Here is a 113,510-nt window from a genome sequence, read left to right on the forward strand (position 1 = left end):
CGGAACATCGCGAGGGGCTGGCCCAGGATGCCCAGGCACTGGCGGCCTTCATTGACGCCAACCGGCGCGCGACATTCGCGATGAATGATGGCGAAGTCCGGCAGGTCTTGGGAACGGGGCAAAGCCAGATCCAGCGCGGGCTGCGCGAGGCTTATGTGATCGACAGTGCCGGCGAAATCCGCGCACGCGGCGAACGGTCCTACCTTTTCGACTACGAACAACCGACCTCTGGCCGTATCGCAGAGGCGCTAGAGCAAGGCGTCGCGCTGATCCCGGATTGGGACAATAACGAGTTTCGCGCCTTGGTGCCGCTGAACGCTTTTGTCGACAGGTTTCTTTATGTCAGCCGCGAGGTCGATGGCGCCATTCTCAACCTGTTGGACGAAACACAGCAAACCGCACGCTTCTACCAGCAACAGGAAAGCGAGCGCGGACGGCGTCTGTTTGATTTTGCTATGCTGTATCTTGGTTTTGCGATGTTGCTGATCCTTGCCGCCGTCTGGTTGGGCATGTGGTTTGCCGAACGGCTGTCGCGTCCGGTCGGGCGTTTGGCCGGTGCGGCACAGCAGGTGGGCTCCGGTGATCTGGACGTGCAGGTTGTCGAGGAGGACGGCGATGACGAGATCGCCATGCTGGGACGTTACTTCAACCAGATGACCCGGCAACTGAAGGGCCAGCGCAACACGTTGCTGGACAATACCCGCCAGATCGAGCGTCGTCAGCGGCTGTTCGATTCCGTGCTGACCTCTGTCACATCTGGTGTCGTGGGGCTGGACGAAGGCGGGCGGGTGACCTTCGTCAACCGCTCCGCCGAACGCTTGCTTGCCTGGAGCGCGGACCAGCAGTCGATGCCCATTTCCGTGTCGGTCCCAGAGTTCGGGCCGGTCTTTGAGAAGCTGCGGGATGGTGGAAACGAGACCGTTCAGGAAGAGGTTAAGGTCAGCCGCGAAGGACGTCTGGAACATCTGCTGGTGCGCATGTCCAACCGCCGCCGCGCGAATGGCAGTCTTGAAGGCTTCGTGGTGGCCTTTGATGATGTGACAACGCTGGTCAGCGCGCAGCGGATGGCGGCATGGGGGGATGTGGCGCGCCGTATCGCGCATGAAATCAAGAACCCGCTCACCCCGATCCAGCTGTCCGCCGAACGCATCAAGCGCAAGTTCCGCCGTCAGTTGGACGAGGAATCAGGCGAAAGCCTTGACCAGTTGACCGGCGTCATCGTGCGGCAGACCAACGACTTGCGGCGCATTGTCGACGAATTTTCCAAATTCGCCCGCATGCCAGAACCAGAGCGCCGCCCCGAGGACGTGAGGGACCTGTTGCGCGGTGCCGTGCTGTTGCAGGAGGCGGGCCAACCCGATGTGAGCTTTGTCACCGATTTTGAAGGCGGCGACATGCCGGCAGAGCTGGACGCCACCATGATCGGCCAGGCTTTGACGAACCTGATCAAGAACGCCGGTGAAGCGATTGAAGGCCGGATCGAAGAGGGTGTTGAAAGCGGGTTTGTCCCGCAGATCCACGTCACGCTGAAACGCGACGGTGACCGGGCCGAGATCCGGATCATGGACAATGGCGTCGGCTTGCCCGAGGACCGGGCCAGTCTGTTCGAACCCTATGTCACCACCCGTGACAAGGGCACCGGGCTTGGCCTGCCGATCGTCAAGAAAATCATCGAGGAGCATGGCGGCAGCCTCGTCCTCGAAGATGCGCCGGTGTTTGACGGCGCATCGCATCGCGGCGCAATGGCGGTCATCCGTCTGCCGCTTGGTGAAACGGGGGCGGCCGCGATGGCAGAGCCGTCCGCAACAGGAACGAGGGTCGTATGAGTGACATTTTGATCGTCGATGACGAACGCGATATCCGCGAGTTGATCGGGGATATTCTTGAAGACGAAGGCTATACCACGCGGCTGGCCGGCAATTCCAACGAGGCGATGGCCGAGATCAACGCCGAGCCGCCCGCGCTGCTGATCCTAGATATCTGGCTGAAAGACAGCAAGATGGACGGGATCGACATCCTCAAGACCGTCAAGCGTGACAACCCGGATGTTCCCGTGGTCATAATCTCGGGCCACGGCAATATCGAGATTGCCGTCGCGGCGATCAAGCAGGGGGCCTATGATTTCATCGAAAAGCCCTTCAATATCGACCAGTTGCTGGTGGTGATCCGACGCGCGATGGAAACCAGCCGCCTGCGCCGCGAGAATCAGAAACTGAAACGCAAGGACAGCCACCCGACCGAGGTCATCGGCGAAAGCGCCGCGTTTCGCGGACTGATTGGCCAGCTCGACAAAGTCACCAAATCCAACGGCCGCGTGATGCTGTCCGGGCCGCCGGGATCGGGCAAGGAGGTCGCCGCGCGCTATATCCACGCCCATTCCAATCGCGCCGCGGGTCCGTTCATCACCGTGAATTGTGCAGGCGTGTCGCCCGAAGGCATGGAAGAGGTGCTGTTCGGGCGCGAAGGGTCTGATCGCGGGGTGGAGCCGGGTCTTCTGGAACAGGCCCATGGTGGCGTGATCTATTTCGATGAGGTCGCCGACATGCCGCTTGGCACCCAATCCAAGATCCTGCGGGTGATGGTCGATCAGCAGTTCACACGGGTGGGCGGTGCCGACAAGGTGCGCGTCGATTTGCGGGTGATCTCGTCCACCGCGCGCAATTTGGAGGCAGAGATTGCGGCGGGGACGTTCCGGCAGGAACTGTATCACCGGCTCAACGTCGTGCCGATTGCCGTGCCCAGCCTCGAGGAGCGGCGCGAGGATATTCCGCTGCTGGCCGCGCATTTCATCGAGCAATGCCACAAGACCCAAGGCCTGCCGCAGCGCGCCCTCAGCGATGAGGCGGTGGCGCTGATGCAGACGATGGTCTGGCCCGGCAATGTGCGTCAGTTGAAGAATCTGGTGGAACGCGTGCTGATCCTTGGCGAAGGCCATGACGAGATCACGGCGCGCGAGTTGCCGCAGGATAGTGGCGTGCCGGACGGCGATGAAAACCGCGTGGTGCTTTCGGGCACGCTGGCGACCTTGCCGCTGCGCGAGGCGCGCGAAGCGTTCGAGCGTGAATATCTGCTGACCCAGATCAACCGGTTCGGGGGCAATATCAGCCGAACGGCCAGCTTTGTCGGCATGGAACGCTCGGCGCTGCATCGCAAACTGAAATCCCTGGGTGTGGTGACGTCCTCCAAGGCAGGTGCGCGCATCGCCCATGTCGAAGACGACGCCGAGGTCGAGTGACGACACGGCCAGCGCATGCGAAACCCAATCTCTTGCCCCGGCGCTGCCGGATTGACCCTTGCGGGGGCTTCTGTCATGCAAATCCGGCGTAGAACGTTTCGCCGGAAGGGCTTGGAATGAAGGTCATCATCTGCGGGGCAGGCCAGGTTGGCTGGCAGATCGCACGGCATCTGTCTGGCGAACGCAACGATGTGACGGTCGTGGACAACAATCCCGATCTCGTGCGGCGCGCCACCGATACGCTGGATGTGCAGGGTATCGCGGGGTTCGCGTCCTATCCTGACATCCTTGACCGTGCAGGCGCGCGCGATGCGGACATGATCATCGCCGCCACCCATTCGGACGAGGTCAACATGGTGACCTGTCAAGTGGCGCATTCGATCTTTGCGATCCCGCGAAAAGTGGCGCGGCTGCGGTCACAAAGCTATCTGACGGCGATCTATTCCGACCTGTATCGCCGCGACCACATGCCAATTGACGTGGTCATCAGTCCTGAACGTGAGGTCGCGGATGCTGCCCTGCAACGGCTGGCGGCACCCTCGGCCTTTGACACGGAAACCTTCCTTGACGGCAAGGCGCATCTTCTTGGTCTCACGATCGAGGAAGGCTGTCCGGTCGTGAACACGCCGCTTCGGCAGTTGACGGATCTCTTTTCCACCCTGCGCTCGATCGTGGTGGGCATCAGGCGCGATGGCACGCTTTGGGCACCCGATCCGGGGGATCAGCTGTTTGTCGGCGATGATTGCTATGTCATGTCACATGCGGACGACATCCGCCGCACCATGGAAATTTTCGGCAAATCGGTCAAGAAGCAGGAACGGGTCGTTCTGATCGGCGGCGGCAATGTCGGCCTGACCGTCGCCCGACAGCTTGAGGCTCGTGCCGAACGCGTCCGCGCCAAGGTGATCGAGAAAAATCGCGGCGTGGCCGAACGCGCCGCCGATGTGCTGGAAAAAACCATTGTTCTGCACGGCGACGGGCTGGATGCAACCTTGCTGGCCGAGGCCAATATCGATCGTGCAGATGCCGTTCTCTGCGTTACGGATGATGACAAGACCAACATGCTGGCCGCCGTGCGTGCCAAGGCTGCGGGCTGTCCAATGGCCATTGTACTGATCAACGATCCGACATTGGTGCCTCTGATGGGGCCGCTTGGCATTGACGCCTATATCAACCCGCGCGCCACCACCGTCAGTTCGATCCTGCGCCATATCCGCCATGGCCGGGTGCGCGCCGTTTATTCCATCGGCGATGCCGAAGCAGAGGTGATCGAGGCAGAGGTGCTGTCCACATCGCCGATCTCGGGGCAGAAAATACGCGACATCGACTTCCCCGAAGGCGTGCTGGTGGGCGCTGTGATGAAAGAGGGCAAGGTGGTAAAGCCTGTGGGCGGCCTGCGGATCGACGAAGGCGATATGATCGTGATCTTTGCCATGACCAGCGACGTGCCCGAGGTAGAGCGGCTGTTGCAGGTCTCTATCGACTTCTTCTGACGCCATGCTGCTTAATCGCCTGAAGCTTCTGCCGTTCCTTCTGTTGCTTACAGTGCTGGCCTGCGCCGCGATGCTGGTTCCGGCCGCCTATGCGCTTGCCCAACAAAGCTTTCACGAAGCGCGCAGCTTCTTCTATACCAGCGTTGTCGGGCTGGTTCTGTCGGGGCTGGTGGCCACAGCGATGTCGGGGCGGACCATCAGCCTGAGCGCGCTGCGCCAGCTTGCGGCGCTTTTGGCCGGGTTCGTGCTGATCCCCGCGCTTTTGGCTGTACCGTTCTTCGAGGCGGTGCGCACGACCACGTTTCTCAATGCCTATTTCGAGATGGTTTCCAGCCTGACCACCACGGGTGCCACGCTGTTTGAGCCTGACCGCCTGACCCGAACGCAGCACCTGTGGCGCGCCGAGGTCGGCTGGCTGGGCGGGCTGCTGATGTGGATCGCGGCGGCCGCCATTCTCGCGCCCCTGACCCTGGGCGGGTTCGAGGTGACGGCGGGCGGCGAGCCCGGCCAGATCTCGGCGGCAGGGGCGGCGCGTCTGGATATGGCCGACCCGACACGACGGCTGTGGCGCAGTGCGCATTATCTGGTGCCGATCTATGCGGGGCTGACGCTAGTGCTTTGGCTGTCACTGATGGTGGCGGGGGACCGTCCCTTGGTGGCGGTGATCCACGCCATGTCGGTGATGGCCACCAGCGGCATTTCCTCGATCGGCGGGCTGGACAATGCGTCCAGCGGGTTCGCCGGAGAGGTGGTGGTGTTTTTCTTTCTCGCCTTCGCGCTGTCCCGGCTGACCTTTTCCAGCGATACGATCAACCGCGCCCAACCCGGTCTGCGCCATGACCCCGAGTTTCGGCTTGGCCTGATCTTTGTCATCGGCGTGCCGCTGTTGCTGTTTCTGCGTCACTGGATTGCCTCGTTCGAGTTCAACGAAGAAGAAAACCTGATGGCGGGACTGCGCGCCTATTGGGGGGCGACCTTTACCGTGCTGTCCTTTCTGACCACAACGGGGTTTGAAAGTGCCGAGTGGAACGAGGCGCAGAACTGGTCAGGGTTGCAAACGCCGGGCCTGATCCTGCTTGGTCTTTCGCTGATCGGCGGCGGCGTGGCCACGACGGCGGGCGGGGTCAAGCTGCTGCGGGTTTTTGCGCTTTATCTCAACGGTATGCGAGAGATCGAGCGGCTGGTGCATCCGCATTCCGTGGGGCGGGCGAGTGCCTTTACCCGGCGCGTCCGACGGTCCGGTGCCTTCATCGCCTGGATCTTCTTCATGCTGTTCGCGCTATCCTTCACCATGGTGACAATGGCGCTGACTGCCGTGCATGTGCCGTTTGAAAACGCTATGGTGTTGGCGATCGCGACTCTGTCCACCACCGGCCCGTTGATTACCTCGGCGTCCGAGACCCCGATAGATCTGGTTCGGCTGGGGGCTGAGGCCAAGATTTTCCTGTGCGCGGCGATGATTTTGGGGCGGTTCGAAACGCTGGCAATCATTGCGATGATCACGCCGGATCTGTGGCGTGAATAGCATCAGGATGCCGCGCATGCGAAAAGAGCATGGATTTCTGCTGGTAACTCTGAAAGCAGCAATACATAATCGTGCATCGAGGGCGTTCCGAACTGCGCGACACGACAAGAATAAAGGCGATTTCAATGGCTTCCGATAGGCAAAACCTGCAAGACGCGTTCCTGAACCATGTTCGAAAGACCAAGGTTCCGGTCACCGTATTCCTTATCAACGGTGTAAAGTTGCAGGGGGTGATTACCTGGTTTGACAATTTCTGCGTGTTGTTGCGTCGCGATGGACAATCTCAACTGGTCTATAAACATGCCATTTCGACGATCATGCCCTCGCAGCCGATCAACCTGTATGATGGCGAAGAGAACAGTTGAGAGAACATGACACGCATGTAACCCGCGCATGGGTTCTGCATCCTGATATCCTGTCTGATCGGCAGAGGCGCGAGCCCGGTCCTGCGCTGCAAGAGGGAGTCGCCCTGGCCGCGGCCCTGCCGGATCTGGAGGTTGTGGGCGCCGATGTCATTCGTCTGCCCAAACCGCAACCGGCGGGCCTGTTCGGCACCGGAAAGATAGAAGAGCTGAGGCGCGTCTTCGAGGAGGCCGAGGTAGAGCTTGTGCTGGTCGATGGTCCGCTCAGCCCCGTTCAGCAGCGCAATCTGGAAAAGGCCTGGGACGTCAAGATCCTCGACCGGACCGGCTTGATTCTGGAGATTTTCAGTGACCGTGCCGCGACGCGCGAGGGTGTGTTGCAGGTCGAGATGGCCGCGCTGTCCTATCAACGAACCCGTCTGGTCCGCGCCTGGACCCACCTGGAGCGCCAGCGCGGCGGGCTGGGCTTTGTCGGCGGCCCCGGTGAGACGCAGATCGAGGCGGACCGCCGCGCGATTGACGACCAGCTTGTGCGGCTGCGCCGACAGCTTGAGAAAGTCGTCAGGACCCGCGCGCTGCATCGTGCCGCACGGGCCAAGGTGCCTTATCCGATTGTGGCACTTGTGGGCTATACCAACGCCGGAAAATCCACCCTGTTCAACCGGTTGACCGGGGCAGAGGTGATGGCGAAGGACATGCTGTTTGCCACGCTGGACCCGACCATGCGGGCGGTGCGGCTGGAGAACGGGCTGGACGTAATCCTGTCCGACACTGTGGGGTTCATCTCTGATCTGCCGACGGAACTGGTCGCCGCGTTCCGCGCCACGCTGGAGGAAGTGCTGGCCGCCGATCTGATCTGCCATGTCCGCGACATCAGCCATGATGGCAGCGAAGAGCAGGCGGCAGACGTGCGCGAAATCCTCGAAGGGTTGGGCATCACCGATGCGACGCCGATGCTGGAGGTCTGGAACAAGCTTGATCTGGTGGCAGATGAAGACGCCGAGGCCTTGCGCGCGCGCGCCGAACGCGACGAAAATGTGCTCACGGTCTCGGCGATCACGGGCGAAGGCATGGACGCATTGCTGGAAGCGATGCGCGCGGCATTGGACGCTCAGAAACAGACCGAGGACCTTGTTCTGGGCTTTGACGCGGGCAAACAGCGGGCTTGGCTGCATGAACGCGGCGTCGTCACCCAGGAGCTTCAGACCGAAGACGGGTTCGAGATCACCGTCAACTGGAGCGCCAAGCAAGCCGGAGAATACCGCCAGCTTTGAGCGCGACGCGATTTGGCTGTGTCAGGGCCGGCATGCGGACGCCTGAAATCCCGGAATTTCAGGGCGTCAAACGCGTGATGCCGACAGCCGCCGCGCGCGCAAGATCGGTGTCCAGTGACATCGGGGTATATTCTCCACGTCGCCAAAGTTGCCCAAGATCGTCGTAATGGCGTGACAGGAAATGGCCCGATTGCCCGGTGGCCGTGACAAAGACCGAACTGTCGGGATCGGCAAAATCATAGACCCCGCGATAGCCCGCGCCATGCGTGTTTTGAAACGGGTCCGGTCCGGTGCCGCGCGTGCGGCCGCGCATCAGCGTGTTGTCGCCACCGCTGGTCGATTGGCGAATGTTCACGAAATAGTTCAGCACCGCGACTTTGCCCAGCACCGGATGGTCGTGGGTGGCCTCGTGGGCGTCGCCCCAGCGCAGGGATTCAAGCGCGGTGCCATAGGTCTCGGCGACCCAGACCAGCGCATCGTCAAGCGCCAGCCGCGAAATATCCGTGCAGGTCTCGATCGCGGCGCTGCGGATGATGTCGCACCAGGCAGACGCGCCGTCTACATCGCGAAACACACGCTCGATGAACAACGGTTCGACATGGTCGTATTCGTCCGCCAGCGGGCCAAGGTCGTCGCGGATCAGCCGTTCCTGAAGCGCCCGCAGCCACGCGGCATACAATAACGGTTCCGGCAGGTGTTCGTTCATTTCTCCGTTCCACCCGGCCAGCAGGTTCAGCGCGTCCTGCCGGCGGCGTTCCGGTGTGCCTTCGGGGGCGGCTTCGGTCGTGAACCACAGATCGGCACCTATCAGCGGCAAAAGCGTGCGGGCCGTGGTGCTGACCGTGTCAAGCTGCGCCTCGATAAAGCTGTCGCGGGTGTGCACCTCGCGTCCCTGCATCAGGCGTTCCCAACGCTGGATGCGCTGACTGTCGCCCCAGTCATAGCTGACATGCTGTGGAAACGGCCGGTCCACGATCTTGTTGTTGGTATTGCCGACGATGCCGCCAGCGGGCGAGATAAAGCGCGGGTTGTCGGAAAAGGGCAGCCGTCCGTTCCAGCGGTTTTCAGGTCGCCATCCTTGCGTGGGCAGCCGTCCCTTGCTTTGATGGCCTTCGTTCCGATTTGGCATCGCGCCGACCATCACCAACGCCACGTTGTTCTGATCCGCCAAAGTCAGGTTCTGCGCCGGTGCGATGAAATCCTCGGATACGCCAAGCGCCTCGTCGACAGAGCCTGCATACATCAGATTGACGGCGGCTGTCATCGACGTGTCGCGCGGGCTGAGGGCCGTCCACGACAGCGAGGCCACATGGCCCGGCGGCGTGATCGTGTCCAGATCGTAATGTGTGCCCGGCAAGACGGGTCCGTTGTCGGTCCAGCGCAGGGTAATGGTGATCGGTGTGTCATCCTTTATGGAGATGATCGACTTGCGCGTCTCAAAGGCCTTGTACCCGTCCGGCGTACGGTACTCTTCGGGATTATCGGGGTTGAGCGCCTCTATGCGCACGTCCTGATCGTCTACATAGGCAGAAGTCAGTCCCCAGCCCAGCCGGTCGCTGCGTCCGGTCAGGACCGCAGGAATGCCTGGGATCGTGGCACCGATGACACCGCCCGCGGACAATTCCAGCCGCGCAAGATACCAGGTGGAAGGGGCGGTGAATTCCAGATGCGGGTCATTGGCCAATAGCGTCCCACCCGAGGCAGAGCGGGAAGGGGCCGCGGCCCAACCGTTGGAGGCACCCGCAAAACCGCGTCGTTTCACCGGATTGAGCGGGTCGTCGTTGCGGGGATTTGCCTTGGCATAGCGCGGAACGCCGGGAACCAGTGCCGCATAATCGGGCAGGGCGGCGATGCCGGGTCCAGGCATGTCGGGCAGGATGTCGGCAAGACGGTTTTCTTCGGGCAAGAGCAGCGATGTGCGGGCGCGCAGAACCTCGGTCGAGAGCTGCCCGGACAGCTGAAGCGCCATCAGCTTGACGATGGCAACGGAATCCGCCGGTCGCCAGGGCGGGATGGCGGTATCGAACAGGAAGAACTCTGGCGCGCCTCGGCCCAGACTGTCACGGTTGATCTCGGCGATGCGGGCGTTGACACCTGCGGCATAGCCCTCCAGCGCGCGTATTGTCCGCGGGTCCTGCGCCTCGACCGAGCGCGTGGCAAGGGGGTAGAAATCCAGACGTCGCAGCAGCTTGTCGATATTGACAGTGCGCGCGCCGAACATCTCTGACAGGCGGCCCTGCACCGTGCGACGCAACATCATCATCTGCCACAGGCGGTCCTGCGCATGGGCGTAGCCGAGGCCGAAAAACACATCGCGGTCAGCACCGGCGAAGATATGCGGCACATTGGCGTGGTCGCGCACGATCTCGATTTCTGTCGTGGTGCCGTCAACTTTCAACGTCTTGTCATAGTCGGGAAGTGATTGCGATGCGAGATAGTAGACCAAAGCGATGACAAGGCAGCTGAGCACCAGCACCGCGCCGGTGATCCGCACCAACCATCTGAAAACCGTCACCATGTCCGCCTCCGTTCGCGTGCCCGTCCTTGTGTTCGGCAGGGATGGCCCCTTGTCAACCAAGCGCCGGCGCGACACAACTCGGCAGACAGGAATTGAAGGAGAAGTGATATGGCGAAGCTGGCGTTTTTGGGTCTGGGTGTAATGGGCTATCCGATGGCCGGGCATTTGCAGAAGGCGGGGCACGAGGTAACGGTCTACAACCGGACCGCAGCCAAGGCCGAGAAATGGGTGGACGAGTACGGAGGTGCCTCTGCCGCAACCCCGGCCGAGGCCGCCAAAGGTGCTGATTTCGTCATGTCCTGTGTTGGGAATGACGATGATCTGCGCGGAGTGTGTCTGGGCGAGGAGGGTGCGTTTGCCGGAATGACGTCGGGCGGGATCTTTGTCGATCATACGACCGTGTCGGCGAAAGTCACCTCTGAGTTGTACGCAGCCGCCAGTGAGGCCGGGTTGGGATTTGTCGATGCGCCGATTTCCGGTGGGCAGGCCGGGGCCGAGAATGGCGTCTTGTCGGTCATGTGCGGTGGTGATGCCGACAGTTATGCCAAGGCCGAGCCCGTGATTGCCGCTTACGCCCGCATCTGCCGCCGTATCGGCGACAGCGGAGCCGGACAGATGACCAAGATGTGCAACCAGATTGCCATCGCAGGCCTTGTGCAGGGCCTGTCCGAAGCGCTGCATTTTGCCGAGAAAGCCGGGCTTGACGGGGCCGCCGTGGTCGAGGTGATCAGCCAGGGGGCCGCCGGATCCTGGCAGATGTCCAACCGCTACGAGACGATGATTGCTGACGAATTCGAGCACGGCTTTGCCGTGGACTGGATGCGCAAGGATCTGGGCATTTGTCTGGATACGGCCGATGAGACCGGTGCCAGCCTGCCGGTCACCGCGCTGGTCGATCAATTCTACAAGGACGTGCAAAAGCTGGGCGGTGGACGCTGGGACACGTCCAGCCTGATCCGCCGCTTGCGGGCTTTGGAAACGCGATGAGACAGATTGTTCGCGTTGATGCGGCGGTGCTGAAAGGCGTTTGATGTTCGCGTCCGCGGATGCGACGGGACCGAGGGGCCTGCCCCTCGGACTCCCCGGAGTATTTGAACCAAGAAGAATTATGAAAGAGGCGTGCCCTGAGCCGATTGGTGTAATTATTGATGCACAACTCCGGCGTGTGCGGGTTTTCCCGGCGCGACATGCGATTGTGGATTGTATTTCAGGCCGTCGACGTTTTATGCTGGAGTGATGGCGCAGTTTCCCATGCGAAACGCGCCGATGAGAGTTTCGCTGGTCAGATGTGGCGTCAGGAAATCCCTGACGGGTCTGACCAGACCGATCGGGCCGAGAGGCCGCACCGAATGCCCGGAACGCGCAAGCGACGGGTCGTAAATGGGCGCCTTGACCCTTGTGGCAGGCGTCGGAGAAGAACCGCGATGAAGCGCGCGCATGATTTGAGGCTGGCAGTGGGGGACCGAGCGTCCTCCACCAGCGTCGCGCCGTCTCTCGCCCAGAAAAGTCATTGCCGTGAACCGTCCGCTCCCCCTGGGATGCGGACGGTTGCGGCGTGCGAACGGAAAACATGGCCAAGAAAATGCTTATCGATGCCACCCACGCGGAAGAGACCCGCGTTGTGGTGGTTGACGGAACCAAGGTTGAGGAATTCGACTTTGAATCTGAAAACAAACGCCAGCTAGCTGGCAACATATACCTTGCAAAGGTCACACGCGTAGAGCCGTCCCTTCAGGCGGCCTTTGTGGATTATGGCGGGAACCGGCACGGTTTCCTCGCCTTTTCGGAGATTCATCCCGATTATTACCAGATCCCCGTCGCCGACCGCGAGGCGCTGATGGAGGAAGAGCGCGCCTATGCCGAGGCAATGCGAGCGCGTGATGAGGATGAGGAAAAGCCCAAATCGTCGCGGACCCGCAGCCGGTCGCGCAAAAGCGCGAAATCCGAGAGTGCCAAGCCCGACGATCTGAAGGTGACACAGGAGGTTGCCAAACCCGAAGGTCAGATCTCGGGGATGGAAACGATTGATCTTGATGAGGATGAGGTGCCCGAGGGCAGCTCTCCGATGGAGACCGTGGCCGAGACGCCCGTGGAAGAACCCGTCGAGGCTGCGGCGGAGCAGGCGACGGATGTGGCCGAAGCGGATGCCGCTGCGGAGGATCGTTCTGAAGACGCATCCGATGCTGACGTCGACGACGGTGTAGAGAATGACTCTGAGCAAGGGGCTGAGGCCAAAGGCGACGCGTCCTCTCGTGACAGTTCCATCGAATCTGTTGCCGATGATGATGATCAGGAAGACATTCGTCCGGTCCGCAAGCCGCGTCCGCGCCGCTACAAGATTCAGGAAGTTATCAAGGTTCGTCAGATACTGCTGGTTCAGGTGGTCAAGGAAGAGCGTGGCAACAAAGGCGCAGCGCTGACAACCTACCTGTCGTTGGCCGGGCGCTATTGCGTTTTGATGCCAAATACAGCGCGTGGCGGCGGTATCAGCCGCAAGATCACCAATGCCGTGGACCGCAAGAAACTCAAGGAAATCGCGGCCGAGATCGAAGTGCCCACCGGCGCTGGACTGATCGTGCGGACGGCCGGGGCCAAACGCACCAAATCCGAGATCAAGCGCGATTACGAATATCTGCAACGGCTGTGGGAGCAGATCCGCGAGCTGACGCTGAAATCCATCGCACCTGCGAAGATCTACGAGGAAGGCGATCTGATCAAACGCTCGATCCGCGATCTCTACAGCCGCGAGATTGACGAGGTTCTCGTGGAAGGCGAGCGTGGCTACCGCATCGCCAAGGACTTCATGAAAATGATCATGCCGTCCCACGCCAAGAACGTGAAGCATTACGCCGAGACCCTGCCGCTGTTTGCGCGTTATCAGGTGGAGTCGTACCTGTCGTCGATGTTCAACCCGACGGTGCAGCTCAAATCCGGCGGCTATATCGTGATCGGCGTGACCGAAGCGCTGGTGGCGATTGACGTGAACTCTGGTCGGGCCACGAAAGAAGGCTCGATCGAAGAAACCGCGTTGAAGACCAACATGGAGGCCGCCGAAGAAGTGGCGCGCCAATTGCGTCTGCGTGACCTTGCCGGCCTGATCGTGATCGACTTCATCGACATGGACGAGCGCAAGAACAACGCCTCGGTCGAGAAGAAGATCAAGGACAAGCTGAAAACCGATCGTGCGCGTATTCAGGTCGGGCGGATTTCCGGCTTTGGCCTCATGGAGATGAGCCGACAGCGCCTGCGCCCGGGTATGATCGAGGCAACGACCCAGCCTTGTACGGCATGCCACGGCACCGGTTTGATCCGGTCGGATGACAACCTGTCGCTGTCGATCCTGCGTCAGGTCGAGGAAGAGGGCACGCGCGGACGGTCGCGCGAGGTTCTGGTGAAATGCCCGGTCGGTATCGCCAACTTCCTGATGAACCAGAAGCGGGAACACATCGCACAGATCGAAGCGCGCTACGGCATGTCCGTGCGCATCGAGGGCGAACCGGCGCTTGTTTCGCCCGATTTCACTCTTGAGAAGTTCAAGACGGCAACGCGAAAGGTCGCCGAGATTGTCGCGCCTGTCGTTTCGGTCGATACGTCCTTGATGGATCAGATCGACGAGGACGAAAGCCACGACACCAAGAAAGAAGAGGCAGAAGAAGCGACCGTTACCGAAGCGAAATCGTCTGACAGCAAGTCGTCTGATGACAATTCAAACAATGAAGCTGACGAAGACGGCAAGCCGAAAAAGCGTCGGCGTCGGCGTCGGCGCGGTCGTTCAAAGTCTAACGGGTCCGATGGCAATGGCGAGAACGGCGAAAACCGGTCCGACGACACGCCTGGCGAAGAGGCTAAACCTGCGGCTGATGCCGAAGAACCACAGAGCAAGAATGTCCCGGAGGACGATAAGGTTGCCATAGACGCGCCTGCCGAGGTTCCTGCGGTGGCGGCAGAGGCCACGCAGACTGACGTGACGGCTGATGCGTCGGCACAACCCGAAACAACGGCTGTTGAGGGCGAGCAGCCAGGCGAGGGCGAGGCGGAAGTTGCCGCGCCCAAGAAACCTGCGACGCGATCGAGAGCAAAACCGAAGTCCACCGCGACGAAAGCGCCTGCCAAACCCAGGACCACGCGTTCGCGGGCGAAGCCGAAGACGGCCGATAACGATACGGACACTCCGGCACCGGTCGAAACCTCGGTTGAACCTATCGTGGATGTGGCCCAGATCGAAGATCCGACACCGGGGTCGACACTCGACGTCTCGGATCTGACTGTGCCGGAAAGCCCGACCGTGTCAGAGCCGTCGGTCGAAACGGTCGTGGAAACGCCGCCGCAGCCAGAACCTGTGGCAGCACCGGAACCAGAGGCTGCACCGGAACCGATGAGCGAGGTCGCCGCCCCCCAACCGGTTGTGCATGAGGACAAGGAACTGGCGACGGCATCGGCGGACACCGAAACTTCGGAAGCCGATGACAAGGACAAGCCCAAGAGACGTGGTTGGTGGTCCTTGGGACGCTGATACCCACGACCTTCGCCCCCGGCCATCGCGCCGGGGGCGGTGATTCAGCACCTGTGTTTCAGTGCTGCCACGAGGATGTGACAGCATGTAGCGTGACGCCGCGCGTTGGATGATCTAAGCGGGGGTCATGTTTGGAATTGACCTGATCGACGCGGGGCTGTTGCCCGCCATGCTGGTAGCGCTTTTCGCTGGGGTGCTGTCGTTTCTCAGCCCCTGCGTGCTGCCAATTGTGCCGCCATATCTTGCCTATATGTCCGGTGTCTCGATCGGCGAGGCAAATGCCGGGCGGCGTAGCAAAATGCTGCTGCCCGCGCTGTTTTTTGTGCTGGGCCTGTCAACGGTGTTCCTGCTGTTGGGGTTCACCGCTTCGGTGATCGGGGCGGTGTTCCTGCAATATCAGGGCACGTTCAATACCATTGCGGGCATTTTGGTGATGATCTTCGGAGCGCATTTCATCGGCATCTACCGTATAGGTTTCCTTGACCGCGAAGCCCGGATGGACGCGGGTGACCGTGGTGGATCGGCCTTTGGGGCCTATGTGCTGGGGCTGGCCTTTGCGTTCGGATGGACACCTTGCATCGGGCCGCAACTGGGCGCGATCCTGTCTCTTGCGGCGTCCGAGGCTTCGGTCAGCAAGGGTACGTTGTTGCTGGGCATCTATGCAGCGGGCCTTGGCATACCGTTTCTGCTGGTAGCGGCCTTCCTGCCGCAACTGACCGGCGTGATGGGCTGGATGAAGCGCCATATGGAACAGATCGAACGGGTGATGGGACTGCTTTTGTGGACCATCGGTCTGTTGATGCTGACGGGCGGGTTTTCCGCGTTCTCGTTCTGGCTTCTGGAGACGTTCCCGGCTCTGGCGACGCTGGGCTGACGCACTGGTTCTGGCCTCGCGTCCATAGAGCCGGGCAACCGCAGGCCTGAAACCTCTGCGAATTCGTCCTGATGGTGATTTTGTACTCGTTGCAGGCGCGGAAAGACCAGACAGCTTACCTGTGCTACGCGCTTCATGTAACATGACCTCAAAAGAGAGTTGAGCATGGCAAGTGAAGGGCAAGAGGTGCGTCGGCGTCGGGTTTTCTACATTCCCGGCTACGATCCGATACATCCCCGCCGATACCGCGAGTTGTATCGCAAAGAGAGTGCCGCTCAGGCCGCGATCAGCGGCTACGAGATTGCGTTGCTGCCGCGCGATGGCACCGGGGCAGGGCGTTTCGGCTGGCGCGTAGAAGGCCGGATCGACGGCAGCGAAGTTCTGGCAGAGGTCGAGGTTCTGGTCTGGTCCGACATCGTCCGCGCCTCGATGGCGCAGGGGAGCTTGGCAACATATGGTCAGCTTGTTCGCACCGCATGGATCTACATTGGATCTGGCGCGCTGTGGCGTCTGATGCGGCTGCGCAAGGGGCCGGTGATCGCGGCGCTTTACCCGGTTGCGTTTCTGCTATTGCAGGCTTTTCTGGCAGCCTTGGCGGGTTGGGCCGCATATCATGTTCTGATCAATCTTCTGGACTTCTTGCCCGCATGGTCCGGGGCCGCTTTTGCGGCTGTTGCTGGGGTCGGGCTGACCTGCGGCGTGATCGCATGGTTCAGGCGGCAGGATGGCAAATTGTTTGCCTATTACCTGATGCATGATTTTGCCTATTCGGCCCTCCACAGAGGCGCCAATTCGCCGGAGCTTCGGGCGCGGATGGTCGAATTTACCGACGAGATTGCCGCCTCGTTGTCCCAAGATTTCGATGAGGTGCTTGTGGTCGGGCATTCCTCCGGCGCGCATCTTGGCGTGTCGATCCTCGCGGACCTTATCCGGCGGGGCGGGGTCCGTGCCAATGGGCCAAAGCTTGGCTTTCTGTCATTGGGACAAGTGGTGCCGATGGTGTCTTTCCTGCCGCGCGCCGATCAGTTGCGCGCCGATCTGCACTATCTGTCAGCCCGGGAAGAACTTACCTGGGTGGACGTGACCGCACCGGGCGATGGGTGTGCTTTCGCCCTTTGCGATCCTGTTGCCGTATCGGGCGTGGCACCGGAGGACAAGCGCTGGCCTTTGGTCCTGTCGGCGGCCTTTACCCAGACACTTTCGCCCGAACGCTGGAAAGAGCTGCGCTGGCGGTTCTTTCGTCTGCATTTTCAGTATCTCTGCGCCTTCGACCGTCCCGGAGATTATGACTATTTCCGGATCACCGCGGGGCCGCTTAGCCTTGCCACGCGCTTTGCTGGACGCGCACCGTCAAAGTCCCGACTGGAAAAAGCGGTGTCGAAATACACGTCGATGGCGGCATGAGGGATCTGCCGCCCAAACCCCCGTCGCGGCCCGACAAGGTGTCGCTGTGGCGTTATATGCGGCTGTTTCGGCAGGATATTCTTTCGGCCCAGCCTGCACGCCTGTACCGCGCGTGGATGGCAGAGTTTCGCACACCCTTCTTCCGGTCCTATCTGCTTAATCAACCCGATTTGGTGAAGGCCGTCCTGAAAGAGCGGCCGGATGATTTTCCTAAATCCGACCGCATCAGCGAAGGTTTGCGGCCCCTGCTTGGCAACAGCGTGTTTCTGACCAATGGCGAAGCTTGGAAACGGCAGCGGCGGATCATTGATCCGGCATTCGAGGGCGGGCGATTGCGCGACACTTATCCTGCCATGTGGGCCGCCGGACAGCAGGCCGTGGCACGGCTGCGCTTGCGGGTAGGGCACGACGTCGAGATCGAGGAAGTCACCAGCCACGCCGCCGCCGATGTGATCTTTCGAACCCTGTTTTCGATCCCGATCGAGGACCGGATGGCACAGGCCGTGTTTCGGGAGTTTCGTACCTATCAGCGCAGTCAGCCGTTGTTGAACCTGGCTGCTTTCGTGCCCTTGCCGCGCTGGATGCCGCGCTTCTTCTCGCGCCGGACCAAAGCCTCGGCGCGCAAGATCCGGGCGCTGATAACCCAGTTGACCGAAGCGCGTCGCGCCGAGATTGACGCAGGCACCGCCCCCGATGATCTGGCGACCAAGATCATGACAACCCCGGATCCCGACACCGGAGAGCTTTTCTCGGTCGGGGAAATGGTCGATCAGGTGGCGATCTTCTTTCTGGCGGGGCACGAGACCTCGGCCTCGGCGCTGGCATGGGCGCTGTATTTGATGGCGCGTTACCCTGACTGGCAAGAGCAGGTGGCGCAGGAGGCGCGGCAGCTTGAAACCGGCGCATTCTCGGAAATGTCGGCGCTGCGGATCAGCCGGGACGTGTTCCGAGAGGCTTTGCGGCTCTATCCACCCGTCCCGATGATGGTGCGAGAGGCAAGTTGTCCAGAGCGGTTCCGGGACAGGGACATTGACAAGGGCGCTCAGATGGTCATCAGCCCGTGGCATTTGCATCGCCATGAGAGGCTGTGGGACGATCCGGATGGCTTTGATCCGGCGCGCTGGGGGACGCGGAATGGCACGAAATGCGCCCGCGAGGCGTTCATCCCGTTCTCTGCCGGGGCGCGGGTCTGTCCGGGGGCGGGTTTCGCGATGATCGAAGGGCCGTTATTTCTGTCACTGCTGCTTCGGGATTTCAGGGTGGCGGTGGTGGATATGCCGGAACCGGTTGCGCATCTGACGGTCCGGTCCCGTGATGGCATACGATTGCGCGTTGTTGAACGCGACTGACCACCCCGGCCGAAGCATGCCCCAAACGCGCTTCAGATCGCCGGGATGGCGTCAGCGGTCTTTGTAATGCTGCAAGATATAAACCCGGATGGCAGAGGCCAATCCGGCCTCGACCCCGCGCTTTTCGTCAATCTCGGCGGCCAGCACGTTCAGGGGTTTGCCCTCGGCCACGGCGATCTCGCGGAAGGCGTGCCAGAAGGCATCCTCCAGCGAGACGCTGGTGCGGTGGCCGCGCAGGGTCAGGGACCGTTTGACCGGTCGGGCGCTCATGCGTCCTTGTCGTCGGCCTTATGCCCGTCGAGGGATTTTGCAGCCTTGGCCAGTTTTGCGGCCATCGCCTGCTTGTCTTCCTTGCTGCGCCCGAATTTCGCCGAATGCATATTGGCATCGCGCTTTTCGGAATCGCGCTTGCGGTCCTTGCGTGCCTTGTTGAGGTTCGTCAGGTTGCTCATTCTTTGGGTCCGATCATATCTTCGGGACGCACAATGCGGTCGAAGGTTTCTTCATCGACAAAACCAAGGGCAACCGCCTCTTCTTTCAAAGTGGTGCCGTTCTTATGGGCGGTCTTGGCGACTTTGGTGGCGTTGTCATAGCCGATGGTGGGCGCGAGGGCTGTCACCAGCATCAGCGATTCTTTCATCAGCTTCTCGATGCGTTCGACATTGGCTTTCGTGCCGACCACCATATTGTCGGTGAAGGCCGACGCGCTGTCACCAAGCAATTGCATGGATTGCAGTACATTGTAGCTCATCATCGGGTTATAGACGTTCAGCTCAAAGTGACCCTGCGAGCCGGCGATGCCCACGGCGGTGTCATTGCCCATGACATGCGCGCAGACCATCGTCAGCGCCTCTGCCTGCGTGGGGTTGACCTTGCCCGGCATGATCGAGGATCCGGGCTCATTCTCCGGCAGGATCAACTCACCCAGACCCGAGCGCGGGCCGGACCCCAGAAGCCGCATGTCATTGGCAATCTTGAACAGCGACGCCGCCACGGTTTTCAGCGCGCCAGAGAACATCACCATCGCGTCATGCGCGGCGAGGGCCTCGAACTTGTTGGGCGCGGTGACAAAGGGCAGGCCGGTGATTTCGGCCATGTTGGCGGCGACCTTTTCGGCCCAGCCCTTGCGGGTGTTGAGCCCGGTCCCGACAGCCGTGCCGCCCTGGGCCAGTTCATAAATGTCGGGCAGGCACATTTCGACACGCTTGATGCCTTGCGCAACCTGATGCGCGTAGCCGCCGAATTCCTGGCCCAACGTCAGGGGCGTCGCGTCCTGCGTGTGGGTGCGGCCGATCTTGATGATGTCCTTGAATTCTTCGGACTTCGCGGCCAATGCGGCGTGCAGTTTTTTCAGCCCGGGCAACAGCACGTCGCGCGCCTGCATCCCGATGGCGACATGCATCGCGGTGGGGAAGGTGTCATTCGACGATTGCCCCATGTTGCAATGATCATTGGGGTGGACGGGCGATTTTGACCCCATCTCGCCGCCCAGCATCTCGATCGCCCGGTTCGAGATCACCTCGTTGGCGTTCATGTTCGACTGCGTGCCGGAACCGGTTTGCCAGACCACGAGCGGGAAATTGTCGTCGAACTTGCCGTCGATCACCTCGCCCGCGGCGGCGACAATCGCATCCCCGACTTTTTTCTCCAGCCCGCCCTGTTCCAGATTCGCCATGGCGCAGGCCTGCTTCACCACACCCAGGGCACGAATGATCGGCACGGGCTGCTTTTCCCAGCCAATCGGGAAGTTGATGATCGAGCGCTGGGTCTGTGCGCCCCAATACTTGTCTGAGGGAACCTCAAGCGGGCCGAAGCTGTCGGTTTCGGTGCGGGTCTGGGCCATGGAACGCTCCTGTCGTATGCAATCGCATGCCGTTTAGCGCCGATCCTTGCCATCCGCAATCTGCCACAGGCGCGCAGGGCAAGGGCAGGGCACCGCAGACGGCTATTTTCTGAAACTGTCGAGGCTGACCACCTCGGCGTCTTTTGGCGCGTCCTTTTTTGAAGCCTTCGAAGAGGCCTCCGACGGCAAGCCTTCGTCGCGGACGATCTCGGGACCATGGGCGTCGTCCTCGTCCTCGTCGCTGTCCTGGTTCTCGAATCGCAGACCGAATTCAACCGATGGATCGACGAAGGTCTTGATGGCGTCGTAGGGAATGAACAGCGCCTCGGGTGCGTCGCCAAAATTCAGCGAGACGCCGAACCCCTCGTCGCCCACTTTCAGGTTGTCATACCAATGCTGCATCACCACGGTCATCTCGCCGGGATAGCGGTCGGACAGCCAATCGGCGATCTGGACATCCGGATGACCCGTGTCGAAGGTGATGAAAAAGTGATGTTCCCCCGGCAGCCCGTCCGCGGCCACATCGGTCAGAACTTCCTTGATCAGCCCCCGCATCGCGCGATGCATCAGATTTCCGTAGTCTATGCTGCCGGACATATGTCTCTTTCCCTGCAAATTCGCGGACAGCATATGCGATCCGGCGGAAAACAAAAGACCGTGCGGGGTGAAAATTTCACCGTCCTGCCGAGGCCGGAACAGGGCGGCCGAACACCGCCGAAATTTGCCGACATACGGCGAAAAAGGCGGACGCGGCAACACCATCAGGGATACGCGTAAACGACGACAACTATGTGGGGCGGGGGAATTAAGTGCAGGCTTCTGTTGCCAGGTGCCTGCGAACCCCGCCTTACGCTGCTAGGCGCAAGGGCTTAAAGTTCGACAAACTCGAACTGCTTACGCAGCCAGAGCCATTGTCGGAGCACGGTTGTCATTTGCAACTGTACGATTTGTACCGATAACGGTGGTAACTCACCGGGACAAAGCATAACCCCTTTAGACGTTCGTCGATCCTGTTTCGGCCCCATGATCCCCAAATGAAGGATGTTTGGTGGAGCCGCCGGGTACCGCCCCCGGGTCCGATCCGCTTATTACGAGCGCGTTTATGTCCATAGTTCCCGAAGGAACAAGATGAATATAGGGCGCTTTGACGGGGCTGCAAAGGGGGTGGGGGCAAAGTTTGCAAATTTCATTTGTACCAGGCGCGGATTGTCGCGTCGCTACCGGGTTTTTCCTTGCAACTTGTTCGCACGATCCGGCAAACTGGGTCTGCGACAGGGGCGGCGTGTAAAATCTGAACCGCGTTTCTTGCCTGAGCGCGCCTTCATATGAAAAGAGGTGGGGATGATTTCGCCGGACTATGTGCTGACGATGGCACGATACAATGCCTGGCAGAACCGCCAGCTGCGCGGTGCGTTGGAACGTATGACCGATGCGGCGCTTCGGCAGGATCGCGGCGTGTTCTTCCGGTCCATCTTTGAGACCGTGAACCATCTTCTTTGGGCAGACCAGATATGGATGGCGCGGCTGGATGGGGGCAAGGCACCGAAGGGCGGTGTTCCCGAAAGCCCGAGGTTTCAGCCAACGCTTGCGGCGTGGAGCGCGGAACGGTTTCGCACTGACGGGCGCATTCTGCACTGGGCGGAAGCGCTGAAACCGGATGACCTGAAAGGCGCATTGAAATGGCATTCGGGTGTGCTGAAGGCGGATGTCTCGAAACCCAAAGGCCTGTGCGTGGCACATATGTTCAATCACCAGACACATCATCGCGGGCAGGTACACGGGATGGTCACCGCCGCAAAAGAGACGGCACCCGTGTCGGATCTGGCATTCATGCCCGACAGCGGTCCCTGGCTGTGATCGTCGCTTGGGGCTGAGCCGGCGGTAGGCACCATGGCCCGAAGCGGTTTTGACCACCATGACGTTGCGGCGCGGCATTGATCTGGCTGGCGGCTCTGCTGGGCAAGGTAATGGCATATGGTCAATCGGGCGGTTTTCTTGTCGCCACACGCCTTTGCACCATGTAGCATGACATAACATCGGGTTGCACCGTGGTGCTCAGGCCGATACGGGTGCGCCGCCGAGCGTCGCTTGGCAAGTGTCAAATGCCGCTCTGAGGGGCAGGTCGAGACGGTTCCGCGCCAAGCTGAACCGCAGGTGGACGTGTCGGCGGAGACACCGCGGCACCCCTGGAAACCAAATGAGATGTGCAAAAGAGGGCTGCCGCCCTTCGACAGCACGCGACAGGAGGGAAGAGATGTTCAACACAATTATGATCCCTGTGGATCTGGCGCATCAGGACAGGCTGAGTAAAGCGCTACAATGTGCCGCTGACCTGGCCCGCCATTACAAAGCCAAGGTGATTTATGTGGGTGTCGCCGCCGCGACGCCCAGCTCGATCGCCCATTCTCCAGAGGAATTCAAAAAGAAAATGGCTGAATTTGCCGCCTCGCAGGCCGAAACGCACGGGATCGCCGCCGAGGCACATGCCATGATCAGCCATGACCCGGCCACCGATCTGGATCCGACATTGCTGAAAGCGGTGAAAGAGACCCGCGCCGATCTGGTGGTCATGGCCAGCCATATCCCGAACCTGACTGACTATATCTGGCCGTCCAATGGCGGGACCATTGCCGGACATGCCGATGCCTCTGTCATGGTGGTACGCGACTAATTAGCGAGCGGGCGCAATACCTGTGTAATGATGTAACGTAACAGGGGGTCAAAAATGACCGACGATTCTGAAAATCAGGGCATACCGGAGCCGGAAGGCGAGGTTGCTTTGATCGAGACCGATTATGAAATCGGACAAGATAATGTTGACGGTTCGGTTGGGCCGTTCGGCTTTGATATTCACAACCCGGTTTTCATGATTTCCGGCCTGAGCATCGTGCTTTTCGTGTTTTACACGCTCGCATTGCCCGAGCAGTCCGGCGTGGTTTTCAGTTGGCTGTTCACCACTGTAACGACTAGTTTCGACTGGTTTTTCATTGGTGCCGCCAACATATTCGTGCTGTTCTGCTTCCTGTTGATCGTCACGCCATATGGCCGCGTCCGTTTGGGCGGCGCGGACGCGACGCCGGATTACAGCTATATTGGCTGGTTCGCGATGCTGTTCGCCGCTGGCATGGGCATCGGCCTGATGTTCTACGGTGTCTCAGAGCCGATGAGCCATTTCAGCAGCTCCTTCGGTGGAGTTGCGATGGGCGAAGACGGGGTGCGCACGGATTGGGCACCACTTGGAGGTGCCGAAGGTGATCAGGTTGAGGCCGTGCGTCTGGGCATGGCCGCAACGATCTTTCACTGGGGTCTGCATCCTTGGGCGATCTACGCTGTCGTGGCGCTCAGCCTTGCGCTGTTCTCCTATAACAAGGGCCTGCCGCTGACGATCCGCTCGGCGTTCTACCCGATCCTGGGCGAACGTGTCTGGGGCTGGTGGGGCCATGTGATCGACACTCTGGCGGTTTTTGCCACGCTGTTCGGTCTGGCGACCTCGCTGGGCTTTGGCGCGACGCAGGCAAATGCCGGTTTGAACGAGCTGTTCGGCGTGCCCACCGGATCCACGACCGAAGTCATTCTGATCTCGGCGATCACCGCAGTGGCGCTGATTTCGGTGTTGCGCGGTCTGGATGGCGGCGTGAAGGTTCTGTCGGAAATCAACATGGGACTGGCGATTGCCCTGTTGATCTTCGTGCTGCTGGTCGGCCCGACGCTTCTGTTGCTGACCGGGTTCGTCGATTACCTGGTGGCCTATGTGCAATATCTGCCTCAACTGGCGAACCCGCTGGGACGCGAGGATGTCAACTTTACCCAAGGCTGGACCGCGTTCTACTGGGCTTGGTGGATCAGCTGGTCACCCTTCGTCGGCATGTTCATCGCCCGCGTCAGCCGTGGCCGGACCGTGCGCGAATTCGTCATCTGCGTGCTGCTGATCCCAAGCCTTGTCTGCGTGTTGTGGATGAGCGTTTTCGGCGGCATTGCGATCGATCAGGTGGTCTCGGACGGTTACACCGTGGCTCAAGAGGCCGCGCTGGAACTGAAGCTGTTCAAAATGCTGGATCAACTGCCCTTGGTGCAGATCACATCGCTGATCGGCATCGTGCTGGTGATTGTGTTCTTCGTGACGTCGTCGGATTCCGGCTCGCTGGTGATTGATACGATCACGGCAGGCGGTAAAGTTGACGCGCCTGTGCCCCAGCGTGTTTTCTGGTGTGTCTTCGAAGGCGCGGTGGCCATTGTGCTGCTGCTAAGTGCAGGCGGCTTGAAGTCACTGCAATCCATGGTGATCTCTACGGGGCTTCCGTTCACGGTTGTCCTGCTGATGATGTGCTGGGCGATCTGGAAAGGTTTGAGCACCGAAGCGCACTGACGCTGAGGATGGGTTTCGCATAAAGCGACGCCCCCAAAGAACAGAACAAGGGCGCGTTGTTTCGGCTTCGCGCCCTTGTTGGTTATGCGGCCCCGAAAGCGGCCGTTATGTGTGTCAGGCGCTTGACGTAAAGGCAGGAATGTCCTCGACCTGCCTTGCGCCATCCAGTCCGGATCAGAAGCAGTGGTCATTTGTGACTTGGCCCGCCGAAAAGCCCCGCTATCTTTCGATAAAATACTGGGCCATTTGCGGCGATCTGAGGTTGATGCAAGCGTCTTGTCTGACGGGAACTTTCTGAACCCGACCAACGCAAAGCTATGCTCATTGATCCGGGCGTCGACGCGCTCCGTATTGCTATTACACGGAAAAAGGACAGACCGTTGAGCGATACTTCCCCGATACTGATATGGTTCCGCCGAGATCTGAGACTGTCGGACCATCCGGCGTTGTCTGCCGCGTGTAAAACCGGGCGCCCTGTCATTCCGGTCTTCATTCTGGATGATCTTGTCAAAGGGCTGGGGGCCGCGCCTAAATGGCGGCTGGGGCTGGGATTGGAGAACCTGTCAGACGCGCTTGCCGACAAGGGCAGCCGACTGATCCTGCGGCGAGGTGCGGCCTTGCCCGTCTTGCGCGAGCTGATCGAGCAAACCGGCGCAGGCACGGTTTATTGGACGCGCGCCTATGATCCGGACAGCATGGCGCGGGACACGTCCGTAAAGCAGACGTTGAAAGACGACGGCATCCAGGCGCAGAGCTTTGGCGGCCATCTGATGTTCGAACCGTGGACGGTTGAGACCGGGCAGGGCAGCTATTACAAGGTCTACACGCCGTTCTGGAATGCGGTGAAGGGCCGTGACGTTGACACGCCACTTCCGACATCGGGTAAGATGCAGCCGCCTGAGACGTGGCCACAAAGCGACAACCTTGGCGATTGGCAGATGGCTCAGGCCATGCAGCGCGGCGCAAAAATCGTGCATCCGTATGTGCGCTTGGGGGAAAGTGCGGCGCAAGCCCGGCTGGGGGCGTTCATGGCGCATCGGGTTGCGGATTACGTCGATGATCGCAACCGGCCCGATATTGACGGTACTTCTGGCCTGTCCGAAAACCTTTCGCTTGGCGAGATCAGCCCGCATCAATGCTGGCATGCGGGAATACGCGCGCGGGAAGAAGGCAAGCGCGGGGCCGAGACCTTTCTGAAAGAACTGGTCTGGCGCGAGTTTGCCTATCATCTAATGTATCACACGCCACGGATCCTGTCGGGTAACTGGCGCGAGGATTGGAATGCCTTCCCGTGGAACGAGGATGAACGTCGCGCCGAAGTGCAGGCCTGGAAACACGCGCGCACCGGTATCCGCTTTGTCGATGCGGGCCTGCGCGAGATGTATGTGACCGGGCGCATGCACAACCGCGCGCGCATGGTGGTGGCCAGCTATCTGACCAAGCACCTGATGTGTCACTGGAAGATCGGCTTGCGCTGGTTCGAGGATTGCCTGATCGACTGGGACCCGGCCAGCAACGCGATGGGCTGGCAATGGTCGGCAGGGTCCGGGCCGGATGCCACACCCTATTTCCGGGTTTTCAACCCTGTCACCCAGCTGAAGAAATTCGACCCCGACGGCATTTACGCTAAATCATGGATCGCAGAGGACCGGCAGACCCCGACCGACACCGCCCTGAGCTACTTTGACGCCGTGCCGCGAAGCTGGGGGCTGTCGGCGCAGGACAGCTATCCAGAGCCTGTCGTGTCCGTGTCCGATGGGCGTGAAAAGGCGCTGCAAGCCTATGAAAACAGGGATTTTTGAGCCTGTGACGCACGATCTTCTTGCCCAAACGCCATGCCTGCGCCAAGCTGTTTGCCATCAACAAGACCACCGGAATGACATGATCCTGACGACAACCCAGAACCAGCCCGACCTGCCGCGCTATTTCGCCCGCGTCTTTGACATTGCCCAGGGGATGAAACGGGGCCGCATTGACTTTGTGCTGCCGGACGGGCGCATCTTTCGTGCCGAAGGTCGCGCGCCCGGACCCGTTGCGCAGCTTGATATTCACAACCCCGATATATTCGCACGGCTGATCCGCGACGGCGATCTGGGCTTTTCAGATGCCTATCTGGATGAGTGGTGGAGCACGCCGGACCTGATGGCGTTTATGGACCTGATTCATGCCGACAATGACGTGCTGTTCGACGGCTTCCCCGGCATGGGGCTGGTGCGCGCGTTCGAGAGAGCGCGGTTCTGGTTGCACTCCAACTCGCGCCGCCAAGCGAAGAAGAACATCGCCCATCACTACGACCTGGGCAATGAATTCTACGGGCTTTGGCTGGACGAGACCATGACCTATTCATCAGCCCTGTTCGAGACCGGGCAAGAAAGTCTGGAAAAGGCGCAGATCGCGAAATATGCGCAGCTTGTGGACGAGATGGGCGCAAAACCCGGTGATCATGTGCTGGAGATCGGGTGCGGCTGGGGCGGGTTTGCCGAATATGCCGCCAAAGAGCGTGGGCTTCGGGTGACCGGGCTGACCATCAGCCGCGAGCAGTTCGACTATGCGCAGGCGCGGATCGCCGCTGCTGGACTTTCGGATCTGGTGGAACTCAAGCTGCAGGATTACCGCGACGAGACCGGAACCTATGACGGCATCGCCTCGATCGAGATGTTCGAGGCGGTGGGTGAAAAATACTGGCCGGTGTATTTCGACACGCTGCGCGAGCGGCTGAAACCCGGCGCGCATGCGACGCTTCAGATCATCACGGTGCAGGACAAACGCTGGGAGGTTTACCGTCGCGGCGTGGATTTCATCCAGAAGCATATCTTCCCGGGCGGCATGCTGCCCAGCCCCGGTGCCTTGCGGGCCGAGGTCGAAAGGGCCGGGCTGCGGATCGCCAGATCGGTCGAGTTTGGCGAAAGCTACAGCCAGACCTTGCGACGCTGGCACGACACGTTCAATGATCGCTGGTCCGAGATTGCCGAACTGGGCTTTGACAAGCGCTTTCAAAGGATGTGGAACTTCTATCTGACCGCCTGCGCGGCGACCTTCCACAGCGGCAATTGCGACGTGACCCAGATAACCCTGACACGGCCCGGCTGACCCCTGCGGTCGTGGTGTGCGTTTCCGTAACGTGTTATGCGGTCGGGAACGTAAAGATCCTCTGAAGGCAACCCTATGACATCGCTATTCTTTTATGGCAGCCTGCACCATGTTCCCTTGCTGGAGATCGTGCTTGGCCGCGCCGCCGGGGGTATCGATATGCAGCCCGCAACCCTTCCCCACCATGCGGTGCGCGCTGTCGCGGAAGGACCATTTCCCACCATAGGTGCCGAACAGGGCGCAGAGACACAGGGCCTGCTGGTGCGTGGACTGGATCCGCAGGACATTGCCCGGCTGGATTTCTATGAAGCCGGGTTTGATTTCGATACCAGGGGTCTGCCAGTCGAAACGGATGAGGGCGCGATCATGGCCCAGGTCTACTTTCCGGCCGGGGACCATTGGACGCCGGGTGATTTCTGGTCGCTGCAAGACTGGGTCGATCAATGGGGGCAGCTTAGCTGTGACGCGGCGCGCGAGGTGATGGGCCGCTACGGCAAGGCCTCGCCGCAAGAGATCAGCGCGCTTTTCCCCTTTATCCGCTCGCGGGCCTGGGCGCGGCGACTGGCGGCGCAACCCGCGCCGCAAACCCTGCGCGCGCAAATGACCGATCAGGATGCCGAGATTACCGCGGAACGACCCGGCTTTGACGGTTTTTTCCGGATGCGTGCCTTCAGCTTGCGCCACCGGACCTTCGCAGGCGGCTGGAGCGAAACCATGAACCGCGAGGCCTTTGTGGCCTTCGATGCAGCGCTGGTGCTGCCCTACGATCCCGCAACCGACCGGGTGATGCTGATTGAACAGATGCGCTATGGTCCGCTGATGCGGGGCGATCCGGCACCCTGGGTGCTGGAGCCGGTGGCAGGGCTTGTCGATGCGGGCGAGACGCCAGAAGCTTGCGCACGGCGCGAAGCGGTGGAAGAGGCCGGGCTGACACTGGGCGAGATGCGCCCCATGCCTGCCGTCTACGCCTCTCCGGGGTATTCCAGCGAGTTCTTTCACTGCTTCCTTGGACTGTGCGATCTGTCGCCAAACGATGCCGGGCTGGGCGGATTGGCAACCGAACACGAGGATATCCGCAGCCACGTCATATGCTTCGAGGCAGCCATGGCACTGCTCGATAGCGGAGAAGTGAACGCGGGTCCTTTGGCGATGATGCTGCTATGGTTGGCGCGCGAGCGGCCGAACTTGAGGTCCGGCATGCGTCCGGTGGGTTGATATCCCCCCCCGTTGCGCCCTACATCTGATGGCTGACAGAACAGATGATGACAAAGGAGGCGCCGCATGCGCATTGCAGGTGATCTGGCCGAAGCGATCGGCAACACGCCACTGATCCGGCTGCGCCGCGCCAGCGAGGCGACGGGCTGTGAAATCCTTGGCAAGGCGGAGTTCATGAACCCCGGCCAATCGGTCAAGGACCGTGCTGCCCTGTTCATCATCCGTGACGCGGTGGAGAAGGGCCTGCTGAAACCCGGTGGCACGATTGTCGAAGGCACGGCCGGCAATACCGGTATCGGGCTGGCGCTGGTTGGCGCGTCGATGGGGTTCCGGACCATCATCGTCATCCCCGAGACACAAAGCCAGGAAAAGAAGGATATGATCCGACTGGCCGGCGCGGAACTGGTGCAGGTGCCCGCAGCGCCCTACCGCAATCCCAACAACTATGTGCGCTATTCCGGCCGTCTGGCCGAGGAACTGGCCGCCACGTCGGAAAAAGGCGTGATCTGGGCCAACCAGTTTGACAACACCGCCAACCGTCAGGCCCATATCGAAGGCACCGGCCCTGAGATCTGGGACCAGACGGGCGGCAAGGTTGACGGGTTCATCTGCGCGGTAGGCTCTGGTGGGACACTGGCGGGTGTGGCGATGGCGCTGCAACCCAAAGGCGTCAAGATCGGCCTTGCCGATCCGCTGGGTGCCACGTTGTTCAACTATTATACCACCGGCGAACATGCGGCCGAGGGAAGCTCGATCACCGAAGGTATCGGGCAGGGGCGGATCACCGCCAATCTTGAAGGGTTCACCCCGGATTTCAACTACCAGATCCCGGATGACGAGGCGCTTCCCGTGGTGTTCGACCTGCTGGAAGAAGAAGGCCTGTGCCTTGGCGGGTCGTCCGGTATCAACGTGGCCGGCGCTGTGCGCATGGCGCGGGAAATGGGGCCGGGGCACACGATCGTCACGGTGTTGTGCGACTATGGCACACGCTACCAGTCGAAACTGTTCAACCCCGATTTCCTGAAGGACAAGGGCCTGCCCGTGCCCGGCTGGATGGACCGTGCTCCCGCATCCATTCCAGGCGTTTTCCAGGAGGTCTGATGCCCAACCCATTGGTCTTTTTCAAAGCGGCCCTGTTGCCGCTGATGCTGGTATTGATGCTGGCGGTTCAGGTATTTGCCCAGAACCCGGTTGACTACGACACTTGGGCCAAGCAGGCAACATCCGCCGAATCCGTGGTCGAGGCCGAGAGTGCCACGGATACAGAGCTTGAAACCCTGCGCGCCGGTATTGCCAAGTGGCGAGAGCAGTTTCTTGCGGCCAGCAATGTCAGCACACCGCGCATAGATACCCTTCAGGGGCAGATCGATGCGCTTGGTCCGAAACCCGAGGAAGGCACCGAGGAGCCTGCGGAACTGGCCGACAGGCGCTCTGCCTTGAACGAGCAGATGGAAGAGTTGCGTGCTCCCCTTCGCCGCGCCGAAGAGGCCTATAACCGCGCCAACGCCATCATCTCGGAAATCGACACGATCATTCGTGAACGACAGGCCGCGGCGTTGCTGGAACTGGGCCCATCCCCCATCAACCCCGCGCTCTGGCCCGCAGCGATCGAGTCGTTGCTGGCTTCAGTGAATGAGCTGATCGTCGAGGTTGAAGAAAACTGGGCGTCAGACGAAAAGCGTAGCCAGGCGAAGGCCCAACTGCCTTTGGTGCTGTTTCTGCTCGCGCTGGGCCTGTTGCTGATGCTGCGTGGCCGGGTCTGGATCGGCGGTGCGGTGAAACGTTTGCGCAAATTGACCCGCAAAGGCACCGGCGTCTGGAGCTTTCTGGTCTCGCTTGGTCAGATCATCGTGCCGATGGTGGGCATCATTGCCCTGACGCTGGCGATTTTTGCAACCGGGATGCTGGGTGAACGCGGCGCGCTGCTGCTGTCGGCTGTTCCCGGCTGGGCGATGACGATCCTTGGCGTGTGGTGGTTGGGCGACCAGACGTTCTCGCGCATGGACGATGTCGGATCCCTGCCGCTTGATCGCTACCGGCGCACCGAGGCCCGCATTGATGTCGGCATTCTGGGCGTGTTGCTGGTGGCGCAAGACGTGATCGTCAAGGTCGCCGCCGCCGAGGAGTACCGCATTGCCACAATTGCGGTGCTGAAGCTTCCGATCATCGTGTTGGCCGGCATCGTGCTGTTCCGTCTGGGTCTCATCTTGCGCCAGGTCGGCGTTGCCCAGGAACGTGACAATCCCGACACGACGGAAGCGGCGTTCCGGATTCGCATGGTCCGCCTTCTTGGCCAGGTCGCCATGGTGCTGGCCGTGATTGGCCCGGTCATGTCAGCGATTGGCTATGCCAATGCCGGTGAGGCGATGATTTTCCCGACTGTGCAGACTTTCGCTCTTCTCGGTGTGCTGCTGGTATTGCAGCGCTTTGTTTTCGATCTTTATGCGTTGATTACCGGGCGCGGCGACGAGGACGGCGACGGGTTGCTGCCGGTTCTGGGGGCGTTTGTGCTGACGCTGGCATCCCTGCCGGTACTGGCGCTGATCTGGGGCGCGCGCGTTGCTGACCTGACAGAGCTTTGGGCGCGGTTTCGCGAGGGCTTTACCTTTGGCGATACCCGCATCGCGCCAACCGATTTCCTGACCTTTGCCATCGTTTTCGTCATCGGTTACGCCGCGACGCGGCTGTTGCAGGGCGGTTTGCGGGGATCGGTGCTGCCAAAGACCAAGCTGGATATCGGCGGGCAGAATGCCATCGTCTCGGGTGTTGGTTATCTGGGGATTTTCCTGGCCGCGCTGATTGCGGTGACGGCCACGGGGCTGGATCTGTCCTCCTTGGCCATTGTTGCCGGTGCGCTGTCCGTCGGGATCGGTTTTGGCCTTCAGAACATCGTTTCCAACTTTGTGTCCGGCATCATCCTGCTGATCGAGAGGCCGATTTCCGAAGGCGACTGGATCGAGGTCGGTGGAACGCATGGCACCGTCCGAAGCATCTCTGTCCGTTCCACACGGATCGAGACATTCGACCGCTACGACGTGATCATCCCCAACGCCGATTTTGTCTCTGGCCGAGTGTCAAACTACACCCGTGGAAATGCCTTGGGACGGATCATCGTTCCCGTGGGCGTGGCCTACGGGACAGATACCCGCAAGGTCGAAGAGGTTCTCTTGCGCATTGCCCGTTTCCACCCGCTGGTGATGCTGACCCCGGCACCCTATGTGCTGTTCAAGGGCTTCGGTGCCGATTCGATGGATTTCGAAATCCGCGCGATTCTGTCGGACGTCAACGAAATTATGGGCGTGAAAACAGAGATGAACCATCAGATCGTCGAGGCTTTCGCGAAGGAGGGTTTCGAAATTCCATTCGCACAGCGCGACGTTTGGCTGCGCAACCCCGAAACGTTGATGCAGGGCAAGGGCGCACCACAATCCGAAGCAGAGCATGTCCGTGACGATGACAACAAGGACCAGTCGGACCCCGTTCATAATCCGATCCCGAGCGAACCCAATCAGGCGTCAAGCGACGGAGACGGAGATGGCGACACATGACTGAAGCGCTTTACCTGACAGAGCCTTATCGGCGGGATGCACCCGGTATCGTGACCGGCCACACACCCGAGGGCGGCCTTGTCGTGCATAACCCGCTGTTCTACCCGACCGGCGGCGGCCAGCCGGGCGATAGCGGCGTTCTGGACTGGAACGGCGTGGAAATCCCGATTGCCACGGCGGTCAAGGCGGATGGTGGCGGCAGTGTTCTGGTCGCGGCGGAACCGGTCATGCTGCCGCCCGTTGGGGCACATGTCACGCAGCGGCTCGACTGGGAACGCCGTCACCGTCATATGCGGATGCACACTGCGTTACATTTACTGTCGGTTGTCATCGCTCTGCCTGTGACCGGTGGTCAGGTCAGTGCAGATCGCGGGCGTCTGGATTTCAACATGCCAGAAGCGCCAGAGGATCGCGATGCCATTGAAGACGCACTTAACGCGCTTGTGGATCGCGATTTGCAAGTCACCGAAGATTGGATCACAGAGGAAGAGCTGGATACCAATCCCGGTTTGGTCAAGACCATGTCGGTGCAACCGCCGCGCGGCGCGGGCGTCATTCGCCTTGTCCGCATTGGCGAGGGGAGCGGTCAGGTTGACCTGCAACCCTGCGGCGGTACGCATGTCGCCCGGACCGGAGAAATCGGTCATATCCGCTTGGGCAAGATCGAAAATAAAGGCCGCCAGAATCGCCGCGTCAACCTGCACCTGCGCTAGGTGATCGGGTTTTAATGTTCGCGAAAGGGCGAAGGGGTGTCCCCTTCGCCCGATCAAGGTCAGTCAGGCGCAGCTGGTCATGTCTCTGCGGTGATGCGCGGAGAGAGCGCCGCGATTATTCCGCGCAATTCGGCAAGGCCCTTTAACCGTCCGATAGAAGGATAGCCCGGCTGCGCACTGCGCCCCAGATCGTCAAGGATGTCCTGCCCATGATCCGGCCGGAAGGGGAGTGACCAGTCTGCACAACCAGCAGCCTTGCGCCGCGCCTCTTCGTGCAAGACAGCCTCTACCAGCGCCACCATATCGGTATCGCCGCCCAGATGCTCGGCTTCATAGAACGACCCGAAAATGTCGTCCGACTCACGCTTGACGTTGCGCAGATGCAGGAAATGCACCCGGTCGCCGAGACGCTCCATCATGCCCGGCAGGTCATTGTCTGGCCGCGCACCAAGGGAACCGGAACACAGTGTGATGCCACTGGCGGGCGAGTCCACAGCATCCATTACCGCCTTGTAATGCGCCTCGGTTGACATGATGCGCGGCAGGCCCAGCAGCGGCACGGGGGGATCGTCGGGATGGCAGCACAGCCGCAAGCCCAGCTTTTCCGCCGTGGGCACGACCTCTTCGAGGAAGGTCACGAGATTTGCGCGCAACTGATCCTCGCTGATCGCGGCATATTCGGCCAGATGCGTGCGCACATCTTCCAGCGAAAAATTCTCGGCCGCGCCAGGAAGGCCGAACACGAGGTTGCGCAACAATTGCGAACGATGGGTATCGTCCATCTCGGCAAAGCGTTTGCCTGCGGCATCCTTAAGCGCCTTATCATACTCCTCGGCAGCGCCGGGACGTTCGAGGATATGCAGGTCAAATGCGGCAAAGTCGGTCAGGTCGAACCGCATGCAAGTGCCACCGTTGGGCAGGCGCCAGGCAAGATCCGTGCGGGTCCAATCCAGTATTGGCATGAAGTTGTAGCAGATCACCTCGATCCCGGCATCGGCAAGATTGCCAAGGCTTTCGCGGTAATTGGCAATATGGGTCCGCCAGTTGCCGGTCTGCTTCTTGATATCCTCGCTGACAGGCAGGCTTTCGACCACATCCCATGCCAGACCCGAGGGGCGTCCGTCTTTCATGTGCGCAATCACGCGTTGACGTTCGGCAATCTCTTCCTTGGACCACACATCCCCCGTCGGGATGTGGTGCAGGGCGGTGACAATGCCGGTCGCGCCCGCCTGGGCAACGTCATCTATGGACACAAGATCTTTTGGTCCGAACCAGCGCCAGGTTTGTTTCATTACTTCCTCCCGAGTCGTGCGATGATTGAGTGATAACAGACCCTGCGTTTAATGCCTAGTATGGAAGTATGGAAGTATGTTATTCAGCGCGTGGAGGTAGAATCATGACGGCATCTGTCACAGGTATAGGGGCTTTGGACCCGACACTGCCAATTACGCCACAGATCTACCGTATCCTGCGCGACCGTATTATCCACAATGATCTGACCCCTGGAAACCGGATTTCCGAATCCGAAATCGCCGCACTTCATCAGGTCAGTCGCCAACCGGTTCGTGAAGCCTTTATCAAGCTGGCAGAGCAGGGGCTTCTGGCCGTGCGTCCGCAGCGCGGCACGATCGTCAACAAGATCGCCTATTCGGCCGTTCTGGACGCGCGTTTTCTGCGCGAAGCGATAGAGGCCGATATTGTCAGCATTCTGGCGCAGGCACCGGATGCGGGTCTGGTGTCGGATCTGCGCAAACAGCTTGATGTCCAGCGCGCCTTGGACCCAAAAGATTCAAGCGATTTCATTCATTTGGATGAACGCTTTCATTTCACGCTCGCCGCGGCCGCAGGCAAGGGCGGGGCGTGGAAGCAAGTGGAGGGGCTGAAAGCGCAGATGGACCGTGTGCGGTATCTTTCCTTGTCGCAATTCCCCGTGGCCAAGCTGATCGGTCAGCACGAAACCATTGTCGACCACATCGCCGATGGTGACCGCCGCGGTGCCAATGTTGCGATCCGCACCCATTTGCGCGAGGTTCTTTCCGACCTTACCCAGATCGTTGCCGCGCATCCCGAGTTTTTCGACCTGCCGGCGGGGGAGCTTCCCCAACCGGTCAATGCACCTATCCTATGAGGAGTGGATACATGACGTTCAATTGGAAACTTCCAGCCGTTGCCGCAACCGTGGCGGCATTGTTGACAGCGCCTGCCTTCGCGCAGGACATGACGCTGAAGCTGGGCCATCTGGCCAATGAGGACAATCCCTGGCACATGGCCTCGGTCAGGTTCGGCGAAGAGCTGTCCGCGCTGACAGACGGGCGCATTACCGTTGAGGTGTTCCCGAATGAAAGCCTGGGCAAGGAAATCGACCTGATCAACGGCATGCAGCTTGGTACGGTCGACATGACCATCACCGGAGAGTCCCTGCAAAACTGGGCACCGATGGCAGCCCTGCTTGCGGTTCCCTATGCCTACAAGTCGCTGGAGCACATGGATGAAGTCGCCAGTGGCGAGATCGGCGATCAGATCAAGGCGCAGATCATCGAGAAGGTGCAGATCCGCCCCATCGCGCATTTCGCGCGCGGACCGCGCAACCTGACATCCAACCGGCCGATCACTTCGCCGGATGATCTGAACGGTTTGAAAATGCGCGTGCCGAACGTGCCGCTGTTCATCGACGTGTGGAAGGCGCTTGGCGCGAACCCCGGCCCGATGGCGTTCTCCGAAGTGTTCACCTCGCTTCAGAACGGTACCATCGAGGCGCAGGAGAACCCGCTGGCACTGATCCGGTCAGCCAGCTTTAACGAAGTGCAGAGCCACGTCAACATGACAGAGCATGTCCGTTCGTGGATTTACCTGACCATCGCGGAAAGCACTTGGGCAAGCCTGTCCGAAGAAGATCAAGGTGCCGTGATGGAGGCCGCCTCGCGCGCGCAGGCCTATGAGCGTGAACTGTTCAACGAAAGCATCGCCGCCGACCGTGCCTATCTGGAGGAAAACGGCATGACATTCGTAGAGGTTGATGGTGCCGCCTTCCAGGCAAAAGCCAAGGATGCGGTGCTGGCGAATGTCAGCGACGAGATCAAGCCGATCGTCGAAGGCCTGTTCGCTGAATAAGCGACAGGTTACATCTAGATCAGGCGGCGTCGCCCCGGACGGGCGGCGCTGTCCTTTCAGTCCAGGGGGCTCATGGTGAAACGCGCAGAAAGACTAATCGACCTCCTTGTGCAGCTTGCGCGGATCGGGGCCGGAATTTCCTTTTCGGTGCTGATCGGCGCGGTGTTGATACAGGTGGTGGGGCGCTTCATCGGCAGCTCTCCGGTCTGGACCGAGGAACTGACGCGCTACGCGCTGCTGTTCTCGGTGGCATTTGGTGCAGGGCTTTCTTTTCGCACCGGTGATCTGGTGAACGTCGATGTCGTCTGCGAGTCGCTGCCGGGTCGCATGCCTTGGTTGCTGCGCCTTCTCGCGGGCATCGTGACCGCTGGGCTGGCGATCTACCTGCTGCCGCATGCCTGGAAATACGTCTCCATCGGAAAGATGCAGACCGCCCCCGCGCTGGGGATCAAAATGCACTACGTCCATTTTACGGTCTGGCTGATGCTGGCGCTGCTGGCCCTGTTTGCAAGCCTGCGCGTCGTCGGAATGCTGACCGGCACCGAAGATGGCAAACCCCGCAAGCCCGAAGAGGACTGAGCAATGGATGTCACTGTATTGTTTCTGGTCTTCGTCGGCGGCCTAGTCGCTGGCGTTCCGGTCGCGATCACGCTTGGGGTCTCGTCGCTGGCCTATCTGCTGCTGGCGGGGATACCGCCCGTCGTCATGCCGCAAAAGATGTATGCGGGCATGGATGTTTTCGTGCTGCTGTCGATTCCGGGCTTCATCCTTGCGGGCAACCTGATGAATCAGGGCGGCATAACAGAGCGTATCATCCGCTTTGCCAATTCGCTGGTCGGCTGGATCCGCGGCGGGCTGGGTCTGACAAACATCGCTGCCTCCATGCTGTTCGGTGGCATCACCGGCACGGCTGTGGCCGATGCGGCCTCGATCGGTGGGGTGATGATACCGGGGATGAAGAAAGCGGGCTATCCCGCTGATTTCGCTGCCGCAGTCACCGCAGCCTCATCGACCGTCGGGCCGATCATTCCGCCCTCTGTGCCGATGATTATTGTCGGCGCGCTGTCCGGTATCTCGGTCGGCAAGATGTTCCTGGCGGGTGCTGTGCCGGGCATCCTGATGGGGCTGGCGATGATGGTGACGTGTTTCGTGATCTCGGCGCGCCGCGATTTTCCGCGCCAGCCGTGGCAAGGTGCGGGTGAGGTCGTCCGGTCCTTCGGTGGGGCTTTCTGGGCGCTGGCAATGACCTTCCTGATCATCTACGGGCTGCTGTCGGGCCTTGCCACACCGACGGAAACCGCCGTTGTTGCCTCTGTCTATGCCTTCATGGTCGGGGCCTTCATCTACCGCGAGCTGAAAGTGTCCAAACTGCCGGGCATCGTGGTGGACAGTGCAGTGTCGGCCGCGGGTATCCTTGCGCTGGTGGGCTTTGCCAATGTGTTTGGCTGGATTCTGGTGTCGGAACACATCCCGCAGGCAATCGCCGAGGGCGTGCTTTCGCTGACAGGCAACAAGTTCATGGTGATCCTGATCATCAACCTGCTGTTGCTGTTCGTCGGCATGTTCATGGAAACAATTGCCGCACTGATCATCCTGTTTGTGCCGCTTCTGTCGCTGGCGCAGGCTGTGGGGATTGACCCGTTGCACTTTGCCACCTTCGCAGTGCTGAACCTGATGATTGGTCTGACAACGCCGCCGGTGGGCGTGTGCCTTTTTGTCTGCGCGGGCATCGCGCGCCTGCCTTTGGCCCCGGTGGTGGTGGCCATCCTGCCATTCCTTGCGACCAATATTCTGGTGCTGCTGGCCGTCAGCTACATTCCCGCGCTGGCCACATGGTTGCCTTCGGTGCTGATCCCCTGACCTGACAAAAGAACGCCGCGCGACCCGAGGGGCGCGCGGCAAATTCCTGCGTAAGTAAAGGTCCGGCTATGTCGCGCTCGCGTCCAGTGCGGCGATGATCGGCAGGAAGTCCGAGGCCTTCAGGCTGGCCCCGCCGACAAGTGCGCCATCGACATTCGACACCGCGAAAATCTCTTCGGCATTCGAGGCTTTGACCGACCCGCCATAGAGGATACGGACCGACCGCCCGACGCCCGCGCCAAAGCGCCGCTCCAGTCGCGTGCGGATGAAATCATGCACCTCGCCGATTTGGTCGGTGGTCGGAACCTTGCCGGTGCCGATGGCCCAGATCGGTTCATAGGCGATCACCAGATTATGCCCGGTGGCGCTGTCGGGGACAGACCCTGAAAGCTGCCCGCCAATGATGTCGAGCGTGTTTGACGCTTCGCGCTCTGCGAGGCTTTCACCTACACAGATCACGGCGATCAAATCCGCGTCAAACGCGGCACGGGCCTTGGCGCGGATGGCGTCGTCATGCTCGTCGTGGTCCTGACGCCGTTCGGAATGGCCCAGGATGACATGGGTTGCCCCCGCATCCGCCAGCATGGCCGCGGAAATGTCGCCGGTATGCGCGCCTGTGGCCTCGGCATGACAATCCTGGCCGCCGATGGAGACAGGTTTACCTTGGATTGCCTCGGCGGCGCGTGACAACAGCGTCGAAGGCGGGCAGATCAGCACATCGCAGGCGGCGGGCTCGGGGCCATTGGCGATCTCCGCCAACTCTTCCAGAGCGGCGGCAGTACCGTTCATCTTCCAGTTTCCGGCGGCAAGTTTGCGTCTCATCTCGGTCCCTTCATGCGATTTGCGCACATCATGGCGGCGTAAGACGGGCCGTCAAGGGCAAGCGGCTTGTGGGGACAGAAGGGTACGCGATCAGAGATGGAATATCGCGTTGGCGGCGCAGGAAAAGCCCCTAGCGCGTTGTGGTGATCGCGTCAGGATCCAGTTCTTCAACATCCTTGAACTTGATGGATTCGCCGCAGCCGCAAGCATCGGCAACATTGGGGTTGTTGAAGCGAAATCCGGATTCAAGCAACGAAGTCTCGTAGTCGATCTCGGTACCGAACAGGAACATCTGGGCCATCGGCGCAATCATGATGCAGGCCCCGTCTTGGGTAACGACCTCGTCATTCGGATCTGCCTGATCGACATAGTCCATGGTGTATTCCATGCCCGCGCAGCCGCCCTTCTTGACGCCGATGCGCAAACCGGCGCGCCCTTCCTTGTCCATCAACCGGGTGATCTGGCGAATGGCATTGGGGGTCATGCTGATCGGGGACTTTCCGGGAATGCCGAACATTTCGATATATCTCCTTGCCTTGACCTCAAGATAGGTCCCGGTTTCGAATTTCTCAAGAGATCCGCGGCACTGCTCAAGCGAAACGTTGGCATCTGGCGGGGTCGGCCGGATTTCGTTGACCGCGATTGACGCCGCTGGACACAATATAGACCACGAGGGTTTGTTGATGCCTATCAGTGCGTTGCGCGGGGCGAAGCGGCGCGCTTGCTTACATGAAGCCCAGTTCCAGCCTTGCTTCGTCGGACATCATCTCCATGCCCCAAGGCGGCTCCCAAGTCAGATCCACATCGACCTGCTTCACCCCTTGCAGCGGTTCGACCGCATCGGCGATCCATCCCGGCATCTCGCCTGCCACCGGGCAACCGGGTGCGGTAAGCGTCATCACAACGCGGACCTCGTTTTCGGGGCTTATATCAATTGTGTAGACCAGCCCGAGGTCATAGATATTTACGGGGATTTCAGGGTCATAGACCGAGCGGCACGCTTCCACCACGCTGTCATATAGCGGGTGGTCCGTGCTGGATGGCTCGATCAGCGGCGTGCCCTCCATGGGCGGTTGCGCGTCATTCATTTGGGCTGTCCTGTTCTTTCCTGACCAAACATATAGGAAATGGGAGGTGCCGGGTAAAGGGGCGGATGGAAAGATGCCGCGCGGCATTTTGGGCCATAGATAGGGGAACAGGGCTTTTGGGGGGCGACGTCGCCGTGCTGACCGGGCGGCGGTGGATGTGGCACGTTCAGGAGTGAGGGGCCAGCCCCTCACCCTCCCCGGAGTATTTTTGCCAATGAGAATTGACAGGGGGGGAGGTGAGAGGTCAGGTCGTAGGCGGCTGGCTGGATTTGGCAGGTAGCTTTCTGCGCCGTACCGGGGCGGGGCGGGCGCGGGCCTCGATGCTGTCATAGAGCAGACCGGTAATGTTCTTGTTCGAGGCCTTTTCAATGCCTTCCAGGCCGGGTGAGGAATTGACCTCCAGTACCTTTGGGCCCGTGTCAGAGCGCAGAAGGTCGACGCCGGCCAAGCCAAGGTTGAAGGCACGGGCGGCACGCAGGGCGGTGTCGCGTTCCTCTTTGGTGATGCGTACAGATGTGGCGCTGCCGCCGCGATGCAGGTTGGAACGAAAATCGCCTTCGGCGCCGGTGCGTTTCATCGAGGCCACGACCTTGCCCGCGATCACCAGACAACGGATGTCTTCGCCTGCGGATTCCTTCACGAATTGTTGCACCAGGAAATTTGCGCGCAGGCCGCGAAATGCGTCGATGACGGATTCGGCGGCCTTTTTGGTTTCCGCCAGGACGACGCCTTTGCCCTGGGTGGATTCGAGCAGTTTGACGATCAGCGGGGCCTGTCCGACCAGTCCGATCAGGTTGGACGTGTCCTTGGGGCTGGCAGCGAAGGCGGTTGTCGGCATCCCGATCTTCTGCGAGGCCAGCACTTGGTGGGCATGAAGTTTGTCGCGGCTGGCGGTGATGCCTGCCGAGCCGTTCAAGCAATAGGTGCCGATGGTTTCGAACTGCCGGATCACGGCCGTGCCATAGGGCGTGATGGACGCGCCGATGCGCGGGATGACCGCATCATAGCGGGGCAGGCGTTTGCCGTCGTAATGCACTTCGGGGGCCAGCTGGTTGATCGCCATGTAGCAGCGCGTGGTGTCGATGACCTCTACCGAATGTCCACGCTCTTCGCCCTCTTCGACGAGGCGGCGGGTGGAGTAATTGTTCTCGCGGCTGAGAACGGCAATGCGCAGCGCACGGTTGGGCGCGGATTTGCGAACCTTGGTGGAATGATACACGTCATAGCTGAGTTCCGGTTGGCAGAACCGATCGGTTGCGACGATCTGGATATGGTCTTTCAGCGCTTGCCGGCCCAGTAACATCCGGCTGACCATATTGGCGCGATTGGTCAGCGTGATTTCGATGTTCCAGCTTTCGTCGCCGACGGTCATCGGCGTCGAGATGACATAGCGTGGTTCGGCCTCGCCATTTGACGAAGTGACGTCGCGGCGGTCGATAATCGTGGCGGAACAGGGGATGATCAGATCATCGCGTCCCGGAATCGGATGGATGGTAAAACGCACTTTGGGGCGCGTTGCCGGGCCGAAGGTCTCGATATCGAATGCATGCAAGGCCGAGGTCCGCGCGCCGGTATCGACCTTTGCTTTCAGCGCAGGCAATCCGAGGTCGGGCAGGGCGACCCACTCCTCCCAGCCGAAGGTCAGTGTTTCCGTCATGACGTGTGTCCTTCGCGTGAAGCGTAAGTTTCCGCACCTATCAAGCCAAGCGGCTTCCCGCAAGACAATGCGCCCCGACGCTGGGGGGCTTGGCAAGCTGCGTCGCTTGCTGCAAAGGAGGGCGCATGACGCGATTTTCCTTCTCTCTCACTGCCACGGACGGCGCGGCGCGGACCGGTGTGATCTCGACCCCGCGAGGGGACATTCGGACACCGGCTTTCATGCCTGTGGGCACCGCGGCCACGGTCAAGGCAATGATGCCGGACTCGGTGCGCGCGACCGGCGCTGACATCCTGCTGGGCAACACCTATCATTTGATGCTGCGCCCCGGTGCGGAACGGATCGCGCGTCTGGGCGGGCTGCACAAGTTCATGAATTGGGATCGGCCGATCCTGACGGATTCGGGCGGCTTTCAGGTGATGAGCCTTGCCGATCTGCGCAAGCTGACCGAAAAAGGCGTGACCTTCCGCAGCCATATCGACGGATCGAAGCATGAGCTGACGCCGGAACGCTCGATGGAGATCCAGAAGCTTCTGGGGTCCGACATCGTGATGTGTTTCGATGAATGCCCCGCACTGCCTGCCGATGATAAGCGCGTGGCCGAAAGCATGCGCCTGTCGATGCGGTGGGCGCAGCGGTCCCGCGATGCGTTTGGCGACCGGCCGGGGCATGCGCTGTTCGGCATCATGCAGGGGGGCGTGACGGAACATTTGCGCGCCGAGAGCGCCGAAGCGCTGACCGCCATCGGGTTTGACGGCTACGCGGTGGGCGGGCTGGCCGTGGGCGAGGGGCAGGAGGCGATGTTCGGCGTGCTGGACTATGCGCCTGCGATGCTTCCCACTGACAAGCCGCGCTACCTGATGGGCGTGGGCAAACCCGATGACATCGTTGGTGCCGTCAAGCGGGGCATCGACATGATGGATTGCGTGCTGCCGTCGCGGTCTGGGCGCACCGGGCAGGCATGGACACGTCGCGGGCAGGTGAACATCAAGAATGCGCGCCATGCCGACGACCCACGCCCCTTGGATGAAGATTGCTCTTGCCCGACCTGCCAAGGCTATTCACGCGCCTATCTACATCACGTTTTCCGGGCGCAGGAGATGATTTCAGGTATGCTGCTGACCTGGCACAATCTGCATTACTACCAAGAAATCATGCAAGGCATGCGGGATGCCATTGCCCAAGGCAGGTTCGCCGATTGGGAGGCCGAGTTCCACCGCCAGCGTGAGATGGGCGATATCGAAAAGCTCTAGCCACTACTGTTGGATCCGCACAGAGATCTTCCAACAGTAGCGGCCGTCATCGGAGTCTTGTCCAGTTCCGGCGGGGAAGGAAAACGGCTTTTTCCATTCGGTCGGTTTGGGCCATACATCTCGCGATGATTGGCGGCACCTCGCCGGAAATGACCGGGATCGACAGCAGCACAGGTGGCCAGACCTGCACGCAGGCACCGCCCGCCGCGCCGACGCATGTACTGTGCATGAGTTCTGCAAATGCAGACCTGCTGACAAAAAACGCCGATAGTTAGACACTTTGGGTTGTTGCGACCGTGGCCCTTGTTGGTGGGACCGACACCTGCTCATTCGACGGGTTGTCGTCGGGTGCGCAGGTTGCCGTTTTTTGGCTTTACCCACAATTGCGTGGTTGCGGTCCCCGTGTCACGCGGTCATTCTGGCGTGAAAACGTGGAGACGGTTGAAAACGGGGACACTAGGCCCCAAATCTTGAGACCAGACAGGAGACGGACAGCGCTGCCGAAATTCGGGGCCAGACCGTCTTGCCAATAATAAGGAATGAGCATGCAACAGCCCCTCAACGCATCCTATCCAGTGCTGCCGCTGCGCGATATCGTGGTGTTCCCGCATATGATCGTGCCGCTGTTTGTCGGACGTGAAAAATCTGTCCGGGCATTGGAAGAGGTGATGGCCGATGACAAGCAGATCCTGCTGTCCAGCCAGATTGACCCTGCCGTCGATGATCCCGACAGCGACGGTATTTTTCGTGCAGGCGTGCTTGCCAACGTCTTGCAATTGCTGAAACTTCCCGATGGCACCGTCAAGGTGCTGGTCGAAGGTCAGGCGCGGGTGCGGATCACCGACTATGTCGATAATGATGATTTTTTCGAGGCTTCGGCAGAGTATCTGACCGAGATCCCCGGTGACACGGCAGCGATTTCCGCGCTGCTGCGCACCGTTGGCGACGAGTTCGAACGCTATGCCAAGGTCAAGAAGAACATCCCCGAAGAAGCGCTGAGCGCGGTCTCCGACACGACCGAGCCTGCCAAACTGGCCGATCTTGTGGCCGGCCATCTGGGCATCGAGGTCGAGCAAAAGCAGGAGCTTTTGGAAACGCTGTCCGTCAGCGAACGGCTGGAGAAGGTTTATGGCCTGATGCAGGGCGAAATGTCCGTCCTTCAGGTCGAGAAAAAGATCAAGACCCGCGTCAAGAGCCAGATGGAGCGAACTCAGCGCGAGTACTATCTGAATGAGCAGATGAAGGCCATTCAGAAGGAACTTGGCGACGGTGAGGACGGCCAGAACGAAGTCGCCGAACTGGAAGAGCGCGTGGCTGCCACGAAGCTGTCCAAGGAAGCGCGCGAAAAGGCCGATGCCGAGATCAAGAAGCTGAAAAACATGTCGCCGATGTCCGCAGAGGCAACGGTGGTTCGCAACTATCTTGATTGGATGCTGTCGATCCCGTGGGGTGTGAAGTCCCGCGTCAAGAAAGATCTGGGTCGGGCTCAGAAGGTGCTGGACGACGATCACTACAGCCTCGACAAGGTCAAGGAACGCATTGTTGAATATCTCGCAGTGCAGCAACGCTCGAAAAAGCTGAAAGGCCCGATCATGTGCCTTGTCGGCCCTCCGGGCGTCGGCAAAACCAGCTTGGGTAAGTCGGTTGCGCGGGCCACGGGCCGCGAATTCATCCGCATCAGCCTTGGCGGCGTGCGCGACGAATCCGAGATCCGCGGCCACCGCCGGACCTATATCGGCTCCATGCCGGGCAAGATCATTCAGGCGCTGAAAAAGGCGAAGACGACAAACCCGCTGATCCTGCTCGACGAGATCGACAAGATGGGGCAGGATTTCCGCGGTGACCCTGCCTCGGCGATGCTGGAAGTGCTTGATCCGGAACAGAACTCTACGTTCATGGACCACTATCTTGAGGTGGAATACGACCTCAGCAACGTGATGTTCATCACCACGTCCAACAGCTATAACATGCCTGGGCCGTTGCTTGACCGGATGGAGATCATTCCGCTGTCGGGCTACACCGAGGATGAAAAGCTGGAGATCGCCAAGCGGCATCTGCTGTCCAAGCAGGTCAAGAACCACGGTCTGAAGAAGGGCGAGTTCGAGGTGACCGACGAAGCGATCACCGACATCGTTCGCTACTACACACGCGAAGCCGGTGTGCGGAATCTGGAGCGGGAACTGGCCAAGCTGGCACGGAAGTCCGTGACGAAGATCGTGAAGCGCGAAACCGACAAGGTTGAGGTTTCATCGGACAATCTTGATGATTTCCTCGGCGTGCGGAAACACCGCTATGGACTGACGGAAGAACAGCATCAGGTCGGCGTGGTGACGGGCCTTGCCTATACCTCCGTCGGTGGCGATCTGTTGCATATCGAAGCGCTGCGCCTGCCGGGCAAGGGCCGGATGAAGACCACCGGCACGTTGGGCGACGTGATGAAAGAGTCGATTGACGCCGCATCCAGCTATGTGCGGTCGATCAGTCCGCAGATCGGGGTCAAACCGCCCCGTTTTGAGAAGTGGGATATCCACGTTCACGTTCCGGACGGTGCCACGCCCAAGGACGGTCCTTCGGCCGGTCTGGCAATGGTCACGTCTATCGTGTCGGTGTTGACCGGGATTCCGGTGCGTAAGGACATCGCCATGACGGGCGAGGTGTCGCTGCGCGGTAACGCGATGCCGATCGGCGGGCTCAAGGAAAAGCTGTTGGCGGCGTTGCGAGGCGGGGTCAAGACCGTGCTCATTCCGGCAGAGAACGAAAAGGATCTGGTCGAGCTTCCCGATAACGTCAAAAGCGGGTTGGAAATCATCCCGGTCAGCCATGTGTCAGAGGTGCTGGAACGCGCGCTTATCCGCAGCCCGGAACCGATCGAATGGGACGAGGCCGCCGAAGAAGCCGCCGCCGCTGCGTTATCAGTCGATGGGAAAGGCCCGCAGGCGACTGCGCACTGATCGCTGGCGAACACAAGCAAGACTGAAATGGGCATGCTTCGGCGTGCCCATTTTTCATTCTGCGTGGGGCATCGGCAAAGTGTTGACGACAGAAGTTCACCGGATTGGTGGATCGTCATCCGTAAACTGTGTAGACCTTGGAATAACGCAGTCGCTGATGATCATCGGCAGAATAAAGGTAGGAATAGCAACTATGGCAGTTTCCCGCACACCCAGCACGACAGGCACACAAACCACTTCTGCAAAATCGACAGCCAGGAAACCCGCAGCGGCCAAAGCGCAGGCCCCGGCGCAAACCTATATCGCCGCAGTCGAGGCCGAGAGCCTGCGAGTTTCGGCCATAGGCGACGTGGCATCGGAGCTTCGCAAGAAAGAGCTGATCGAACTTGTCGTGTCGCGCTGCGATGTGAAGAAACGTGATGCCAAGCCCGCGATCGAGGCAGCCCTTGCTGTTCTGGGCGAGGCGCTGAAAGCAGGGCGCGAGGTCAACCTGCAACCGATGGGCAAGATCAAGATCAAGCGTAGCAAACTGGTCGGCAATGCGCAGGTCTCGACGCTTCATCTGCGCCAGAACAATGCGGCACAAGTCGGCGGCAAGGATCCTCTTGCACAGACCGAAGACTGACGCTAAGACGCGGCGCAACGGGTGATTAGCTCAGTGGTAGAGCGCTTCGTTCACATCGAAGATGTCAGGGGTTCAAATCCCTTATCACCCACCATTTTTCTGTAAGTCACCGCCGCCCGTGATCACATGAACAGATAATCCTTGCGTCCGAGAGTCGCCGGGTGATTGAGCGCATACAGATATTGTTGTCCCGTTCAAGAAAGCGGCTTTTGAAATGTGCCCGCGCCTTTGGGGTGCGGCCGAGCGCATATCGATGGCTGCTGCCAACATCGATTTTCCAGAGATATTAGGAAATTTCGGCGAGAGCCATGTTTTAAGATCGTCAAATGCCCGCTTCGTCTTTTCCTGCCGCAGGGCTACGCGTTCTTCAACAGGTTCGTATCGTGCCTCTTTCCACAGTATGGAGGGCAGAGATGCGCTTGATCGCCTTCTCGGCGCTGCCCGTAGGGCAGTGTGACAGGTTGTGCGCTTCAGCGCGCTCCTTGTGGAAAAACCCGGTTTCCACCGATCCAGACATCACGGATGGCGCGGTCGTCGCCCATCATTATAGTCGGGAACACTGCTTCCCAAATGTCGTTTGCGCGGCGGGATCTCTGCGCGATTGCCGGTGTGGAACTCAGATCCAGAACGCAGATGTCGGCCTCCATCCCCGGTGCCAGAGCGCCAATATGCTCGCCCTGACGCAGGGCTTCTGCCGAACCGGCCGTTGCCAGCCACAACAGAAACGCCGGATGCAAGGGCTGACCGCGCAACTGCGCCACCTCATAGACCGCGCACATCGTGCGGAGCATTGAAAAATCCGACCCGCCGCCGGTATCGGTGGCCAGCCCAATGCGCTGGCCTTCCGCGACAAGGCCGGCCATGTCGAACAGGCCAGAGCCGATGAACGTGTTGGAGGTTGGACAATGCACCAAAGCTGCGCCCACCTCTGCCAGCCGGTCGCGTTCGCGCGGTTCCAAATGTATTGAATGACCGTAAAGCCCGTTTTCGCCCAGCAACCCGTGCATTTCATAGGTATCGAGATAATCGCGCGCCTGCGGGAAGAGTCGTTTTACCCAGGCGATCTCGTCGGTCTGCTCACTCAGATGGGTCTGCATCAGGCAATCGGGGTTCTCTGACCACAATGCCCCCAGTGCCGACAGCTGCTCTGGCGTCGAGGTCGGCGAGAAGCGCGGCGTGATGACATAACCCAGACGGTCCACCCCGTGCCACCGGTCCAGCAACGCGCGGCTTTCGTCATAAGCGCGCTGCGGATCGTCGGTCAGGCCGTCCGGCGCGTTGCGGTCCATGCAGGTCTTGCCGCCCAGCACGCGCATCCCACGGGCCTGCGCCGCCTCGAAGAACGCGTCGACGCTTTGCGGATGCACGGTGCAAAAGCTGCACACCGTCGTGGTGCCATGTGCCAGCAACAAGTCAAGATAGCGACCGGCGATCTCTGAAGCATAGGCGGGATCGCCAAAACGCATCTCTTCGGGAAAGGTATAGCTGTTGAGCCAGTCGATCAGCCGTTTGCCCCAGCTTGCGATCATCGCGGTCTGCGGATAATGCGCATGCGCATCGACAAAGCCGGGCAGGATCAGCGCATCGCCATAAGCGATTTCCTCGGCATCCGGGTGGGCGGCACGCAGCTTTGACGCGGAACCGGTCGCCACGATCCTCCCGCCCTTGATCAGCACGCCCCCCGCACTGTCGTAAATCGCTGCGCCCTCAGGGCTGGTCAGGCCGGGGCGGGCGTTGAATGTCAGGGTCTGCCCGGTCAAGAGGGTTGTTGCGGTCATGGTGCGGTTCCTTTTCCGAAACACCGTAAAATGCGTTGTTCCAAAGGTAAATCTCTGCAATGTCTGTTGTTCGCGACGTCAATCAGATACCATCTATTCAACACCAAACCGAGGGGGCGCATGTCTGAAGAAACCGAGGACCTGATCCCCGAGACAGAATCAGAAGAGCAGGCATACTCGCTGGAAAAAAAGGCGATCGCGGCGATCCTCTATGCTGTCGATGTCGAGGACCGCGAACAGCTTGTCGAACTGCTGGAGCCGCTGCATGCGGCAGATATTGCCGACCTTCTTGAACAAATCAATCCGTTCGACCGGCGCCGTCTGATCCTGCTTTATGACAAGGAATTCGACGGCGAAATCCTGTCCGAACTGGATGAGGTGATCCGCGAAGAAGTGATCTCGATCCTCAAGCCGGATGTGCTTGCCGATGCCGTCCGCGAGATGGACAGCGACGATGTGGTCGATCTGCTGGAGGATCTCGAAGAGACCCAGCACGACGCCATTCTGGACGCGCTGGAGGATTCCGACCGGGATGCGGTGCAGCGGTCGCTGAACTATCCGGAATATTCTGCCGGTCGCCTGATGCAGACCGAGGTGGTGATGGCACCCGAGCATTGGACGGTGGGCCAGGCGATCGACTATCTGCGTGGCCAGGACGACCTGCCGGAGCAGTTCTACCATGTGATCCTCGTCGATCCGCGCTTGCATCCGATTGGCAATGTCACGCTTGGCAAGATCATGGCGTCACGACGCGACGTGCCCCTGCGCGATCTGACAGAGCAGATGTTCCGGGTCATTCCGGTGACGCAGGATGAGGGCGATGTTGCCTATGCGTTCAACCAGTATCACCTGATTTCGGCACCTGTTGTCGATGATGAGGGCCGTCTGATCGGTATGATCACCATTGACGACGCGATGACCGTTCTGGACGAAGAGCATGAAGAGGACATCCTGCGTCTGGCCGGTGTTGGCGAGGAATCGAGCCTGTCGGACAGGGTGCTGGAAACCACGCGCCAGCGGCTGCCATGGCTGGGGGTCAATCTGGTGACGGCGGTGCTGGCCTCGCTGGTGATTGCCCAGTTCCAGGGCGCGATTGCAAGCCTTGTGGCGCTGGCTGTTCTGATGCCGATTGTGGCCTCGATGGGGGGCAATGCGGGCACGCAATCACTGACCGTCGCGGTGCGCGCTCTGGCAACCAAGGACCTGACCGGGGCCAACGTCTGGCGAGTGCTGCGACGTGAAGTGCTGGTCGGGCTGATCAACGGGCTGATCTTTGCGCTGATCATGGGGATCGTGGGTCTTGTCTGGTTCGGTTCCTGGCAGCTTGGTTATGTGATTGCTGCGGCCATGGTCATCAATCTTGTGATCGCTGGTCTTGCGGGAACCGCGATTCCGGTGATCTTGCAGCGCGTGGGCGTCGATCCGGCGCTGGCATCGGGGGCGTTCGTCACCACGGTGACGGATATTGTGGGCTTTCTTGCGTTTCTGGGCCTCGCTGTTCTGGTGCTGCTGTGACACTTGCCGAACAAAAGGATGCGGCCCGCAAAGCCGCTTTTGCGCGCCGCAAACAGGCGTTCGACATGCGCGCCCCGGGGCAGGCCGGGGCCCTGTCAGAGGTGCTGGCCGGGTATCGCGGCGTTCCTCTGGCTGGGTACATGCCGATGCGGACCGAGATCGACCCTCTGGCAGCGATGGCCGAAGCCAGCGCCCACGGTCCGGTCGGTGTGCCGGTGATCCGCGGGGCGGGGCAGCCATTGGTGTTCAGCCTGTGGGAGCCGGATTGTGATTTGGCCGATGGGCCGTTCGGGGCGCAGGTGCCCGTAACGGAACGTCTGATGGTGCCGGAGATCCTGATTATTCCTTTGGTCGCGTTCACGCGCAAGGGCGACCGTCTGGGCTATGGTGGAGGGTTCTACGACCGGACGCTGGAGGGATTGTGCGAGCATCGCCCGACGGTGGCGATAGGGTTTGCATTTGCCGCACAGGAAGCGACGGATCTGCCGCTTGAACCGACTGACCAGAAGCTGGACATGATTGTTACCGAGACCGGTATCGTCACGCCCTGATCCGCCGGTCGTGCGTTTCCACATTGGGCGCGCCATGCGCGCACTGGATCAGCGCCGCCCTGCGGGCGACGCCCGGGGCCGGACGCAAGAGCGTCCGGCCCCGGGCGTGTCTGGCGCTTTGCGTCGCTCCGGCGGCCGTGGTCCAGTTGACAATGATGCGACGCAAAAGACGAGGCGGCAGGATTGGCCGCCTCTTGCCCTTCGCGCCGCGCCAGCCTAGGGATCGGGTATGAGAACACTTTTCCTAGGAGACGTGATGGGCCGCGCCGGGCGCACGGCTATCAGCACCGGCTTGCGTCAGTTGCAGGCCGATCTGCGCGTCGATTTCACCGTCGTGAATGGCGAGAACGCCTCCCACGGCATGGGGCTGACTGGCGAACACGCCAAGCTGTTGCTAGAGGCGGGCGCGGATTGTGTCACGCTCGGCGATCACGCCTTCGACCAGAAAGACATGCTGCGTCATATCGAGGGCGAGACGCGTATTCTGAGGCCGCTCAACTTTGCCAAGGGCGCGCCGGGGCGTGGACACGGCCTGTTCACGGATCGGCGGGGCCGCAAGGTTCTGGTGCTTCAGGTTCTGGGGCAGGTCTTCATGAAACGCGCCTATGACGATCCGTTCAGCGCCGTGGACGAGGTGCTGCGCAAGCATCCGCTGGGTGGGCAGGCGCAGATGATTTTGGTGGATATGCATTGCGAAGCCACATCCGAGAAGATGGGGATGGGGCATTACTGCGATGGCCGCGCCAGCCTTGTCGTCGGCACCCATACGCATGTGCCCACGGCGGACGCGCAGATCCTTCCCGGCGGCACGGGGTATCTGACCGATGCCGGTATGTGCGGCGATTACAACTCTGTCATCGGCATGGAAAAGGCGGAACCGATGCGCCGTTTCGTGACCGGCATGGCCAAGGAACGGTTCCAGCCCGCACGGGGCGAGGCGACATTGTCGGGCGTGTTGGTCGAGACGGATGACCGCACCGGTCGTGCGACCTCAATCCACATGATCCGCCGCGGTGGCCGGTTGGAGCCTGCCGCGCCATGACAGGTGCGCTTGCGCTGTCATTTGTCGTGCTGACCCAAGGCGGTGCCGCGGCAGCGCGCAGGCCCCGGCCGCTGATGGCGATGTTGGCCGGAGGCACCGGGCACATGCCGTCCGGGGGGATGTTTTTACAGCAACTGGTTGCGAAAAGTCTGCTGGTCGGCGTAGCGGTTATGCAGCCAAGACCACGCGCGGCGCTTGCCCCCGACCTCGGCACAGGTCAGAATGCAGTCTGAAAACAAGAGCGGGGGCCGGGCAGGCTGATGCAACTCTTCGAATTGTCGCAAACCGGACAAGCCATGTTTGCCCTGGCTGTCGTGGCGGCCATGTTCGTGCTGTTCCTGCGTGAGACCTACCCGACAGAGGTGGTGGCCATTGCGGGGGCGTCGGTCATGTTGGCCACCGGCGTTTTGCCCTATGACGACGCGCTCGCCGTGTTGTCCAACCCCGCACCATGGACGATTGCCGCGATGTTCATCGTGATGGGTGCGTTGGTGCGCACCGGCGCGCTGGAGGCGTTCACCTCTCTCGCTGACAAGCAGGCGCAAAAGAACCCGCGGTTGGCCATTGGCATGATGCTGGCCTTCGTGCTGGCCTCTTCTGCGGTTGTATCCAACACGCCTGTGGTCGTGGTGATGATCCCGGTTTTCGTGCAACTGTCGCGCACCTTGGGCATTCAGGCCTCGAAGCTGCTGATCCCGCTCAGCTATGCGGCGATCCTCGGAGGCACGCTTACCCTGATCGGGACCTCCACCAACCTGCTGGTCGACGGCGTTGCGCGCTCTGCCGGGCTGGAACCGTTCAGCATCTTCGAGGTCACGCCGCTTGGCCTGGCGCTGGTGGCCTGGGGGATGTTCTATCTGCGCTTTCTGGGGCCGATCCTGCTGCCCGATCGCGACAGCATGGCGATGATGCTGTCCGACAAAAGCCGCATGAAATTCTTCACCGAGGCGGTGATTCCCCCCGACAGCAACCTGATCGGCCGCGAAGTCACCGGCGTGCAGCTTTTCAAACGCGAAGGGGTGCGGCTGATCGACGTGGTGCGCGGCGACACCTCGCTGCGCCGCGATCTCAAGGCGGTCACGCTTCAGGTTGGCGACCGCGTGGTGTTGCGCACGCAGATGACTGAAATTCTCAGCCTGCAATCGAACCGCGAACTCAAGCGTGTGGATCAGGTCTCGGCGGTAGAGACGTCGACGGTCGAGGTGCTGATCACGCCGGGCTGCAAGATGGTCGGGCGCAGCCTTGGCGCGTTGCGTTTGCGCCGTCGCTACGGGGTCTATCCTCTGGCTGTGCACCGTCGGAACCAGAATATCGGTCGTCAGCTTGACGAGTTGGTGGTGCGCGTCGGCGACACGCTGCTTCTGGAAGGCGCGCCTGCCGACATCCAGCGGCTTGCCAGCGAGATGGAACTGGTGGATGTGACCAAGCCCTCGGCCCGCGCCTTCCGCCGCAACCACGCCCCGATTGCGATCATCGCCCTGTTCGGTATCGTGATCCTTGCGGCTTTCGGCATCGCGCCAATCCTGATGTTGTCCGTTTTTGCCGTGGCGATGGTGTTTCTCACCCGCTGCATTGACGCGGATGAGGCGTTCTCCTTCGTTGACGGACGGTTGCTGTCGCTGATCTTCTCGATGCTCGCGATAGGCGCGGCGCTTCAGGCATCCGGCGCGGTAGAGCTGATCGTGAGCGGCGCGGCGCCCTATATGGGGATGCTGCCGGGGCCGCTGCTGATCTGGGCGATTTATCTGCTGACCTCAGTTTTGACGGAACTGGTGTCGAACAACGCGGTGGCCGTGGTGGTTACGCCGATCGCCATCGGTTTGGCGCAGGCGCTTGGCGTCGATCCGCGACCGCTTGTCGTGGCGGTGATGATTGCCGCGTCCTGTAGCTTTGCCACGCCTATCGGGTATCAGACCAATACGCTGGTCTACGGGCCGGGCGGATACCGCTTTACCGACTTCATGAAGGTGGGCATCCCCCTGAACCTGTCGGTGGGTCTGCTCTCGGCACTGCTGATCCCGCTGATCTGGCCGCTATAGGGGTCAACTGCTTGACGCAAGCAATCGCCTGGTCGGTCAGTTAAATTCAACGCGGGGGAGACCATGCGCCAGCATGGGCGGGGGCAGCGCCCCATCTGCGTGTACGCAAAAATGAACCCTGTGTGCGCGGCACGCGCACTCCGTCAGATCAAACCTTGTCAGGGCGTGAACGGCCAGACAATCATCAGTACCGGCAGTGTGACCGCGACGATAAGGATCTCCAGTGGCAAGCCCATGCGCCAGTAATCGCCAAACCGGTAACCGCCGGGGCCAAGGATCAACGTGTTGTTCTTATGCCCGATCGGCGTCAGGAACGCCGCAGAGGCAGCCACCGCCACGGCCATCAGAAACGGATCAGGCGACACGTCCAGCGTCCGCGCCATTTCGATCCCGACGGGGGCGGCGACAATGGTGGTGGCAGTGTTGTTGAGAACATCCGACAGGGTCATGGTCACCACCATCAACACGCCAAGGATCATCCAGGGTGCCCAGCCTTCGGTCAGTCCGACCAGGCCGTGTGCGATCAGCTGGGTGCCGCCCGCATCCTCCAGCGCCGCGCCTAGCGGGATCATGCTGCCCAAAAGGACCACAACCGGCCATTCAATATGATCGTAAATCTCTGCCAATGGCAGAATACGCGCCAGAACATAACCGATCACGACCAGCCCCAATGCGACAGGAAGGTAGACCAGCCCGAATGATGCCGCCGCCACGGCGGATCCGAACAGGCCGATCGCGATCCATGTCTTGCGATCCTGCGTCACTGCAAGCCTGCGGCTGGCAAGCGGCAGGCAGCCGAGATATGTCACCACGTCGTCGGCAGTTTCGCGCGGCGCAAGCAACAGAAGAATGTCACCGGGCCGGATCTCGGTCTTGCGGACCTGACGGCTGAGGCGTCGGCCCTGCCTCGAAATGCCCATCAGCACGGTGCGCTGCCGCCAGGCCAGCCCAAGGCTTTGCATCGTGCGCCCGACAGGGGGAGAGTTTTCCGGGACCACGACTTCTATCAAGCGCAGCCCGTCACCCTCGACCTCCAGCAGCTCTTCGCGCCGCGTGTCGGAAAAATCGAGCTTCAGGGCAGAGCGGAATTCGTCCAGCGCTTCGGGGGTTGCCTCCAGTACCAGCGCGTCCTGCGCCCGCAGCGGCGTGTTGCCTTGCCGCCCGTAACGGCGTTCGCCGTCGCGGATCAGGCCAAGCATGGCGACATCGGAGGCCTCCGCTTCGGGGCGCAACTCGTTCAGGCGTTTGCCGATGAGGGGGCTGTCATCCGGCACTGTCAGTTCGGCGACATATTGCTGAAGATCGGCGGCGCGGGCACCGGTGGCACCCCGGTCCGGGACAAGGCGCCAGCCAACAAGCGCCACAAAAAGCAGCCCCGCGATCGCGGCGGCGGCACCGACCGGAGCAAAATCGAACATTCCGAAAGGCGTGCCCAGCGTCTGTTCGCGGATCGTTGCGATGATGATGTTGGGGGGCGTTCCGATCAAGGTGACCATGCCGCCGAGGATCGTGGCAAAGCTGAGCGCCATCAGAGTCTTCCCCGGTGCGCGCCCCGCCTTATGGGCGGTCTGCATATCCACCGGCATCAGCAAGGCCAGCGCGGCCACATTGTTCATAAAGGCCGACAATACGCCACCCACAGCCCCCATGATCGCAATATGGGACGCGACATTGCGGGTGCTGTCGATCATCGTCCGGGTGATCAGATAGACTGCGCCGGAACGCACCAGTCCGGCCGAGACGATCAGCACAAGCGCCACGATCAGCGTGGCGGGATGGCCAAATCCGGAAAACGCCTTTTCAGACGGCACAAGCCCCAGCACGACGGCCAGCATCAGGCCCGCGAACGCGACCATGTCATAGCGAAACTTTCCCCACAGCAGCAGGCCGAAGATTGTGCCGAAGAGCGCGAAGAGCAGGATTTGATCCGTTGTCATCCAGCATACATAGAACGCGGCCGGGGCGCTGACCAGAGAGCGCCGCAACGGGCGGTCTTGCCCAACGCCCCGCTGCTGTCATATAGACAGCCCGATAAACCCCAAACGCGCAGATTCAGGTAGGAACCACATGGCCGGCCATTCAAAATGGGCAAATATTCAGCATCGCAAGGGACGTCAGGACGCTGCACGGTCCAAACTTTTCTCCAAACTGTCCAAAGAGATTACCGTAGCCGCCAAGATGGGCGATCCCGATCCCGAGAAGAACCCGCGCCTGCGGCTGGCGGTCAAGGAAGCCAAATCGCAATCCGTGCCCAAGGATGTGATTGATCGCGCGATCAAGAAATCCCAGGCGGGCGACAGCGAGGATTACGAAGAAATCCGCTATGAAGGCTATGGCCCCAATGGGGTTGCGGTGATTGTCGAGGCGATGACCGACAATCGCAACCGGACCGCGTCCACCGTGCGGTCCACCTTTACCAAGAATGGCGGCAATCTGGGCGAGACCGGCTCTGTCGGGTTCATGTTCGAACGCAAGGGCGAAGTCACCTATGCCGTGGAGGCCGGAGATGCCGACACGGTGATGATGGCCGCGATCGAGGCCGGGGCCGAGGATGCGGAATCATCTGAGGATGGCCATGTGATCTGGTGCGCCGATACCGATTTGAACGATGTCGCGAACGCGCTGGAGGCGGAACTGGGCGAGTCGGAATCGACCAAGCTGGTCTGGCGACCGACAACGACCACCGAACTGGATCTGGACGCCATGCAGAAGCTGATGAAGCTGGTGGACGCGCTGGAAGATGATGACGATGTGCAGCGCGTGACGACGAATTTCGAAGCCTCCGACGAGGTTATGGCGCAGCTTTGACCTTTATGCGCGAGCGGGTTTGACCTGATTGGGTGCCCGTTCCGGGCACGCAGTTTGGTTGGCGTCGCCTCCGGCACCGCGCTGGCTCTTGTGGTGAGAGATCCGCGTCTTTGGGAGGCTGCGGGCCTGTTGATCTGACAGAGAAGGCGCAAGCGGAACATGATGAAGTCGGCGGTTGCTGGATTCTCCTTGGGGCTTTCCTTGATACTGGCGATTGGCGCACAGAATGCCTTTGTTCTGCGCCAAGGGCTGCGGCGACAGCATGTGTTTGCTATCGCGCTGACCTGTGCGCTGTCCGACGCCGTGCTGATCGTGGCGGGCGTGGCCGGGTTTGGTGCCTTGATCGAAACGATGCCCGCCCTTGGTGCGACGATGCGGTGGGGCGGCGCGGTTTTTCTGTTTTTCTATGGTGCGCGCGCTTTTGGGGCAGCGTGGCGCGGCGGCGAGGTGCTGGAGGCCGGGCGGGGCGCAGGATCGCTGCGTGCGGCCCTTCTGACATGCCTGGCACTGACTTGGCTGAACCCGCATGTTTACCTTGATACGGTGGTCTTGTTGGGGTCTGTGTCCGCGCAATACGCGGCCTGGCCGTTTGGCATCGGCGCGGTGACGGCTTCCTTCGCCTTTTTCTTTGCATTGGGCTATGGCGCGCGCTTGTTGGCACCAGTGTTTGCCCGGCCGATGGCGTGGCGGGTGCTGGATGCGTTGATCGGCGTGATCATGTGGGCCATAGCCGCGACCTTGGTATCGGGCTGACGCGGACCGAGCGGTGGGCCTGCAAATGGTGCCGCAGAATTTTGCGGGACGCGGTTGTTTCGCCTTGAACACGCCCGCATGGCAGGGTCTGTTGCGCGCCATGACACAGGCTGATCAGAATATCTACAAGGGTGCGTTCCTGATGCTTCTAGCAGGGCTGTGCTTTGTCGCTGTGACTGCACTGGTCAAGCTGTTGGACGGGCGGGTGCCGGCCTCTGAGGCGGCGTTTCTGCGCTATATCATGGGGGTGGTGCTGTTTCTGCCGATGCTGCGCGGCGTTCTGAGAACGCAGTTGACGGGGCGACAATGGCGGTTGATCGGGATGCGCGGCATCGTGCATGCAGTCGGGGTCAGCCTGTGGTTCTATGCGATGACCCGCATCCCGTTGGCGGAGGTGACGTCGCTGGGCTATCTCACGCCCGCCTTTGTGACCGTTGGTGCGGTCTTTGTGCTGGGCGAACGGTTGGCGGTGCGGCGGGTGCTGGCAGTAGTCTGTGCATTGCTGGGCGCGCTGGTGATCGTGCGTCCGGGATTCCGGGCGTTGGAGCCCGGTCATCTGGCGATGCTTGCCACATCCGTGTTTTTTGCGATCAGCTATCTGACAGCGAAGATCCTTGCCGATGAGGTGCCTGCAACGCTGATCGTGGCAACCCTGTCGGTTTCGGTCACGATCGGGCTGGTGCCGCTGGCCTGGCCGGTCTGGGTGACGCCGGATGGCTATGCGCTTTTGGTGCTGTTCGGGGTCGCCTGCGCGGCGACCTTGGGGCATTTCCTGATGACGCTGGCCTTTCGGGAGGCACCGATCACCGTGACGCAGCCTGTGACTTATCTTCAGCTTGTCTGGGCGGTTGCGTTGGGCGCGCTGGTCTTCGCGGAGCCTGTCGATCTGTGGGTGATTTTCGGCGGCTCGATCATTCTGGCTGCGGTCAGCTTTATCACATGGCGCGAGGCGGTCCTGAAACGGCGCCCGTTGACCCCGGTGTCGACAGCGACCAAGCTTTGACCTTTCCGTAGTATCGGCAGCGGCGCTTCTGACCACATGCCAGAGGACACGCGCTCGTCAGCGGGGCAGTTTTTCCGCCGCTCAGTTCACCTCATATGGCAGGGTGTCGCGGTGATGCGGGCTGATGGTCAACCGCCGCTCCAGCGGGGGAACAGAGCGTTGATGGCACTTCGTGCGCTCGCAGATCCGGCAGGAAATGCCTATTGGCTCAAACGCTTTGTCCTGCGACAGATCCTGCCCATCGGCATAGACCAACTGCGCGGCATGGGCGACCTCGCACCCAAGTGCTATGGCGTAGCGCCGCACCGGCGCGCCGTAATGCCCGCCGGGTTTCGAGACATCCCGCGCCAGCGAGACATAGCGCACGCCGTCCGGCGTTTCGGCCAATTGCCGCAAGAACCGGCCCGGCGTCTCGAACGCCCGGTGGACGTTCCATAGCGGGCAGGCACCGCCAAACCGCGCAAATTGCAGCCGCGTGGCCGAGTGACGCTTGGTGATCGTGCCTGCCTGATCCACCCGCACAAAGAAGAACGGGATGCCGCGCGCCTGAGGGCGTTGCAGCGTGGACAGCCGGTGCGCCACCTGTTCCAGCGAGGCGCCAAACCGGGTCGCCAGCAGTTCAAGATCGTGCCGGACCTCTTGGGCCTCGGTCAAAAAGGCGGTGTAGGGCATCAGCGCGGCGCCCGCGAAATAGTTGGCCAGACCGATCTTGGCGATTGATCTGGCCTCTTCTGACTGGAACCGCGCCAGATCCAGTGTCGCCTCCAGCAACTGATCCTGATGCAGCAGCGCCACCTGAAGCAGCATCTGGAAGGTCTGTGTCGCCGGTGCTGCCAACGCTGACAGTGTCAGTGTGCGCGTATCCGGATCGAAATGTCGCAACGGGCCGACGCGGGCATAGCGCACCGTGACACCGTTGCGCTCCAGCCGGATCTGGGTGCCGGTCCGCATGTCGCCATGTTCCAGCGCGAGGCCCGCGAATTTCTCTGCCGCGCGGTCCACGGCGTCGATGTAATTGTCGCAATAATGGAAAAAATCGCGCACCTCTTCCCAAGGCGACGGGCGAAGCTGTGCACCTTCGCGGCCCAACGCCTCGTCAAGGCTGGCCAGCCGTTCGTGGGTCTGGCGATAGGCGCGGTGCAGTTCCAAGAATGCACGGGCCAGCGCCGGGGCATTCGATGCTGTCAGCCGCAAATCGGCCAGCGGCGGTGTGGCATCGCTGAACACCGGATCGGCCAGCGCTTCGCGCATATCCGACACCAGCCGTTCGGAATCGCCCTGCGCCAATTCGGTGACGTCAAAGCCGAACTGTTGAACCAGTGCCAGAACCACGGTGGTGGACACCGGGCGGTTGTTGTTCTCCATCTGGTTGAGATAGGGCAAGGACACGCCCAGCTTGGCAGCAAAGTCCTTTTGCGTCAGTCCCATACGGGTGCGCAGCTCGCGCAGTTTTGCGCCGGCATACAATTTCTGCGTCGCCATCTTGTCGCCCTTTGCGGATTAGCAATAGGCGGATGCTAGCTTTGCAAAGTCAACGCTGCAAGGCTGCCTCTATAATGGCTGGGCAAAGACCTTCCGTTCGCGCCGGATCACCAGCAGGATCGAGCACACGGCAAGCACGGAGGTCGCGAACTGGATCAGCAGAAGCGGCCACGCCCCCCATTCCGGCACAAGCAAAGCACCGGCCAGCGCTGACAACGCCGCGCCCATGCCGATCTGAAACGATCCCCCAAGGCCGGACGCGGTGCCGGCCAGATGTGGGCGCACCGACAGCAGGCCCGCCGTGGCGTTGGGAAGGCTCAGACCGTTGCCGATGCCGACAAAGGACATCGAACCGAAGAAAACGAATGCATTGCCCAGGCCCACTGCGAAAAGGATCAGCGCCAGTCCAATACCAAAGGTCACGCAAAGGCACCCCCACAGGATCAGCTTGTTGATACCGAACCGGGTGGCAAACCGCGCGGTGAAGAAATTGCCGGCGAAATAGCCCAGGGCGGGAAAGCCGAAAAACAAGCCAAGCTCTGACGGGGAAAGCCCGAAGACGACCGATCCGACAAACGGCGCGCCGCCGACATAGGCAAAGAACGATCCCGAAGAAAACCCAGCCGCCATCGCATAGCCCCAAAAGCGCGGCGATCTTGTAAGCTCTGGGTATTCGCCGAATTGCTGGCGCAGTGTCAGCCCGCTGCTTTGCGCGGTCTCGCCCAGATCGCGCCATGCCAGAACAAACAGCGCAAGGCCAAACCCCAGCAGTAGCCAGAAGTTTGCCTGCCACCCCAAGAATTCGTCCAGCACGCCGCCGATCATCGGGCCGATCATCGGCACGACCGACATGCCCATCGTGACATAGCCGATCATCGAGGCGGCCCGGTCCTGTGGGTACATGTCGCGAACCACGGCCCGGCTGAGAACCATGGCAGTTGCGATCACCGCCTGCATCATCCGAAAGCCGAGAAACACCCAGATATTGGTCGCGATCAGACAGCCAACCGTGGCCACGCAGAACAATCCGACCCCGAACAGGATGACCTTGCGCCGCCCCAACGTGTCCGAGATCGGGCCGATGACCAGTTGAAGTCCCGCGTTCACTGCCAGATACACCGCGACTGAAAGCTGCATCAGACCGTATTCGGTGTCGAAATACTCGGTCATCTTCGGCAGCGACGGCAGAAAGATGTTCATCGCAAGCGCCGCCATGCCCGAAAGCAGGATCAATGTAGAGATGTGGGGCGGGGTTGCGCGGTCCAGGTAACGGACCTGTGTCAGAGAATTCATTTCTCATGGGGTACGCCGTGGATCGAGCCTTGTCCATTCTGAATCTGCACAGATCTGTTCAGTTTGCTTATTTGCAGTTAGCTTTGCTGTCGGTTTTCAAGATTTGCAAATTTGCGGAATAAGGCTTGCTGCGTTTGCAACATGCTGTATTTTCCAGCGAAATGACACATGGGAGCGCCCGATGAAAGATATCCTGCAAGAGCTGGAAGACCGCCGTGCCGATGCCCGCCTGGGTGGTGGGGCAAGGCGCATCGAGGCGCAGCATGCCAAGGGCAAGCTGACCGCACGCGAACGGATCGAGCTTTTGCTGGACGAGGACTCGTTTGAAGAGTTCGATATGTTCGTCGCACATCGCTGCACCGATTTCGGGATGGAAAAGCAGCGCCCTTACGGCGACGGGGTCGTGACCGGCTGGGGCACGGTGAACGGTCGTCAGGTCTATCTGTTCAGTCAGGATTTCACGGTGTTCGGCGGATCGCTGTCAGAAACCCATGCGCAGAAAATCTGCAAGATCATGGATATGGCGATGCAGAACGGCGCGCCGGTCATTGGCATCAACGATTCCGGCGGCGCGCGCATTCAGGAAGGCGTCGCCTCTCTTGCCGGCTATGCCGAAGTGTTTCAGCGCAATATCATGGCCAGCGGTGTGGTGCCGCAGATCTCTGTCATCATGGGGCCGTGCGCCGGTGGGGCCGTCTACAGCCCCGCCATGACCGACTTCATCTTCATGGTGAAGGACAGCTCTTACATGTTCGTGACAGGGCCGGATGTGGTCAAGACCGTCACGAACGAGGTCGTCACGGCCGAAGAACTGGGCGGTGCGTCCACCCATACGAAAAAATCCTCCGTTGCCGATGGCGCGTTTGAAAATGACGTTGAAGCGATGGCCGAAGTGCGCCGCCTGATTGATCTGCTGCCGCTCAACAACCGCGAGAAACCACCCGTCCGCCCGTTTTTTGATGAGCCGGGCCGGTTGGAACCGTCGCTCGATACGTTGATCCCGGAGAACGCCAACAGCCCTTACGACATGAAGGAATTGATCCTGAAAGTCGCGGACGAGGCTGATTTCTACGAGATTCAGGAAAATTTCGCCAAGAACATTATAACCGGGTTCATCCGTCTGGAAGGACAGACCGTGGGCGTGGTTGCGAACCAGCCTATGGTTCTTGCGGGGTGTTTGGACATTGATTCCAGCCGCAAGGCCGCGCGGTTCGTACGCTTCTGCGATGCGTTCGAAATTCCGATCCTGACCTTTGTCGATGTGCCGGGCTTTCTGCCGGGCACAGGTCAGGAATATGGCGGCGTTATCAAGCATGGGGCAAAGCTGCTGTTTGCCTATGGCGAGGCGACGGTGCCCAAGGTCACGGTCATCACGCGCAAAGCCTATGGTGGTGCGTATGACGTGATGGCCTCCAAGCATCTGCGCGGCGATTTCAACTATGCCTGGCCCACGGCCGAGATTGCCGTGATGGGGGCGAAGGGCGCGACAGAGATCATTCGCCGTGCAGATCTGGGCGATGCCGACAAGATCGCAAGCCATGCCGCGGATTACGAGGATCGCTTCGCCAATCCGTTTGTTGCGGCAGAGCGTGGGTTCATCGACGAGGTCATCCAGCCAAGATCAACCCGCCGCAGGGTCAGTCGCGCCTTTGCATCCTTGCGGGGCAAGAAGCTGACCAATCCGTGGAAGAAACACGACAATATTCCGCTTTGATCGGACATGCGGCGGCGATGTACACCGTGGGAATCCTGCGCCTCCGGGGCGCAGCAAGACAGCAATTTTAAGGGCCTCTCCATGTCTCAGCGACCACAGCCTGCTTGCAACGGATCTTCGGGAACTTTCCCGGCGATGCCCGTGTTGGTGGGCAAAGGAGCGTGCCATGACCCGCAACCACGGACCGTCCATCAAGGACGACGAGACCTATCAGGCGCTGCGCGAGGACGGCGCGTCGAAGGAAAAAGCTGCGCGGATCGCGAATGCGCAGGCCAACGACGACATGCATCCTTCGAAGAAAGGCGGCAAGGCAAAGCCATACGAGGACTGGACCCGCGATGCGCTTTACAAACGCGCTCAGGAACTGGACGTTTCAGGCAGGTCAGGCATGAACAAAGCCGACCTGATCGCGGCACTTCGCAACACCTGATCCAGCACGTATCGGCGTGCGAGGCTGATCGTTTTTGCACCGGGGCTTATCGTGCTGAAAAGGGGGCGCGGCGATGAGCAACGGTTGGCACATTTTGCGCGAAGAGGGCCGGTATGTTCTTGCCCGCAGGCTGCCCGCGCGCTTCGATATCGAGGCTGTGAGCGAGTTTCCGCCACTTGACCCTGCGCGGCTCGCCCGGCAGGTTCGGCAGGATGTATGGCGCAAGCTAAAAAGCTTGCGTGGTTTCACGCCTGTGGTAGAGGTGACCCTCGGTCAAACGGGGGTGATCGTGCGTGCTGGGGGCCAAATGGCCAATGGCGCGGCAATTCCCCCTCACGCAAATCAAGATCTTGCGGACCTTCTGTCCGACCCTGCGCATCGCGCGCGGTGGTCCAGATGGGCCGAGAAGAGACGCCGGGGGCGCGCATGAGCATCATGTCCGCCTTACGCAGCCGGCAGGCAGCCGCGGGTACGCCGCGCGGCAAGACGGCCCCGACGGGAGGAGCTTCGAAAGAAGGTCGGGGCTGTCTGCTAATCTCTGCAAACTTTAGGAAAGTCAGACATTTGTCGGGTCGACTGGCGGGTTTTTACATGTCGGCACTGCTGATGTCTGTCGGTTCGGTACAGGCGGCAAGCGGCGATCCTGTCGATCTGATTTTGCCGTCCGGTCAGTCCGTGATTTTTCACGAAGCACTTCAAGAAGATCAGCAGGAAGGGGCGGGGCATGTTTACCGGTTCCGTTTCGTGGCCCATCAGATCGCGGCAGGGCCAGACGCGCTAAGCTTTGATGACGTGGCGCAGGACATGCAGGTGCTTTGCCAGGCGTTTGCGCTTCCAAATCTTGACAGGCTGGATGCCACGCCGGACCGCATCATTGTCAGCTTGTCGGAACAGCCGGTTGATTTCGGCGTCATGTCGCCTGATCACATACAATATTTCGAAGCCTATATCATCGAAGACGGTCGCTGCACCTGGGAGATATATTGATGTATAAACAAGATGTTGCGCGTCTAAATGCATGTGGATTTGGTGTTGCTGTCTTTGCAACGCATGCCGCTGACGCGTTACCGGCCATGTATCTTTTTGTCGCGCGGTTTGATATTCTCGGGAACGGATGCAGCTTTGCAGCCGTTATACACAAACGAGGGCGTGTAGGATCAAAGGATTCTGCCGCATTCATTGAAATTGGCAGGAGAATCAGATGTCCAAGAGCATCAAACTCGTCGCAATGTTTGGCTTCGTCGCCGCAATCTCGGCCTGCGCACCTGCGCAGGAAGAATATGTCGTCGTCGATCCGGAACCCATTTCGACAGAGCCGACCTACACCGGTAAATACAAGTAATCGCTTGGCGAAGCGGGCCATCAGGCCCGCCTCGCCCCAGCCCACATACCGCGCCTCTGCGATGACGGAGGGGTGGGCATGCTGAAGCATCGCGGCTTTCCGGGGCGTCTTCCCGGTTCAGATTTCCAGTTTACTGTCCGTCGTGCAAATTCTAAGGGAGCGTCGCCACTAGTGCGCCGCGAACGCTATGCTGATCGCCGTGCGCCGGACCGCCGCGCCGACGAGGCATTTCTGGCGGCTTTGTGGGAGCATTTCGGCACCGAGCCGTTCGAACGGGGCAACCTGGACGCGGGACGTTTGGGGTGGCTTTTAGGTCGCGAGGTCAAACCAGTAGGGGATGACTTCGATCCCACAGACTATGAGGCGCTTCTGGTCATCGACGAAGCCGTTGCCCGCGCATCCTTTCCGCAAGCATTTGACGAAGGCGAGTGGGCATGAATCCGCTCACCTTAGGGTGGAATAGGCGGCTTTGCGCTGACCTGAGCGGTTTTGAAGAAACCTGCTTGGCGATGGCGGTTCTTCGGCGCAGTGTCCTCGTATTGCGAGAGGGCGGCATTTCGATGCAACCCGATCACCGTTACCCTTCCCCTATCGGGCGGCGAGGTCTTCCCCAAGGCCTGCCGCCCGTTTTTTGTTTGGGTGATGATGAGTTTAAACCTTTGCATTGGCAAGGTTTTGCCTATGCGGGGTCATTATCGGCTTTGTGTTGGAACAAGCTGGCGCGCTCCTGTGTTATCCTCCGGAACAAAGGTGAAGGAGACAGGACATGTTCGCGAACACAATCAAATGGGTCGTTTTGGGGGCCGGTATCATCGGTCTTTCGGCCTGTGGCGACACGCTTGGTGAACAGGCGATCATCGGTGGTGGCGCGGGGGCTGCGGGTGCTGTCGTCACGGATGGCGATCCGCTTACCGGCGCGGCTGTGGGGGCTGCGGCAAACGTCGCCTATTGCCGAACCTACCCGAACCGCTGCTGATCGGTATGCTGCCCGTGCGGCGTTCATCGGAACACCCGCACCACAGGGTGTTGCGAAGGCGCGGCTGACAGCGCAGCGCGCGATAGAGAGAAATAATTCCAAGGCCGTTCGTGCAGTCAATTGCACGGGCGGCCTTTTTCATGCCGATACCGCAGGTCAGGCCTGCGCTACACTACAGTGAAGGGACCGGAGATGTTCAAGAAGATCCTGATCGCCAACCGTGGCGAGATTGCCTGCCGAGTCATCAAGACTGCCCGCAAGATGGGCATCAAGACGGTGGCGATCTATTCGGATGCGGATCGCAACGCGCTGCACGTCAAGATGGCGGATGAGGCGGTTCATATCGGGCCTGCTCCGGCCAACCAATCCTATATCGTGATTGAAAAGGTCATGGACGCGATCCGCCAGACCGGTGCCGAAGCCGTGCATCCCGGCTATGGTTTCCTGTCCGAAAACCCCAAATTCGCAGAGGCGCTGGAGGCTGAAGGCGTGGCCTTTATTGGGCCGCCGGTGGGGGCCATCAAGGCGATGGGTGACAAGATCACCTCGAAAAAGCTGGCGCAGGAGGCGGGCGTTTCGACGGTGCCCGGCTATATGGGCTTGATCGAGGATGCCGAAGATGCGGTGAAAATCTCCAATCAGGTCGGCTATCCGGTGATGATCAAGGCCAGCGCCGGTGGCGGCGGCAAGGGCATGCGGATCGCCTGGAATGATGACGAGGCCCGCGAAGGGTTTCAGTCCTCGAAGAACGAGGCCGCCAACAGCTTTGGCGATGACCGTATCTTCATCGAGAAATTCGTGACCCAGCCGCGCCACATTGAAATTCAGGTGTTGGCGGACACGCATGGCAATGCGGTCTATCTGCATGAACGGGAATGCTCGATCCAGCGCCGCAACCAGAAAGTCGTCGAAGAGGCACCTAGCCCGTTCCTGGACGAGGCCACCCGCAAGGCAATGGGCGATCAGGCCGTGGCGCTGGCGCAGGCCGTGGATTATGCCAGTGCGGGCACCGTGGAATTCATCGTCGATGGCGAGCGGAATTTCTACTTTCTTGAAATGAACACCCGCTTGCAGGTGGAACATCCGGTGACCGAACTGATCACCGGCGTTGATCTGGTGGAGCAGATGATCCGTGTCGCGGCGGGCGAGAAACTGTCCTTTGTTCAGGATGACCTCAAGATCAACGGCTGGGCCATCGAAAACAGGCTTTATGCCGAAGACCCGTATCGCGGGTTTCTGCCGTCAATCGGGCGACTGACCCGCTATCGTCCACCCGAAGAGCATGCCGATGCCTACTCTGCCGTGCGCAATGACACGGGCGTTTTCGAGGGCGGCGAAATCTCGATGTATTACGATCCGATGATTGCCAAACTGTGTACATGGGCACCCACGCGCGAGCAGGCCATTGAAGAAATGCGCGTCGCGCTGGACAGTTTCGAGGTCGAGGGGATCGGGCACAACCTGCCGTTCCTGTCGGCGGTGATGGACCATCCGAAATTCACCAGCGGCGATATGACCACGGCCTTCATCGAAGAGGAATACCCCGAAGGGTTCGAGGGCGTGACCCTGCCCGAAGCCGATTTACAGCGTATCGCTGCGGCTGCGGCGGCGATGAATCGGGTGGCCGAGATCCGGCGCGCGCGGGTATCGGGCCGGTTGGACAACCACGAACGCCATGTCGGGGAAAAGTGGAATGTCGCGTTGCAGGATGTCGATTACGATGTCGTCGTCTCTGCCGATCCGAAGGGTGCCACGGTGACGTTCGACAATGGCGATGCGCTGCGGGTTTCGGGCAAGTGGACGCCGGGTGATGCGCTGGCGCGCATGTCGGTGGATGATACGCCGCTGGTGCTGAAGGTCGGCAAGATCTCGGGCGGGTTCCGCATCCGCAGCCGGGGTGCCGATCTGAAGGTTCATGTGCGGACACCGCGCCAGGCCGAACTTGCGCGATTGATGCCGGTGAAAATGCCGCCGGACACGTCAAAGCTGTTGCTTTGTCCGATGCCGGGCCTGATCGTGAAGGTCGATGTCGAGGTCGGACAGGAAGTGCAGGAGGGCCAGTCGCTTTGCACTGTCGAAGCGATGAAGATGGAGAACATCCTGCGCGCCGAGAAGAAGGCCATCGTCACCAAGATCAACACCGCCGCTGGCGAGAATCTTGCCGTTGATGACATCATCATGGAGTTTGAATAAACCGCCATGTTCAGGCCGGGCCAGATAGTCGCGTCACCGCAGGCATGTGGGTGGTTTACAAGCGTCAGTGCCGACGCGGCGCGCGATGGCCTGACATCTTGGCCGCCGCCTGTTTTGTCGCGTGTGTTTCGGTGCCAATCGACATCTGAAAACGTCGATTGGCACCGTCAGGCGACGGCGCTACAGGCCGCAAGAGCCCTCTGTCACGGCCGGGCCGGGTGCCGGTCGCGGATTTCCTGCCGGCGCGTCGGAAACTTGTCGATCGAGCGGGTGATTTCCCGAACACTCCACGGCAGCGGTTTGCGTAGCTTGACGCCGCCATCCTTGCCGAGGATCGCAAGCATGAAGCCGCGCGGCCGCAGCTTTTGCCGCGCGGGGCTGGCGGTGGAGGCATCGGTGTCGGTCAGCACCACGACATCGCGCAACGCCAGATCGTCGATCCGCTCATTGATGAACTGCATCTGCTGGACATACCGGGGGTCGGCGGAACTGTCGGCAAAGACGATGATGGGCCGCTTGATCCACAGATACTCTGCCAGGTCGACTCCTTCGGCACTGCGCACCAGCGGCAATTCTTCGGTCTCGGGCGGGTTCAGCAACAGCTCTTGCGCCACCTCTTCCGCGGCGGCGGTGATGGCGGGGCTGATCGCCAGAGCGGTCGCGAAAATCGCGGAAAAGAGCTGTCGGGAAAGGGTCATACTTACTCCTGTAACTAAGGAATATAGGACCTTGCGCCACCATTGCGAAGGTCGCAACCCATGCAAGCCGCGAAAAACTTTCCGCCAATCGCTTCGCCAGGGATCCGCATAGCGGATCCCGGCAGACATATTGCAAGAGGACAAGCCCATGACACCCAAGAAAGAGCAATGGCGTTCGGTCGCTGAGAAAGAACTGCGCGGCCGTCCACTGGACGATCTGACGTGGAAAACGCTGGAAGGCATCGACGTGAATCCCGTCTATTCCGCCGAGGATGTCGAGGGGCTGCCGCATCTGGGCACGATGCCCGGCGAGCAACCTTTTACGCGCGGCGTGAAGGCCACGATGTATGCAGGCCGTCCCTGGACCATCCGGCAATATGCCGGGTTCTCGACAGCCGAGGAATCCAACCGCTTCTACCGCAAGGCGCTGGCGGCAGGACAACAGGGGGTTTCGGTCGCGTTCGACCTGGCGACGCATCGCGGCTATGACAGCGATCATCCGCGTGTCGTGGGCGATGTCGGCAAGGCCGGTGTGGCTATCGATTCCGTCGAGGACATGAAGATCCTGTTCGACGGCATTCCGCTGGATCAAGTTTCCGTGTCCATGACGATGAACGGCGCGGTGATCCCGATTCTGGCGAATTTCATCGTCACCGGCGAAGAGCAGGGCCATGACCGCGCGCTGCTGTCGGGCACGATCCAGAACGACATCCTCAAGGAATTCATGGTGCGCAACACCTATGTGTATCCGCCCGAACCCTCGATGCGGATCATTGCGGATATCATCGAATACACCAGCGCCGAGATGCCGAAGTTCAACTCCATCTCGATTTCCGGCTACCACATGCAAGAGGCCGGCGCGAACCTTGTTCAGGAACTGGCCTACACGCTGGCCGACGGCCGCGAATATGTGAAAGCGGCGATTGAACGCGGCATGGATGTGGACAAGTTCGCCGGGCGGCTGTCGTTCTTTTTCGCCATCGGGATGAATTTCTTCATGGAGGCGGCAAAGCTGCGCGCGGCGCGTTTCCTGTGGCACCGCATCATGACCGAACTGGGCGCGCAAAACCCGCGGTCCAAGATGCTGCGGACCCATTGCCAGACCAGCGGCGTCAGCCTTCAGGAACAAGACCCCTATAACAACGTTATCCGCACCGCATATGAGGCAATGAGCGCCGTTCTGGGCGGCACGCAAAGCCTGCACACCAACGCGCTGGACGAGGCGATTGCCCTGCCCACGGAATTCAGCGCCCGGATTGCGCGCAACACACAGCTGATCCTGCAAGAGGAAACGCAGGTGACGCGCGTCGTCGATCCGCTGGCTGGATCCTATTACGTCGAGAAGCTGACCCATGATCTTGCCGAAAAGGCATGGGAACTGATCGAAGAGGTCGAAGAAATGGGCGGCATGACCAAGGCCGTCGCATCGGGCATGCCGAAGCTGCGGATCGAGGAAAGTGCAGCCGTTCGTCAGGCGATGATCGACCGGGGTGACGAAGTGGTTGTCGGCGTCAACAAGTACCGCAAGGAAACGGAAGATCCGATCGACATTCTGGACGTGGACAACGTCAAGGTGCGCGAAAATCAGGTGGCGGCGCTGGAAAAGATGCGCGCCACGCGGGACGAGGCCGCCTGCACGGCGGCTCTGGACGAATTGGAACGCCGCGCAAAAGAGGGCGGCAATCTTCTGGAAGGCGCGGTCGAAGCGGCGCGCGCCCGTGCAACAGTCGGAGAGATCAGCATGGCGATGGAAAAAGTTTTCGGTCGGCACCGTGCCGAAGTAAAGACGCTGGCGGGCGTGTATGGCGCTGCCTACGAGGGCGACGAAGGCTTTGCCGAGATTCAGAAATCGGTCGAGAAATTCGCCGAGGATGAAGGGCGGCGCCCGCGTATGCTGGTGGTCAAGATGGGGCAGGACGGGCATGATCGAGGTGCCAAGGTCATCGCCACGGCATTTGCCGATATCGGGTTCGATGTCGATGTTGGCCCGCTGTTCCAGACTCCGCAAGAGGCCGCACAGGATGCCGTCGACAATGACGTGCATGTGATCGGGATTTCCAGTCAGGCAGCCGGGCACAAGACGCTTGCACCGCAACTGGTGCAGGCGCTGAAGGATGCGGGCGCGGGCGACATTCTGGTGATTTGTGGCGGCGTCATTCCGCAGCAGGATTACAAGTTCCTGAAGGATGCAGGGGTCAAGGCGATATTCGGGCCCGGCACCAACATTCCAACGGCCGCGCAGGACATTCTGCGACTGATCCGGGCGGCGCGCGGGATGACAGAGTAACATGTTTCGGAGCGCTGACGCGATCCGACCGGCGCGCGCCCTTCGGTCGCGCGCCTCTGTGGTGTCATTGCGGGCATCAGGAACGCAGATCACAGGGGGATAGCATATGCTGAGCTTGGATCATCTGGCGGTAAGCGGCACGACGCTGGAGCTTGCGGCCACGCATCTGGAGGCTTCGCTGGGCGTGCCCAGTCTGCCCGGTGGCCGCCATGAGGCATTTGGCACGCATAACCGGCTGCTGGGCTTGGCGGGCGGTCTCTATCTCGAAGCGATCTCTATTGATCCAGATGCCGCCGCACCGGGACGTCCAAGGTGGTTCGGGCTGGATATGTTCGACGGCCCGGCACGGTTGACCAACTGGATCTGCCGGGTGCCGGATCTGGACGCGGCCCTTGCCCGATGGCCAGAAGCGGGCGATGTGGTCAATCTGGCGCGTGGTGACCTGCGCTGGAGAATGGCCGTGCCAACAGATGGCCGACTGCCCTTTGACGGGATGTTCCCGGCACTGCTTGAGTGGCAGGTGCCGGTGCCGCCGGGCGACACCCTTGCCGGCAGCGGTTGCACGCTTGAACGTCTGGTGGTGTCTCATCCGGAGGCGGATGCGCTTGTGACAAGGCTTGATATGAACGACCCCCGTATCGCGTTTGAACGCGGCACTGCCGGGCTGCTTGCAGAGTTTCAAACACCGGGTGGAATCAGAACCCTCGCATGATCGTGCTGGACCCTGCGGCGCGCGGTTTTGGGGCAGGTCGGGCGTTGATGCCCGCGCTGAAAACCCGCGCCCGAAAAGATGGTGCGCGGTCGTTTTGGGTGGAGGGCTGCTGCGCCAAAGCCAATGCCACTGGCTTTCGTGCAGCGTGTGTTTCGTGCATGTCGCCGGGTTGCCGGAGGCCGGGTTAACGCTCTGACGGTGGATGGATTTTCCGCCGATACAGAAGATTCTCTGAATGTCGCACTGACAAGCTGCGCTGCAGCGTATAGCATTTCGAATATGTCGATCTGGACCCGCATCTCTCAGGCTATTCAGGCGCTTGCCAAGGGCGAGGGCCTCTCTGCCGTGTTCGAACGTCTGCGCACGCCGCCGGAACGTTCCGTCGCCTTCACTATCGCGGTGATCGCGCTGTCTGCAAAGATGGCCAAGGCCGACGGGCAAGTGACGCGCGCCGAGGTTCGGGCCTTCCGCGAGGTCTTTCACATTGCCTCGGCTGATGAGGAAGGGGCGGCGCGGGTGTTCAACCTGGCCCGGCAGGATGTGGCAGGATTCGAGGAATACGCCACCCGAATCGCGCGGATGTTCCGCGAGGACCGCACCATGCTGTTCCACCTGATGGAGGGCCTGTTCTATATTGCCGTGGCCGATGGGCGCTATCATCCCAAAGAGGATGATTTTCTGACGCGCGTGGCCGAGATTTTCAGGATGCCGCAGCCCGAGTTCCGGGGCGTGCGTGCGCGGTTTGTGCCCGATGCCGAGCCTGATCCCTACAGCGTGCTGGGCGTTACGCCAGATATGGACCTGACCCAGATCCGCAAGGTCTGGCGCAAGCAGGTTCGTGAAAGCCATCCCGACAAGATGATCGCGCGGGGCCTGCCGGCCGAGGCCGTGCGCCTGTCGGAACGACGGCTGGTCGATATCAATCGCGCTTGGGAAGAAATCTCGACCCAGCGGCAAGAGGCCTGAATGCGCATCGCCACCTATAACGTTGAATGGTTCAACGCGCTGTTCGACGGCGACGGACAGTTGCTTGTGGATGACCACTGGTCAGCGCGCCATGACGTGACCCGCGCGCAGCAGGCCGAAGCGTTGGGGATTGTTTTCACCGCGCTGGATGCCGACGCGATCATGGTGATCGAGGCACCGGACAGCCATGCCCGCCGTGACGGAACAAAGGCGCTGGAGGGTTTTGCGAAGGTCTTCGGGTTGCGGGCACGACGTGCCATTATCGGGTTCGCCAATGAGACGCAGCAGGAAATCGCGCTGCTTTACGATCCCGACAAGCTGGAGGCGCGCCATGATCCGATGGGCCAGCCCGCCCCCGGATCTGTGGGCGGTGAGGTGCCGCGCTTTGACGGCCATTTCCGCATTGATCTGGACATTGACGCGACCGAAGACAGGGTCGCGTTTTCCAAACCTCCGCTGGAGATTGCGGCAAGAACGGCCTCCGGCAAGGAACTGCGGCTGATCGGGGCGCATCTGAAATCAAAGGCACCGCACGGGGCGAAGGGGCGGGACGCGATCATGCGGGTATCGATTGCCAATCGCCGCAAGCAATTGGCGCAGGCAATCTGGCTGCACCGCCGGATCAAGGCGCATCTGATCGCCGGTGAAAGCCTGATCCTTCTGGGCGACCTGAATGACGGACCGGGGCTTGATGAATATGAAAACCTGTTCGGGCGATCCTCGGTCGAGATCTTGCTGGGGGCTGACGCGCCGCATCTTTTCGATCCGCATGCCAAACAGGCGCTGGCGCGCCGGATCGGGTCGCAGCCGACAACGTCGCGGTTTTTCCTGTCGCATGAAGGTCGCTATCTTCAGGCGTTGCTGGATTACATAATGATTTCAGAGGATTTGCGTGCCGCCAGCCCCAAATGGCGCATCTGGCATCCGTTCGACGATCTGGGATGCTACAAGACGCCAGAGCTGCGCGAGGCATTGTTGACAGCATCCGACCATTTCCCGGTGTCGCTGGATATCGAGATCTAGACCCTTACCTTTGCGCTGAATGCGCCTATATTCGTGGGTATGAAACTGATCCCGATTGCCCTGATCCTGTCGGTTTGCCTGACGCCTGCTGTTGCCACGGCGCAAGAGACCGCACCCGAAGTCGACGAGGCCCCGAGTTTGATGGAGCGGGGGGCCCGCCTGTTCATGCGCGGCATCATGGAGGAAATGGGACCGACCCTGAAAGAACTGGAGGGACTGGCGCAGGACGTATCGCCCGCGATGAAGAACTTCGCGCGCAACATGGGGCCTGCATTGCGCGACCTGATGACCGAGGTCGAGGACTGGTCGGTCTATGACGCGCCCGAGATCCTGCCAAACGGAGACATTCTGATCCGCAGAAAGCCGGATGCCGCCCCGATGGATCGTCCACCACCCAAAGACGGCGAGATTGATCTGTAAGGACCAAACCGGGAAACGATCCCTTCACTGGTTAGCCGTGCGTCATGTCACGCCGCCGTATCCACAACTTTCGTATCTACTCCAAGTGACGAGGCAAGCGACTTGAACCGCGCCTCGGCAACCTCGCCAAACAGCAACAGCGCCGTGCCGGAGAGGCGCAGCGTCAATATGCCCGCATCCGTATCCAGCTCCATCTCCGCGCCGGTGGCGGAAAAGTCCGACATCCACAACATCGACCCGAAGCGCATGGCCTTGCCAAGCACTTCGGCTTCCTGCCGCTGTTCGGGTTCGATCAGGTCGTAAAGATCCTCGAACCGGGTGCCTTCGCGCTTGTTGCGGTAGCGATGCAGCAGCGCGAGGCCCAGAAAGATCCGTTCGGCATGTTTCAGCCCGCCCAGATTGGCGCGGGTGGCGTTGTCAAAGCAGGTTTCGGCCCGATAATCGGGATGCGCGCGCCAACTGACATCGTTCAGCAGGCATGCGGCCTTGACGATGCGAATCTGTGCCTCGCTCGCGGTGGGAAAAAGCGGGGCGACGAAGGCAAACAGACGGCGGCCGAAACCGGGCAGGCGGGCGTCCTTGGCTTCGGCGAAATAGCATGCCTCGATCAACGGGTCACGGTCGCGCAGGCGTTGCGGCATCTGTTCATACAGCAACCCTTCGCGGATCCCGTAGCTGGAAATGGCAATGTCCTTGGGGTCGATGATGCCGATCAACTCGCCCAGCACCTCGGCCGCATAGGGCACCAGCGACATCCGGGCGCTGGAGATCGAACAGCGGCTGCGCAATTTTTCCAGATCGGAAGCCGCGATATAGGCCAGGGTTTCCGCGATGGACTGGGCGTCCATGCGGTATTCGTGCAGCACATGCAGAGGATAGCCCAAACGGTCCATGTCGATCCGCGCGATGGCACGCCAGGATCCGCCAACAAGGAACAGCCGGTCATGCTGCGGCCCCATCACCTTGGCCGCCGCCTTGATCGTCTTGCGAATATAGTCCTTCCGTTCCTCGGCACCGCCCGGAATGTCACGCAGCTTCAACGGTCCCAGCGGCGAGGTGGTCCGGCGTCCGACATGACCACGGGCGATCTCGGCCAGTTCCATCGACGATCCACCAATGTCGCAGACAAGGCCGTAAGAACCGGGCCAGCCCAGCAACACACCCTGTGCGGACAGGCGTGCCTCTTCCTCACCGTCGATGACGCAGATCTTGAGCCCGGTTTCGGCCTCGACCTCGGCACAGAAATCCGCGCCGTCCTCAGCCTCGCGCACGGCGGCGGTGGCCACGGCGCTGATCGGTGCCATCGCCAGCCCGTTGGCAAGCGTCTGAAACCGGATGATCGCCGACAGCGCGCGTTTGCGGCCTTCGGGGTTCAGACGTCCGGTTTCGGACATGCCTGCACCAAGCGCGCACATCAGCTTTTCGTTGTAGAAATAGGCGGGACTGCGGGCCGCGCCGTCAAACACCACCAGGCGAACAGAGTTTGATCCGATATCCAAAACCCCGACGCGCGACAGATCGCGCGATTCCGGGTCGTCAAACAATGGCCGGGCGAACGGCCCTCCGACTTGCAATGCGGTGGCGGCCAGTTTCGTCATGCGAACCTCGTAAGTGATGCAGGGATTGGTGCGACAGCACGGGATGCAGCGTCAATCATCAGAATGGGTAAGTTGCGGCACATCCGACGCGCCGGCAGATCCCCGCCCGGAGAGCGAGGGGTTTTCCATGAAAAACCGGTGGCAGTTGAAGGCGAATGTGCCTGCCTCGACGGGATCGCGGTTGAATTTGCCATCCGGTCCCATCACCCAGCTTTGCGCAACATCGGCAAGGTTGGCCGCCATGATCTGACTGACGATCTGTGCCTTGACGGTAGGGTTGTTGATTTCCACAAGCGTTTCGACCCGCCGGTTGAGGTTGCGCCCCATCCAATCGGCGGATGACATGAACACACGCGCCTTTTTCGACGGCAGTCCCCGACCGTTGCCAAAGCAGACAATGCGCGAATGTTCCAAGAAACGTCCGACAATGGATTTCACCCGGATATTCTCTGACAGGCCTTTGACACCGGGACGCAGCCCGCAGATGCCGCGCACGACAAGAGTGATCTTCACGCCGCGTTGGCTGGCTGAATACAGCGCGTCGATCACCTCGGGTTCGACCAGCGAATTGACCTTTGCCCAGATGTCGGCGGGACGCCCGGCCTCTGCATGGGCGGCCTCTGCCTCGATCTGTTCCAGCAGAAAGTTCTTCAACTGATGGGGCGAGATATGCAGATTTTCCAACGCTTCGGGATAGGCATAGCCCGAAAGATAATTGAACACTTTGGTTGCATCGCGCCCCAAGGCCGCGTCGCAGGTAAAGAAACTGAGATCGGTGTAGATCTTTGCCGTGATCGGGTGGTAGTTGCCGGTGCCGTAATGCGTGTAGGTCACAAGCTTGTCATTTTCGCGCCGCACCACGGTCGAGACCTTGGCATGGGTCTTCCAGTCGAGAAACCCGTAGACCACATGCGCGCCCGCGCGCTCCAGCCGCCTTGCCTGACGAATGTTCGCGGCTTCGTCGAACCGCGCTTTCAGCTCGATCAATGCGGTGACGGATTTGCCATCCTCGGCGGCTTCGCACAGTGCGTCGACGATGGGCGAGTTGCGTGACGTCCGGTACAGTGTCTGTTTGATTGCCAGCACATCCGGGTCACGCGCGGCCTGTGCCAGAAAGCGCACCACCATGTCGAAGGTCTCATAGGGGTGATGCAGCAGCATGTCCTTCTGGCGGATCGCCGCGAACATATCGCCGTCATGGTCCTGCACACGTTCGGGCACGCGGGGATTGAAGCCCGGCCATTGCAGATCCTGGCGCGCGTCCAGAACCAGTTCCTTGAGGTCGGCAAGTCCGACCATGCCGTCAAGCTCTATCAACTCGCCATCGGTGACGTGCAATTCGCGCATGACCACAGATTTCAGACCTGCGGCCGCACCTGCACTTATCGTCAGGCGCACCACCTGTCCGCGGCGCCGCCGTTTCAGAGCCACCTCGAATTCGCGAACCAGGTCTTCGGCTTCTTCCTCGACTTCCAGATCGCTGTCGCGCAACACCCGAAAGCCGAAATGCGCCTTTGTGCGATAGCCGGGAAACAACTGATAGACATACAGCAGCAAGAGGTCTTCGAGCAGCAGGAACCGGTGACGGCCGGAATCCGCAGGCAGGGTGATGAACCGGTCAACCTGATGTGGGACCGGCAGAAGCGCCTGAAGGGGACGCTTGTCGCGGGTGCGTTCCAATTGCAGCGCCAGACAATAGCCGGTGTTGGCGATGAAAGGGAAAGGGTGCGCGGGGTCGATGGCCAGCGGTGACAGGATCGGAAAAACCTGCGTCAGGAACACCTCTTCGAGATGTTCCATGTCCTGCGCGTCCAGGTCTTCGGGACTCGTCACAACAATGCCTTCGGCTTCCAATTCCGCATGCAGGGTCTTGAGCACTTCTTGCTGACGCGCCATCAGCTTGCGGGCGTCCTCGTCGATCAGGATAAGCTGCTGGGCCGGTGTCAGACCGTCAGAAGCCGGCGTGGTATTGCCGGTCTGCGCCAGCTCTCGCAGGCCCGCGACGCGCACGGTATAAAATTCGTCAAGATTGGCTGCGGAAATCGACAGAAAGCGCAGCCGTTCCAGAAGCGGTGTGCGCAAGTTTTCTGATTCTTCCAGAACGCGCCAATTGAACCCAAGCCAGCTAAGTTCGCGATTGAAGTAACGCCCAGGACCGGTCAGATCCAAATCCGGAAGCTCTTGCGGTGGCGGGAAGGGGGACTTCAGGAAATCAGCATGGGTCATTTATTCGCAATCTCTCTCGGGTTCGTTGAGCTGATCTGGTGTTTAGTCACCTAACGTATCAAGTTGTTGAAGGACTTTGATCGCGAGCGGTCGGTTGATGCCTTTCGGCTGGGCAAGGGCGGCTTCGTCCAGCGCATCGACGATCTGTCCCGCCATCGCGAAGGATCGGTGCATGTGGCGCACGAGGTATGTCACCGCATCCGGCGCGGGCACGATCTGACGGTCTGCAAACATCTTCAGCAACACAGCCCCCAGCAGCAAATCATCGGGTTCGGAAAGCGACACCATCGGCGTGCCGTTCATCCGGCTGGCAAGATCCGGCAGCGCCAGACCCCAGTTCGATGGCGGGCGGTCCGCGGTCAGAAGCAGGGTCTGCCCCTCGGCCAGCGCAAGATTGTGCAGATGCAACAAGGCCCGTTCGGCGCGATCATCGCCAGCGACGGCCGGCACATCCTCGATGCAAAGCGGCCCGCTGACGAGGTGGGGCACATCCTCGACGGTCAGGCTTGCGGCCTCAAGAATGCGCGCGCCGCTCTCGGAGGCCCAGACATGCGCCAGATGGGTCTTGCCAGAGCCTTCGGGTCCCGCCAGCACCAACTTGCGCCCCGGCCAGTCGCGCCAGCACTCGATCTGCGAGACGGCCACGGAATTTGCCTCTGCGACGTAGAAATCCCCGCGTCCCAGCGCCTGACGAACCGGCAAGGTGATCCTGAGTTGCTGCGACATGGCTTAACCGTCGTCGCGGTCGGACTGGCCGCGATACAGGATGCTGTGTTTATATTGCGACACGCCGAACCGCGCCAGAACGCCAAGCGCTGCGGCCACCGGCACCGCCACCAGCATGCCGACAAATCCGAACAACGCCCCGAAAACCGACAGCGCCATCAGCAGCCAGACCGGATGCAGACCCACCGAATTGCCCACCAGCTTCGGTGTCAGGAAGTTGCCTTCGATGAACTGACCCAGAAAGAAAATCGCGGCCACGGCGGCGATCCAGACCCATTCACCCCAGAACTGGAACAGCGCCAGGCCAATCGCCAGTGCGCCGCCGAAAATCGCGCCAATATAGGGAATGAAGGTCAGCAAGCCCGCCACCACGCCCACGACCAACCCGAATTGCAGCCCGACCAACATCAGCGCGACGGCATAGTAGACGCCCAGCACCAGACAGACCGTGCCCATCCCGCGAATGAACCCGGCCAGCGTCTTGTCTATGTCGCGCCCCAGCTGCCGGATCACCGGCGCGTGGTCGCGCGGCAACAGCTCGTCGATCCGCGCGATCATGTTGTCCCAGTCCAAAAGCAGATAGACCGCCACGACCGGAACGATCACAAACAACAGCACGATGTTCAGGATTGATGCCGCCGAAGTCAAAACCGTGTTCAACAGCTCTCCGCCGCGATCGCGGATCGTCTCTCCCAATCCGGACAGCGACTGGCGTATAGCGCTGTCCTGATCCATCAGCGATGGAAAGCGGCTTGTCAGAAATTCCTGGAGATCCTGGAACAGCTGCGGCGCGACTTCGAAAAGCTGCACCGTCTGCTGCACCAATGTCGGGATCACCAACAAAGCCATCAGCACGAAGATGATAATGGCCATCACGGTGATGATGCCCGTGGCCAAAGTTCTGGAGCATCCGGCGCGTTCCAGACGATCCGCGACCGGGTCAAGAAAGTAGGCAATCGCGCCGCCCAGCACGAAGGGCAGCAGGACATCGCCCAGAAACCACAGCAGCAACACCAGCACGGCGGCGGCGGCACCCCAGTATCTGAGCTGATAATGAACCGGCAAACCCATGCGACGCGCCCCTCTCAGGCTCACTCATTGCCCAACTGGCCGTGTCATGCAAGCAGAGGCTGGCCAAAAAATGATGCGGCACCGCTTGCGCAGACAGGGGGCAAGGCCCTACACCCTGTCGGACTGTCAATTCTTCGCCAAGGACTCATCATGCGTCTCAGCCGCTATTTTCTGCCCGTGCTCAAGGAAACGCCCTCGGAGGCGCAGATTGTCTCGCACCGCTACATGCTGCGTGCGGGCATGATCAAACAGGCGTCGGCGGGGATTTATTCCTGGCTGCCACTGGGCTTCAAGGTGCTGCGCAAGATCGAGAATATCGTGCACGAGGAACAGGCCCGCGCAGGCCATATCGCCATTCAGATGCCCACCATGCAAAGCGCTGATCTGTGGCGCGAATCCGGCCGCTACGACGCTTACGGTCAGGAAATGCTGCGGATGAAGGATCGGCATGACCGCGACATGCTGTTCACCCCCACGGCCGAAGAACTGGTGACGGACATTTTCCGCAGTCATGTGGGCAGCTACAAGGACCTGCCGCTGACGCTCTATCAGATCCAGTGGAAATTCCGCGACGAGATCCGCCCACGCTTTGGCGTGATGCGGGGACGCGAGTTCTACATGAAGGACGGGTATAATTTCGACCTGACCAAAGAGGATGCGTTGCACGCCTATAACCGTCACCTTGTCAGCTACCTGCGCACCTACGAACGCATGGGGCTTCAGGCGATTCCGATGCGCGCGGATAGTGGCCCCATCGGCGGCGACAACACGCATGAATTCCTCGTGCTGGCAGACACCGGCGAGTCGGAAGTGTTCTACGATGCCCAGATCACCGATCTGACATTCGGTTCCCGCGAGATTGACTATGACAGCCATGCAGAGTGCCAGGCCGTTCTGGAGGAATTCACCAGTCGCTACGCCCGCACGGACGAGACGCATGACGAGGCGCTGTTCAATGAGGTTCCAGAAGAGCGTCGTCGCACAGCGCGCGGCATCGAGGTTGGCCAGATCTTCTATTTCGGCACCAAATATTCCGAGGCGATGGGCGCCACGGTCGCGGATAGCGACGGCAACCGCGTGCCGGTCCATATGGGCAGCCACGGGATCGGCGTGTCGCGTCTGGTGGGCGCGATCATCGAGGCCAGCCATGACGACAAAGGCATTATCTGGCCAGAGGGTGTAACGCCGTTCCATTGCGGGATCGTCAACCTCAAGCAAGGTGATGAAGAAGCCGACGGTGCCTGCGAGGCGCTTTACGCATCGCTGACAGCCTTGGGGCTGGAGCCGCTCTATGATGACCGCAACGAACGCGCGGGCGCGAAATTCGCCGGTATGGACCTGATCGGACTGCCTTGGCGGATCACCGTCGGGCCGCGCGGGCTGAAAAACGGCGTGGTTGAACTGACCTCGCGCCGGACGGGCACATCCGAAGAACTGCCGCCCGAACAGGCGATCGAGCGGATCGCGCAGATCTACGGGCGCGCTGCCGTCTAGGGTTTTGCGGCACCCGAATCTGTTCGCCGCACCGCGATAATGCTATGCTCTGGCAAAAAAGGGCAGGCATATGATTGTACGGGCACTCACCTTGGCAGGCGGGCTGGCAGGCGCGGCGGGCCTGTCGCAGTTTCCCGAGTTTTCGCAGCAATACACGCAACGGCTTGGCGGGGCGGTCGATGAACTGGCCCGCGTTGTGGATCAGTTCGACCGGGATGCAAGCGCCGTCGGGATGTCCCGGCAAGAGGCGTTGTCGGAACTTGGTCAGAGCGGCGCATTTGGCGCGCGACGTAGCCAGACCATCACCCGGACCATTGCACGGCATCGCGATCTGTCCGCTGATCTGGACGCCTTGCGCGCCGCAGGGCCGTTCACCCGCGCAAGCCGTATCGCGCATCTGAGTGACCCGCAGATCGCCCGCGCGGCATGGCGCGATTACAAGCCTGCCGCACCCCTGACCTTTGAGGGTGCCGTATTTGCCGGGACCGGGTTTCTGGCGGGCAGTCTGGTCTTGTCCATGCTGATCGGTGTCCTGCGCATGCCGTTCCGTCGCAGGGGGGCGCGGTCGCGGCGCGCCGGGGCAGGGGCCTGACCGACAGCCGGAATGCAAACGGCCCGCGCGATGATGCACGGGCCGGTATCTGAAAACGGAGGCACAGTGTCAGGTCGGCGTGTCGCAAACGCCGACAAGCTGTTCGTATTGCGTGGTGATCCAGCCAAGTGCCTGTTCCGGGTTGCGGTCTTCGATATTGCCGGTGAACTGTGAAAACACCTTGGCAGAGCGGCTGTTATCCACCATCGCCACGTCCTGCGCGGCAAGCACGGTGTCGTAGACGAAAAAGGCAATCGCCACCAACAGCACACCGCGCACGACCCCAAAGAGGAACCCAAGACCCTGATCCAGACCACCAAGCGCAGAGCGTTGGATCAGCGATGAAAACAGCGGTGTGAACAGCGACACGACGACAAGGGCCACCGCAAAGACGGCTGCGAACCCGCCGATGATCGACAATTCGCAACTGTCGGCGATGAAATCGCCAACGAAGGGCAGCTCCTTGACCAGCGGCTGGACTTGTGGCGCGAAGATGAACGCGAGAATGGCCGCTGCGATCCATCCCAGAATGGCCATGACTTCTCGGACCAACCCACGGGAATAGGCCAAAAGCGCGGACAGAATGATAACAACGGCCACCACGCCGTCAATGATGGTGAAACCTTCCAAGAACCCTGTCCCTCTGTTTGTACCTAACCCGCGCCGAAGATCTCGCCCACAAAGGCGGCCAGATCGCTCATCCGGGTCAGGGCCATATCGCTGGTCCCACCCGACTTGCCGCCTTCCGGCACGATGGCCGAGGTGAAACCAAGTTTTTGCGCCTCTTTCAACCGGTTTTCCGTCTGACCTACCGGACGCAAGGCCCCTGATAGGCTTATTTCGCCAAAAACGACACATTCGGCGGGCAATGCCGTGTCTTCGCGCGCCGACAGTAGCGCCGCCGCCACAGCCAGGTCTGCGGCGGGTTCAGAGATTCTCATGCCGCCGGCCACGTTCAGATAGACGTCCAGCCCGGCAAATGGAATGCCGCAGCGCGCCTCCAGCACGGCGAGTATCATCGCCAGACGCCCGCCATCCCAGCCCACAACCGTGCGGCGGGGCTGCGAATGCGGCGAAGGGGCGACCAGCGCCTGAAATTCGCACAAGACCGGCCGGGTGCCCTCAATCCCCGCGAAAACGGCAGATCCGGGCGTCGGCTGACCGCGTTCGGACAGGAATAGCGCCGAGGGGTTGGACACCTCGGCCAGTCCCGCACCGGTCATCTCGAACACGCCGATTTCATCGGCCGGACCAAAGCGGTTCTTGACCGCGCGCAGGATACGAAACTGGTGGCCGCGTTCGCCTTCGAAATACAGCACCGTATCGACCATGTGTTCGACGACGCGCGGACCGGCGATCTGCCCGTCCTTGGTGACATGGCCCACCATGATAACCGATGTATTGCGCCGCTTGGCAAAGCTGGTCAGCTCATGCGCGGCGGCGCGGACCTGACTGACGCTGCCCGGCGCGCTGTCAACGTGATCGGCCCACATGGTCTGGATTGAATCGATGATCACCAGTTGCGGGGCTTCAGCCTCCAGCGTGGTCAGGATGTCGCGCAGGTTGGTCTCGGCGGCCAGTTTCACCGAGGCATCGGCAAGCCCCAGCCGTTGCGCGCGCATCCGCACCTGTGCGCTGGCTTCCTCGCCACTGGCGTAGATCACCTTGAGGCCTGCACGGGCGAATTGCGCCGCGGCCTGCAACAGCAGGGTGGATTTGCCGATCCCCGGATCGCCGCCCACGAGAATGGCGCTGGAGGGCACAAGACCGCCACCCAGAACGCGGTCCAGCTCGTTCATGCCGCAAGAGGTGCGCGGCGGCGGGGCCTCTTCGTCGGACAGATCGGTCAGCGGCACGGTGCGGCCACGGGATTTGCCAAGCGTTTTCTTGGGAGGGCCTGCGCTGATGCCTGCGTCCTCGGTGATCGTATTCCACGCGCCGCACGCCTCGCAGCGGCCCGACCACTTGGAGGTTGCGGCCCCGCAGGACGAACAGACATAGGAAAGGGATGCTTTGGCCATGCGCGATCTTGTGGAACAAACAGGCCGCACCCGCAAGCCCTGCCATCAGGGCAGGGTGGGGTCGTTACGCGGTGTGCGTCGAAAAAGTTCAGGTTCCAGACAAGGCGCGGGCGTTGATGTGATCGGCGACGCCCCCGCAAACATGATCCCGAGCGTACCTCAGCCCAATCAGCGCCGGAGATTTTTCGTCGTCAGCAACCCGATCGCCAGTGAGGCGAATATGCAAGCGGTGAACAGGTAGAGACCCCAGGCGGTTTCGACACGACCCACGCCGACGCCCTTGGCCACAACGATATAAAGCGCGATCAGAAAAACATCCGCCATCGCCAATTTGCCCAGCACGTTCAACGCGCCAAGCATGCGGCGGCGCATCATGCCGAAATGGATCAGCGCCAGACCGATGGTTTTCAGATAGGGCGCAAACAGTGCCAATGCCGTAACCAGCAAGGCCAGAAGGACGTCCGTTTCCCAAAGCGACTGAAGCCCGCTTAAAACCGAAATCTCGCTTAGTCCGAACAGTGGTAGCAGGCCTGCGCGGATCAGCGGTGCGCACCACGCGACCGGGTAGAGGATCAGCAGGGACAGGTTCAGCCAGCGCAGCACGGGGTCAGTCCTTCAAGGGGGGAGAAACCCGCACAACGGGCATATTGCGATGCCTGTCAGATGCGTGTGGCGGCCCAAAGGAGGATGAAGGCGAGGGTCAGTGCCACCACGGCAACCTCTATCCACGGCCAAGGCCGCCGGCGAGAGAAAGCGCCGATCAGCAGCAGCGCCGACGGGGCGAGCAGCAATGCCACCCCGCCCGACACCAGGGCGCGGGCGGCGGTCCCATAAAGCGCCGTGCCCGCCAGTCCCAAGGCCGGAGCGAACACAGTGATGGCGATCCCGGAAGCAAGCAGAACAGCGGTGGCGGCAGGCAATCGCACCCATCCTTGACCAAGGATAAGCCGCAGCAATGCCAGCAACAGGATCGCCTCGGGAAAGACGAATCTGCGGGCGATCAGCAGCGCCACAACGGGAAAGTCGGCTTCGAACATCTTGCTTACCTCACGGCTTCGATCGGGCCATCGGCGCGGCCGTGGATGAACTGGTCGAGATACGGATCGCCGCTGTTGTCCAGATCCGTCACCGGCCCGGTCCACTGGATGATGCCATTGTGCAGCATGGCCACCTTGTCGGCAATCGCCCGCACGGAAGTCATGTCATGGGTGATGGTCATCGCCGTGGCCCCCATCTCGACCACGATCTCGCGGATCAGCTCGTTGATGACACCGGCCATGATCGGGTCCAGCCCGGTGGTGGGTTCGTCAAAGAAAATGATGTCGGGATCGGCGCAGATCGCGCGGGCAAGGCCTACGCGCTTTTGCATCCCGCCGGACAATTCTGCGGGAAACTTGTCGGCCACGTCAGGTTTCAGCCCGACGCGGCGCAGCTTTTCGACGGCGATGGCGCGGGCCTCGTCATGCGGACGTTTGAGCGCGCCACGCAGCAGGCGAAAACCGACATTCTGCCAGACCGGAAGGCTGTCGAACAGCGCACCGCCCTGAAACAACATGCCAAAGCGCGCCAGAAACGTGTCGCGGTCGCCCGTATTCACATCGCTTCCGCCGACAGTGATCTGGCCGCTGTCGGGCTTGACCAGTCCAAGGATGCATTTCAACGCGATTGATTTGCCAGTGCCGGAGCCGCCGATGATGACCAGAGACTCGCCCTTGGCCACGCTGAGGTTGACGCCGCGCAGGACATGGTTGGTGCCAAAGCTTTTATGAATGTCGCGCAACTCTATCATGCCGAAAAGAACACCTCGGTCAGGATGTAGTTAGCGGCAAGGATCAGCACAGAGGCCGAAACCACAGCTGCCTTGGTCGCGCGTCCGACGCCTTGTGCGCCACGGCCCGAATTCATGCCGTAGTAACAGCCCATCAGCGCCACCAGAAACCCAAACGCAGCGCCTTTGAACAGGCCCGAGGCAACATCCCAGAATTCCAGAAAATCCACCGTGTTCTTGAGATAGGCGGCGGCGTTGAAATCCAGCCGCGTCACGCCGACGATATAGCCGCCGAATATGCCGATGGCGTCGCCCACAGCCACCAGAACCGGCACGGCCAGCGTTGCGGCGAGCACTCTGGGAAGCGTCAGGTATTTCATCGGGTTGGTGGACAGGGTCACCAGCGCGTCGATCTGTTCGGTCACTTTCATCGTGCCAAGCTCTGCCGCGATGGAGGACGCAACCCGTGCGGCCACCATCAACCCGCCCAGAACGGGGCCAAGCTCTCTGACCATGCCGATGGCGACGATGGAGGGCACAACCGCCTCTGCCGAAAACCGTGCACCGCCCGCGTAGATTTGCAGGGCCAGCGCGCCGCCGGTGAACAGGGCTGTCAGGCCGACCACGGGCAAAGACAGCCATCCGATCTGCACCAGTGCCTGAAGGAACTCACGGTGATAATAGGGCGGGCGGAACAGGTGGCTGACAGTCTGACCTGCGAAGATCACCACGCGCCCGATGGCGGCCAGAAGGTGCAGGACATTGCCACCCAAAACAGCAATGGGGCGGGTCAGCGTCATGGCCCGACATACCGGCGCGCATAGCGATTGCCCAAGGAGGTCAGGATCTCATAGCCAATGGTTCCGGCGGCATCCGCCAGCGTATCGACGGATTGTTGATGGCCAAGAAGCTGAAGACTGTCAGGATCTTCGGACAGGTGGCTGATGTCGACCCCGATCAGATCCATCGAGATCCGCCCGACGATCTTGCAGCGCGTCTCGTCCGCCCAAAGATATGTGCTCGGGCCCATCGCGCGGATGATCCCGTCGGCATATCCCGCCGCGATTGTCGCGATGCGCGAGGGAGCATCCGAGGTCCAGGTGTTGCCGTACCCCACGGTTTCGCCCGGCGTCAGTTCTCGGGTCTGGATCACCGGGATCGACAGATGCGCGACGGGCCGCGCGTCGGCAAAGGGCAATGCGCCATACAGACCGATACCGGGGCGGGTCAGTTCGAAATGATAATCCTTGCCCAGCAGAATGCCGCCCGTCGCAGACAGCGAGCGCGGTGCGTCGATCCCGTCGGTCATCTCGACAAAGGTTTGCAACTGCTGCGCGTTCATCGGGTGGTCAGGCTCATCCGCGCAGGCCAGATGGCTCATCACCAGAACCGGAGGCTGGTTGAGCGACACTTCACGCAGGGCGGACCATTCGGCAGGCTCCATCCCCAGACGGTTCATGCCGCTGTCCAGCTGGATACCGAAACGGGCATCGGGGAGCGTTTCGATATGGCAGGACATTTGATCGATGGAGTTGATCATCGGCACTAGGTCCGCATCACGGATCAGCGCGGTATCGCCCGCCATGTGGCCGGAAAAGACGCAGATATCGGGGCCGTTGCCAAGAATCTGTCGAAGCGCCGCGCCCTCTTCGGCCAGCGCCACGAAGAAACACCGCGCACCCGCCGCAGCCAAGGCAGGAGCGACACGTTCCGCCCCCAGGCCGTAAGCGTCGGCCTTCACCACCGCGCCGGTTTCACACCCGCTCAATGCGTTCAGCGCCTGCCAGTTTGCAACCAGTGCGCCCAGATCAATCGTCAGTTCTGCCTGTGCCATGCACGCTGTTTCGCACGAATGCCCGTCAGGTCAAGGCCAATATTGCCGCGCTCGCCTTTAGGGCAATCCCGCGGGCCGGCTGGAACCAAAGCCGGGGCGTCGGAAAGAGGGCGCAGCTTGCGAGAGTTTCCGAAGCAAGGCAATCTGAAGTGAGGCCGTTTCCAACCCATTCTTTTGCGGCACCGGCTTTTGCCAGCCCTTCGTTATTCATGTCTGGAGAGTATTTCCCAAACGTCGCTGAAGACAAATCAGCGCATATGCCGACATGCGTGTTACGGTTTCGTCAATGATGGGTCGCATCCGGCATGATCAGTCAGGAAAGATCTTGATGCGTCGTTGTCTTTGATTGAGACCGAGAGGCGGTAAACATAGAGGTTCTTTCAGATTTCAACTTATCCGGGAACAATATGAGTCACGTCTGCGTTATGCCCGAATTGACCTAAATTGTGGGGGGCACCCGTGCAAACACTTGTCCAACGACTTGGATTGAAAACTGATCCGGCCATCTTCTTCTCAGCAGCCGCGTTAACATTTGTTTTTGTAATCGCACTTGTTCTTTTCCCTGACCAGATCGGCGACGCCTTTGCAACGGGACGGGCGTGGATTGTCACCAACCTCGGATGGTTTTTCATTCTGGGGGTAAATGTCTGGCTTGGCTTTCTGATCTGGGCAGCGATGTCACGGCACGGTCACATCCGGCTTGGCCCCAAGGGATCGCGTCCGGAATATTCCAATCTAAGCTGGTTCACCATGCTGTTTGCCGGTGGCATCGGCACTGTGTTGATGTTCTGGGGCGTGGCAGAGCCGATTTCGCACTTCGCCAATCCGCCGCTTCCGGGAGTTGAACCTTACACCGAGGAGGCCGCCCGCGATGCCATCTCCATCGCCGTTTATCACCTTGGCTTGCACACATGGACGATCTTCACGCTGCCGGGGTTGGCCTTTGCCTATTTTATCAACCGTTACGAGCTGCCGGTGCGCGTGTCATCGGTATTCTATCCGCTTTTGCGCGACAGGATCTACGGCCCGGTGGGCAAGGCCATCGACGTAGCCTCCATCCTCGGGACGCTTTTCGGTGTGGCGGTGTCGCTGGGGCTTGGGTCCAGCCAGATCGCGGCCGGGCTGAACGAGTTGTTCGGGACCGGTGACGGTGCAGAAGTTCAGGTTCTGATTCTGACAGCGCTCACGCTGGTGGCGATTTCCTCCATCGTCGTTGGTCTCGACAAAGGGGTGAAGTTCCTGTCAAATCTCAATATTGGCTTGGCCGTCGGGCTGATGATATTCGTGCTGGTTTTCGGATCTACGTTATTTCTGCTGCGCGGACTGGTCGAGACATTCGGCCTGTATTTCGAAAACCTCCCGCATCTGGCATTCTGGAACGACATGCTGGCGAATGAAAACCCGGAGAATGCCAACTGGGGCTGGCAAGGATCCTGGACGGTCTTTTACTGGGCATGGACCGTCACCTGGTCGCCCTTCATCGGGATCTTCGTGGCGCGTATCTCGCGCGGGCGGACAATTCGGCAATTTGTGTTCGGCGTTCTCCTGGCACCGTCGCTCTTCACCCTGATCTGGTTCTCGATCTTCGGCTGGCAAGCGATGGAGTTTGACGGTCTGGGCCTTGCGGCCCGTGCCGCGCTGGGCGATCAGGCGGGCGAGATCAGTGCCGCCGTTGCCGAAAGCGTGCCATTGGCGATGTTTGCCTTCTTCGAACACTTCCCCTTCACGACCTTCATTCAGGGCTTTGCGGTTTTGATTGTGGCCATTTTCTTTGCCACGTCATCGGACTCTGCCTCGCTGGTGGTGGATATGCTGTGTACGGGCGACGCAGAACCCGGACCGGTCCGCCAGCGGGTGTTCTGGGGGGCTGCGGAAGGTCTGGTGGCGGCCATGCTGATCATCCTTGCAGGAGACGCTGGTCTGGCGGCACTGCAACAGGTGATCACCGTGGTCGGCCTGCCGATCTTTGTGCTGGTCTGCATGATGATCCCGTCGCTGATACGGGGGTTTGCCATGGAAGAGATCGACCATATCACCATCGGTAAACGGCCCGAGTTGGAGACATTCCACGCCGAGACGACCGACTGATTTGTCGCCAAATGCAGTCCACGATCATTTTATTTGGTCGTGAACTGTTGATGGGTGCGCCGGGCTGCCCAGTGCGGTTGCTTACGGCGTCCAGCGCAGGAAGTTTGCGATCATCCGCAAGCCGGCATCGGCGCTTTTCTCGGGATGAAACTGAAAACCCAGCTTGTTGCCCGCACCTACAATGGCAGTGACATCGCCGCCGTAATCGACATGGGCGAGCCGCTGCGCGGTGTCGTGCATCGCCATGTGATACGAATGTACGAAATACGCGTGATCGCCCGTGGCAATGCCGTCCAGCACCGGATGCGTCGTGTCGATCACCAGATCGTTCCAGCCCATATGCGGCACTTTCAGCGCGGGATCGGCGGGAGAGATATGGCTGACTTCGCCGTCGATCCAGCCTAGGCCGGGCACCTCTTCGTATTCATGCCCGGTCCGGGCCATCAGTTGCATGCCGACGCAGATGCCCAGGAAGGGACGGCCACGGGTCTCGACCGCCTCGATCATCGCCTCATACAGGCCCGAATGGCCGGTCAATGCGCGTTGGCAGGCCGGAAACGCGCCGTCACCCGGCAAGACGACTCGGTCGGCACGGGCGACGGTTTCGGCTTTGTCGGTCACGATCACGTCGCCAGAGCCGGTTTCGCGCGCCATGCGCTGAAAGGCTTTCTCGGCGGAGTGCAGATTGCCGCTTTCATAGTCGATGATGACTGTCAGCATGGGGGTGCTTTCGTGATGGTGGGGCGCAGTTACGTCTGGTGGGCGACAGTTCTAAAGGGCACCCTTGGTGGAAGGCAGCGCGTCGCCGGCACGGGGGTCCGGTTCCACGGCCATGCGCAAAGCGCGAGCGACGGCCTTGAACGCCGCTTCGGCGATGTGGTGGCTGTTGAAACCGTGCAATTGGTCGATATGCAGCGTGATGCCGCCATGCGTCGCCAGGGCCTGAAAGAACTCCCGCACCAACTCTGTGTCGAACGTGCCGATCTTTGCCGTCGGAAATTCGACGTTCCACACAAGGAAGGGGCGCGCCGAAAGATCCAGCGCCGCGCGCACCTGTGCATCGTCCATCGGCAAGTGGCATTCGCCGTAGCGGCGGATGCCACGTTTGTCGCCCACTGCTTTGGCCAGCGCCTGCCCAAGTGCTATTCCGGTATCCTCGACCGTGTGGTGATCGTCGATATGCAGGTCGCCCGTCGCACGGACGGTCACGTCAATCATCGAGTGGCGCGACAACTGGTCCAGCATATGATCGAAGAAGCCGACGCCGGTCTGGTTGTCATAGCTGCCGGTGCCGTCAAGATTGACGGAAACGCTGATTTGCGTCTCGGCGGTATTGCGGGTGATCTCGGCTTGGCGCATTGGGGGCATTCCTCAGGTCATGTGGGGCGCTTATAGGCGCGCACCCGGCCCGCGCCAAGAGGGTGCAAACCCATTGTGTCGGGCCTGTGGCTGTGCCAGCCTTGCGTGACCTCAACCTCGCCATTCAAGGAGCACGCATGACCACCTGCGTCTTTGTCCAGATCCGCTGCAAACCCGGCACGACCTACTTGGTCGCAGATGCCATTGCGCTGAAGGAAATCCACTCGGAGCTTTATTCGACCAGCGGTGAATATGACTTGCTGATGAAGCTTTATATTCCCGAAGGCGAGGATGTCGGCAAGTTCATCAACAGCCATATGCTGGATATCGCCGGGTTGGAGCGCACCATGACCACGATGACGTTCAAGGCGTTCTAAGATGCGGTCGTGGGGTGCGGTGCCTCTGTGCTGCGCGCCTGGGATCTGACCGTGAAACATAGAGGTGGCATGGCGGGCAACACAAAACCGAAGGGCACTGTTGGTATGACCGGTTCTGCCCGGATGCAGACAAGCAGGCGACTGACAAGCTGGTAGCGCCAAACGCAAGGTCCCGGGTCAAGCCCGGGACGGAAACATCTTCGGGCACGGGTTCCGTGCAATCCGCCGCGACGAATCCTGCGTTGTGACTCTCGATTTAAATGAAAATGCCGGGCGCTATCAGGCACCCGGCGGTTTGTTTTATCGGATTGTTCCGTTCTGCGGCTCAGGCCACATTCTCCAACCGGACTTCGGGTGTCACGCCAATCGCGTGGCAGACATCGCGGGTCAGTTCCGGCCGGTTCATCGTGTAGAAGTGCAGTTTATTCACACCGGCATCCAGCAGGTCGGAACACATCTCGCTGCAAATCGCGGTTGCCAGAAGATCTTCGCGACCGTCACGCTCTGCGGTCTCGAAAGCGTCGATGACCCATTGTGGAACCGGTGTGCCACAGCGGTTGGCAAAGCGCACGGCCCCTTTCCAATTCTCGATCGGCAGGATCCCCGGCACGATCTTTGAGGTGTCGATGCCAGCTGCTGCGCAATCGTCGCGGAACCGGTGAAAGCTGTCGATGTCGAAGAAGAACTGCGTCAGCGCCTCGGACGCGCCGGCCTCGAACTTGCGCTTCAGCCATGCGACATCCGCTGCCGCATCGGCTGCTTCGGGATGTTTGTCCGGATAGGCACCGACACGAATGGTGAAATCACCGGTGTCGCGCAGAGCGGCGATCAACTCGCAGCTATCGGCAAAACCGCCGGGATGCCGTTCGAACCGGTCGGCACCTTTGGGCGGGTCGCCGCGCAGGGCCACGATATCCGACACACCGGCGGAAGCGAATTCGCGGGCGATGCCAAGCGTTTCGTCGCGGGTGGCGTTGACGCAGGTCAAATGCGCCGCTACCTGCAATCCGCTGGATTTGTGCAATGTCGCCACAGCATCGCGTGTCAGGTCGCGCGTCGTGCCGCCCGCACCATAGGTCACAGAGACGAAGCGCGGTGCCAAGGGTGCCAGAACCTGTACCGTGTCCCACAGGCGAAACGACGCCTCCAGGTTCTGGGGTGGGAAAAATTCAAAAGAAATCTCTGGGCGCGTCATGGTTGTTCATCCGTATCTGGGTTGCCGTCTTGTGACACAAAGCCCAATGTGAGACAAACTCATATATCTCATCAAGAACATGAGCGGAGTGATAGGTTGCACATCGAATTCAGACACCTGAAATCAATCAGGGCGATTCATCAGGCCGGCGGTCTGGCGCGTGCGGCGGACACGCTAAACATCACGCAATCCGCGCTCAGCCATCAGATCAAGGGGCTGGAGGATCAGGCGGGGGTCGAGCTGTTCATGCGGCGGTCCAAGCCGATGAAACTCTCGGCGGCAGGGCTGCGTCTTCTGCGCCTTGCCGAACAGGTCCTGCCTCAAATCGAGTCGCTGGAGGAAGAGTTCTCGGGGTTGCGGGCGGGCCGGTCGGGCAGGCTGCACATTGCCATCGAGTGTCATGCCTGTTTCGAATGGCTGTTCCCGGTGCTCGAATCATTCCGGAAAAACTGGTCCGATGTGGACGTGGACATCCGCGCGGGCCTTGCCTTCGACGCGCTGCCTGCGCTGCAAAAGGAAGACGTTGATCTGGTGGTCTCCTCTGATCCCGAAGAGATCGCAGGCATCACCTTCGTGCCGCTTTTCGACTATAACCCCGTCTTTGTGGCTGCTTCTGTCCATCCTCTGGCCTCGAAACCGTTTATCGAGGCCGAGGATTTCAAGGGCCAGACGCTGATCACCTATCCCGTCGACCGGGTGCGGCTGGATGTGTTCAATCAATTGCTGATGCCCGCCAAGGTCGAACCGGCGAGCATTCGGCGTGTCGAGTTGACGGCCGTCATCCTGCTGTTGGTTGCCTCAAATCGCGGTGTTTCGGTCTTGCCGGATTGGGTCGTGCGCGAGGTGAAATACAACTCAGATTACGTGACCCGCCCGCTGACGAAGGACGGTATTACCCGCACGCTTTACGCGGCGATCCGGGCAGAAGATGTGGACAAGCCCTATATGGCGGATCTGATCTCGTTGGCGCGAAGCGAAGCGACCAAACTTCAGAACCAGTGACCCCGCACCCGCGAAAGCGGGTACCTCGTGGTCGGATTTTGTGTTGGCCCATCTCAACAGACACGCATCTGCACACTCTCTTGTCCTGCAAAATACATGTGCGCAGCGTCTGCCGCATCCGGTCTGCAAAGCCGATCAATCCCGTAACGCCATGCAGGCCTCAGAGGGCGCGCAAATCGCCGGCCATTTCCCGGCCGTCTCGACCTTCGCTCAATTCATATTCAACCTTCTGATTATCTGCCAGACCGGTCATTCCGGACCGTTCGACCGCGGATATGTGGACAAAGACATCCTTACCGCCATCATCGGGGGCAATGAAGCCGTAGCCCTTCGTCGTATTGAACCATTTCACGGTGCCGCTGGGCATCTCGCGTCTCCTTCTGCCTTACGTCCGGCCCCTGAACCTCACAAAGGCCACTGTCAAGTCCCGATTTTTGGCAAACCCGGTGCGGAAATCAAGCAAAACGGGGTCGCAAAGTGACGTCCGGGTGGTTATCTGGACCAGAATGATAAGGAATGTGGCATGATCCTCTACGGACTGAAAAACTGTGATACATGCAGAGCGGCGCGTAAGGCTTTGAAAGATATTGAATTTGTTGATGTGCGGGAAGATGGCATACCTGCGGATGTGCTGGATGCGGCCCTGGCGCGTTTCGGCAAGGCCTTGCTGAACACCCGGTCAACAACCTGGCGCGGCCTTGATGAGGTAGAGCGGGCGCGCCCCGAGCGCGACCTGCTGGCGGCCCACCCGACATTGATGAAGCGCCCGCTGATTGTGGACGGTGACGAGATGCATCTGGGCTGGGGCAAGGGTGACGAGATGCATCTGGGCTGGGGCAAGGATGTGCAGGCAGCACTCGCGGACTGACACAGCACAGGAGCACGAAAGATGCGGAACGCGGCGCTGACATTGGGCATCATTGCGGGTGTGTTCGGGATGATCGTGGGCTTTTTCGGCTTTGGCTATACCGAATTGGTACGCGCACATACCGAGCTTGGCGATACGTTCGGCAATTTTGCCAACCCGGATGTCATTCGTGTGGTGTCGGTTCTGTCCCCGATGCTGGCCATCGCAGGCGGTGCCATGGCGCATGCGCGGGCGCTCTGGGGTGGTGTGCTTTTGGCGATATCCGCGGCAGGCATGTATTGGGGCTACGGTTTTAACGTGTTCACCATGTTCCCCATCGCCTTTGCCGGCATTGCGGCGCTGCTCGCACTGGCCGCCGGAAAACCGGACGAGCCGCGCGCGCATTTCTAGGCGTTGGCAGGCGTCCACGGACCAAGCCGGAACAGCGCCCGGTCGACAGACAGCAGACCTGCGCCCTTGATGATCAGCAGCACAAGCAGAAAGGTCCACAATGCCCTCTGATCGAGGATAAGCGCATCAGGTGCGCGGTCGAACCATGCGCCAAGCGTGCCTTCATGGGCAATCCCGCCGTGGCCGTAAAGGTCGGTCAGGCTTTGTACCGCGATGAACCCGATCATGCCCAAAGCGGCGAGACGGGTGGCGAGGCCCAACACGATCAGCAGGGGCAGCAGAAGTTCCGCCCAGGTGCCCGCAACGACCACCAGCCAGTGAAAGACACCTAGGTTATCGGTGTTGTAATTCGCCGCTTCGAACGCTTTGGGAAAGATCTGTGCGTAGGCGCCGCTTGCGGGAAACAGGAACCCGAACAGCCCGTCGCCGAGCTTTGTTGCAGCCGACGCCCAGAAGTATGGCAGCAGGATCGCGGCGAACAGGAACCGCGCCAGCAGGGGAAGCAGGCCATCCAGCCGTTCGACCCTTTCGAAAACCTGATTGTGCAGGGTCATCAGCGTGTTCATGGCGTTTCCTCAAATGAAATTCTGGCGATGGCGCGGTGCGTAAAGAGCAGGTTGAGCATGGCGCCCACGTCAAAACCCTCGCCCGCAGCGGTCATCGCGCTGCCAAAGCTTTCGCCCCTTACCAGCGCTGTGACGAACCCCGCGCCGCCATCGGGCAGGACATGCGGCTCGGGGTCAAATTCGGCGCGCAGGATCAGTGCGTCTTCGGGCCGGGCCTGTGGTTTGGGACTGCCGGGGCGCATGTTATAGGCCCAGATCGACACGATGGGCCAAGGCGAACGCAACAGATGGGCCGATGGGGCGAGTTGCAGCCGGCACGACATCAACGCATTCTCGTCCACGCCTTGCAGCAGGGCGGGATCGGCCGGGGTGTGATCCGCGGCGTGAAAGCTGCGGCGCAACGCCAGTTCCAGCCGCGCCACATCCGGCAGGTAGCCCAGATGCGCAAGTGGCTCGACGGTTTCGAGAAACGCCGGAAATCCCGCGCCATAATGCATCATCAATGGCGATGTGGGCGGTGAGGCGCGCAGGTAACGCGCGGCAATCGCGCGGAAATTTTCGGGCCCGATCAGCTTGGAAATGGTCGGGAAGCCGGTCTCCAGCGCCTCGGTCAGACTGACGGCCACGTTGTTGCGATAGACGTTGTAGCGCGCGCCTGCCGGACGCCCCAGCCCGTCGGTCAGGCCGTCAGGAATGGCGAGGTCTGCGTCCAGAAGCGTCGCGCGAAAACTGTGTTGCCCGGTCATGCGGGCACTCGAGTCAAGGCATCCTTTGCGCGGAGAGTCTCTGCCCGCAGCGTTGCCCAGTCGGGCACATCGGTGTCCCATTCGATCAGCAGCGGGCGTGGGCCCGTGCGGGCCAAAGTCTCGTCCAGAAGGGTCCAGACAGGATCAACGACTGCGCGTCCGTGACTGTCGATCAGCAAAGGCGCGCCGTGATCATCTTCGTCCTCATCATGGCCGCCGAGATGTATTTCCTTCACTCTGTCCAGCGGATAGGCGTCGATATACTCGATCGGGGAATAGCCCAGATTGGTGGCCGAAACGAAGACGTTGTTCACATCCAGCAACAGGCCACAACCGGTGCGGCGGGCAAGCTCGCGCAGAAAGTCGGTCTCGCTCATCGTGCTTTGCGTGAAGGCAAGGTAGCTGGAGGGGTTTTCCAGCAGCATTTGACGCCCCAAGGCTTCCTGCACCTGATCAATGTGATCGGCGACGCGGGTCAAGGTCGTATCGGTATAGGGCAGGGGCAGCAAATCATTCAGGAATTGGCTGTCATGGGTGGACCACGCCAGATGCTCGGAAAAGCTGGCAGGGTTCAGCCAGCTGACAAGATGTTTCAGCCGAGCAAGGTGGTCCGGATCAAGCGGGTCTTCACCGCCGATCGACAGGCCGACCCCATGCACGGAAATCGGAAAACGTTCGGACAGATGCCGCAACTGGGCCAGCGGCCGACCGCCATCGCCCATATAGTTTTCGGCGTGGATTTCCAGCCAGCCGACCGGCGCGGCATCCCTTAGAATATCGTTGAAATGTTGGAATTTATAGCCGACGCCCGGCATAGCGGGCAGGCCGTCATGGTCGGTATCGAACATGAGTGGCTCCTTCGGGCGGATCATTCCTTTCCGTCAGCCGGACGGGAAAGCAGCGTTTTGATTGCAAGCCGGGGATCGCGCAAGCTTGGGTGCGGCGCGATCCCCGACTGCTGGTGGTTTATTAGCTTGGCAGATCGCGGTCCAAAGCTTCGAGCGAGCCCATGCGCGCGGACCCGTCGGCCATTGCAGGCAGTTCCATTTCTTCGCATGTGCCGGCATCGACCAGCGTCCATGCGTTGCCCTGATAGTCGACCTTGGAAGTGCCGGCGCATGTGGTGCCCGGACCCGCGGCACAGTCATTTTCACCGGCCAGCGACACGCCGAAGCATTTCACCTGATCCTGCGCGGACGCAGTTGTGGCATGCGCGGCAAATGTTGCGGCAACGGCGCCGACGATGGCTGCGGTCTTCATGGATGTTGACATGGATGTACCTCCTGGGTTGATGAAATTCATAATCGCCGAGATGCGATAAAGAAAAGGTACCCGCCAGGCGGGCACTCTGGCTACTCACAGCGCTGTGCATCACGCGCGCGTCAGGATTTGCGAGACCTCTGTCATGCTGCGCGTGCGGCAAAGCGTTGGGATCATTGAATTCTTGAAAATTCGCTTTATAAAGCCGGCGCGTGAGTTCCAAGCTGACGTGATCGAATGTTACAGATTGCGGCCTCGCCAAGGATCAGATCTTTCGTTGATCCGGCATTTGTAACATTTTTATGCGCCTGGTTCAGCCACAAACGCCGGGTTTGATCGGTTGCGCGTAGGGTAGTGCGGGTGTTCCAAATAACACGACCTGCACGGTCTGATGCCGGCGCATGGCTGTTGCGCGCGATCCTGTTTGACGGGCGCAACACGAAATCTTGACGCGTCAGGGTCCGTAAAACACCGGGCGCGCCAAGATTCAATTCGCTTCGCTGTTGCCGTTCAGGCGCAGGTGGAAACGGCTATTTCCGAAGATCCGGCGGCGTCGCTTCGGCCTTCAGGTCAGACACGACCGTTTCCAACGTCTCGACCGAGGTCTGTTTCTCGCCAAGCCGCCGGATTGTCACGGTGCGTTCTTCAACCTCGCGGTGTCCGATTGCCAGAATGACAGGCACCTTGCCGACAGAGTGTTCGCGGACCTTGTAGTTGATCTTCTCGTTGCGAATATCCGCCTCGGCGCGAACGCCCTGCGCCTGCAATTGCGCCACGACCTCGTGAACGTAATCGTCCGCCTCGGACACGATGGAGGCGACGACAACCTGACGCGGGGCCAGCCAGAAGGGCAGCTTGCCTGCGTGTTCCTCGATCAGGATGCCGATGAACCGCTCAAAGCTGCCCAATGTCGCGCGGTGCAGCATGAAGGGGCGGTGCTTGTCGCCGTCCTGCCCGATATAGCTGGCATCAAGACGCTCCGGCAGGTTCGGATCCACCTGAAAAGTGCCGCATTGCCAGACCCGGCCGATCGCATCGGTCAGGTAGAAATCAAGCTTGGGACCGTAGAAGGCACCGTCGCCCGGCTCCAGCGTATAGTCGCGGCCCACCGCCTTGATGGCGTTTTCAAGGGCGTTCTCGACATAGTCCCACGACTCTTCGGACCCGACGCGCTTTTCGGGCCGGGTGGCAAAGCGGATTTCGAACTCCGGAAAGCCAAGCTCTCGGTAGATATCGGCGAGAAAGTCGATGAAGCGCGCGCATTCTTCCTGAATCTGATCCGCTGTGCAGAAGATATGCGCGTCGTCCTGGGTGAACCCGCGCACCCGCATGATTCCGTGCAAGGCACCCGAGGGCTCGAACCGGGCGCAGGACCCGAACTCGGCCAGCCGCAGCGGCAGGTCGCGATAGCTTTTCAGGCCCTGATTGAAGATCTGCACATGGCAGGGGCAGTTCATCGGCTTGAGCGCGTTGATCCGGGTCTGGCCTTTGTTCTTGACCGCCGCATCGTCATTCTCGCCGTCGCGGCTTTCGTCAACTTCGACAAGGAACATGTGGTGCTGGTATTTGTCCCAGTGGCCCGAAGCCTCCCACAGTTTGCGGTCGACCACCTGAGGCGTATTGATCTCGCGGTAGCCACCGGCACGCTGTTTGCGGCGCATGTAATCCTGAAGCCCGGTATAGATCTGCCAGCCATTCGGATGCCAGAAAACCTGCCCCGGCGCTTCCTCCTGCATATGAAACAGGTCCATCTCGCGGCCCAGCTTGCGGTGATCGCGCTTGGCGGCCTCTTCCAGCATATGCAGGTATTTGCGCAGATCTTCCTTGTTCTGGAAGGCGACACCGTAGATCCGTTGCAGCATGGCGCGGTCGCTGTCGCCGCGCCAATAGGCACCGGCCACGCTCATCAGCTTGAACGCGTCCGCCGGAACCTGTCCGGTGTTTTGCAGATGCGGCCCGCGACACAGATCCTGCCAAGACCCGTGCCAATACATGCGCAGCGGCTCGTCGCCGGGAATGGCGTCGATCAGTTCGACCTTGTAGGGTTCGTTATTGGCCTCGTAATGCTTGATCGCGCGGTCGCGTTCCCAGACCTCGGTGGTCACGGGGTCGCGCTTGTTGATGATTTCGCGCATCTTCTTTTCGATCTCGCCCAGATCTTCGGGTGTGAACGGCTCTGTGCGGTCAAAATCGTAATACCAGCCGTTTTCGATCACCGGACCGATGGTGACTTTGACATCCGGCCACAGCTCTTGCACGGCGCGCGCCATGATATGCGCCAGATCGTGGCGCACCAGTTCCAGCGCCTGAGGCGCGTCGGCCATGGTGTGAATGGCGATGGCCGCGTCCTGCTCGATGGGCCATTGCAGGTCCCAATGCGCGCCGTCGATGCTGGCGGAAATGGCTTTCTTGCCCAGCGACTTTGAAATCGCGGCGGCCACCTCTGCGGCGGTTACACCGCTGTCGAAGTCACGCGCATTGCCATCGGGAAAGGTCAGGGAAATCTGGCTCATTGGCCGGCTCCTCGTCAGTTTGGCGCCCACGGAACGCCCGGTTGCGGGTTGTGTTTCCCGCGCTATGTGCCCATTGGCACGGGCTGAGTCAAGGCGCGGCGGGTTCGGATGTAGCGGAGAGACCACACGATGGCAGAGCATCAGGAAGGTGCTATTTTTCAGGCTTTGACCGGCAGCAAGGCAAAGGCCGGTCAACGCGACGCGCGCAACGGCTTGCGCCACATGGCCGCGCTGAGCATGACCAAGGTCGCCGACGGCCTGATCGACCCGAAGCTGGTGCTGAGTTGGCTGCTGAACGCCATCGGCGCGCCCGCCTATCTGACCGGGCTTCTGGTGCCGATCCGCGAGGCCGGGGCGTTGTTGCCGCAGCTTGCTCTGGCGGGATGGGTGCGGCGCATGAAGTACCGCAAATGGGCGTGGATTGCGGGATCGGCCGGGCAGGGGGTTTCGGCGGCGGGCATCGCTTTGGCGGCTCTGACGCTGCAAGGCGCGGCTGCCGGTCTGGTGATCTGCGGCCTGCTGGCGGTGCTGGCCGTGTCGCGGGCCTGTGCCTCTGTCAGCTACAAGGATGTGCTGGGCAAGACCGTGGCCAAGACGCGGCGCGGCGCGGTGACCGGCGTCGCCGGATCGGCCTCGGCGGTCGGCGTGGTGGTTTTTGCGCTATTGCTGATGAGCGGCTGGTTGCAGAGCGTCTCTGCACTCGCCGTGGCGGTAGGGCTGGCGGCCTGTCTGTGGCTGGGGGCGGCGTTGCTGTTTTCAACCCTGAAAGAGGACGCGTCCGAAGACAGGGATGCCCCGGCAATCGACCTGTCCCCGCTGCGCGAGGATGCGCAGTTCCGCCGCTATATCCTTGTGCGCGGCGCGCTGACGGCTACGGCACTTGCGCCGCCCTATCTGGTGCTGCTCAGCGGGGGTGATGGCTCGGCGCTTGGAAAGCTGGGCGCATTGGTGCTGGCCTCGGCCGCGGCATCCTTTGTCAGTTCGTATGTCTGGGGCAGGCTGTCGGACCGGTCCTCGCGCTGGGTGCTGGCGCTGTGCGGGTTCGGTGGTGCGCTGGCCATCGGGGCGGCCCCCTTGGCGGCATGGGCGGGCGTCGCGCAACACCAGTTTGTCATTCCGGCGATCCTGTTCACGCTGATGCTGGCCTATCACGGCGTGCGGCAGGGCCGGTCTACCTATCTTGTCGATATGTCGCCCGAAGATGAGCGGTCTACCTATGCGGCCCTTGCAAATACGGTGATTGGCGTGCTGCTTTTGATCTCCGGCGCGCTTGGCGGCGGGCTTAGCGTGCTTTGCCCCGTGGCGGCCTTGTGCGGATTCGCGGCGCTTTCGGCAGTTGGCGGAATGTTGGCGCTGGGTCTGCGCGAGGTAGAGAGCACCTGACCGCGTACACTATCGCGTTGATGCCCGCCGCGCGCGCCTGCATGATCGCGGGCAAAGACGAAGGATTTGACATGGATTTTCACGACTCCGACGCTGGCCGCCGCATCGCCTATGAATTCACGCCGGGAACCGGGCCAACGGTGGTCTTTCTGGGGGGCTACAAATCCGACATGCAGGGCACCAAGGCCGTGCATCTGGAGGATTGGGCAAAAGCCACGGGCCGCGCCTTTCTGCGGTTCGACTATTCCGGTCACGGCGCATCCGGCGGCACGTTCGAGGATGGGTGCATCGGCGACTGGGCCGAGGACGCGCAATCGGTGATCGAGGCTGTGACCGAAGGACCGGTGTTGCTGGTCGGATCGTCCATGGGCGGCTGGATCGCGCTACTGTTGACGCAACGGCTGGCCGATATTGCGGGGCTGGTCACGATCGCCGCCGCGCCCGACTTCACCGAAGACGGGTTCTGGGCGGATTTCGACAAGGGTCAGCGCGCGGCGATCATGCAGGACGGGCAGCTCGCCCTGCCGTCGGAGTATGGCGATCCGTATATCATCACCCGCCGCCTGATCGAGGATGGCCGCAATCATCTGGTGCTGCGTTCTACGCTGGAACTGCCGTTTCCGGTGCGCCTGTTGCAAGGCACCGCCGACACATCCGTGCATCCCGACCGGGCGCTGAAATTGCTGGATCACGCTGCATCGCCCGATATGCGGCTGGTGCTGGTTGATGGTGCCGATCACCGGTTCTCTGACGCTGACTGTCTGGCCTTGATCGAGTCCTCTGTGGAGGAGGTGATCGCCCGCGCCGAAAAGGATGCGTGAACCGGCGAAGGTAACGGGTTGTCTGGAAGACGTTCAGCGGGCAGGCTGAACCCGACCAACAGGAAAGGACGCCGCGATGGAACAGCGCATCAGTCTTGTGACGCTTGGCGTGCGGGACATGGAAATCTCTGCCGGTTTCTACGAGGCCTTGGGCTGGACGCGCGTGGACAGCCCTGACGGTGTGGTGGCGTTCGATCTGCTGGGCCAGACGCTGGGCCTGTTCGGGCTGGACGCGCTGGCAGACGATATGGGCGTCGCGGTCGAGACGTTGGGAACCGGCGGCGCGACACTGGCGCATAACCTGCCGGACCGGGCCGCTGTGGACGCGGTGATGACCGACGCGCAGGCGGCGGGGGCGAAAATACTGAAACCTGCGGCCGAATCCTTTTGGGGCGGCTATCACGGCTATTTTGCCGATCCCGAAGGCCATATATGGGAGATCGCGCATAACCCGTTCTCGCCACTGGGACCGGACGGCGCGTTCCGCTGGAATGGGTATTGATGCTGTGACGTTGCGGGTCAGACCTGTCTGCGCGCCGCAAGACTGCCAGCGGTAATGCGGCGTCCCGGCAGCATGTGGTCGCTGGAAACACTGGGCCGCACCCGGCTGTCGCGGCACTTCTACATGCGTGATTTCCTGTATTCCGAGATCAGCGGCTTTCACGGCATCCCGAACATCCCCGATAAGCCCGGTCTGGCGATCGAGACCGGGCGGGCGCTGTGCGAAACGCTGTTGGACCCGCTGACGGACACCTTCGGGCGGATCGCTATCCGGTCGGGCTATCGCTCGGCGGCGCTGAATGCATATGGCAATGCCAATGGTCTGAACTGTGCCCGCAACGACAATCCGCTGGAATGCCATATCTGGGACCGGGGCGAAGGCAACGCGCGGATTGCAGGCGTGTCGGTCGTGATCCCGTGGTTTGCCGACCGCTACGCCAGAGGCCGCGACTGGCGCGATCTGGCATGGTGGCTGCATGACCACTTGGCCTATTCCGAGATCTGGTTCTTCCCCAAGCTCTGCGCCTTCAATATATCGTGGCGCCCCAAACCGCAGAGGCGGATTGACAGCTACATCGCGCCGCGCGGTACGTTGCTGCGGGCCGGGGCACAACCGTCAGAGCCGCTTGAACCCCGTCGCAAGCGCTATGCCGATTTTCCACCGTTTCGGGGGCTTGCATTGCCATGAGTAACCCGATGTCCAATGCGTCAGAAATGGTTCGTCTGTCCAGATCGGTCCGCGCAACCTATGAGCGAAAGGCAGAGGCTTGGGACCGGGCCCGCAACCGTTCGCTGTTTGAGCGTGCGTGGCTGGGGTGCGCGGTCGCAGGTGCCGCCCGATGGGGCGGTGCTTGATCTGGGCTGCGGCGGCGGAGATCCGATTGCCACATGGTTGATAGCGCTAGGATACGACGTGACCGGCGTTGATTTTGCCGCCCCGATGCTGTGGATCGCAACGCGCCGGTTTCCCGATGCGAGATGGGTTCTGGCTGACATGACCATGCTTTCCTCCGGGGCGGTGTTTTGATGCCGTGATCGGTTGAGGCAGCTTCTTTCACCTCACGCAACAGGCGCAACGCGCGGCCCTGACACGCATTGCCGATCACGTTGCCGAGGGTGGCCGGTTGCTACTGACTGTCGGACCGGGTGCGGGTGAGGTTACGGGGACTGTCGCGGGCGAGACGGTGTACCGTTCTTCGTTGGCGCCTGACGAGTACAAGGCAATTCTTGAAACAGCCGGAATGCAATGCGAGGCGCTTGTTCCCGAAGATCCGGCCTGTACCGGCCACACGTTGCTGTTGGCGCGGCGCAAGGCGTCGGCCAGACAGAAAGACTGAACCTCGGAACGTCTTCGTGCAAGACGCTGGCGATTTTTACGTGAAAAAGCCGCCAATGCAGGAATTGCACAGCGTTACGCAGCCCAAGGTTTCCGCGTTGTATGGTCCCGTGATCCACGTTCGCGCGGCGAACACCGCCATTCCCGAAGGTTTTGGTGCGGGACAGGCGCTTCGCCGATCAGATCTGTTCGACCGCCAGATATTCGCCAATGCTGAACCCGAGATGATCGCGGATCCGGGCCACATCCTCGTTGGGGGCTTCATAGGACCAGACCGCATTTTCCAACGTCTGGCTTTTTGTCACGATGGAAAAATAGCTCGCTTCGCCTTTGTGCGGGCAGGTGGTCTTGTGATCCGTCGGCTCAAGAAAGGCCATCGCCAGATCCGAACGCGGGAAGTAGATCACCGGCGGGTAGTCGCCTTCTTGCAGTTCCAACGCGTCATTGCTTTCGCCCAGTACGGCACCGCCTGCACGCACCACCCAGGTGCCTTCGGCCTTGCGAATTTTGATATGGCTTGCCATGTATGTCGTCCTTTCAGTGGGCTCGGCGGAGCGTAAGCGCCGATTTGTAACAGTTCGATGTCAAAGCGGCGCGGTCGCGGCAGCAAGCCACGGGCGCACCACTTCACCCACCAGGGGGGCCAGCCGCTCGCGACATTGCGCGTGGTAGGTGTTGAGCCAGTCTCGATCGGCTGGCGGCAACAGTTCCGGCAAGACAAGCCGACGGTCAATAGGGACATAAGTCAGTGTCTCGAAACGCAACATTGACGGAACGGTGCCGCCGGGCAAGGCGGGTGCCTCTTCGACCACGACGAGGTTCTCTATGCGGATACCATAGGCCCCTTCGCGATAAAACCCCGGCTCGTTGGACAGGATCATCCCCGGTTCCAGTGGCACAGTGCCGGTGCGCGACAGCCGCGCGGGGCCTTCATGCACGCTGAGATAGCTGCCGACGCCGTGGCCGGTGCCGTGACCGTAATCCAGCCCCGCTTCCCAAAGTGCCACGCGGGCCAGCACATCCAGATCACGCCCGGCCATGCCCGCAGGCCAGCGCACACGGCTGAGGGCGATCATACCGCGCAACACGCGGGTGAACGCCTCGCATTCCTCGCGCCCCGGCGTGCCGATGGCCATGGTCCGGGTGATGTCCGTGGTGCCGTCCTGATATTGCCCGCCACTGTCGACCAACAGCAACTGCCCGTCCTCGACCGGCGCATTCGTCGCCTCTGTCACGCGGTAATGGACAATCGCGCCATGTGGACCCGCGCCCGAGATCGTCTCGAAGCTGATGTCGCGCAGGGCGTTTGTGGCGCGGCGTTCGTCCTCTAACTGGCGGACCACGTCGATCTCGGTCAGGCTGCCCGCTGGCTGTGCGTCAAGCCAGGCAAGGAACCGCACCATTGCGACAGCATCACGCCGATGCGCGGCCCGTGCGCCCTCGATTTCGGTCGCGTTCTTGTGCGCCTTGGGCAGGATGCAGGGATCGGTCAGATCGCGCTGTTCGACGCCTGCGGCCTCTAGCGCATCGACCACGGCAAGCGGGGCCGTCGCGTGATCGACCCCCACCGGACCGGTCAGAGTTGCGAGATCAGGTTCAAAGCGCGATGGCGCGCGGATCTCGACCAGCGTGCCCAAAGTGTCCCTGACCTCGGCGAGTTTTTCGGCTGCCATATACAGAACCACGCGCCCCTCTGCCGACAGCACGGCAAAGCCCTGCGCCACCGGGTTTCGCGCGATGTCACTGCCACGGATGTTGAGCAGCCAGCAGATACTGTCGGGCAGGGTCAGCACCGCAGAGGTCAGCCCCTTGTCGGACAGTTCCTTGGCCAGTTGCCCGATCTTGGCATCATGCGCCTGGCCCGCATATTCCAGCGGCTGCGCAATGACCGGTGCCGTGGGCGGGCCGGGCTGATCGTGCCATATCCGATCAACAAGATTGGCGCAGCGCCGCATTTCGATGTTGCTGCCGTCCAGCGCCTCCTCAAGCTCTTTGATTTGCGCAGGGGTGTGCAGCCACGGATCAAATCCGACGCGCCCCCCTTCCGGCAGGTGTTCGCGCAGCCAATCCGCAAGGCTGACCTCGGGCCAGGGCACCGGCGTATAGACATCCGCAACCTGCGCCTTGACCTGCACGCGGTAACGCCCGTCGATGAACACGCCCGCCACATCGACCAGCGCGGCGCAGAACCCGGCAGATCCGGTAAACCCCGTCAGCCAGGACAGGCGTTCGTCGCGCGGGGCCACATATTCGCCCTGATGGACATCCGCGCGGGGCACCAGAAACCCGTCCAGACCTTGCGCCTTGATTTCGGCGCGCAATGCGGTCAGACGCTTCGGGCCTTTTTCCGGCTGCGCCGTCTCTTCGAATTTCTGAAACATCGCGGCCCTCCGGTTCGGGCCTTCGCCCTTGCAATTGTAAATGCCGGTACAAGCAGGTGCCGGTGCGGGCAGCACGAAACGCGACCTATGCGAAGGTCATCGCTTCACGCCCGGTCCGGCCGCCGTCAACTCGCCCGTTTGATGCCCATGATCCTTGCGCGGGCGCGCGGGTCGCTGTCGAAAAGCCCGGCCAGCTGTTCGGTCATCGCGCCGGCCAGTTGTTCGACATCGGTGATCGTGACGGCACGGTCGTAGTAGCGCGTCACGTCATGGCCAATGCCGATCGCCAGCAGTTCAACCTGACGACGGCGCTCGACCATCGCGATCACGTCGCGCAAGTGCTTTTCAAGGAAGTTCGCCGGGTTCACGCTGAGCGTGCTGTCATCCACCGGCGCGCCGTCGGAAATTACCATCAGGATCTTGCGCGCCTCGGGACGCACGACCATGCGCCGGTGCGCCCATTCGAGCGCCTCGCCGTCGATATTTTCCTTCAGCAAGCCCTCTTTCATCATCAAGCCAAGGTTGGCGCGCGCCCGCCGCCATGGCGCATCGGCGCGTTTGTAGATGATATGGCGCAGGTCATTCAGGCGGCCGGGCTGTTGCTCTCGCCCCGATCCCAGCCATTTTTCGCGCGCCATCCCGCCCTTCCAGGCGCGGGTGGTGAAACCGAGGATTTCGACCTTCACATCGCAGCGTTCCAGCGTGCGCGCCAGAACATCCGCACAGATCGCAGCAATCGAGATTGGCCGCCCGCGCATAGAGCCGGAATTGTCGAGCAGCAGAGTCACGACCGTGTCGCGGAATTCAGTGTCCTTTTCGACCTTGAAGGACAGCGGCGTTGTCGGGCTGACCACGACGCGGGCCAGCCGTCCGGCATCCAGAATGCCTTCTTCCAGATCGAATTCCCAACTGCGGTTCTGCTGTGCCTGAAGGCGGCGCTGCAACTTGTTGGCCAGCCGCGAGACGGCACCTTTCAGCGGTTCAAGCTGCTGGTCGAGGTAATCGCGCAGGCGTTCCAGCTCGGCGGGTTCGGCCAGATCTTCGGCAGCGATCTCTTCGTCGAACTCTGTGTCATAAACAGTGTAGTCGGGATCGGCATCGGAGAACGGGGCAGGGGGCGGGGGCTCCAGCGGGGCGTCGCCCTCTGGCATTTCGGCCTCTTCGCCCAGCTCATCTTCGGCCATGTCATCCATGGACACCTGGGCCTGGCTTTGGTCCTGCGTCTCGTCCTGGGACTGTTCGGGGCTGGCTTCGGCCTCGTCATCGTCCTGATCGTCCTGACCGGTGGACTCGGGGTCATCCTCGTCGTCCGCGCCTTCTTCGGCCTCGTCCGATGCGTCCTCGTCTGCCTCATCCGGGTCGTCGCCCAATTGGTCGCCATAGCCCAGATCCGAGATCACCTTGCGGGTCAGTCTGGCAAAGGCGCTTTGGTCAGACAGCACCTCCTGCAAGTTGTCCAGCGAGCCGCCAACCTGATTTTCGATGAAGCCGCGCCACAGATCCATGACGTTCTGTGCGCCTTGCGGCATGTCGCGGCCCGTGGCCAGATGTCGGATCAGATAGCCTGCGGCCACCGGCAGCGGTGCATCAGAGGCTTGCTTGACCTGATCATAACCGCGTTTGGCCGCGTCTGCGCCGATCTTGGCGTCGATATTGCCAGCCGTGCCGGGCATGTCGCGCGCGCCCATCGCTTCGCAACGGGCGGTTTCCATTGCCTCGTAAAGCTCGCGCGCCATGTCCCCCGGAGGCGCATATCTCGCATGTGTGCCCGCGTCATTATAGCGGCGGTGCATCGCCAAAGCATCGGCCGTGCCGCGCGCCAGCAGCACTTCTTCGCGCGTCATCCGGCGGCTGACCTGCGGCAAACGCATCGCATCGCCCGACACGCCCGACGGGTCGACCGTGTAGCTGACCGTCAGATCAGGGTCATGCGCCATGACCTTGGTTGCCTCGGCGAGGGCTTTCTTGAACGGGTCGGCGGGGTTGTCGGTTTTGGTCATTTCAGATCCCGTGTTTCCGGATGGCGCTTTGCAAAGTCCTGACAGATACCAGTGAGGCGTTCAAACATCTCGCGGCTCTGGCGGTCGCCTCCATAAATATAGCCTTCCATCATCAATACCATCAACGGGCGTTGTTCGGCGATGAAATCATCGATCTCGGCGTCTGTCCCACCCATCCGCCGCGCGACGGACCGGAATGCTGCCGCGGCCTTTGTGTCGCTCGGGTCGGGCTCGAGATAGGCCGAGGCTTTTGCATAGTCCGCATAGCCCAGCCAGAAAGCAGAACATTGTGCGGCAGGGTAAAGCGGATCTTTCGCTGCCGCGCCAGAGGCGATGCCGATCAGCGCGACCACAAGGACCGCGCATTTCAGGCGTCGGGCAGGCGACCGACGAATCGGGCCTGCCCGGGCGGTCACCCCAGACTCACGCTGGCCGCGCTTTCGGGCAGTTCTTCGTCAAAGCAGCGCTGGTAGAACTCGGCCACGGTCTGGCGTTCCAGCTCGTCGCATTTGTTCAGGAAGGACACGCGGAAGGCATAGCCGAGGTTGCGGAAGATCTCGGCGTTCTGGGCCCATGCGATCACCGTCCGGGGGCTCATCACCGTGGACAGGTCGCCGTTCATAAAGGCTGTCCGGGTCAGATCTGCCACGGTCACCATCTGGCGAATCGTCTTGCGACCCTTTTCGGTGTTGTAATGCGGTGTCTTGGACAGAACGATCGAGGCCTCGGCGTCGATCGACAGGTAGTTCAGCGTCGCCACCAGTGACCAGCGGTCCATCTGACCCTGGTTGATCTGCTGGGTGCCGTGATACAGACCCGTCGTATCGCCCAGACCCACCGTGTTCGAAGTGGCGAAGATGCGGAAATACTTGTGCGGATTGATGACTTCGTTCTGGTCCAGAAGCGTCAGTTTGCCGTCCACTTCCAGTACGCGCTGGATCACGAACATCACGTCGGCACGGCCGGCATCATATTCGTCAAAGACGATGGCGGTCGGGTTGCGCAGCGCCCAGGGCAGAATGCCTTCCTGGAATTGCGTGACCTGCTTGCCGTCCACGAGCTTGATCGCGTCCTTGCCGATCAGGTCGATCCGGCTGATATGGCTGTCAAGGTTGACGCGCACGCAAGGCCAGTTCAGCCGCGCCGCGACCTGTTCGATATGCGTGGACTTGCCCGTACCGTGATAGCCTTGGATCATCACCCGGCGATTATGGGCAAAGCCTGCAAGGATGGCGAGCGTGGTATCGGGGTCGAACTTGTAGGTTGAGTCGAGATCCGGGACACGATCCGAACGATCGGCAAAGGCTTTGACGGCCATATTCGTTTCGATGCCGAAAACGTCCTGCACCGAGATTTCCTCGGTGGGTTTCGCGTTGATGTCAATCAAGCCGTCCGCCATGTTTTCCGCTCCTTCGATCTCATCTCTTTGATTTTGGGACGTGGTGCAACATATCCGTGTCAGGGGCAAGGGGAACTAAACCATCCGAGTGGCTGGCATGCCTTAGAAAGCTGTGATTTATTCAACTGACAATGGGGGTTTTGTAAGCGGAATGACACCACAGGACGAGATCGAAGCACTGCTTGCGCAAGTGGCATTGGGCGACCGTTCGGCCTTTGCGGAGCTTTATAGACGCACCTCGGCGAAACTTTTCGGCGTTGTGCTGCGTGTCTTGGACAACCGAAGCGAAGCCGAAGAGGTCCTGCAAGACGTGTATGTGCGCATCTGGAATAAAGCCGGTCTTTACCGCGTCAACGGGCTGTCCCCGATGACCTGGCTGATAACACTCAGCCGGAATCTGGCGATTGATCGTCGGCGCGCGCGGGTGCGGCGTGCCACATCTCCGTCCGAAGCCATGGACGAATTGCCCGATCCGTCCCCCGGTCCCGAAGCGCAGGCGATTGCCAAAAGCACCCAGTCGCAAGTTGATGAATGCTTTGACGAATTGCCACAGGATCGGGCTGACATGCTGCGCAGGGTCTATCTTCATGGCGAAAGCTATGCAGAACTGGCCGCGCATCTGGATGCCAAGCTGAACACCGTCCGCACCTGGTTACGCCGCAGCCTGATGGATCTTTGGGAGTGTCTGAGCCGATGATCGACGAAACCCCGGATATCCCCGAAGATGACGCTCCGCTGATCCGCGCGGCCGAGTATGCCCTGGGACTGCTGGACGGACGAAACGCCCGAGCGTTCGAGGCAGAGATGCGCGACAATCCGGACTTGCGCGATGAGGTCGTGTTCTGGACAGAGTATTTCGTGCAGTTCGAAGCAGGCGCGCGCGAAGTAACGCCACGATCAGATGTCCTGAGGGCGGTGAACCGGCGGTTGTTCGGGCGCAAAAAGACGGTTCTTCAACAGCTCATGCCGTATTTCACCGGCGCGCTTGCGGCAGCCGCGTTGGCTTGGGGTGTGGTTAGCCTGGGCGTTCTGGACCAATTCGCAGAGCCCGGATTGCGGGCCGATCTGGCCCCTGTCGAAGGGACGCTGGAGTTGGCCGCTGTTTATAATGTCCGCGCAGGCGAACTGCATGTTGTGCAGAACGCGGGCAGCCTTCCGCCTGACCGCGTTGCCGAGATGTGGCTGATCGTCGGGGACAATGCGCCGTTGTCTCTGGGTCTGCTTGATCCTGACGGCGATACGCGTGTGGCCGTCCCGGCCGAATTGGCCTCATTGCTGCCCGGTGCCACGCTGGCGATCTCGGATGAACCTCCGGGTGGCTCGCCAACGGGGGCACCGACCGGGGCAGTGCGCGCAGCGGGAACGTTGTCAGTCGAGTCCTGACATGGGGCTTTGCGCGGTCCGCGCTGATATAAGGCCGATATCTGCCTGAGATCTTATATGTGTTGAAGAAACGGCGCGGTGCTCCCCATGGGACCGCGCCGTTTTCATCTCGACCATGACCAGCCTGACAATGCTCTCGTTCCCGTGACCAGGCGTGATCAACATGTTACCTGCGATTTTGAAACTACCTGAGAGGTGGCCTCGTATATTCCAGTACCCCCAGCAAGGAAGTTGGGCCTTACAGGAGTTTTTCTTATGACCATCAAATCAACACTTTCCACAATCGCCCTTGCCGCCACACTTGGTCTTGCCGGCGTTGCCGCACAGGCCGAAAGCCACAGCATGGAAAACCCAATGGTGGGTGGTGCTGAGATGTTCGCAGATAAGAACATCGTAGAGAATGCCGTGAACTCCGCCGACCACACCACGCTGGTTGCTGCCGTGAAAGCTGCCGGTCTCGTCGAAACGCTTTCTGGCGAAGGCCCCTTCACAGTATTCGCCCCCACCAACGCAGCCTTCGGCGAGTTGGCTGACGGCACCGTTGAATCGCTGCTTCTGCCCGAGAACAAGGACCAGTTGACCAAAATCCTGACCTGCCATGTTGTTTCGGCAAATGCGATGTCCGACGCGATCATGGGTATGGTTGACGACGACAACGGCAAGCATCCCGTGCCAACAGTTGGCGGCTGCACATTGCAAGCCACCTATGATGGCGACACCATCATGCTGGAAGACGAGCGTGGCCGCATGGCGACCGTGACAATTGCCGACGTACAGCAGTCCAACGGCGTCATTCATGTGATCGACAAGGTTCTTCTGCCAGCGATGTAAGGGCTTGGCGGGCCGGGGCAGCCCCCACTGTTCCGGTATGCGCCGTGATTGTCACATGATTTTGCGCCACCCGTGATTGCAAAATTGCGGGTGGCGTGACTATTTGAAACGAAATCCGATGCTTGAGGAGGATCATCATGAAACGCCGTGCTTTTCTGATTACTGCCATCGGTGGCGGCTTCGCCGCTGCCACAATATCCACGACCGCACTTGCCGCCGGGTTTGAAGTCACCCGCACCGAGGCCGAGTGGAAAGCCATGCTTACCGACTTGCAATACGAGGTGATGCGCGAAGAAGGGACCGAACGTGCCGGGACATCGCCTCTCGACAAGGTTTATGACGCGGGCGTTTATCAATGCCGTGGTTGCGAACTGGATGTCTACTCGTCAGAGCACAAGTTCGACAGTGGCACAGGCTGGCCCAGCTTCTACAAATCCCTGCCGAATGCGGTCGAGACCAAACCTGACCGGTCATTTTTTGGCGTGCGGACCGAGGTTCACTGCCGCCGCTGCGGTAGCCATTTCGGCCATATCTTTGACGATGGGCCCAAGCCCACCGGCAAGCGTCACTGCCTGAACGGTGCCAGCCTGGTCTTTCAAGCGGCTTGAGATACAATATCCGGGCAGGCGTCTGGCGCTCAGGCCGCCTTGCCCAGATAGGTTTTCAGCGTAGTGCTGAGCTGTGCCATGTCCACAGGTTTTGGCAAGACGTCATTCAAACCATAATGTTGAACGGTGCGTCGCGCGTGGAAGTTGCTGTCGGCGGTGATAGCGACGATCGGAATGGACCGTGGCGGATCTTCTTCCAGTGTGCGGATGTAGGATACAGTATCCAGCCCGGTGACGCCCGGCATATGAATGTCCATGAGGACCATGCTGTAATTTTCCGGGTATGTGCGCAGCAGCGCGATACAGGCCATGCCATTGGCCACGCATTCACATTCATACCCCATCGTGTCGAGCAATTCTGACATCATGTAGCGCGTGGTGGCATCGTCATCGACTACGATAATCTTCTTCACAATACCTCTCCCAGGGCCGGACGTTATTCTGACAAGACGTCGCGACGAGGATGGACGTTATGCAACCTAAGCGTGAATGTCGAGCCAGACCCTACGTCAAGCGGCTTGCGGTCCGAATGTGTCAGATTTGCCCCCATCAATCGAGCGATATCCCGGCAAATTGAAAGGCCCAGTCCTGACCCCTGATGCTGGCGTGCTAACCCATTGTCAAGTTGATAAAAACGCTGAAACACCGTGTGGCGACGCTCTTCCGGGATGCCTTCGCCAGTGTCACGCACCTCGATTTCAAGGCTGTTCCCGGAACGTCCTGTCATATGCACTGCCAGGGTGATGCTGCCGGTGGCGGTGAACCTGACCGCGTTATCCACCAGATTGGTCACGATCTGCGTCACGCGCCCGGCGTCTATATGGACTGTTTGCGGAAGCGCATCACCCAGTTCCAGATGCATATCCAAGGGTTTGCCGCTTCGGATCACGCTTCCTTCGAGTGTCGCGTGCCAGTTGGCTATCAAGGGTTCCAGCTCGACATGGTCTTCGACGATGGTCAACGCACCGGCATCCAGACGGGACACCTCCAGCACATTCGTAAGCCCGCGAAACAACCGTTGCGAAGAGGCATAGCCTGCCGCGGCTTGTTTGCGGTGCCGTTCGGGAATATCCGCCGCCTCAATCAGCTGAAACATGCCCATGATCGCGTTCAATGGCGTGCGAATTTCGTGGCTCATCGTGGTCAGGAAACGTGACGTCGCCGCCTGGGATTGGCGAGCGGCGGCCTCCGCCCTGCGGCGATCGTCGACTTCCAGCGCCAGCGCCTCATTGACTTGCCGCAGTCTAGCATTGCCGGCGTCGGCGCGGGCTTCAGCTTGATTGCCCCGGTGCAACAGGGTGAACTGCACATATCCCGCGAACAACAATATCCCCAAAAGCAAGGCCGCAATCTCTGGCGTGATGTCACGGTTTGCTTTCACGAAGCTGGGTGTCGGATGGCTTTGCATGCGCAGCGCGTGCCCCCAAAGCTGATCCGTTTCCGATACGACCTGAAGCGA

At 60.8% G+C, this 113,510-nt stretch carries 108 protein-coding genes, 1 tRNA gene and 1 other RNA gene (2 of these 110 cut by a window edge); 67 read left to right on the forward strand and 43 right to left on the reverse strand.

The genetic code is table 11. From position 1 onward, the window contains the following. The 6 genes from ACN0WV_RS00290 to hflX all read left to right on the forward strand — a co-directional run. Nucleotides 1–1,826: the 3' portion of a sensor histidine kinase NtrY-like gene (locus ACN0WV_RS00290; RefSeq protein WP_417602883.1), read on the forward strand. The gene continues 427 nt to the left of window position 1, outside the view; 1,826 of the gene's 2,253 nt are visible here — the last part of the coding sequence; the start codon falls outside the window, past its left edge; it ends in the stop codon at nt 1,824–1,826. Continuing rightward, nucleotides 1,823–3,235: a nitrogen assimilation response regulator NtrX gene (gene ntrX / locus ACN0WV_RS00295; protein ID WP_084352665.1), complete on the forward strand. Its 1,413-nt coding sequence runs from the start codon at nt 1,823–1,825 to the stop codon at nt 3,233–3,235. Before ACN0WV_RS00290 ends, ntrX begins: the two co-directional genes overlap by 4 nt. 116 nt (nt 3,236–3,351) lie before the next feature. Then, nucleotides 3,352–4,728 (forward strand): Trk system potassium transporter TrkA, encoded by a 1,377-nt coding sequence (gene trkA / locus ACN0WV_RS00300; protein ID WP_084352664.1) that lies wholly within the window; start codon nt 3,352–3,354, stop codon nt 4,726–4,728. A 4-nt stretch (nt 4,729–4,732) separates the two neighbouring features. Then, on the forward strand, nt 4,733–6,253 hold the full coding sequence (locus tag ACN0WV_RS00305; RefSeq protein WP_084352662.1) for a TrkH family potassium uptake protein: 1,521 nt from the start codon (nt 4,733–4,735) through the stop codon (nt 6,251–6,253). A gap of 125 nt (nt 6,254–6,378) precedes the next feature. Continuing rightward, complete coding sequence (gene hfq / locus ACN0WV_RS00310; protein WP_084352660.1) at nt 6,379–6,618, forward strand: RNA chaperone Hfq; 240 nt, start codon at nt 6,379–6,381, stop codon at nt 6,616–6,618. Then, a complete protein-coding gene (gene hflX / locus ACN0WV_RS00315; RefSeq protein ID WP_084352658.1) occupies nt 6,615–7,889 on the forward strand; it encodes a GTPase HflX in 1,275 nt (424 codons plus the stop codon). The genes hfq and hflX overlap by 4 nt, the downstream gene beginning before the upstream one ends. 58 nt (nt 7,890–7,947) lie before the next feature. On the opposite strand, the gene ACN0WV_RS00320 is transcribed toward hflX, so the two are convergent. Continuing rightward, the gene (locus ACN0WV_RS00320) at nt 7,948–10,407 is read right to left on the reverse strand and encodes a penicillin acylase family protein (protein WP_417602887.1); all 2,460 of its coding nucleotides are present in this window, start codon (nt 10,405–10,407) and stop codon (nt 7,948–7,950) included. Nucleotides 10,408–10,515: 108 nt separating this feature from the next. On the opposite strand from ACN0WV_RS00320, the gene ACN0WV_RS00325 reads away from it, so the two are divergent. From ACN0WV_RS00325 to ACN0WV_RS00345, 5 genes are all read left to right on the forward strand, one after another. Then, on the forward strand, nt 10,516–11,394 hold the full coding sequence (locus ACN0WV_RS00325) for an NAD(P)-dependent oxidoreductase (protein ID WP_417602889.1): 879 nt from the start codon (nt 10,516–10,518) through the stop codon (nt 11,392–11,394). Between the two features lie 583 nt (nt 11,395–11,977). After that, nucleotides 11,978–14,920, forward strand: a complete 2,943-nt coding sequence (locus ACN0WV_RS00330; RefSeq protein ID WP_417602891.1) for a ribonuclease E/G — start codon at nt 11,978–11,980, stop codon at nt 14,918–14,920. A gap of 127 nt (nt 14,921–15,047) precedes the next feature. After that, nucleotides 15,048–15,794 (forward strand): cytochrome c biogenesis CcdA family protein, encoded by a 747-nt coding sequence (locus ACN0WV_RS00335; RefSeq protein WP_417602893.1) that lies wholly within the window; start codon nt 15,048–15,050, stop codon nt 15,792–15,794. A 165-nt stretch (nt 15,795–15,959) separates the two neighbouring features. Beyond that, nucleotides 15,960–17,198, forward strand: a complete 1,239-nt coding sequence (locus ACN0WV_RS00340; protein WP_417602895.1) for a hypothetical protein — start codon at nt 15,960–15,962, stop codon at nt 17,196–17,198. Continuing rightward, nucleotides 17,195–18,547 (forward strand): cytochrome P450, encoded by a 1,353-nt coding sequence (locus tag ACN0WV_RS00345; protein ID WP_417602897.1) that lies wholly within the window; start codon nt 17,195–17,197, stop codon nt 18,545–18,547. The genes ACN0WV_RS00340 and ACN0WV_RS00345 overlap by 4 nt, the downstream gene beginning before the upstream one ends. A 51-nt stretch (nt 18,548–18,598) precedes the next feature. Here ACN0WV_RS00345 and ACN0WV_RS00350 read toward each other — a convergent pair whose 3' ends face one another. The 5 genes from ACN0WV_RS00350 to ssrA form a co-directional block, all read right to left on the reverse strand. Continuing rightward, on the reverse strand, nt 18,599–18,817 hold the full coding sequence (locus ACN0WV_RS00350) for a ribbon-helix-helix domain-containing protein (protein WP_417602899.1): 219 nt from the start codon (nt 18,815–18,817) through the stop codon (nt 18,599–18,601). Next, a complete protein-coding gene (locus ACN0WV_RS00355) occupies nt 18,814–18,999 on the reverse strand; it encodes a DUF4169 family protein (protein ID WP_084352640.1) in 186 nt (61 codons plus the stop codon). Before ACN0WV_RS00355 ends, ACN0WV_RS00350 begins: the two co-directional genes overlap by 4 nt. Continuing rightward, nucleotides 18,996–20,390 carry a class II fumarate hydratase gene (gene fumC, locus ACN0WV_RS00360; RefSeq protein ID WP_417602901.1) on the reverse strand — a complete coding sequence of 465 codons (1,395 nt, stop codon included), beginning with the start codon at nt 20,388–20,390 and terminating at the stop codon, nt 18,996–18,998. Before fumC ends, ACN0WV_RS00355 begins: the two co-directional genes overlap by 4 nt. 102 nt (nt 20,391–20,492) lie before the next feature. Next, nucleotides 20,493–20,987: an SspB family protein gene (locus tag ACN0WV_RS00365; RefSeq protein ID WP_084352738.1), complete on the reverse strand. Its 495-nt coding sequence runs from the start codon at nt 20,985–20,987 to the stop codon at nt 20,493–20,495. Between the two features lie 211 nt (nt 20,988–21,198). Continuing rightward, nucleotides 21,199–21,554, reverse strand: a transfer-messenger RNA (tmRNA) gene (gene ssrA / locus ACN0WV_RS00370). 177 nt (nt 21,555–21,731) lie between these two features. Between ssrA and ACN0WV_RS00375 the strand changes: the two genes are divergently transcribed. From ACN0WV_RS00375 to ACN0WV_RS00415, 9 genes are all read left to right on the forward strand, one after another. Then, entirely contained in the window at nt 21,732–22,247 is a 516-nt protein-coding gene (locus ACN0WV_RS00375) for a DinB family protein (RefSeq protein ID WP_084352636.1), read from the forward strand. Nucleotides 22,248–22,644: 397 nt separating this feature from the next. Beyond that, the gene (locus ACN0WV_RS00380; protein WP_417602904.1) at nt 22,645–23,061 is read left to right on the forward strand and encodes a universal stress protein; all 417 of its coding nucleotides are present in this window, start codon (nt 22,645–22,647) and stop codon (nt 23,059–23,061) included. Between the two features lie 54 nt (nt 23,062–23,115). Next, entirely contained in the window at nt 23,116–24,756 is a 1,641-nt protein-coding gene (locus ACN0WV_RS00385; RefSeq protein ID WP_084352632.1) for a BCCT family transporter, read from the forward strand. 380 nt (nt 24,757–25,136) lie between these two features. Continuing rightward, nucleotides 25,137–26,558, forward strand: a complete 1,422-nt coding sequence (locus tag ACN0WV_RS00390; RefSeq protein ID WP_417602907.1) for a cryptochrome/photolyase family protein — start codon at nt 25,137–25,139, stop codon at nt 26,556–26,558. A gap of 79 nt (nt 26,559–26,637) precedes the next feature. After that, nucleotides 26,638–27,846, forward strand: coding sequence for a class I SAM-dependent methyltransferase (locus tag ACN0WV_RS00395; RefSeq protein WP_417602909.1), 1,209 nt, complete (start codon nt 26,638–26,640; stop codon nt 27,844–27,846). A gap of 75 nt (nt 27,847–27,921) precedes the next feature. Further along, on the forward strand, nt 27,922–29,061 hold the full coding sequence (locus ACN0WV_RS00400; RefSeq protein WP_417602911.1) for an NUDIX domain-containing protein: 1,140 nt from the start codon (nt 27,922–27,924) through the stop codon (nt 29,059–29,061). Nucleotides 29,062–29,127: 66 nt separating this feature from the next. Next, a complete protein-coding gene (locus ACN0WV_RS00405) occupies nt 29,128–30,162 on the forward strand; it encodes a cysteine synthase A (protein WP_417602913.1) in 1,035 nt (344 codons plus the stop codon). Continuing rightward, nucleotides 30,162–32,609 (forward strand): DUF3772 domain-containing protein, encoded by a 2,448-nt coding sequence (locus tag ACN0WV_RS00410; protein ID WP_417602915.1) that lies wholly within the window; start codon nt 30,162–30,164, stop codon nt 32,607–32,609. The genes ACN0WV_RS00405 and ACN0WV_RS00410 overlap by 1 nt, the downstream gene beginning before the upstream one ends. Next, a complete protein-coding gene (locus tag ACN0WV_RS00415) occupies nt 32,606–33,322 on the forward strand; it encodes an alanyl-tRNA editing protein (RefSeq protein WP_417602917.1) in 717 nt (238 codons plus the stop codon). Before ACN0WV_RS00410 ends, ACN0WV_RS00415 begins: the two co-directional genes overlap by 4 nt. A gap of 77 nt (nt 33,323–33,399) precedes the next feature. Here the strand turns inward: ACN0WV_RS00415 and uxuA are convergent, their stop codons facing one another. Beyond that, nucleotides 33,400–34,614 (reverse strand): mannonate dehydratase, encoded by a 1,215-nt coding sequence (gene uxuA / locus ACN0WV_RS00420; RefSeq protein ID WP_417602919.1) that lies wholly within the window; start codon nt 34,612–34,614, stop codon nt 33,400–33,402. A gap of 104 nt (nt 34,615–34,718) precedes the next feature. Between uxuA and ACN0WV_RS00425 the strand changes: the two genes are divergently transcribed. The 4 genes from ACN0WV_RS00425 to ACN0WV_RS00440 all read left to right on the forward strand — a co-directional run bounded on the left by ACN0WV_RS00425 (nt 34,719) and on the right by ACN0WV_RS00440 (nt 38,293). Beyond that, nucleotides 34,719–35,450, forward strand: coding sequence for a GntR family transcriptional regulator (locus ACN0WV_RS00425; RefSeq protein WP_417602922.1), 732 nt, complete (start codon nt 34,719–34,721; stop codon nt 35,448–35,450). 11 nt (nt 35,451–35,461) lie between these two features. Further along, nucleotides 35,462–36,433 carry a TRAP transporter substrate-binding protein gene (locus ACN0WV_RS00430; protein WP_417602924.1) on the forward strand — a complete coding sequence of 324 codons (972 nt, stop codon included), beginning with the start codon at nt 35,462–35,464 and terminating at the stop codon, nt 36,431–36,433. 75 nt (nt 36,434–36,508) lie between these two features. Further along, complete coding sequence (locus ACN0WV_RS00435; protein ID WP_417602926.1) at nt 36,509–37,012, forward strand: TRAP transporter small permease; 504 nt, start codon at nt 36,509–36,511, stop codon at nt 37,010–37,012. A gap of 3 nt (nt 37,013–37,015) precedes the next feature. Next, nucleotides 37,016–38,293: a TRAP transporter large permease gene (locus ACN0WV_RS00440; protein WP_084352614.1), complete on the forward strand. Its 1,278-nt coding sequence runs from the start codon at nt 37,016–37,018 to the stop codon at nt 38,291–38,293. 66 nt (nt 38,294–38,359) lie between these two features. Here the strand turns inward: ACN0WV_RS00440 and tpiA are convergent, their stop codons facing one another. The 4 genes from tpiA to rimK all read right to left on the reverse strand — a co-directional run bounded on the left by tpiA (nt 38,360) and on the right by rimK (nt 41,860). Then, nucleotides 38,360–39,115: a triose-phosphate isomerase gene (gene tpiA, locus ACN0WV_RS00445; protein ID WP_417602928.1), complete on the reverse strand. Its 756-nt coding sequence runs from the start codon at nt 39,113–39,115 to the stop codon at nt 38,360–38,362. 130 nt (nt 39,116–39,245) lie between these two features. Then, on the reverse strand, nt 39,246–39,632 hold the full coding sequence (locus ACN0WV_RS00450; protein ID WP_417602930.1) for a HesB/IscA family protein: 387 nt from the start codon (nt 39,630–39,632) through the stop codon (nt 39,246–39,248). Between the two features lie 208 nt (nt 39,633–39,840). Continuing rightward, nucleotides 39,841–40,203 carry an SUF system Fe-S cluster assembly protein gene (locus ACN0WV_RS00455; RefSeq protein ID WP_084352610.1) on the reverse strand — a complete coding sequence of 121 codons (363 nt, stop codon included), beginning with the start codon at nt 40,201–40,203 and terminating at the stop codon, nt 39,841–39,843. A gap of 244 nt (nt 40,204–40,447) precedes the next feature. Further along, nucleotides 40,448–41,860, reverse strand: a complete 1,413-nt coding sequence (rimK, locus tag ACN0WV_RS00460; protein ID WP_417602932.1) for a 30S ribosomal protein S6--L-glutamate ligase — start codon at nt 41,858–41,860, stop codon at nt 40,448–40,450. Between the two features lie 125 nt (nt 41,861–41,985). On the opposite strand from rimK, the gene tgt reads away from it, so the two are divergent. The 5 genes from tgt to ACN0WV_RS00485 all read left to right on the forward strand — a co-directional run bounded on the left by tgt (nt 41,986) and on the right by ACN0WV_RS00485 (nt 46,783). Further along, nucleotides 41,986–43,113 (forward strand): tRNA guanosine(34) transglycosylase Tgt, encoded by a 1,128-nt coding sequence (gene tgt, locus ACN0WV_RS00465; protein ID WP_417602934.1) that lies wholly within the window; start codon nt 41,986–41,988, stop codon nt 43,111–43,113. A 125-nt stretch (nt 43,114–43,238) separates the two neighbouring features. Next, on the forward strand, nt 43,239–43,388 hold the full coding sequence (locus tag ACN0WV_RS00470; protein WP_417602936.1) for a hypothetical protein: 150 nt from the start codon (nt 43,239–43,241) through the stop codon (nt 43,386–43,388). Nucleotides 43,389–43,658: 270 nt separating this feature from the next. Then, nucleotides 43,659–46,064, forward strand: coding sequence for an endopeptidase La (lon, locus tag ACN0WV_RS00475; protein WP_417602938.1), 2,406 nt, complete (start codon nt 43,659–43,661; stop codon nt 46,062–46,064). A 193-nt stretch (nt 46,065–46,257) separates the two neighbouring features. Beyond that, the gene (locus tag ACN0WV_RS00480; protein WP_417602940.1) at nt 46,258–46,689 is read left to right on the forward strand and encodes an HU family DNA-binding protein; all 432 of its coding nucleotides are present in this window, start codon (nt 46,258–46,260) and stop codon (nt 46,687–46,689) included. 19 nt (nt 46,690–46,708) lie between these two features. After that, nucleotides 46,709–46,783 (forward strand) — tRNA-Val (locus tag ACN0WV_RS00485). Nucleotides 46,784–47,159: 376 nt separating this feature from the next. Here the strand turns inward: ACN0WV_RS00485 and guaD are convergent. Continuing rightward, entirely contained in the window at nt 47,160–48,467 is a 1,308-nt protein-coding gene (gene guaD, locus ACN0WV_RS00490; RefSeq protein WP_417602942.1) for a guanine deaminase, read from the reverse strand. 120 nt (nt 48,468–48,587) lie between these two features. On the opposite strand from guaD, the gene mgtE reads away from it, so the two are divergent. The 5 genes from mgtE (at nt 48,588) to ACN0WV_RS00515 (ending at nt 53,614) form a co-directional block, all read left to right on the forward strand. Then, on the forward strand, nt 48,588–49,982 hold the full coding sequence (gene mgtE, locus ACN0WV_RS00495) for a magnesium transporter (protein WP_084352599.1): 1,395 nt from the start codon (nt 48,588–48,590) through the stop codon (nt 49,980–49,982). Further along, nucleotides 49,979–50,533, forward strand: coding sequence for a 5-formyltetrahydrofolate cyclo-ligase (locus tag ACN0WV_RS00500; RefSeq protein ID WP_417602945.1), 555 nt, complete (start codon nt 49,979–49,981; stop codon nt 50,531–50,533). Before mgtE ends, ACN0WV_RS00500 begins: the two co-directional genes overlap by 4 nt. Nucleotides 50,534–50,762: 229 nt before the next feature. After that, nucleotides 50,763–51,575, forward strand: a complete 813-nt coding sequence (locus ACN0WV_RS00505) for a TIGR00282 family metallophosphoesterase (protein ID WP_417602947.1) — start codon at nt 50,763–50,765, stop codon at nt 51,573–51,575. Further along, nucleotides 51,572–51,808 (forward strand): hypothetical protein, encoded by a 237-nt coding sequence (locus tag ACN0WV_RS00510; RefSeq protein ID WP_417602950.1) that lies wholly within the window; start codon nt 51,572–51,574, stop codon nt 51,806–51,808. The genes ACN0WV_RS00505 and ACN0WV_RS00510 overlap by 4 nt, the downstream gene beginning before the upstream one ends. 27 nt (nt 51,809–51,835) lie before the next feature. Continuing rightward, nucleotides 51,836–53,614, forward strand: a complete 1,779-nt coding sequence (locus ACN0WV_RS00515; RefSeq protein WP_417602952.1) for an SLC13 family permease — start codon at nt 51,836–51,838, stop codon at nt 53,612–53,614. A 158-nt stretch (nt 53,615–53,772) separates the two neighbouring features. Here ACN0WV_RS00515 and ACN0WV_RS00520 read toward each other — a convergent pair whose 3' ends face one another. Continuing rightward, on the reverse strand, nt 53,773–55,551 hold the full coding sequence (locus tag ACN0WV_RS00520; protein WP_084352733.1) for an SLC13 family permease: 1,779 nt from the start codon (nt 55,549–55,551) through the stop codon (nt 53,773–53,775). A 130-nt stretch (nt 55,552–55,681) separates the two neighbouring features. Here ACN0WV_RS00520 and ACN0WV_RS00525 point away from each other — a divergent pair, with 130 nt between their 5' ends. From ACN0WV_RS00525 to ACN0WV_RS00535, 3 genes are all read left to right on the forward strand, one after another. Next, the gene (locus tag ACN0WV_RS00525) at nt 55,682–56,422 is read left to right on the forward strand and encodes a YebC/PmpR family DNA-binding transcriptional regulator (protein WP_084352589.1); all 741 of its coding nucleotides are present in this window, start codon (nt 55,682–55,684) and stop codon (nt 56,420–56,422) included. Nucleotides 56,423–56,584: 162 nt separating this feature from the next. Further along, nucleotides 56,585–57,175, forward strand: coding sequence for a LysE/ArgO family amino acid transporter (locus tag ACN0WV_RS00530; RefSeq protein WP_417603808.1), 591 nt, complete (start codon nt 56,585–56,587; stop codon nt 57,173–57,175). Nucleotides 57,176–57,275: 100 nt separating this feature from the next. After that, nucleotides 57,276–58,178, forward strand: a complete 903-nt coding sequence (locus tag ACN0WV_RS00535) for a DMT family transporter (protein WP_232824859.1) — start codon at nt 57,276–57,278, stop codon at nt 58,176–58,178. Nucleotides 58,179–58,259: 81 nt separating this feature from the next. On the opposite strand, the gene ACN0WV_RS00540 is transcribed toward ACN0WV_RS00535, so the two are convergent. Together ACN0WV_RS00540 and ACN0WV_RS00545 are read right to left on the reverse strand one after the other, a co-directional pair. Beyond that, on the reverse strand, nt 58,260–59,660 hold the full coding sequence (locus ACN0WV_RS00540; protein WP_417602955.1) for a helix-turn-helix domain-containing protein: 1,401 nt from the start codon (nt 59,658–59,660) through the stop codon (nt 58,260–58,262). A gap of 69 nt (nt 59,661–59,729) precedes the next feature. Continuing rightward, nucleotides 59,730–60,953 carry a multidrug effflux MFS transporter gene (locus tag ACN0WV_RS00545; RefSeq protein ID WP_417602957.1) on the reverse strand — a complete coding sequence of 408 codons (1,224 nt, stop codon included), beginning with the start codon at nt 60,951–60,953 and terminating at the stop codon, nt 59,730–59,732. A 181-nt stretch (nt 60,954–61,134) separates the two neighbouring features. Between ACN0WV_RS00545 and ACN0WV_RS00550 the strand changes: the two genes are divergently transcribed. From ACN0WV_RS00550 to ACN0WV_RS00580, 7 genes are all read left to right on the forward strand, one after another. Further along, entirely contained in the window at nt 61,135–62,667 is a 1,533-nt protein-coding gene (locus ACN0WV_RS00550; RefSeq protein WP_417602959.1) for an acyl-CoA carboxylase subunit beta, read from the forward strand. Nucleotides 62,668–62,833: 166 nt separating this feature from the next. Then, nucleotides 62,834–63,097, forward strand: a complete 264-nt coding sequence (locus ACN0WV_RS00555; RefSeq protein ID WP_417602962.1) for a DUF7218 family protein — start codon at nt 62,834–62,836, stop codon at nt 63,095–63,097. A gap of 591 nt (nt 63,098–63,688) precedes the next feature. Further along, on the forward strand, nt 63,689–64,084 hold the full coding sequence (locus ACN0WV_RS00560; RefSeq protein ID WP_084352730.1) for a DUF6497 family protein: 396 nt from the start codon (nt 63,689–63,691) through the stop codon (nt 64,082–64,084). Nucleotides 64,085–64,298: 214 nt separating this feature from the next. Beyond that, complete coding sequence (locus tag ACN0WV_RS00565; protein ID WP_179141450.1) at nt 64,299–64,439, forward strand: hypothetical protein; 141 nt, start codon at nt 64,299–64,301, stop codon at nt 64,437–64,439. 78 nt (nt 64,440–64,517) lie between these two features. After that, nucleotides 64,518–64,877: a hypothetical protein gene (locus ACN0WV_RS00570; protein ID WP_084352575.1), complete on the forward strand. Its 360-nt coding sequence runs from the start codon at nt 64,518–64,520 to the stop codon at nt 64,875–64,877. Between the two features lie 328 nt (nt 64,878–65,205). After that, nucleotides 65,206–65,415: a hypothetical protein gene (locus ACN0WV_RS00575; protein WP_084352571.1), complete on the forward strand. Its 210-nt coding sequence runs from the start codon at nt 65,206–65,208 to the stop codon at nt 65,413–65,415. A gap of 192 nt (nt 65,416–65,607) precedes the next feature. After that, nucleotides 65,608–67,608 carry an acetyl-CoA carboxylase biotin carboxylase subunit gene (locus ACN0WV_RS00580; RefSeq protein ID WP_084352569.1) on the forward strand — a complete coding sequence of 667 codons (2,001 nt, stop codon included), beginning with the start codon at nt 65,608–65,610 and terminating at the stop codon, nt 67,606–67,608. 203 nt (nt 67,609–67,811) lie between these two features. Here the strand turns inward: ACN0WV_RS00580 and ACN0WV_RS00585 are convergent, their stop codons facing one another. Next, a complete protein-coding gene (locus ACN0WV_RS00585; RefSeq protein ID WP_417602965.1) occupies nt 67,812–68,306 on the reverse strand; it encodes a DUF4174 domain-containing protein in 495 nt (164 codons plus the stop codon). A 148-nt stretch (nt 68,307–68,454) separates the two neighbouring features. Here ACN0WV_RS00585 and scpA point away from each other — a divergent pair, with 148 nt between their 5' ends. The 6 genes from scpA (at nt 68,455) to ACN0WV_RS00615 (ending at nt 73,714) form a co-directional block, all read left to right on the forward strand. Further along, nucleotides 68,455–70,593: a methylmalonyl-CoA mutase gene (gene scpA, locus ACN0WV_RS00590; protein ID WP_417602968.1), complete on the forward strand. Its 2,139-nt coding sequence runs from the start codon at nt 68,455–68,457 to the stop codon at nt 70,591–70,593. A 109-nt stretch (nt 70,594–70,702) separates the two neighbouring features. Then, complete coding sequence (locus tag ACN0WV_RS00595) at nt 70,703–71,305, forward strand: VOC family protein (RefSeq protein ID WP_417603809.1); 603 nt, start codon at nt 70,703–70,705, stop codon at nt 71,303–71,305. Between the two features lie 47 nt (nt 71,306–71,352). Then, nucleotides 71,353–71,493 carry a hypothetical protein gene (locus ACN0WV_RS00600; protein ID WP_417603810.1) on the forward strand — a complete coding sequence of 47 codons (141 nt, stop codon included), beginning with the start codon at nt 71,353–71,355 and terminating at the stop codon, nt 71,491–71,493. Nucleotides 71,494–71,584: 91 nt separating this feature from the next. Next, nucleotides 71,585–72,271, forward strand: a complete 687-nt coding sequence (locus tag ACN0WV_RS00605; RefSeq protein ID WP_084352561.1) for a molecular chaperone DjiA — start codon at nt 71,585–71,587, stop codon at nt 72,269–72,271. Continuing rightward, nucleotides 72,272–73,294: an endonuclease/exonuclease/phosphatase family protein gene (locus tag ACN0WV_RS00610; RefSeq protein WP_417602971.1), complete on the forward strand. Its 1,023-nt coding sequence runs from the start codon at nt 72,272–72,274 to the stop codon at nt 73,292–73,294. Nucleotides 73,295–73,333: 39 nt separating this feature from the next. Further along, entirely contained in the window at nt 73,334–73,714 is a 381-nt protein-coding gene (locus tag ACN0WV_RS00615; RefSeq protein ID WP_417602973.1) for a hypothetical protein, read from the forward strand. Between the two features lie 47 nt (nt 73,715–73,761). Here the strand turns inward: ACN0WV_RS00615 and ACN0WV_RS00620 are convergent, their stop codons facing one another. Genes ACN0WV_RS00620 through ACN0WV_RS00635 form a run of 4 tightly spaced genes read right to left on the reverse strand, consistent with a single transcriptional unit; the run spans nt 73,762 to nt 79,335 of the window. After that, nucleotides 73,762–75,312 (reverse strand): Ppx/GppA family phosphatase, encoded by a 1,551-nt coding sequence (locus ACN0WV_RS00620; protein ID WP_417602975.1) that lies wholly within the window; start codon nt 75,310–75,312, stop codon nt 73,762–73,764. 51 nt (nt 75,313–75,363) lie between these two features. Beyond that, nucleotides 75,364–77,538: an RNA degradosome polyphosphate kinase gene (locus ACN0WV_RS00625; RefSeq protein WP_084352553.1), complete on the reverse strand. Its 2,175-nt coding sequence runs from the start codon at nt 77,536–77,538 to the stop codon at nt 75,364–75,366. Nucleotides 77,539–77,580: 42 nt separating this feature from the next. Then, the gene (locus tag ACN0WV_RS00630; protein WP_084352551.1) at nt 77,581–78,264 is read right to left on the reverse strand and encodes a P-loop NTPase family protein; all 684 of its coding nucleotides are present in this window, start codon (nt 78,262–78,264) and stop codon (nt 77,581–77,583) included. Nucleotides 78,265–78,267: 3 nt separating this feature from the next. Further along, nucleotides 78,268–79,335, reverse strand: a complete 1,068-nt coding sequence (locus tag ACN0WV_RS00635; RefSeq protein WP_084352549.1) for an AI-2E family transporter — start codon at nt 79,333–79,335, stop codon at nt 78,268–78,270. Between the two features lie 150 nt (nt 79,336–79,485). On the opposite strand from ACN0WV_RS00635, the gene proS reads away from it, so the two are divergent. Both proS and ACN0WV_RS00645 read left to right on the forward strand, forming a co-directional pair. Beyond that, nucleotides 79,486–80,829, forward strand: a complete 1,344-nt coding sequence (proS, locus tag ACN0WV_RS00640; protein WP_084352547.1) for a proline--tRNA ligase — start codon at nt 79,486–79,488, stop codon at nt 80,827–80,829. Nucleotides 80,830–80,899: 70 nt separating this feature from the next. Further along, the gene (locus ACN0WV_RS00645) at nt 80,900–81,421 is read left to right on the forward strand and encodes a DUF2937 family protein (RefSeq protein WP_417602978.1); all 522 of its coding nucleotides are present in this window, start codon (nt 80,900–80,902) and stop codon (nt 81,419–81,421) included. Between the two features lie 69 nt (nt 81,422–81,490). On the opposite strand, the gene ACN0WV_RS00650 is transcribed toward ACN0WV_RS00645, so the two are convergent. The 7 genes from ACN0WV_RS00650 to alr form a co-directional block, all read right to left on the reverse strand. Continuing rightward, nucleotides 81,491–82,051 (reverse strand): CvpA family protein, encoded by a 561-nt coding sequence (locus ACN0WV_RS00650; RefSeq protein ID WP_417602980.1) that lies wholly within the window; start codon nt 82,049–82,051, stop codon nt 81,491–81,493. A gap of 23 nt (nt 82,052–82,074) precedes the next feature. Then, the gene (radA, locus tag ACN0WV_RS00655) at nt 82,075–83,442 is read right to left on the reverse strand and encodes a DNA repair protein RadA (RefSeq protein WP_084352541.1); all 1,368 of its coding nucleotides are present in this window, start codon (nt 83,440–83,442) and stop codon (nt 82,075–82,077) included. 168 nt (nt 83,443–83,610) lie between these two features. Continuing rightward, complete coding sequence (locus ACN0WV_RS00660) at nt 83,611–84,045, reverse strand: paraquat-inducible protein A (RefSeq protein ID WP_417602983.1); 435 nt, start codon at nt 84,043–84,045, stop codon at nt 83,611–83,613. Between the two features lie 56 nt (nt 84,046–84,101). After that, on the reverse strand, nt 84,102–84,479 hold the full coding sequence (locus ACN0WV_RS00665; RefSeq protein ID WP_417602985.1) for a hypothetical protein: 378 nt from the start codon (nt 84,477–84,479) through the stop codon (nt 84,102–84,104). A 5-nt stretch (nt 84,480–84,484) separates the two neighbouring features. Next, nucleotides 84,485–85,231 (reverse strand): ABC transporter ATP-binding protein, encoded by a 747-nt coding sequence (locus tag ACN0WV_RS00670; RefSeq protein WP_417602987.1) that lies wholly within the window; start codon nt 85,229–85,231, stop codon nt 84,485–84,487. Further along, on the reverse strand, nt 85,228–86,010 hold the full coding sequence (locus ACN0WV_RS00675; protein ID WP_417602989.1) for an MlaE family ABC transporter permease: 783 nt from the start codon (nt 86,008–86,010) through the stop codon (nt 85,228–85,230). The genes ACN0WV_RS00670 and ACN0WV_RS00675 overlap by 4 nt, the downstream gene beginning before the upstream one ends. After that, a complete protein-coding gene (gene alr / locus ACN0WV_RS00680; RefSeq protein ID WP_417602991.1) occupies nt 86,007–87,044 on the reverse strand; it encodes an alanine racemase in 1,038 nt (345 codons plus the stop codon). Before alr ends, ACN0WV_RS00675 begins: the two co-directional genes overlap by 4 nt. A 459-nt stretch (nt 87,045–87,503) precedes the next feature. Between alr and ACN0WV_RS00685 the strand changes: the two genes are divergently transcribed. Further along, nucleotides 87,504–89,132 carry a BCCT family transporter gene (locus ACN0WV_RS00685; RefSeq protein ID WP_084352529.1) on the forward strand — a complete coding sequence of 543 codons (1,629 nt, stop codon included), beginning with the start codon at nt 87,504–87,506 and terminating at the stop codon, nt 89,130–89,132. A gap of 81 nt (nt 89,133–89,213) precedes the next feature. Here ACN0WV_RS00685 and hisH read toward each other — a convergent pair whose 3' ends face one another. Then, nucleotides 89,214–89,852: an imidazole glycerol phosphate synthase subunit HisH gene (gene hisH, locus ACN0WV_RS00690; RefSeq protein WP_417602993.1), complete on the reverse strand. Its 639-nt coding sequence runs from the start codon at nt 89,850–89,852 to the stop codon at nt 89,214–89,216. Between the two features lie 51 nt (nt 89,853–89,903). Beyond that, nucleotides 89,904–90,491 (reverse strand): imidazoleglycerol-phosphate dehydratase HisB, encoded by a 588-nt coding sequence (gene hisB, locus ACN0WV_RS00695; protein WP_417602995.1) that lies wholly within the window; start codon nt 90,489–90,491, stop codon nt 89,904–89,906. 137 nt (nt 90,492–90,628) lie between these two features. Between hisB and ACN0WV_RS00700 the strand changes: the two genes are divergently transcribed. Beyond that, nucleotides 90,629–90,868: an Lrp/AsnC ligand binding domain-containing protein gene (locus ACN0WV_RS00700; RefSeq protein ID WP_417602997.1), complete on the forward strand. Its 240-nt coding sequence runs from the start codon at nt 90,629–90,631 to the stop codon at nt 90,866–90,868. Nucleotides 90,869–91,193: 325 nt separating this feature from the next. Here the strand turns inward: ACN0WV_RS00700 and metF are convergent, their stop codons facing one another. After that, a complete protein-coding gene (gene metF, locus ACN0WV_RS00705; RefSeq protein WP_417602999.1) occupies nt 91,194–92,063 on the reverse strand; it encodes a methylenetetrahydrofolate reductase [NAD(P)H] in 870 nt (289 codons plus the stop codon). 96 nt (nt 92,064–92,159) lie between these two features. Here metF and ACN0WV_RS00710 point away from each other — a divergent pair, with 96 nt between their 5' ends. Continuing rightward, a complete protein-coding gene (locus ACN0WV_RS00710; protein WP_417603001.1) occupies nt 92,160–93,065 on the forward strand; it encodes a LysR family transcriptional regulator in 906 nt (301 codons plus the stop codon). 160 nt (nt 93,066–93,225) lie between these two features. Here the strand turns inward: ACN0WV_RS00710 and ACN0WV_RS00715 are convergent, their stop codons facing one another. Then, nucleotides 93,226–93,432, reverse strand: a complete 207-nt coding sequence (locus ACN0WV_RS00715) for a cold-shock protein (RefSeq protein ID WP_084352516.1) — start codon at nt 93,430–93,432, stop codon at nt 93,226–93,228. A 156-nt stretch (nt 93,433–93,588) separates the two neighbouring features. Here ACN0WV_RS00715 and ACN0WV_RS00720 point away from each other — a divergent pair, with 156 nt between their 5' ends. Continuing rightward, complete coding sequence (locus ACN0WV_RS00720) at nt 93,589–93,933, forward strand: ArsC/Spx/MgsR family protein (RefSeq protein WP_417603003.1); 345 nt, start codon at nt 93,589–93,591, stop codon at nt 93,931–93,933. Nucleotides 93,934–93,954: 21 nt separating this feature from the next. Continuing rightward, on the forward strand, nt 93,955–94,323 hold the full coding sequence (locus tag ACN0WV_RS00725; protein WP_417603005.1) for a hypothetical protein: 369 nt from the start codon (nt 93,955–93,957) through the stop codon (nt 94,321–94,323). Here ACN0WV_RS00725 and ACN0WV_RS00730 read toward each other — a convergent pair. The 5 genes from ACN0WV_RS00730 to thrS form a co-directional block, all read right to left on the reverse strand. Then, nucleotides 94,320–94,889, reverse strand: a complete 570-nt coding sequence (locus ACN0WV_RS00730; protein ID WP_417603007.1) for a DoxX family membrane protein — start codon at nt 94,887–94,889, stop codon at nt 94,320–94,322. The two genes, ACN0WV_RS00725 and ACN0WV_RS00730, sit on opposite strands and share 4 nt — an antisense overlap. Beyond that, nucleotides 94,886–95,635 (reverse strand): HvfC/BufC family peptide modification chaperone, encoded by a 750-nt coding sequence (locus ACN0WV_RS00735; protein ID WP_417603009.1) that lies wholly within the window; start codon nt 95,633–95,635, stop codon nt 94,886–94,888. The genes ACN0WV_RS00730 and ACN0WV_RS00735 overlap by 4 nt, the downstream gene beginning before the upstream one ends. Then, on the reverse strand, nt 95,632–96,483 hold the full coding sequence (gene bufB / locus ACN0WV_RS00740; RefSeq protein WP_417603011.1) for an MNIO family bufferin maturase: 852 nt from the start codon (nt 96,481–96,483) through the stop codon (nt 95,632–95,634). The genes ACN0WV_RS00735 and bufB overlap by 4 nt, the downstream gene beginning before the upstream one ends. A gap of 121 nt (nt 96,484–96,604) precedes the next feature. Beyond that, complete coding sequence (locus ACN0WV_RS00745) at nt 96,605–96,907, reverse strand: BufA1 family periplasmic bufferin-type metallophore (protein ID WP_084352506.1); 303 nt, start codon at nt 96,905–96,907, stop codon at nt 96,605–96,607. A gap of 518 nt (nt 96,908–97,425) precedes the next feature. Next, the gene (thrS, locus tag ACN0WV_RS00750) at nt 97,426–99,408 is read right to left on the reverse strand and encodes a threonine--tRNA ligase (RefSeq protein WP_417603012.1); all 1,983 of its coding nucleotides are present in this window, start codon (nt 99,406–99,408) and stop codon (nt 97,426–97,428) included. 129 nt (nt 99,409–99,537) lie between these two features. Between thrS and ACN0WV_RS00755 the strand changes: the two genes are divergently transcribed. The 6 genes from ACN0WV_RS00755 (at nt 99,538) to ACN0WV_RS00780 (ending at nt 103,450) form a co-directional block, all read left to right on the forward strand. After that, on the forward strand, nt 99,538–100,791 hold the full coding sequence (locus ACN0WV_RS00755) for an MFS transporter (RefSeq protein WP_417603014.1): 1,254 nt from the start codon (nt 99,538–99,540) through the stop codon (nt 100,789–100,791). Between the two features lie 71 nt (nt 100,792–100,862). Continuing rightward, nucleotides 100,863–101,612, forward strand: coding sequence for an alpha/beta hydrolase (locus tag ACN0WV_RS00760; RefSeq protein WP_417603016.1), 750 nt, complete (start codon nt 100,863–100,865; stop codon nt 101,610–101,612). 76 nt (nt 101,613–101,688) lie between these two features. After that, complete coding sequence (locus ACN0WV_RS00765; protein ID WP_417603018.1) at nt 101,689–102,114, forward strand: VOC family protein; 426 nt, start codon at nt 101,689–101,691, stop codon at nt 102,112–102,114. A 72-nt stretch (nt 102,115–102,186) separates the two neighbouring features. Next, entirely contained in the window at nt 102,187–102,801 is a 615-nt protein-coding gene (locus tag ACN0WV_RS00770) for a hypothetical protein (RefSeq protein WP_417603020.1), read from the forward strand. Nucleotides 102,802–102,915: 114 nt separating this feature from the next. Beyond that, complete coding sequence (locus tag ACN0WV_RS00775; protein ID WP_417603022.1) at nt 102,916–103,140, forward strand: class I SAM-dependent methyltransferase; 225 nt, start codon at nt 102,916–102,918, stop codon at nt 103,138–103,140. 97 nt (nt 103,141–103,237) lie between these two features. After that, nucleotides 103,238–103,450, forward strand: coding sequence for a hypothetical protein (locus tag ACN0WV_RS00780; RefSeq protein ID WP_417603024.1), 213 nt, complete (start codon nt 103,238–103,240; stop codon nt 103,448–103,450). 178 nt (nt 103,451–103,628) lie between these two features. On the opposite strand, the gene ACN0WV_RS00785 is transcribed toward ACN0WV_RS00780, so the two are convergent. The 5 genes from ACN0WV_RS00785 to cobS form a co-directional block, all read right to left on the reverse strand. Beyond that, nucleotides 103,629–103,973: a DUF427 domain-containing protein gene (locus ACN0WV_RS00785; RefSeq protein WP_417603026.1), complete on the reverse strand. Its 345-nt coding sequence runs from the start codon at nt 103,971–103,973 to the stop codon at nt 103,629–103,631. Nucleotides 103,974–104,033: 60 nt separating this feature from the next. Beyond that, entirely contained in the window at nt 104,034–105,830 is a 1,797-nt protein-coding gene (locus ACN0WV_RS00790) for an aminopeptidase P family protein (protein ID WP_417603028.1), read from the reverse strand. Nucleotides 105,831–105,955: 125 nt separating this feature from the next. Next, entirely contained in the window at nt 105,956–107,830 is a 1,875-nt protein-coding gene (cobT, locus tag ACN0WV_RS00795) for a cobaltochelatase subunit CobT (RefSeq protein ID WP_417603030.1), read from the reverse strand. Next, the gene (locus ACN0WV_RS00800) at nt 107,827–108,246 is read right to left on the reverse strand and encodes a hypothetical protein (protein WP_417603032.1); all 420 of its coding nucleotides are present in this window, start codon (nt 108,244–108,246) and stop codon (nt 107,827–107,829) included. Before ACN0WV_RS00800 ends, cobT begins: the two co-directional genes overlap by 4 nt. Further along, nucleotides 108,243–109,229 (reverse strand): cobaltochelatase subunit CobS, encoded by a 987-nt coding sequence (cobS, locus tag ACN0WV_RS00805; protein WP_084352488.1) that lies wholly within the window; start codon nt 109,227–109,229, stop codon nt 108,243–108,245. Before cobS ends, ACN0WV_RS00800 begins: the two co-directional genes overlap by 4 nt. A gap of 151 nt (nt 109,230–109,380) precedes the next feature. On the opposite strand from cobS, the gene ACN0WV_RS00810 reads away from it, so the two are divergent. The 4 genes from ACN0WV_RS00810 (at nt 109,381) to msrB (ending at nt 112,051) form a co-directional block, all read left to right on the forward strand. Then, a complete protein-coding gene (locus tag ACN0WV_RS00810) occupies nt 109,381–109,926 on the forward strand; it encodes a sigma-70 family RNA polymerase sigma factor (protein ID WP_417603035.1) in 546 nt (181 codons plus the stop codon). After that, a complete protein-coding gene (locus tag ACN0WV_RS00815; RefSeq protein WP_417603037.1) occupies nt 109,911–110,612 on the forward strand; it encodes an anti-sigma factor in 702 nt (233 codons plus the stop codon). Before ACN0WV_RS00810 ends, ACN0WV_RS00815 begins: the two co-directional genes overlap by 16 nt. A 255-nt stretch (nt 110,613–110,867) precedes the next feature. Then, nucleotides 110,868–111,443, forward strand: coding sequence for a fasciclin domain-containing protein (locus tag ACN0WV_RS00820; protein ID WP_084352480.1), 576 nt, complete (start codon nt 110,868–110,870; stop codon nt 111,441–111,443). Between the two features lie 137 nt (nt 111,444–111,580). Further along, entirely contained in the window at nt 111,581–112,051 is a 471-nt protein-coding gene (gene msrB / locus ACN0WV_RS00825) for a peptide-methionine (R)-S-oxide reductase MsrB (RefSeq protein ID WP_417603039.1), read from the forward strand. Nucleotides 112,052–112,080: 29 nt separating this feature from the next. On the opposite strand, the gene ACN0WV_RS00830 is transcribed toward msrB, so the two are convergent. Both ACN0WV_RS00830 and ACN0WV_RS00835 read right to left on the reverse strand, forming a co-directional pair. Beyond that, complete coding sequence (locus tag ACN0WV_RS00830; protein WP_084352476.1) at nt 112,081–112,464, reverse strand: response regulator; 384 nt, start codon at nt 112,462–112,464, stop codon at nt 112,081–112,083. 23 nt (nt 112,465–112,487) lie between these two features. Continuing rightward, nucleotides 112,488–113,510, reverse strand: the 3' portion of a protein-coding gene (locus tag ACN0WV_RS00835; RefSeq protein ID WP_417603042.1) for a sensor histidine kinase. Its footprint extends 633 nt past the window's final position; 1,023 of the gene's 1,656 nt are visible here — the last part of the coding sequence; its start codon lies beyond the right edge, outside the window; the stop codon is at nt 112,488–112,490.

Origin of the sequence: Primorskyibacter flagellatus (assembly GCF_048268605.1) — a bacterium.
GTDB classification, from domain to species: Bacteria; Pseudomonadota; Alphaproteobacteria; order Rhodobacterales; family Rhodobacteraceae; genus Primorskyibacter; species Primorskyibacter flagellatus.

Excerpts from the sequence above, each read along its gene's own strand:
- ntrX (WP_084352665.1), top strand. The coding sequence starts at position 1,823 with ATGAGTGACATTTTGATCGTCGATGACGAACGCGATATCCGCGAGTTG.
- trkA (WP_084352664.1), top strand. The coding sequence starts at position 3,352 with ATGAAGGTCATCATCTGCGGGGCAGGCCAGGTTGGCTGGCAGATCGCA.
- ACN0WV_RS00305 (WP_084352662.1), top strand. The coding sequence starts at position 4,733 with ATGCTGCTTAATCGCCTGAAGCTTCTGCCGTTCCTTCTGTTGCTTACA.
- hfq (WP_084352660.1), top strand. The coding sequence starts at position 6,379 with ATGGCTTCCGATAGGCAAAACCTGCAAGACGCGTTCCTGAACCATGTT.
- ACN0WV_RS00320 (WP_417602887.1), bottom strand. The coding sequence starts at position 10,407 with ATGGTGACGGTTTTCAGATGGTTGGTGCGGATCACCGGCGCGGTGCTG.
- ACN0WV_RS00325 (WP_417602889.1), top strand. The coding sequence starts at position 10,516 with ATGGCGAAGCTGGCGTTTTTGGGTCTGGGTGTAATGGGCTATCCGATG.
- ACN0WV_RS00330 (WP_417602891.1), top strand. The coding sequence starts at position 11,978 with ATGGCCAAGAAAATGCTTATCGATGCCACCCACGCGGAAGAGACCCGC.
- ACN0WV_RS00335 (WP_417602893.1), top strand. The coding sequence starts at position 15,048 with ATGTTTGGAATTGACCTGATCGACGCGGGGCTGTTGCCCGCCATGCTG.
- ACN0WV_RS00340 (WP_417602895.1), top strand. The coding sequence starts at position 15,960 with ATGGCAAGTGAAGGGCAAGAGGTGCGTCGGCGTCGGGTTTTCTACATT.
- ACN0WV_RS00345 (WP_417602897.1), top strand. The coding sequence starts at position 17,195 with ATGAGGGATCTGCCGCCCAAACCCCCGTCGCGGCCCGACAAGGTGTCG.
- ACN0WV_RS00350 (WP_417602899.1), bottom strand. The coding sequence starts at position 18,817 with ATGAGCGCCCGACCGGTCAAACGGTCCCTGACCCTGCGCGGCCACCGC.
- ACN0WV_RS00355 (WP_084352640.1), bottom strand. The coding sequence starts at position 18,999 with ATGAGCAACCTGACGAACCTCAACAAGGCACGCAAGGACCGCAAGCGC.
- fumC (WP_417602901.1), bottom strand. The coding sequence starts at position 20,390 with ATGGCCCAGACCCGCACCGAAACCGACAGCTTCGGCCCGCTTGAGGTT.
- ACN0WV_RS00365 (WP_084352738.1), bottom strand. The coding sequence starts at position 20,987 with ATGTCCGGCAGCATAGACTACGGAAATCTGATGCATCGCGCGATGCGG.
- ACN0WV_RS00375 (WP_084352636.1), top strand. The coding sequence starts at position 21,732 with ATGATTTCGCCGGACTATGTGCTGACGATGGCACGATACAATGCCTGG.
- ACN0WV_RS00380 (WP_417602904.1), top strand. The coding sequence starts at position 22,645 with ATGTTCAACACAATTATGATCCCTGTGGATCTGGCGCATCAGGACAGG.
- ACN0WV_RS00385 (WP_084352632.1), top strand. The coding sequence starts at position 23,116 with ATGACCGACGATTCTGAAAATCAGGGCATACCGGAGCCGGAAGGCGAG.
- ACN0WV_RS00395 (WP_417602909.1), top strand. The coding sequence starts at position 26,638 with ATGATCCTGACGACAACCCAGAACCAGCCCGACCTGCCGCGCTATTTC.
- ACN0WV_RS00400 (WP_417602911.1), top strand. The coding sequence starts at position 27,922 with ATGACATCGCTATTCTTTTATGGCAGCCTGCACCATGTTCCCTTGCTG.
- ACN0WV_RS00405 (WP_417602913.1), top strand. The coding sequence starts at position 29,128 with ATGCGCATTGCAGGTGATCTGGCCGAAGCGATCGGCAACACGCCACTG.
- ACN0WV_RS00410 (WP_417602915.1), top strand. The coding sequence starts at position 30,162 with ATGCCCAACCCATTGGTCTTTTTCAAAGCGGCCCTGTTGCCGCTGATG.
- ACN0WV_RS00415 (WP_417602917.1), top strand. The coding sequence starts at position 32,606 with ATGACTGAAGCGCTTTACCTGACAGAGCCTTATCGGCGGGATGCACCC.
- uxuA (WP_417602919.1), bottom strand. The coding sequence starts at position 34,614 with ATGAAACAAACCTGGCGCTGGTTCGGACCAAAAGATCTTGTGTCCATA.
- ACN0WV_RS00425 (WP_417602922.1), top strand. The coding sequence starts at position 34,719 with ATGACGGCATCTGTCACAGGTATAGGGGCTTTGGACCCGACACTGCCA.
- ACN0WV_RS00430 (WP_417602924.1), top strand. The coding sequence starts at position 35,462 with ATGACGTTCAATTGGAAACTTCCAGCCGTTGCCGCAACCGTGGCGGCA.
- ACN0WV_RS00440 (WP_084352614.1), top strand. The coding sequence starts at position 37,016 with ATGGATGTCACTGTATTGTTTCTGGTCTTCGTCGGCGGCCTAGTCGCT.
- tpiA (WP_417602928.1), bottom strand. The coding sequence starts at position 39,115 with ATGAGACGCAAACTTGCCGCCGGAAACTGGAAGATGAACGGTACTGCC.
- ACN0WV_RS00450 (WP_417602930.1), bottom strand. The coding sequence starts at position 39,632 with ATGTTCGGCATTCCCGGAAAGTCCCCGATCAGCATGACCCCCAATGCC.
- ACN0WV_RS00455 (WP_084352610.1), bottom strand. The coding sequence starts at position 40,203 with ATGAATGACGCGCAACCGCCCATGGAGGGCACGCCGCTGATCGAGCCA.
- rimK (WP_417602932.1), bottom strand. The coding sequence starts at position 41,860 with ATGACGGAAACACTGACCTTCGGCTGGGAGGAGTGGGTCGCCCTGCCC.
- tgt (WP_417602934.1), top strand. The coding sequence starts at position 41,986 with ATGACGCGATTTTCCTTCTCTCTCACTGCCACGGACGGCGCGGCGCGG.
- ACN0WV_RS00470 (WP_417602936.1), top strand. The coding sequence starts at position 43,239 with ATGATTGGCGGCACCTCGCCGGAAATGACCGGGATCGACAGCAGCACA.
- lon (WP_417602938.1), top strand. The coding sequence starts at position 43,659 with ATGCAACAGCCCCTCAACGCATCCTATCCAGTGCTGCCGCTGCGCGAT.
- ACN0WV_RS00480 (WP_417602940.1), top strand. The coding sequence starts at position 46,258 with ATGGCAGTTTCCCGCACACCCAGCACGACAGGCACACAAACCACTTCT.
- guaD (WP_417602942.1), bottom strand. The coding sequence starts at position 48,467 with ATGACCGCAACAACCCTCTTGACCGGGCAGACCCTGACATTCAACGCC.
- mgtE (WP_084352599.1), top strand. The coding sequence starts at position 48,588 with ATGTCTGAAGAAACCGAGGACCTGATCCCCGAGACAGAATCAGAAGAG.
- ACN0WV_RS00505 (WP_417602947.1), top strand. The coding sequence starts at position 50,763 with ATGAGAACACTTTTCCTAGGAGACGTGATGGGCCGCGCCGGGCGCACG.
- ACN0WV_RS00510 (WP_417602950.1), top strand. The coding sequence starts at position 51,572 with ATGACAGGTGCGCTTGCGCTGTCATTTGTCGTGCTGACCCAAGGCGGT.
- ACN0WV_RS00515 (WP_417602952.1), top strand. The coding sequence starts at position 51,836 with ATGCAACTCTTCGAATTGTCGCAAACCGGACAAGCCATGTTTGCCCTG.
- ACN0WV_RS00520 (WP_084352733.1), bottom strand. The coding sequence starts at position 55,551 with ATGACAACGGATCAAATCCTGCTCTTCGCGCTCTTCGGCACAATCTTC.
- ACN0WV_RS00525 (WP_084352589.1), top strand. The coding sequence starts at position 55,682 with ATGGCCGGCCATTCAAAATGGGCAAATATTCAGCATCGCAAGGGACGT.
- ACN0WV_RS00530 (WP_417603808.1), top strand. The coding sequence starts at position 56,585 with ATGAAGTCGGCGGTTGCTGGATTCTCCTTGGGGCTTTCCTTGATACTG.
- ACN0WV_RS00535 (WP_232824859.1), top strand. The coding sequence starts at position 57,276 with ATGACACAGGCTGATCAGAATATCTACAAGGGTGCGTTCCTGATGCTT.
- ACN0WV_RS00540 (WP_417602955.1), bottom strand. The coding sequence starts at position 59,660 with ATGGCGACGCAGAAATTGTATGCCGGCGCAAAACTGCGCGAGCTGCGC.
- ACN0WV_RS00545 (WP_417602957.1), bottom strand. The coding sequence starts at position 60,953 with ATGAATTCTCTGACACAGGTCCGTTACCTGGACCGCGCAACCCCGCCC.
- ACN0WV_RS00550 (WP_417602959.1), top strand. The coding sequence starts at position 61,135 with ATGAAAGATATCCTGCAAGAGCTGGAAGACCGCCGTGCCGATGCCCGC.
- ACN0WV_RS00555 (WP_417602962.1), top strand. The coding sequence starts at position 62,834 with ATGACCCGCAACCACGGACCGTCCATCAAGGACGACGAGACCTATCAG.
- ACN0WV_RS00560 (WP_084352730.1), top strand. The coding sequence starts at position 63,689 with ATGTCGGCACTGCTGATGTCTGTCGGTTCGGTACAGGCGGCAAGCGGC.
- ACN0WV_RS00565 (WP_179141450.1), top strand. The coding sequence starts at position 64,299 with ATGTCCAAGAGCATCAAACTCGTCGCAATGTTTGGCTTCGTCGCCGCA.
- ACN0WV_RS00570 (WP_084352575.1), top strand. The coding sequence starts at position 64,518 with ATGCTGAAGCATCGCGGCTTTCCGGGGCGTCTTCCCGGTTCAGATTTC.
- ACN0WV_RS00575 (WP_084352571.1), top strand. The coding sequence starts at position 65,206 with ATGTTCGCGAACACAATCAAATGGGTCGTTTTGGGGGCCGGTATCATC.
- ACN0WV_RS00580 (WP_084352569.1), top strand. The coding sequence starts at position 65,608 with ATGTTCAAGAAGATCCTGATCGCCAACCGTGGCGAGATTGCCTGCCGA.
- ACN0WV_RS00585 (WP_417602965.1), bottom strand. The coding sequence starts at position 68,306 with ATGACCCTTTCCCGACAGCTCTTTTCCGCGATTTTCGCGACCGCTCTG.
- scpA (WP_417602968.1), top strand. The coding sequence starts at position 68,455 with ATGACACCCAAGAAAGAGCAATGGCGTTCGGTCGCTGAGAAAGAACTG.
- ACN0WV_RS00600 (WP_417603810.1), top strand. The coding sequence starts at position 71,353 with ATGCCCGCGCTGAAAACCCGCGCCCGAAAAGATGGTGCGCGGTCGTTT.
- ACN0WV_RS00605 (WP_084352561.1), top strand. The coding sequence starts at position 71,585 with ATGTCGATCTGGACCCGCATCTCTCAGGCTATTCAGGCGCTTGCCAAG.
- ACN0WV_RS00610 (WP_417602971.1), top strand. The coding sequence starts at position 72,272 with ATGCGCATCGCCACCTATAACGTTGAATGGTTCAACGCGCTGTTCGAC.
- ACN0WV_RS00615 (WP_417602973.1), top strand. The coding sequence starts at position 73,334 with ATGAAACTGATCCCGATTGCCCTGATCCTGTCGGTTTGCCTGACGCCT.
- ACN0WV_RS00620 (WP_417602975.1), bottom strand. The coding sequence starts at position 75,312 with ATGACGAAACTGGCCGCCACCGCATTGCAAGTCGGAGGGCCGTTCGCC.
- ACN0WV_RS00625 (WP_084352553.1), bottom strand. The coding sequence starts at position 77,538 with ATGACCCATGCTGATTTCCTGAAGTCCCCCTTCCCGCCACCGCAAGAG.
- ACN0WV_RS00630 (WP_084352551.1), bottom strand. The coding sequence starts at position 78,264 with ATGTCGCAGCAACTCAGGATCACCTTGCCGGTTCGTCAGGCGCTGGGA.
- ACN0WV_RS00635 (WP_084352549.1), bottom strand. The coding sequence starts at position 79,335 with ATGGGTTTGCCGGTTCATTATCAGCTCAGATACTGGGGTGCCGCCGCC.
- proS (WP_084352547.1), top strand. The coding sequence starts at position 79,486 with ATGCGTCTCAGCCGCTATTTTCTGCCCGTGCTCAAGGAAACGCCCTCG.
- ACN0WV_RS00645 (WP_417602978.1), top strand. The coding sequence starts at position 80,900 with ATGATTGTACGGGCACTCACCTTGGCAGGCGGGCTGGCAGGCGCGGCG.
- radA (WP_084352541.1), bottom strand. The coding sequence starts at position 83,442 with ATGGCCAAAGCATCCCTTTCCTATGTCTGTTCGTCCTGCGGGGCCGCA.
- ACN0WV_RS00665 (WP_417602985.1), bottom strand. The coding sequence starts at position 84,479 with ATGTTCGAAGCCGACTTTCCCGTTGTGGCGCTGCTGATCGCCCGCAGA.
- ACN0WV_RS00670 (WP_417602987.1), bottom strand. The coding sequence starts at position 85,231 with ATGATAGAGTTGCGCGACATTCATAAAAGCTTTGGCACCAACCATGTC.
- ACN0WV_RS00675 (WP_417602989.1), bottom strand. The coding sequence starts at position 86,010 with ATGACGCTGACCCGCCCCATTGCTGTTTTGGGTGGCAATGTCCTGCAC.
- alr (WP_417602991.1), bottom strand. The coding sequence starts at position 87,044 with ATGGCACAGGCAGAACTGACGATTGATCTGGGCGCACTGGTTGCAAAC.
- hisH (WP_417602993.1), bottom strand. The coding sequence starts at position 89,852 with ATGCTGACAGTCATCATCGACTATGAAAGCGGCAATCTGCACTCCGCC.
- hisB (WP_417602995.1), bottom strand. The coding sequence starts at position 90,491 with ATGCGCCAAGCCGAGATCACCCGCAATACCGCCGAGACGCAAATCAGC.
- ACN0WV_RS00700 (WP_417602997.1), top strand. The coding sequence starts at position 90,629 with ATGACCACCTGCGTCTTTGTCCAGATCCGCTGCAAACCCGGCACGACC.
- metF (WP_417602999.1), bottom strand. The coding sequence starts at position 92,063 with ATGACGCGCCCAGAGATTTCTTTTGAATTTTTCCCACCCCAGAACCTG.
- ACN0WV_RS00715 (WP_084352516.1), bottom strand. The coding sequence starts at position 93,432 with ATGCCCAGCGGCACCGTGAAATGGTTCAATACGACGAAGGGCTACGGC.
- ACN0WV_RS00720 (WP_417603003.1), top strand. The coding sequence starts at position 93,589 with ATGATCCTCTACGGACTGAAAAACTGTGATACATGCAGAGCGGCGCGT.
- ACN0WV_RS00725 (WP_417603005.1), top strand. The coding sequence starts at position 93,955 with ATGCGGAACGCGGCGCTGACATTGGGCATCATTGCGGGTGTGTTCGGG.
- ACN0WV_RS00730 (WP_417603007.1), bottom strand. The coding sequence starts at position 94,889 with ATGAACACGCTGATGACCCTGCACAATCAGGTTTTCGAAAGGGTCGAA.
- ACN0WV_RS00735 (WP_417603009.1), bottom strand. The coding sequence starts at position 95,635 with ATGACCGGGCAACACAGTTTTCGCGCGACGCTTCTGGACGCAGACCTC.
- bufB (WP_417603011.1), bottom strand. The coding sequence starts at position 96,483 with ATGTTCGATACCGACCATGACGGCCTGCCCGCTATGCCGGGCGTCGGC.
- ACN0WV_RS00745 (WP_084352506.1), bottom strand. The coding sequence starts at position 96,907 with ATGTCAACATCCATGAAGACCGCAGCCATCGTCGGCGCCGTTGCCGCA.
- thrS (WP_417603012.1), bottom strand. The coding sequence starts at position 99,408 with ATGAGCCAGATTTCCCTGACCTTTCCCGATGGCAATGCGCGTGACTTC.
- ACN0WV_RS00755 (WP_417603014.1), top strand. The coding sequence starts at position 99,538 with ATGGCAGAGCATCAGGAAGGTGCTATTTTTCAGGCTTTGACCGGCAGC.
- ACN0WV_RS00760 (WP_417603016.1), top strand. The coding sequence starts at position 100,863 with ATGGATTTTCACGACTCCGACGCTGGCCGCCGCATCGCCTATGAATTC.
- ACN0WV_RS00765 (WP_417603018.1), top strand. The coding sequence starts at position 101,689 with ATGGAACAGCGCATCAGTCTTGTGACGCTTGGCGTGCGGGACATGGAA.
- ACN0WV_RS00770 (WP_417603020.1), top strand. The coding sequence starts at position 102,187 with ATGTGGTCGCTGGAAACACTGGGCCGCACCCGGCTGTCGCGGCACTTC.
- ACN0WV_RS00785 (WP_417603026.1), bottom strand. The coding sequence starts at position 103,973 with ATGGCAAGCCATATCAAAATTCGCAAGGCCGAAGGCACCTGGGTGGTG.
- ACN0WV_RS00790 (WP_417603028.1), bottom strand. The coding sequence starts at position 105,830 with ATGTTTCAGAAATTCGAAGAGACGGCGCAGCCGGAAAAAGGCCCGAAG.
- cobT (WP_417603030.1), bottom strand. The coding sequence starts at position 107,830 with ATGACCAAAACCGACAACCCCGCCGACCCGTTCAAGAAAGCCCTCGCC.
- cobS (WP_084352488.1), bottom strand. The coding sequence starts at position 109,229 with ATGGCGGACGGCTTGATTGACATCAACGCGAAACCCACCGAGGAAATC.
- ACN0WV_RS00810 (WP_417603035.1), top strand. The coding sequence starts at position 109,381 with ATGACACCACAGGACGAGATCGAAGCACTGCTTGCGCAAGTGGCATTG.
- ACN0WV_RS00820 (WP_084352480.1), top strand. The coding sequence starts at position 110,868 with ATGACCATCAAATCAACACTTTCCACAATCGCCCTTGCCGCCACACTT.
- msrB (WP_417603039.1), top strand. The coding sequence starts at position 111,581 with ATGAAACGCCGTGCTTTTCTGATTACTGCCATCGGTGGCGGCTTCGCC.